This window comes from Oryzomicrobium sp., assembly GCF_036820405.1.
GTDB lineage: Bacteria > Pseudomonadota > Gammaproteobacteria > Burkholderiales > Rhodocyclaceae > Oryzomicrobium.
This window is the reverse complement of record NZ_DAISLS010000011.1, coordinates 80650-190943: the sequence shown is the minus strand read 5'-3', so window position 1 is coordinate 190943 and position 110294 is coordinate 80650. Positions and strand designations below refer to the sequence as shown.

The 110294-nt window shown below is 68.5% G+C and carries 113 protein-coding genes (2 of these 113 only partly in view); 53 read left to right on the top strand and 60 right to left on the bottom strand.

Annotation, left to right across the window (positions count from 1 at the left end; all coding sequences use genetic code 11):
- Positions 1-1046: the 3' portion of a methyl-accepting chemotaxis protein gene (locus V7Z98_RS12550; protein ID WP_334158351.1), read on the top strand. The gene continues 595 nt to the left of window position 1, outside the view; 1046 of the gene's 1641 nt are visible here — the last part of the coding sequence; its start codon lies off the left edge, out of view; the stop codon is at positions 1044-1046.
- 88 nt (positions 1047-1134) lie between these two features.
- Here the strand turns inward: V7Z98_RS12550 and V7Z98_RS12545 are convergent, their stop codons facing one another.
- The 7 genes from V7Z98_RS12545 to V7Z98_RS12515 form a co-directional block, all read right to left on the bottom strand.
- The gene (locus tag V7Z98_RS12545; RefSeq protein WP_334158350.1) at positions 1135-1779 is read right to left on the bottom strand and encodes a DUF2889 domain-containing protein; all 645 of its coding nucleotides are present in this window, start codon (positions 1777-1779) and stop codon (positions 1135-1137) included.
- Positions 1769-2539 (bottom strand): nitroreductase, encoded by a 771-nt coding sequence (locus V7Z98_RS12540; RefSeq protein ID WP_293264236.1) that lies wholly within the window; start codon positions 2537-2539, stop codon positions 1769-1771. The genes V7Z98_RS12545 and V7Z98_RS12540 overlap by 11 nt, the downstream gene beginning before the upstream one ends.
- 64 nt (positions 2540-2603) lie before the next feature.
- Complete coding sequence (locus tag V7Z98_RS12535) at positions 2604-4064, bottom strand: sigma-54-dependent transcriptional regulator (protein WP_334158349.1); 1461 nt, start codon at positions 4062-4064, stop codon at positions 2604-2606.
- Positions 4061-6028 carry a sensor histidine kinase gene (locus V7Z98_RS12530; protein ID WP_334158348.1) on the bottom strand — a complete coding sequence of 656 codons (1968 nt, stop codon included), beginning with the start codon at positions 6026-6028 and terminating at the stop codon, positions 4061-4063. The genes V7Z98_RS12535 and V7Z98_RS12530 overlap by 4 nt, the downstream gene beginning before the upstream one ends.
- A gap of 118 nt (positions 6029-6146) precedes the next feature.
- Positions 6147-6941 (bottom strand): ABC transporter ATP-binding protein, encoded by a 795-nt coding sequence (locus V7Z98_RS12525; protein ID WP_293264242.1) that lies wholly within the window; start codon positions 6939-6941, stop codon positions 6147-6149.
- 20 nt (positions 6942-6961) lie between these two features.
- Positions 6962-7777 (bottom strand): ABC transporter permease, encoded by an 816-nt coding sequence (locus V7Z98_RS12520; protein ID WP_293264244.1) that lies wholly within the window; start codon positions 7775-7777, stop codon positions 6962-6964.
- Between the two features lie 13 nt (positions 7778-7790).
- Positions 7791-8783 carry an ABC transporter substrate-binding protein gene (locus V7Z98_RS12515; protein ID WP_293264246.1) on the bottom strand — a complete coding sequence of 331 codons (993 nt, stop codon included), beginning with the start codon at positions 8781-8783 and terminating at the stop codon, positions 7791-7793.
- Positions 8784-9188: 405 nt separating this feature from the next.
- Here V7Z98_RS12515 and V7Z98_RS12510 point away from each other — a divergent pair, with 405 nt between their 5' ends.
- Both V7Z98_RS12510 and V7Z98_RS12505 read left to right on the top strand, forming a co-directional pair.
- Entirely contained in the window at positions 9189-11249 is a 2061-nt protein-coding gene (locus tag V7Z98_RS12510; RefSeq protein ID WP_334158346.1) for a methyl-accepting chemotaxis protein, read from the top strand.
- Positions 11250-11476: 227 nt separating this feature from the next.
- Entirely contained in the window at positions 11477-13450 is a 1974-nt protein-coding gene (locus tag V7Z98_RS12505; RefSeq protein ID WP_334158345.1) for a tetratricopeptide repeat protein, read from the top strand.
- Here V7Z98_RS12505 and V7Z98_RS12500 read toward each other — a convergent pair.
- From V7Z98_RS12500 to V7Z98_RS12485, 4 genes are all read right to left on the bottom strand, one after another.
- Positions 13442-14131 carry a hypothetical protein gene (locus V7Z98_RS12500; protein ID WP_334158343.1) on the bottom strand — a complete coding sequence of 230 codons (690 nt, stop codon included), beginning with the start codon at positions 14129-14131 and terminating at the stop codon, positions 13442-13444. The genes V7Z98_RS12505 and V7Z98_RS12500 overlap by 9 nt on opposite strands.
- Before the next feature lie 154 nt (positions 14132-14285).
- Positions 14286-15176: a hypothetical protein gene (locus V7Z98_RS12495; RefSeq protein WP_334158341.1), complete on the bottom strand. Its 891-nt coding sequence runs from the start codon at positions 15174-15176 to the stop codon at positions 14286-14288.
- 546 nt (positions 15177-15722) lie between these two features.
- Complete coding sequence (locus tag V7Z98_RS12490; RefSeq protein WP_334158340.1) at positions 15723-16475, bottom strand: sulfite exporter TauE/SafE family protein; 753 nt, start codon at positions 16473-16475, stop codon at positions 15723-15725.
- 288 nt (positions 16476-16763) lie between these two features.
- Positions 16764-17660: a LysR substrate-binding domain-containing protein gene (locus V7Z98_RS12485; protein WP_334158339.1), complete on the bottom strand. Its 897-nt coding sequence runs from the start codon at positions 17658-17660 to the stop codon at positions 16764-16766.
- Between the two features lie 102 nt (positions 17661-17762).
- Here V7Z98_RS12485 and V7Z98_RS12480 point away from each other — a divergent pair, with 102 nt between their 5' ends.
- The 3 genes from V7Z98_RS12480 (at position 17763) to V7Z98_RS12470 (ending at position 20702) form a co-directional block, all read left to right on the top strand.
- On the top strand, positions 17763-18995 hold the full coding sequence (locus V7Z98_RS12480) for an MFS transporter (protein ID WP_334158338.1): 1233 nt from the start codon (positions 17763-17765) through the stop codon (positions 18993-18995).
- Positions 18996-19043: 48 nt separating this feature from the next.
- Entirely contained in the window at positions 19044-19475 is a 432-nt protein-coding gene (locus tag V7Z98_RS12475) for a PaaI family thioesterase (RefSeq protein WP_334158337.1), read from the top strand.
- Between the two features lie 93 nt (positions 19476-19568).
- The gene (locus tag V7Z98_RS12470) at positions 19569-20702 is read left to right on the top strand and encodes a hypothetical protein (protein WP_334158336.1); all 1134 of its coding nucleotides are present in this window, start codon (positions 19569-19571) and stop codon (positions 20700-20702) included.
- 125 nt (positions 20703-20827) lie between these two features.
- Here V7Z98_RS12470 and purM read toward each other — a convergent pair whose 3' ends face one another.
- Positions 20828-21889, bottom strand: a complete 1062-nt coding sequence (gene purM, locus V7Z98_RS12465; RefSeq protein WP_293264266.1) for a phosphoribosylformylglycinamidine cyclo-ligase — start codon at positions 21887-21889, stop codon at positions 20828-20830.
- Positions 21890-22077: 188 nt separating this feature from the next.
- Here purM and hda point away from each other — a divergent pair, with 188 nt between their 5' ends.
- The 9 genes from hda to panD all read left to right on the top strand — a co-directional run bounded on the left by hda (position 22078) and on the right by panD (position 28850).
- Complete coding sequence (hda, locus tag V7Z98_RS12460; RefSeq protein WP_334158334.1) at positions 22078-22725, top strand: DnaA regulatory inactivator Hda; 648 nt, start codon at positions 22078-22080, stop codon at positions 22723-22725.
- 17 nt (positions 22726-22742) lie between these two features.
- The gene (locus V7Z98_RS12455) at positions 22743-23414 is read left to right on the top strand and encodes an HAD family hydrolase (protein WP_334158333.1); all 672 of its coding nucleotides are present in this window, start codon (positions 22743-22745) and stop codon (positions 23412-23414) included.
- 145 nt (positions 23415-23559) lie between these two features.
- On the top strand, positions 23560-24936 hold the full coding sequence (pcnB, locus tag V7Z98_RS12450; protein ID WP_334158332.1) for a polynucleotide adenylyltransferase PcnB: 1377 nt from the start codon (positions 23560-23562) through the stop codon (positions 24934-24936).
- Between the two features lie 59 nt (positions 24937-24995).
- A complete protein-coding gene (gene folK / locus V7Z98_RS12445) occupies positions 24996-25616 on the top strand; it encodes a 2-amino-4-hydroxy-6-hydroxymethyldihydropteridine diphosphokinase (protein WP_334158330.1) in 621 nt (206 codons plus the stop codon).
- Positions 25613-25993 (top strand): DMT family protein, encoded by a 381-nt coding sequence (locus V7Z98_RS12440; RefSeq protein ID WP_293264276.1) that lies wholly within the window; start codon positions 25613-25615, stop codon positions 25991-25993. Before folK ends, V7Z98_RS12440 begins: the two co-directional genes overlap by 4 nt.
- Positions 25994-26004: 11 nt before the next feature.
- The gene (locus tag V7Z98_RS12435; RefSeq protein ID WP_293264278.1) at positions 26005-26685 is read left to right on the top strand and encodes a deoxynucleoside kinase; all 681 of its coding nucleotides are present in this window, start codon (positions 26005-26007) and stop codon (positions 26683-26685) included.
- A gap of 3 nt (positions 26686-26688) precedes the next feature.
- Positions 26689-27501, top strand: a complete 813-nt coding sequence (gene panB, locus V7Z98_RS12430; RefSeq protein ID WP_334158329.1) for a 3-methyl-2-oxobutanoate hydroxymethyltransferase — start codon at positions 26689-26691, stop codon at positions 27499-27501.
- Between the two features lie 30 nt (positions 27502-27531).
- A complete protein-coding gene (panC, locus tag V7Z98_RS12425; RefSeq protein WP_334158328.1) occupies positions 27532-28380 on the top strand; it encodes a pantoate--beta-alanine ligase in 849 nt (282 codons plus the stop codon).
- 89 nt (positions 28381-28469) lie between these two features.
- On the top strand, positions 28470-28850 hold the full coding sequence (gene panD, locus V7Z98_RS12420; protein WP_293264284.1) for an aspartate 1-decarboxylase: 381 nt from the start codon (positions 28470-28472) through the stop codon (positions 28848-28850).
- 330 nt (positions 28851-29180) lie between these two features.
- Here the strand turns inward: panD and V7Z98_RS12415 are convergent, their stop codons facing one another.
- The 4 genes from V7Z98_RS12415 to V7Z98_RS12400 are packed head-to-tail and all read right to left on the bottom strand — an operon-like array spanning position 29181 to position 33492.
- Positions 29181-30350: an ABC transporter permease gene (locus V7Z98_RS12415; protein ID WP_293264286.1), complete on the bottom strand. Its 1170-nt coding sequence runs from the start codon at positions 30348-30350 to the stop codon at positions 29181-29183.
- A gap of 10 nt (positions 30351-30360) precedes the next feature.
- Positions 30361-31515, bottom strand: a complete 1155-nt coding sequence (locus V7Z98_RS12410; RefSeq protein ID WP_293264288.1) for an ABC transporter permease — start codon at positions 31513-31515, stop codon at positions 30361-30363.
- Position 31516: 1 nt separating this feature from the next.
- Positions 31517-32302 (bottom strand): ABC transporter ATP-binding protein, encoded by a 786-nt coding sequence (locus V7Z98_RS12405; RefSeq protein ID WP_293264290.1) that lies wholly within the window; start codon positions 32300-32302, stop codon positions 31517-31519.
- Complete coding sequence (locus V7Z98_RS12400) at positions 32299-33492, bottom strand: efflux RND transporter periplasmic adaptor subunit (protein ID WP_334158325.1); 1194 nt, start codon at positions 33490-33492, stop codon at positions 32299-32301. The genes V7Z98_RS12405 and V7Z98_RS12400 overlap by 4 nt, the downstream gene beginning before the upstream one ends.
- A 246-nt stretch (positions 33493-33738) precedes the next feature.
- Here V7Z98_RS12400 and V7Z98_RS12395 point away from each other — a divergent pair, with 246 nt between their 5' ends.
- The 11 genes from V7Z98_RS12395 to V7Z98_RS12345 all read left to right on the top strand — a co-directional run bounded on the left by V7Z98_RS12395 (position 33739) and on the right by V7Z98_RS12345 (position 44577).
- Positions 33739-34170 carry a c-type cytochrome gene (locus tag V7Z98_RS12395; protein WP_293264294.1) on the top strand — a complete coding sequence of 144 codons (432 nt, stop codon included), beginning with the start codon at positions 33739-33741 and terminating at the stop codon, positions 34168-34170.
- Between the two features lie 32 nt (positions 34171-34202).
- Positions 34203-35582, top strand: coding sequence for a cbb3-type cytochrome c oxidase subunit I (locus tag V7Z98_RS12390; protein WP_334158324.1), 1380 nt, complete (start codon positions 34203-34205; stop codon positions 35580-35582).
- Between the two features lie 158 nt (positions 35583-35740).
- The gene (locus V7Z98_RS12385; RefSeq protein WP_334158323.1) at positions 35741-36343 is read left to right on the top strand and encodes a cytochrome c oxidase subunit 3 family protein; all 603 of its coding nucleotides are present in this window, start codon (positions 35741-35743) and stop codon (positions 36341-36343) included.
- Complete coding sequence (locus V7Z98_RS12380) at positions 36340-36627, top strand: cytochrome C oxidase subunit IV family protein (protein WP_293264300.1); 288 nt, start codon at positions 36340-36342, stop codon at positions 36625-36627. Before V7Z98_RS12385 ends, V7Z98_RS12380 begins: the two co-directional genes overlap by 4 nt.
- A gap of 40 nt (positions 36628-36667) precedes the next feature.
- The gene (locus V7Z98_RS12375) at positions 36668-37477 is read left to right on the top strand and encodes a CbbQ/NirQ/NorQ/GpvN family protein (RefSeq protein WP_334158322.1); all 810 of its coding nucleotides are present in this window, start codon (positions 36668-36670) and stop codon (positions 37475-37477) included.
- Positions 37478-37505: 28 nt separating this feature from the next.
- Complete coding sequence (locus V7Z98_RS12370; RefSeq protein ID WP_334158321.1) at positions 37506-37940, top strand: hypothetical protein; 435 nt, start codon at positions 37506-37508, stop codon at positions 37938-37940.
- Positions 37940-38965 carry a 4Fe-4S binding protein gene (locus V7Z98_RS12365; RefSeq protein ID WP_334158320.1) on the top strand — a complete coding sequence of 342 codons (1026 nt, stop codon included), beginning with the start codon at positions 37940-37942 and terminating at the stop codon, positions 38963-38965. The genes V7Z98_RS12370 and V7Z98_RS12365 overlap by 1 nt, the downstream gene beginning before the upstream one ends.
- Before the next feature lies 1 nt (position 38966).
- Positions 38967-40838, top strand: a complete 1872-nt coding sequence (locus V7Z98_RS12360) for a nitric oxide reductase activation protein NorD (RefSeq protein ID WP_334158319.1) — start codon at positions 38967-38969, stop codon at positions 40836-40838.
- Positions 40839-40935: 97 nt separating this feature from the next.
- Complete coding sequence (locus tag V7Z98_RS12355) at positions 40936-41622, top strand: Crp/Fnr family transcriptional regulator (protein ID WP_293264309.1); 687 nt, start codon at positions 40936-40938, stop codon at positions 41620-41622.
- Between the two features lie 286 nt (positions 41623-41908).
- The gene (locus tag V7Z98_RS12350; protein ID WP_334158317.1) at positions 41909-43546 is read left to right on the top strand and encodes a CYTH and CHAD domain-containing protein; all 1638 of its coding nucleotides are present in this window, start codon (positions 41909-41911) and stop codon (positions 43544-43546) included.
- A gap of 566 nt (positions 43547-44112) precedes the next feature.
- Positions 44113-44577 carry a SixA phosphatase family protein gene (locus V7Z98_RS12345; protein WP_334158316.1) on the top strand — a complete coding sequence of 155 codons (465 nt, stop codon included), beginning with the start codon at positions 44113-44115 and terminating at the stop codon, positions 44575-44577.
- Here V7Z98_RS12345 and V7Z98_RS12340 read toward each other — a convergent pair.
- From V7Z98_RS12340 to V7Z98_RS12300, 9 genes are all read right to left on the bottom strand, one after another.
- Complete coding sequence (locus V7Z98_RS12340; protein WP_334158314.1) at positions 44555-46066, bottom strand: O-antigen ligase family protein; 1512 nt, start codon at positions 46064-46066, stop codon at positions 44555-44557. The genes V7Z98_RS12345 and V7Z98_RS12340 overlap by 23 nt on opposite strands.
- Positions 46066-46530, bottom strand: a complete 465-nt coding sequence (locus V7Z98_RS12335) for a pilin (RefSeq protein ID WP_334158313.1) — start codon at positions 46528-46530, stop codon at positions 46066-46068. The genes V7Z98_RS12340 and V7Z98_RS12335 overlap by 1 nt, the downstream gene beginning before the upstream one ends.
- A 326-nt stretch (positions 46531-46856) precedes the next feature.
- Positions 46857-47069 (bottom strand): hypothetical protein, encoded by a 213-nt coding sequence (locus V7Z98_RS12330; protein WP_334158311.1) that lies wholly within the window; start codon positions 47067-47069, stop codon positions 46857-46859.
- Positions 47070-47100: 31 nt separating this feature from the next.
- A complete protein-coding gene (locus V7Z98_RS12325) occupies positions 47101-47868 on the bottom strand; it encodes a 3',5'-cyclic-nucleotide phosphodiesterase (RefSeq protein ID WP_334158310.1) in 768 nt (255 codons plus the stop codon).
- Complete coding sequence (locus tag V7Z98_RS12320) at positions 47865-48614, bottom strand: FHA domain-containing protein (protein ID WP_334158309.1); 750 nt, start codon at positions 48612-48614, stop codon at positions 47865-47867. The genes V7Z98_RS12325 and V7Z98_RS12320 overlap by 4 nt, the downstream gene beginning before the upstream one ends.
- A gap of 196 nt (positions 48615-48810) precedes the next feature.
- Positions 48811-49536, bottom strand: coding sequence for a TerC family protein (locus V7Z98_RS12315; RefSeq protein ID WP_293264326.1), 726 nt, complete (start codon positions 49534-49536; stop codon positions 48811-48813).
- A gap of 152 nt (positions 49537-49688) precedes the next feature.
- A complete protein-coding gene (sucD, locus tag V7Z98_RS12310) occupies positions 49689-50582 on the bottom strand; it encodes a succinate--CoA ligase subunit alpha (RefSeq protein ID WP_293264328.1) in 894 nt (297 codons plus the stop codon).
- An 11-nt stretch (positions 50583-50593) separates the two neighbouring features.
- Complete coding sequence (sucC, locus tag V7Z98_RS12305) at positions 50594-51754, bottom strand: ADP-forming succinate--CoA ligase subunit beta (RefSeq protein ID WP_334158308.1); 1161 nt, start codon at positions 51752-51754, stop codon at positions 50594-50596.
- A gap of 63 nt (positions 51755-51817) precedes the next feature.
- Positions 51818-52507 carry a DUF2889 domain-containing protein gene (locus V7Z98_RS12300; protein WP_334158306.1) on the bottom strand — a complete coding sequence of 230 codons (690 nt, stop codon included), beginning with the start codon at positions 52505-52507 and terminating at the stop codon, positions 51818-51820.
- Positions 52508-52835: 328 nt separating this feature from the next.
- Here V7Z98_RS12300 and V7Z98_RS12295 point away from each other — a divergent pair, with 328 nt between their 5' ends.
- The 9 genes from V7Z98_RS12295 (at position 52836) to V7Z98_RS12255 (ending at position 61821) form a co-directional block, all read left to right on the top strand.
- Positions 52836-53201, top strand: coding sequence for a response regulator (locus V7Z98_RS12295; protein ID WP_334158304.1), 366 nt, complete (start codon positions 52836-52838; stop codon positions 53199-53201).
- A gap of 26 nt (positions 53202-53227) precedes the next feature.
- Positions 53228-54508: a methyl-accepting chemotaxis protein gene (locus V7Z98_RS12290; RefSeq protein ID WP_293264334.1), complete on the top strand. Its 1281-nt coding sequence runs from the start codon at positions 53228-53230 to the stop codon at positions 54506-54508.
- 28 nt (positions 54509-54536) lie between these two features.
- Positions 54537-54854: an STAS domain-containing protein gene (locus V7Z98_RS12285; protein WP_334158301.1), complete on the top strand. Its 318-nt coding sequence runs from the start codon at positions 54537-54539 to the stop codon at positions 54852-54854.
- Positions 54847-57051, top strand: a complete 2205-nt coding sequence (locus V7Z98_RS12280) for a chemotaxis protein CheA (RefSeq protein WP_334158299.1) — start codon at positions 54847-54849, stop codon at positions 57049-57051. The genes V7Z98_RS12285 and V7Z98_RS12280 overlap by 8 nt, the downstream gene beginning before the upstream one ends.
- Before the next feature lie 63 nt (positions 57052-57114).
- The gene (locus V7Z98_RS12275; protein ID WP_334158296.1) at positions 57115-58749 is read left to right on the top strand and encodes a methyl-accepting chemotaxis protein; all 1635 of its coding nucleotides are present in this window, start codon (positions 57115-57117) and stop codon (positions 58747-58749) included.
- A 10-nt stretch (positions 58750-58759) separates the two neighbouring features.
- On the top strand, positions 58760-59335 hold the full coding sequence (locus V7Z98_RS12270) for a chemotaxis protein CheW (RefSeq protein WP_334158295.1): 576 nt from the start codon (positions 58760-58762) through the stop codon (positions 59333-59335).
- Positions 59328-60161 carry a CheR family methyltransferase gene (locus V7Z98_RS12265; RefSeq protein WP_293264344.1) on the top strand — a complete coding sequence of 278 codons (834 nt, stop codon included), beginning with the start codon at positions 59328-59330 and terminating at the stop codon, positions 60159-60161. Before V7Z98_RS12270 ends, V7Z98_RS12265 begins: the two co-directional genes overlap by 8 nt.
- A gap of 20 nt (positions 60162-60181) precedes the next feature.
- Positions 60182-60727 (top strand): chemotaxis protein CheD, encoded by a 546-nt coding sequence (locus tag V7Z98_RS12260; RefSeq protein WP_293264346.1) that lies wholly within the window; start codon positions 60182-60184, stop codon positions 60725-60727.
- A complete protein-coding gene (locus tag V7Z98_RS12255) occupies positions 60724-61821 on the top strand; it encodes a protein-glutamate methylesterase/protein-glutamine glutaminase (RefSeq protein ID WP_293264348.1) in 1098 nt (365 codons plus the stop codon). The genes V7Z98_RS12260 and V7Z98_RS12255 overlap by 4 nt, the downstream gene beginning before the upstream one ends.
- Before the next feature lie 44 nt (positions 61822-61865).
- On the opposite strand, the gene V7Z98_RS12250 is transcribed toward V7Z98_RS12255, so the two are convergent.
- From V7Z98_RS12250 to V7Z98_RS12240, 3 genes are all read right to left on the bottom strand, one after another.
- Positions 61866-65420, bottom strand: a complete 3555-nt coding sequence (locus tag V7Z98_RS12250) for a bifunctional diguanylate cyclase/phosphodiesterase (protein ID WP_293264350.1) — start codon at positions 65418-65420, stop codon at positions 61866-61868.
- A 145-nt stretch (positions 65421-65565) separates the two neighbouring features.
- Positions 65566-66267, bottom strand: coding sequence for a fumarylacetoacetate hydrolase family protein (locus V7Z98_RS12245; RefSeq protein ID WP_334158291.1), 702 nt, complete (start codon positions 66265-66267; stop codon positions 65566-65568).
- Between the two features lie 57 nt (positions 66268-66324).
- Positions 66325-67089, bottom strand: coding sequence for a Nif3-like dinuclear metal center hexameric protein (locus V7Z98_RS12240; RefSeq protein WP_293264354.1), 765 nt, complete (start codon positions 67087-67089; stop codon positions 66325-66327).
- A 120-nt stretch (positions 67090-67209) separates the two neighbouring features.
- On the opposite strand from V7Z98_RS12240, the gene V7Z98_RS12235 reads away from it, so the two are divergent.
- Positions 67210-68388 carry a Do family serine endopeptidase gene (locus V7Z98_RS12235; protein WP_293264356.1) on the top strand — a complete coding sequence of 393 codons (1179 nt, stop codon included), beginning with the start codon at positions 67210-67212 and terminating at the stop codon, positions 68386-68388.
- Between the two features lie 25 nt (positions 68389-68413).
- Positions 68414-69220: a class II glutamine amidotransferase gene (locus tag V7Z98_RS12230; protein ID WP_293264358.1), complete on the top strand. Its 807-nt coding sequence runs from the start codon at positions 68414-68416 to the stop codon at positions 69218-69220.
- Position 69221: 1 nt separating this feature from the next.
- On the opposite strand, the gene tatC is transcribed toward V7Z98_RS12230, so the two are convergent.
- From tatC to hisB, 10 genes are all read right to left on the bottom strand, one after another.
- The gene (gene tatC / locus V7Z98_RS12225) at positions 69222-69986 is read right to left on the bottom strand and encodes a twin-arginine translocase subunit TatC (RefSeq protein ID WP_293264360.1); all 765 of its coding nucleotides are present in this window, start codon (positions 69984-69986) and stop codon (positions 69222-69224) included.
- Between the two features lie 54 nt (positions 69987-70040).
- The gene (tatB, locus tag V7Z98_RS12220; RefSeq protein WP_334158286.1) at positions 70041-70610 is read right to left on the bottom strand and encodes a Sec-independent protein translocase protein TatB; all 570 of its coding nucleotides are present in this window, start codon (positions 70608-70610) and stop codon (positions 70041-70043) included.
- Between the two features lie 69 nt (positions 70611-70679).
- On the bottom strand, positions 70680-70913 hold the full coding sequence (tatA, locus tag V7Z98_RS12215) for a Sec-independent protein translocase subunit TatA (protein WP_293264362.1): 234 nt from the start codon (positions 70911-70913) through the stop codon (positions 70680-70682).
- A gap of 11 nt (positions 70914-70924) precedes the next feature.
- Positions 70925-71275 (bottom strand): histidine triad nucleotide-binding protein, encoded by a 351-nt coding sequence (locus tag V7Z98_RS12210; RefSeq protein WP_293264363.1) that lies wholly within the window; start codon positions 71273-71275, stop codon positions 70925-70927.
- A gap of 29 nt (positions 71276-71304) precedes the next feature.
- Complete coding sequence (locus V7Z98_RS12205) at positions 71305-71634, bottom strand: phosphoribosyl-ATP diphosphatase (RefSeq protein ID WP_293264364.1); 330 nt, start codon at positions 71632-71634, stop codon at positions 71305-71307.
- Positions 71631-72041: a phosphoribosyl-AMP cyclohydrolase gene (hisI, locus tag V7Z98_RS12200; RefSeq protein ID WP_334158283.1), complete on the bottom strand. Its 411-nt coding sequence runs from the start codon at positions 72039-72041 to the stop codon at positions 71631-71633. Before hisI ends, V7Z98_RS12205 begins: the two co-directional genes overlap by 4 nt.
- A gap of 31 nt (positions 72042-72072) precedes the next feature.
- The gene (gene hisF / locus V7Z98_RS12195; protein ID WP_293264366.1) at positions 72073-72834 is read right to left on the bottom strand and encodes an imidazole glycerol phosphate synthase subunit HisF; all 762 of its coding nucleotides are present in this window, start codon (positions 72832-72834) and stop codon (positions 72073-72075) included.
- Positions 72835-72863: 29 nt separating this feature from the next.
- Complete coding sequence (gene hisA / locus V7Z98_RS12190) at positions 72864-73613, bottom strand: 1-(5-phosphoribosyl)-5-[(5-phosphoribosylamino)methylideneamino]imidazole-4-carboxamide isomerase (protein ID WP_293264367.1); 750 nt, start codon at positions 73611-73613, stop codon at positions 72864-72866.
- Positions 73614-73700: 87 nt separating this feature from the next.
- Positions 73701-74342 (bottom strand): imidazole glycerol phosphate synthase subunit HisH, encoded by a 642-nt coding sequence (gene hisH / locus V7Z98_RS12185; RefSeq protein ID WP_334158280.1) that lies wholly within the window; start codon positions 74340-74342, stop codon positions 73701-73703.
- Positions 74342-74929, bottom strand: a complete 588-nt coding sequence (hisB, locus tag V7Z98_RS12180) for an imidazoleglycerol-phosphate dehydratase HisB (protein WP_293264371.1) — start codon at positions 74927-74929, stop codon at positions 74342-74344. Before hisB ends, hisH begins: the two co-directional genes overlap by 1 nt.
- A 135-nt stretch (positions 74930-75064) precedes the next feature.
- Here hisB and hisC point away from each other — a divergent pair, with 135 nt between their 5' ends.
- A complete protein-coding gene (gene hisC, locus V7Z98_RS12175) occupies positions 75065-76171 on the top strand; it encodes a histidinol-phosphate transaminase (RefSeq protein WP_334158278.1) in 1107 nt (368 codons plus the stop codon).
- Positions 76172-76424: 253 nt separating this feature from the next.
- Here hisC and V7Z98_RS12170 read toward each other — a convergent pair whose 3' ends face one another.
- The 17 genes from V7Z98_RS12170 to V7Z98_RS12090 all read right to left on the bottom strand — a co-directional run bounded on the left by V7Z98_RS12170 (position 76425) and on the right by V7Z98_RS12090 (position 89760).
- Positions 76425-76952, bottom strand: a complete 528-nt coding sequence (locus V7Z98_RS12170) for a chromate transporter (protein WP_334158277.1) — start codon at positions 76950-76952, stop codon at positions 76425-76427.
- A complete protein-coding gene (locus V7Z98_RS12165) occupies positions 76949-77569 on the bottom strand; it encodes a chromate transporter (protein WP_334158275.1) in 621 nt (206 codons plus the stop codon). Before V7Z98_RS12165 ends, V7Z98_RS12170 begins: the two co-directional genes overlap by 4 nt.
- A gap of 22 nt (positions 77570-77591) precedes the next feature.
- On the bottom strand, positions 77592-78896 hold the full coding sequence (gene hisD, locus V7Z98_RS12160) for a histidinol dehydrogenase (RefSeq protein WP_334158274.1): 1305 nt from the start codon (positions 78894-78896) through the stop codon (positions 77592-77594).
- Positions 78893-79537, bottom strand: a complete 645-nt coding sequence (gene hisG / locus V7Z98_RS12155; protein ID WP_293264381.1) for an ATP phosphoribosyltransferase — start codon at positions 79535-79537, stop codon at positions 78893-78895. The genes hisD and hisG overlap by 4 nt, the downstream gene beginning before the upstream one ends.
- Before the next feature lie 91 nt (positions 79538-79628).
- A complete protein-coding gene (locus V7Z98_RS12150) occupies positions 79629-80909 on the bottom strand; it encodes a TRAP transporter large permease (RefSeq protein WP_293264383.1) in 1281 nt (426 codons plus the stop codon).
- Positions 80909-81445 carry a TRAP transporter small permease gene (locus tag V7Z98_RS12145; protein ID WP_334158272.1) on the bottom strand — a complete coding sequence of 179 codons (537 nt, stop codon included), beginning with the start codon at positions 81443-81445 and terminating at the stop codon, positions 80909-80911. Before V7Z98_RS12145 ends, V7Z98_RS12150 begins: the two co-directional genes overlap by 1 nt.
- Before the next feature lie 2 nt (positions 81446-81447).
- A complete protein-coding gene (locus V7Z98_RS12140) occupies positions 81448-82488 on the bottom strand; it encodes a DctP family TRAP transporter solute-binding subunit (protein ID WP_334158269.1) in 1041 nt (346 codons plus the stop codon).
- 149 nt (positions 82489-82637) lie between these two features.
- Entirely contained in the window at positions 82638-83903 is a 1266-nt protein-coding gene (gene murA / locus V7Z98_RS12135) for a UDP-N-acetylglucosamine 1-carboxyvinyltransferase (protein ID WP_293264389.1), read from the bottom strand.
- On the bottom strand, positions 83896-84141 hold the full coding sequence (locus V7Z98_RS12130; RefSeq protein ID WP_293264391.1) for a BolA family protein: 246 nt from the start codon (positions 84139-84141) through the stop codon (positions 83896-83898). The genes murA and V7Z98_RS12130 overlap by 8 nt, the downstream gene beginning before the upstream one ends.
- A 2-nt stretch (positions 84142-84143) precedes the next feature.
- Positions 84144-84959 (bottom strand): ABC transporter permease, encoded by an 816-nt coding sequence (locus V7Z98_RS12125; protein ID WP_334158266.1) that lies wholly within the window; start codon positions 84957-84959, stop codon positions 84144-84146.
- Positions 84952-85860: an ABC transporter ATP-binding protein gene (locus V7Z98_RS12120; protein ID WP_293264394.1), complete on the bottom strand. Its 909-nt coding sequence runs from the start codon at positions 85858-85860 to the stop codon at positions 84952-84954. The genes V7Z98_RS12125 and V7Z98_RS12120 overlap by 8 nt, the downstream gene beginning before the upstream one ends.
- Positions 85861-85923: 63 nt before the next feature.
- Positions 85924-86205, bottom strand: coding sequence for an STAS domain-containing protein (locus V7Z98_RS12115; RefSeq protein ID WP_334158264.1), 282 nt, complete (start codon positions 86203-86205; stop codon positions 85924-85926).
- Complete coding sequence (locus V7Z98_RS12110; protein WP_442951841.1) at positions 86202-86828, bottom strand: MlaC/ttg2D family ABC transporter substrate-binding protein; 627 nt, start codon at positions 86826-86828, stop codon at positions 86202-86204. The genes V7Z98_RS12115 and V7Z98_RS12110 overlap by 4 nt, the downstream gene beginning before the upstream one ends.
- Positions 86829-86909: 81 nt before the next feature.
- Entirely contained in the window at positions 86910-87623 is a 714-nt protein-coding gene (locus tag V7Z98_RS12105) for an MlaA family lipoprotein (protein ID WP_334158262.1), read from the bottom strand.
- 67 nt (positions 87624-87690) lie between these two features.
- The gene (gene mlaD / locus V7Z98_RS12100) at positions 87691-88164 is read right to left on the bottom strand and encodes an outer membrane lipid asymmetry maintenance protein MlaD (protein WP_293264398.1); all 474 of its coding nucleotides are present in this window, start codon (positions 88162-88164) and stop codon (positions 87691-87693) included.
- Positions 88164-88949 (bottom strand): lipid asymmetry maintenance ABC transporter permease subunit MlaE, encoded by a 786-nt coding sequence (mlaE, locus tag V7Z98_RS12095; RefSeq protein WP_293264400.1) that lies wholly within the window; start codon positions 88947-88949, stop codon positions 88164-88166. The genes mlaD and mlaE overlap by 1 nt, the downstream gene beginning before the upstream one ends.
- Entirely contained in the window at positions 88942-89760 is an 819-nt protein-coding gene (locus tag V7Z98_RS12090) for an ABC transporter ATP-binding protein (protein ID WP_442951840.1), read from the bottom strand. Before V7Z98_RS12090 ends, mlaE begins: the two co-directional genes overlap by 8 nt.
- A 446-nt stretch (positions 89761-90206) precedes the next feature.
- On the opposite strand from V7Z98_RS12090, the gene V7Z98_RS12085 reads away from it, so the two are divergent.
- From V7Z98_RS12085 to rfaE2, 11 genes are all read left to right on the top strand, one after another.
- On the top strand, positions 90207-91949 hold the full coding sequence (locus tag V7Z98_RS12085; RefSeq protein ID WP_334158257.1) for a type II secretion system protein GspD: 1743 nt from the start codon (positions 90207-90209) through the stop codon (positions 91947-91949).
- Positions 91950-92275: 326 nt separating this feature from the next.
- Complete coding sequence (locus V7Z98_RS12080) at positions 92276-93034, top strand: tetratricopeptide repeat protein (RefSeq protein ID WP_334158255.1); 759 nt, start codon at positions 92276-92278, stop codon at positions 93032-93034.
- 24 nt (positions 93035-93058) lie between these two features.
- Entirely contained in the window at positions 93059-94780 is a 1722-nt protein-coding gene (locus tag V7Z98_RS12075; protein WP_334158253.1) for a GspE/PulE family protein, read from the top strand.
- Positions 94781-94782: 2 nt separating this feature from the next.
- The gene (locus V7Z98_RS12070; protein ID WP_334158251.1) at positions 94783-96000 is read left to right on the top strand and encodes a type II secretion system F family protein; all 1218 of its coding nucleotides are present in this window, start codon (positions 94783-94785) and stop codon (positions 95998-96000) included.
- A 10-nt stretch (positions 96001-96010) separates the two neighbouring features.
- Positions 96011-97576, top strand: coding sequence for a hypothetical protein (locus tag V7Z98_RS12065; RefSeq protein ID WP_334158249.1), 1566 nt, complete (start codon positions 96011-96013; stop codon positions 97574-97576).
- Complete coding sequence (locus V7Z98_RS12060) at positions 97573-98166, top strand: hypothetical protein (RefSeq protein ID WP_293264414.1); 594 nt, start codon at positions 97573-97575, stop codon at positions 98164-98166. The genes V7Z98_RS12065 and V7Z98_RS12060 overlap by 4 nt, the downstream gene beginning before the upstream one ends.
- Positions 98163-98564 (top strand): hypothetical protein, encoded by a 402-nt coding sequence (locus V7Z98_RS12055; RefSeq protein ID WP_334158247.1) that lies wholly within the window; start codon positions 98163-98165, stop codon positions 98562-98564. Before V7Z98_RS12060 ends, V7Z98_RS12055 begins: the two co-directional genes overlap by 4 nt.
- Positions 98561-100114, top strand: coding sequence for a hypothetical protein (locus V7Z98_RS12050; RefSeq protein WP_334158246.1), 1554 nt, complete (start codon positions 98561-98563; stop codon positions 100112-100114). The genes V7Z98_RS12055 and V7Z98_RS12050 overlap by 4 nt, the downstream gene beginning before the upstream one ends.
- Positions 100111-100857, top strand: a complete 747-nt coding sequence (locus tag V7Z98_RS12045; RefSeq protein WP_334158245.1) for a type II secretion system protein — start codon at positions 100111-100113, stop codon at positions 100855-100857. Before V7Z98_RS12050 ends, V7Z98_RS12045 begins: the two co-directional genes overlap by 4 nt.
- A 228-nt stretch (positions 100858-101085) precedes the next feature.
- Positions 101086-102324, top strand: a complete 1239-nt coding sequence (locus V7Z98_RS12040) for a GGDEF domain-containing protein (protein ID WP_334158243.1) — start codon at positions 101086-101088, stop codon at positions 102322-102324.
- Positions 102321-102812 carry a D-glycero-beta-D-manno-heptose 1-phosphate adenylyltransferase gene (gene rfaE2 / locus V7Z98_RS12035; RefSeq protein ID WP_334158241.1) on the top strand — a complete coding sequence of 164 codons (492 nt, stop codon included), beginning with the start codon at positions 102321-102323 and terminating at the stop codon, positions 102810-102812. Before V7Z98_RS12040 ends, rfaE2 begins: the two co-directional genes overlap by 4 nt.
- A gap of 139 nt (positions 102813-102951) precedes the next feature.
- Here rfaE2 and V7Z98_RS12030 read toward each other — a convergent pair whose 3' ends face one another.
- On the bottom strand, positions 102952-103977 hold the full coding sequence (locus tag V7Z98_RS12030) for a bile acid:sodium symporter family protein (protein WP_334158239.1): 1026 nt from the start codon (positions 103975-103977) through the stop codon (positions 102952-102954).
- 140 nt (positions 103978-104117) lie between these two features.
- Here V7Z98_RS12030 and V7Z98_RS12025 point away from each other — a divergent pair, with 140 nt between their 5' ends.
- The 3 genes from V7Z98_RS12025 (at position 104118) to V7Z98_RS12015 (ending at position 106235) form a co-directional block, all read left to right on the top strand.
- Entirely contained in the window at positions 104118-104879 is a 762-nt protein-coding gene (locus V7Z98_RS12025; RefSeq protein WP_334158237.1) for an AraC family transcriptional regulator, read from the top strand.
- 223 nt (positions 104880-105102) lie between these two features.
- Positions 105103-105489 carry a CidA/LrgA family protein gene (locus tag V7Z98_RS12020; RefSeq protein ID WP_334158235.1) on the top strand — a complete coding sequence of 129 codons (387 nt, stop codon included), beginning with the start codon at positions 105103-105105 and terminating at the stop codon, positions 105487-105489.
- On the top strand, positions 105489-106235 hold the full coding sequence (locus V7Z98_RS12015) for an LrgB family protein (protein ID WP_293264432.1): 747 nt from the start codon (positions 105489-105491) through the stop codon (positions 106233-106235). Before V7Z98_RS12020 ends, V7Z98_RS12015 begins: the two co-directional genes overlap by 1 nt.
- Positions 106236-106334: 99 nt before the next feature.
- On the opposite strand, the gene V7Z98_RS12010 is transcribed toward V7Z98_RS12015, so the two are convergent.
- From V7Z98_RS12010 to V7Z98_RS12000, 3 genes are all read right to left on the bottom strand, one after another.
- On the bottom strand, positions 106335-106859 hold the full coding sequence (locus V7Z98_RS12010; RefSeq protein ID WP_334158231.1) for a cupin domain-containing protein: 525 nt from the start codon (positions 106857-106859) through the stop codon (positions 106335-106337).
- 50 nt (positions 106860-106909) lie between these two features.
- Entirely contained in the window at positions 106910-107233 is a 324-nt protein-coding gene (locus V7Z98_RS12005) for a YciI family protein (RefSeq protein WP_293264436.1), read from the bottom strand.
- A 76-nt stretch (positions 107234-107309) separates the two neighbouring features.
- Positions 107310-108347, bottom strand: coding sequence for a quinone oxidoreductase family protein (locus tag V7Z98_RS12000; protein WP_334158229.1), 1038 nt, complete (start codon positions 108345-108347; stop codon positions 107310-107312).
- A 195-nt stretch (positions 108348-108542) separates the two neighbouring features.
- Here V7Z98_RS12000 and V7Z98_RS11995 point away from each other — a divergent pair, with 195 nt between their 5' ends.
- Positions 108543-109460 carry a LysR family transcriptional regulator gene (locus V7Z98_RS11995; RefSeq protein WP_334158227.1) on the top strand — a complete coding sequence of 306 codons (918 nt, stop codon included), beginning with the start codon at positions 108543-108545 and terminating at the stop codon, positions 109458-109460.
- 238 nt (positions 109461-109698) lie between these two features.
- On the opposite strand, the gene leuA is transcribed toward V7Z98_RS11995, so the two are convergent.
- On the bottom strand, positions 109699-110294 hold the final stretch of the coding sequence (leuA, locus tag V7Z98_RS11990) for a 2-isopropylmalate synthase (RefSeq protein ID WP_334158224.1). Its footprint extends 1114 nt past the window's final position; only the last 596 of its 1710 coding nucleotides appear in the window; the start codon falls outside the window, past its right edge — the gene reads right to left on this strand; it ends in the stop codon at positions 109699-109701.

The following is a 110294-nucleotide window of genomic DNA, read 5'->3' as shown; positions in this document are numbered from 1 at the left end:
TGGCCATCGCCCTGGGGGTCACCGTCTCCTGGCTGATCGGCCGTAGCATCCGCGGCCCCCTGGACGAGACCGTGGCCGCCCTGGAGCGGGTGGCAGCGGGCGACCTCACCGTCAGCCTGCGTACCCACCCCACCCATCGGGACGAAATCTCCCGCCTGCAACGGGCCACCGCCACCATGGTGGGCGAACTGTCCGGCCTGCTGCGCGACCTGAAGCGCCAGTCCGGCCAGCTTTCCGATGCCGCCGGCACCCTGTCGTCCGCCTCGCACCAGGTCAAGCGCGGCTCGGAGCAACAGTCCGAAGCCACCGCCTCCATGGCCGCCGCCCTGGAAGAAATGAGCACCAGCATCAACCATGTGGCCGACCTGAGCCGCGACGCCCAGCAGATTTCCAGCGACTCCGGCCGCCAGGCCCGGGACGGTGCCGACACCATCCACCGCATGATGGACGACATCGGCCGCATCGCCGACAGCATCCAGCAGGCCGCCGGCACCGCCGCCGACCTGGGCGCCTCGTCCGAGCGCATCTCCGGCATCACCCAGGTGATCAAGGACGTGGCCGACCAGACCAACCTGCTGGCCCTTAATGCCGCCATCGAGGCGGCCCGGGCCGGCGAGGCCGGCCGCGGTTTCGCCGTGGTGGCCGACGAAGTGCGCAAGCTGGCCGAGACCACCCGCCAGTCGGCCCTGGAAATCACCGAGATGATCACTACCATCCAGCAGGGTTCCAAGGCCATGGCCAACCAGATGGACGTGTCGGTGGACCGGGTCGGCGAGGGCCGCGCCATGGCCGGCCAGGCCGGCGACGCCATCCATGGCATCAACGACGGCACCGGCAAAGTGGTGGACGTGATCGACGACGTGTCCACCGCCCTCAAGGAACAGGCCGCCGCCAGCCAGGAAATCGCCGGCCGGGTCGAGAACATCGTGCAGATGATCGAGGAGAACAACGCCGCCATGGGCGCCGTGGCCGACACCGCCCAGGAGCTGGACGCCCTGGCGGCCCAGCTCAAGCGCGACGTGGAGCGCTTCCGCATCGCCGCGTAACGACGCTTCCCCCAAACGAACGAAGGCCTCCAGATGGAGGCCTTCGTTCGTTAACCGGGCGGGAAGCAGGCGCCCCCTCGTGCCAATCTCACCAGCGCGCCCGCACCTCCGCCGGCCAGCGCATGGCGACGATTTCGCCGTCGCGGCTCAGGGCGTGGCAGCCGTCCACCAGGGGCGGCTTTTCCTCGCCGGACATGCCCTGCCCCGCCGCCTCGCGGCGTTCGGCCAGCAACGGCCAGATGGTCTGGAAGGCGGTGGTGGCCACCGGGCCGAGCAGTTCGGTGAGGTGGGTGCAGCCCTTCACCCCCGCGAACATTTCCTTCACCCGGCGGGTGAAGCCCGGGCCGATGCGCAGGCCCACCAGGGCGTCGTAGGCGGCATTGACCTCGCTGCATACCCGGTAGGGGCTCTGCTCGGTGAGGGCCCGGGCGTCGCGGATGAGCAGGTCGTTGTCCACCGTCAGGCATAGGGTCATGCGGTGGATGCCCTCGCCGGCGGGAATGTGGCCCCGGTGCACGGTGTGGAAGGGGTAGGTCTTGGTGTCGAGCAGGCTGCCCTCGATCTCCCACAGGCCATCCTCCCGCTCGTAGCCGCGGCACACCACTTCCCGGGTGTGGGTCAGACGGCGGGGCACGTCCCGGGCGGGACGAGGCTGGGCGGCAGAAGTGGCGGGGGCGTCGGGTCCGGCCACCTGGGCGGCCAGTTCCGGGGTGAAGCGAACCTTAGAATCCATGAAAACTCCCGAAGGCGGCCACCGGCTCCCGGGTGCTCACCAGGCGGTTGGCCGGTTCGTCCGGGTCCGGGTGGCCCAGGGCCATGGCGCACACCACGATCTGGTCGTCGGGGATCGCCAGGTGCTGGCGCAGGATGCGGTGGTAACGGGCGAAGGCCTGCTGAGGGCAGGTTTCCAGGCCGTAGGCGCGGGCGGCGATCATGGCGTTCTGCATGAACATGCCCAGGTCGATCCAGCTGCCCACCGACAAGTCCCGGTCCAGGGTGAATACCAGGCCCACCGGGGCGCCGAAGAAGCTGAAGTTGCGGCCGCGCTGGCGGTGCATCTTGTCGTTTTCGCCCCGGGCGATGCCCACGGCGCCGTAGAGGGCCCAACCCAGGTCGCGGCGCCGCGCCAGGTAGGGGTCGCGCCACTTTTCCGGGTAGTAGCGGTATTCGTCCCGGTACTGCTCGCCTGCCGCCGGATCGCCCGCCTCGGCGTCGTGGGCGGCGAGCACGTCGGCGCAGATGGCGTCGCGCACCGGACCGGCGCAGACGTGCACCTTCCACGGCTGGATGTTGGAGCCGCTCGGCGCCCGGCTGGCCACCGCCAGGATGGCCTCCACCGTTTCCCGGGGCACCGGGTCGGGGAGGAAGCCGCGCACGCTGCGCCGCGCCAGGATGGTGGAGAGCACCGCCCGCCCCTCGGGCGGGGCGGCGGACAGGTCGAGGCCGGCCGGCAGCAATGCCGACAGGGCGGCCGGGTCGTGGGGATGGCCCATGGGGACTCCTTTGCTTCTGCTGGGGATGCGCCGCCGCGGCGGCGCTTGTAGTGGTTATGTGCAGCTAGGCGGCCGGCCCGGCGCGGAAGCGCTCCGGATCGATGCCGTGGCGGTGGAGTTTGTCGTAGAGGGTCTTCTTCGGCAACTGCAAGCGTTCGGCAGCCCGGGACACCTGACCGCCGCATTGGCGCAGGGCGGCCTCGATGCAGCGCTTTTCCACCGCGTCCATGCGCGCCGCCAGCCCCAGATCGGCGGCCGCCGGCGAGTCCGCAGCGTCGCCCATGCCGCCCATGCCATCCATAACGCCGCCCGGCGCCGCCTCCCGGGGTGCGGCCGGGGGCAGCAAGGCCGCCAGCCCCAGGGCCAGCCGGTCGGCGATGTTCTTCAACTGGCGCACGTTGCCCGGCCAGTCGTAGGCCTGCCAACGGGCCACCAGCTCCGGGTCGGGATCGGGCACCGGGCGGCCGTAGCGCTGGGCCGCCTGGCGGCAGAAGTGGGCCATCAGCAGGGGGATGTCCTCGCGCCGCTCGCGCAGGGGCGGTAGGTCGATGGTCACCACGTTGAGCCGGTAGTAGAGGTCGGCGCGGAAGCGCCCGGCCGCGCTCTCGGCCTCCAGGTCGGCCTTGGACGCGGCCACCACCCGGCAATCCACCGGAAACAGGGTATTGCCCCCCAGGCGCTCCACCACCCGCTCCTGCAACACCCGCAGCAGCTTGACCTGAAGCGCCAGGGGCATGGATTCGATTTCGTCGAGGAACAGGGTGCCGCCGCTGGCGTGTTCGATCTTGCCGATGCGGCGCTTGCCCGCCCCGGTGAAGGCGCCGGCCTCGTGGCCGAAGATCTCGCTCTCGAACACCGATTCGGGCAGGGCGCCGCAGTTGAGGGCCACGAAGGGCCCCTTGCGCCCGCTGGCGGCGTGCAGGGCCCGGGCCACCACCTCCTTGCCGGCACCGGTCTCGCCGTTGATCAGCACGTCGACCCCGGTGGGAGCCACCGCCTCCACCAGCCGGCGCACCTGCTGCATGGCCGGGGACTGGCCGATCAGCCCGGCCAGGGGGTGGTTGTCCTGGTCCGCCAGGCGCTCCTTGAGGCGGCGGTTCTCCAGGATCAGGGCGCGCCGATCCAGGGCGCGGCGGGCCGATTCCACCAGCCGGTCCGAAGGAAAGGGTTTTTCGATGAAGTCGTAGGCCCCCTGGCGCATCGCCTCCACCGCCATGGCCACGTCGCCGTGGCCGGTAATCAGGATCACCGGCAGGTCCGGGTCGCGCTGGCGCAGCTCGGCCATCAGGGACAGGCCGTCGCGGCCGGGCAGGCGCACGTCGGTAACCACCACCCCGACGCCGTAGGCCGAGGGGGCGGTCACCAGGGCGGCGAGGGCCGCCTCGGCGTCGGCGAAGCCCTGCACCGGCAGGTCGGCCAGGGCCAGGGCCTGCTCGCAGCCGTGGCGCACCACCGGGTCGTCCTCGACCAGGAAAACCGCAAGGGCGGTATCGGCGGATGGCGGGGGCAGGGAAACGGCGCTCATGCGGCGGGCAGCTCCAGAATGAATTCGGCGCCGCCCTCGGGGCGGTTGCGCGCCGCCAGGGTGCCGCCGAAGCTCTCGGCGATGGTCAGGGAAATCGACAGGCCCAGGCCCAGCCCTTCACCGGCGGGCTTGGTGGTGAAGAAGGGCTCGAACAGGCGGGGCAGCACCTCGGCGGGAATGCCCGGCCCCTGGTCGGCGATGGCGATGCGCACCAGGCTGGCGGGCGCCTGGCCCGGCGCGCCCTCCTCGGCCACGTCCCGATAGGCGGGTACCCGGGCCACGGTCACCGCCAGGCGGCGCGGGGTGCGGGGAGCGGCTCCCTCCCCTTCGCCCTCGGCGGGCAGGTCGGCCAGGGCGTCCAGGCCGTTGCGCAGCAGGTTCACCAGCACCTGCTCCAGGCGCACCGGGTCGGCCTGCACCCGGGGGGCGGGGTCGGGCACGGCCAGGGTGATGGCCGCGTCCAGCTCACGGCGGCGCAGTTCGACGATGAACAGGGCGTGGTCCAGGGCCTCGCGCACCGACACCGGCACCAGTTCGTCCTGGCCGCGCCGGGCGAAGGCCTTCAGCTCGCCGACGATGCGCCCCATGCGCCCGGCCAGCTGGCTGATCAGGCGCAGGTTCTCCACCGCCCCCTCGGGCTTGCCCCGCTGCAAGAAGGCCACGGCGTTGTCGGACAGGGTGTTGAGGGCGGCCAGGGGCTGGTTCAGTTCGTGGGTGATGCCGGCCGCCATCTGCCCCAAGGCCGCCAGGCGGCCGGCCTGGAGCGCCCGGTCCTGGGTGGCGCGCAGGATGCGCTCGGCCTCGGCCTGAGCGTCGAGCTGCTCTTCGAGGCGGACGTTGGTGGCGGTGAGCAGGGCGGTGCGCTCGGCCACCTTGGCCTCCAGCTCGGCGTGGGCCCGGGCCAACTCGGCCCGGGCGGCGCGCCGCTCCTGCAAGCGCGAGTGGCGCTGCCAGGCGAAGAAGCCCAGAGCGAGCAGGAAGGCGGTGGCAAAGCCCAGGGCGGTGGCCCGGGCGGCCGCCAGGCCGTAGGCTCCGGCCAGGTCGGAAAAGAGCACCAGCCGCCAGCCCAGGGGGCCCACCGGCAGGGTCTGCATCAGGGCGTCGCGGCGGCCGCCGGCGTTGTCCCACAGGGTGATCGGCCGGGCCGGGCTGTCGAAGCTCAGGGCCTCGCTGGCCTTCACCGGCAGCAGGGGATAAGGGCCGTACTGGCGGGTTTCGCGCAGCTCGGCCTCCACCGCCGCCCCCAGGGGGGCCAGGGAGCGGTAGCGCCAGTCCGGCAGACTGGCGAGGAACAGCACGCCGTGGGCATCGGCCAGGTTGAGGGCGTCGCCGCTCTCGCGCCAGGCGGCCTCGAAGGCGGACAGGCTGACCTTGACCACCACCACGCCGCGGATCGTGCCCGCCTCCTGGACCGGCGCCGAGATGAAGTAGCCCGGGTCGCCGGTGGTGGCGCCGACGCCGTAGAAGCGGCCGGGGCGACCTTCCATGGCTTCACGGAAGTAAGGGCGGAAGGTGTAGTGCTGGCCGAGAAAGCTCTGGGGCGTGGCCCAGTTGCTGGCCGCCAGGGTCAGGCCGGCGGCGTCGATCAGATAGGCGGCGGTGACCCCGGCGCGGCCCTGGACCAGTTCCAGGTAGCGGTTGACCGTATCGACCCGGGCCGGGTCGGCGGGATGGTCGAGGAGTTCGTGGAGGCGGTGGTCCTGGGACAGGACGAAGGGCAGGGTTTCGTGCCGGGCCAGGGCGTTTTCCAGGCTGACGGCGTAGGCGCCCAGGCGCTGGGCGTTGGTGTGGGCCAGCTGGTCGAGCTGCCAGACCGCCAGCAGACGGTAGCTGCCCAGGCCCACGGCCAGGCAGGCGGCCAGGGCGAGCAGGCCGGCCAGGGCGCTGCCGCTGGGGAAAAAATGCCTCCCCGCCGCGACGCCGCGGGCGGGGAGGAAAGGGGGTAGTCGGAAACGGGGATTCAAGGGGACGGACGGAAATCGGGGGGCCGGAGCGCCGGAACGCGAAGCAGTGGAGCCGGGCCGGAGCCAGGCCGTGAAGCGGCGATTTTACCGCCCCCCGGCCCCGGCGCCCCGACGCCCGTCAGTCCACCGCCGCCAGCTTCAGCTCGTCGGCGGCGTGGCGCTGCTGCTCTTCCATCACCAGGCGGCCCAGCTCGCGCTTCAACTCGTTGAAGGCCGGATCGGCCGGGTCCCGGGGACGGGGGATGTCCACCCACTGGTCGCGCTTGATGGTGCCGGGACGGTAGGTCATGACCACGATGCGGTCGGCCAGGTAGATCGATTCCTCGATCGAGTGGGTGACGAACAGGATGGTCTTGCCGAACGCTTTCCAGATGCGCAGCAGTTCATCTTGCAGGTTGCGCCGGGTCAGGGCGTCCAGGGCGCCGAAGGGCTCGTCCATGAGCATGATCGGCGAATCCAGGGCCAGCACCCGGGCGATGGCCACCCGCTGGCGCATGCCGCCGGACAGGTCCTTGGGGTAGCGGTTGCGGAAGTCCTTGAGGCTCAGGGTATCGAGCAGGCTGTCCACCTTGGCGGCGATCTCGGCCTTGCCCAGGCCTTTCACTTCCAGGCCGAAGGCGATGTTCTGGGCCACGGTCATCCAGGGGAACAGGGCGTACTCCTGGAACACCATGCCCCGCTCCGGCCCCGGGCCGGTGACGGGCACGCCGCTGGCGGTGATGGTGCCGCTGCTCGGCAGGGAGAAGCCGGCCACAGCGTTGAGCAGGGTGGACTTGCCGCAACCCGAGGGGCCGAGCAGGCAGACGAACTGGCCCGGCTCGATGGTGATGTTGATGTCCTTGAGGGCGACGACGTCCTTTTCCGGGGTGCGGAACACCTTGTTCACCCCGGTGACGATGATTTGGCTGGACATGGTTCTCTCTCCTCGGCCGATCAGTGTTCCAGGCCGCGGTGCCAGCGCAGCAGGTAGTTGTTGAGCGTGTTCATGGCCACGTCGAGGGCCAGGCCGAGCAGGCCGATGGTGATCATCCCGGCGATGATCTTGTCGGACCACATGAACTCGCGCGCCTCCAGGATGCGGAAGCCCAGGCCGTCGTTCACCGCGATCATCTCGGAGACGATCACCACGATGAAGGCGGTGCCGATGCCGATGCGCATGCCGGTGAGAATGTAGGGGGTGGCCGCCGGCAGGATCACCCGGGTGAACATGGTGAGGGGCTTGACCCCCAGGTTGCGGGCGGCGCGCAGGTAGATGCCGTCCACGTGGCGCACCCCGGCGATGGTGTTCATCAGCACCGGGAAGAAGGCGCCCAGGGAGATGAGGAAGAACGACGGCGGGTTGCCCAGGCCGAACCACAGGATCGCCAGGGGGATGTAGGCGATCGGCGGGATCGGGCGCAGCACCTGGACCAGGGGATTGAACAGGTCGTAGATGCGCGGATTGGCGCCCATCAACAGCCCCGCCGGCAGGGCCAGGCCGGCGCCGATGGCAAAGCCCACCAGCACCCGGAACATGCTGGCGTAGGCGTCGTGCAGCAGTTCGCCGGAGAACGCCCAGGCCAGGTAGGTGCCGGCGGCCGGGTCGAAGGGCTGGGCCGGCAGCAGGGACTGCCACCACTTGAGGGCCACCGCCGACGGGGCCGGCAGCACCACCTCCGAGACCAGCCCGGCCCGGGCGCAGGCTTCCCAGATCACGAGCAGGATCACCGGCACGATCAGGCCGTGGAGGATCGTCTTGAAACGCTTCATGGGGTGCCGCTCCTTACTTGACCTTGAGGTCGGCCTTGGCCTTTTGCAGCAGGTCCAGCTTGACCCACTCGGACGCCTTGGGCGGCTTGCTCATGCGGCCCACGCCGTACTTCTGCATGAAGCCGGTGGTGGTGTCGATGTGCTCCAGGGACACGTCGTAGGTGTAGGCGGCGTTATCCATGGCGTCCTTGAAGTCCTGGGGCGAGATCTGGCCCTTGAACATCTGCTCGCGCACGTACTTCTCGGCCAGGTTCATGTCCTTGTTGAAGGTGGCGGTGGACTCGACGAAGCACTTCATGACGCGCTGGGCCACGTCCTTCTTGTCGTTGTAGAGCTTCTCGGACATGACCAGCAGGCGGTACGGCTCGCCCATGGCGGTGTCGTAGGGCTTGACCACCTCGACGCCGAACTTCTTGTTGATGGCTTGCGACGACTGGGGCTCGGACTGGCACATGGCGTCGATCTGCTTGGCGGCCAGGGCCTGGTTCAGGTCGGCGAAGGCCAGGTAGACGATCTGCACGTCCTTGCCCGGCTTGTCGGACCAGGTCAGGCCGTTCTTTTCCAGCTCGGCCAGCAGCAGCAGTTCCTGGGCGCCGCCGCGGGTCACGCCCACCTTGCGGCCCTTGAGGTCCTTGACGGTCTTGATGCCGGTGTCGGCGCCGGCCACGATGCGGGCGCCGCCCTTGGCGAAGCCGGCCACGGTGTAGATGGGCACGCCGTTGGCGCGGCCGGAGATGGCGCCGTCCGAGGCCAGGGCGGCGATGTCGATCTCACCGGCGACGATGGCCGGCATGATGTCCGGGCCCTTGGGGAACATGCGCTCCTCGATCTTGACGCCGTACTTGCCGCACACCTCCTTCATGTAGGAGACGGCGCCGTAGTGGGCGAACTTGAGGTTGCCCAGGCGCACCACGTCTTCGGCATGGGCGGCGGAAGCGGACAGGCCGGCGGCCGGCAGGGCGATGGCGAGGGCGGCGGCAATCGTGAGCTTGGCGTGTTTGCGCATGGAAATCCTCCTTTGGCGTTGTCAGCAATGTCGGGATAAGGCGCCCGGTTCACGTCCGGGTCGGCTCGACGGGGAGGTTCATTGCACGGCCCGTGCCAGGTCTTATAGAAGAGGCACAGAGGATTGTTTCATAAGCATTTCCGTTTTCCTGCAATGCCCGGACCACAGGATTTTGACGCCCGGCGACGGGCGGAATTCCGCAAACCGCGTGCGGATTTCCGCACAACCGCACCGGCCGTGCGGATCGCCGCACGGTTTTTACCCGGGATTTACCCCCCTCATCGCCCCCATCTTGCGACAGATCAAAACGCTGTCTTGCAAAACCTGGCATAAGCCCAGCAGGGCGATGACATCGCCATCCATACAAAACACTGGCCGAACACGGCCACCCGGGAGGAGACGCCCATGACCGCATTGCCCCCGCCGCCCCAGGGCGGCAGCCCCGGCACGCCCCGTGCCGGCGCGCCCCGTCCGAGGCGCGCTTCCGTTGCCGCCAAACTCAGCCTGATCCTGGCGGCCAGCCTCACCGTGCTGCTGCTGGCCGCCGCCTACGGCCTGTCCCAGTTCCTCAGCGCCAAGCTCGAAGCCCGGGCCCTGGAATCCCTCAAGGCCACCAACCGCACGGTGATCGACATGATCGACGCCTACAACGGCGGCCTGACCCAGACGGTGGAACGGCTCGGCCGGGTGTTCGCCAGCCACTACCCGGAAGCCTTCTCCGTGGACGGCGACGGCGTCCTGCATCACGGCCGCACCCCGATCACCGCCCGGGACACCGCCATCCCCGACCGCTTCACCGCCGTGGCCGGCACCCCGGCCACGGTGCTCACCCGGCGCGGCGACGACTTCCTGCGCACCTCCACCTCGATCGCCGACGAAAAGGGCCAGCGCGCCTCGGACGTGCCCCTGGGCGCCAGCCACCCGGCGGTGCCGAGCCTGCTCAAGGGCCAAACCTACACCGGCAAGGCCAAGATGCTGGGGCGGGATTTCATGACCCACTACATCCCGATCAAGGATGCCGCCGGCCAGGTGATCGGCGCCTTCTTCGTCGGGCTGGACTTCACAGACGGCCTGGTGGCGCTGAAGAAAAAGGTGCTGGCGATCCGCATCGGCGACACCGGCTACCCCTACGCGGTGGACACCGCCGGGGGCCGGGCCGTGCTGTCGATCCACCCGGCCAAGGAAGGCACCGACCTGCACGATGCACGGGACAGCGACGGCAAGACCTTCATCCAGGACATGCTGCGTCAGGGCGACGGCGTCATCACCTACTGGTGGCAGAACCCGGGCGAGGCCGATCCCCGGGAAAAAGTGGTGGCCTTCGACCGCTACGCCCCCTGGGGCTGGACCATCGCCTCGGGCAGCTACCTCAACGAATTCAACGAAGAAGGCCGCCGCACCGGCCAGGGCCTGATGCTGGTGGCCCTGCTGTTCGTGCCGCTGGTCTTCCTGATCGTCTGGAGCGCCGCCCGGCGCTGGGTGGCCCGCCCCCTGGAAGCGGCGGTACGGGCGGCCAACCGGGTGGCCGAAGGCGACTTCACCGCCCGGGTCGAAGCCGCCGGCCGGGACGAGATCGGCGACCTGATGGCCGCCCTGGCGGCCATGATCAAGCGCCTGGGCGGCACCATCACCGGAGTGCACCAGGCCGCCGGGGCGGTGGCCAGCGACGCCGGCCAGCTGCGCACCTCCGCCGGCCGGGTGGCCCAGAGTTCGGAGGAGCAGAACGACGCCGCCACCTCCATGGCCGCCGCCGTGGAAGAAATGAGCGCCAGCATCGCCCTGATCGTCGAGCACGCCGAAGAGGCCCACGCCATCTCCAGCCACTCCGCCGAGGTCTCCCAGGAAAGCTCGGCCACCATCCAGCAGGCGGTGGGAGCCATGAACAGCATCGCCGACACGGTGCGCCAGGCCTCCGGCACGGTGGAGCAGCTGGGCCGGGAATCGGAGGACATCTCGGCCATCGTCAACACCATCAAAGAGATCGCCGACCAGACCAACCTGCTGGCCCTCAACGCCGCCATCGAGGCCGCCCGGGCCGGGGAAGCGGGCCGGGGCTTCGCCGTGGTGGCCGACGAGGTGCGCAAACTGGCCGAGCGCACCAGCCAATCCACCCACGAAATCGGCGCCATGATCGAGCGCATCCAGAACGGCACGCGGGCCGCCGTGGCGAGCATGAACCAGGGGGTAGACCAGGTGGCCGGCGGCGTGGAGCTGGCCGCCGCCGCCGACGCAGCCATCAACCGCATCCGTGAAGGCTCGGCCCAGGTCACCGCGGCAGTCGCCACCATCACCGCCGCCATCCAGGAACAGAGCAACGCCAGCGCCAGCGTCGCCCAGGGCCTGGAAAAGATCGCCGGCATGACCGAACGCAACACCACCGACGCCCAGCAAAGCGCGGCGGCGGCGGAAGAACTGAATGCCGTGGCGGCACAACTGCGCAGCACGGTGGAGCAGTTTCGGGTTTAGGCATTGCCAGAATGCGCGCCCCGGAAACCTAGGCAGGGCAAGGGGTTTCATGTGGTCATTTTGAAAGTCCGCGCCAGTACTTGCTCTTAGGGAACATGCTTTGGAGATCGAGGATCTGGCGCGGATTTTGCCGAATTCATCTGTAGCATCCATCACAAATGACATAATCCCAACGTACTTTTTGCCACTTCACATCCTTTAAGTGGCCATCTCCTCACGAACAATCCATGCTTAAACGTATCCTCGCCGCTTTACGTGGCACAAAAAAAGCACCCACAACCTCATCTCAGATCGCGCCTTTTACTCCCACGATTGACGCCAACGAGGAGTTGATTACGGTCTTCGACGCCTATGGACGCGAGATCAAAATCACGCGCCCCGAGTGGCGTGACAAAGTTTTCCTGCCGAACCTACAACAGAAGTGGAACGAAGCTGACGAGCTCTATAGCCTGATCGTCTCAGGCCTCAACGACGGTTTTGCGTCTGACCTGCTGCCGGCGTCTGAACGCTTGCTGGAAATCGACAACGATCTCGCGCGCAGCTACGCGATCCGCGGCATCGTGCTCATGAAAAACGGTCTCTTAGACGCAGCAGAAGACACGTTGCGAGAGGGAATAACGAAAGTCGGCAAAACCGGTGCTCTGCTAACCAACCTGGCCAAGGTATTTACTGAACGCGGCCATCAGGCCGACGCGGACGAAACCCTCTGGCAAGCAGTACAAACTGACCCGAATCTGGACAACGGTCTACTCTGGTGGGCCGCTATCCAGCGAGAGCGCAGTGGCGAAGCCGGCTATCTGCATGCCTTACGTACTGCAGCAGCGCTGCCGGGCAGTTGGCGCGCGAAGCTTTGGTTGGCGCGCCTCCATATAGAACGCGGGGAGGTCGACACGGCTCGTGCTCTGTATGGTGAAGTGCTGGCAGATGGCTTATACGACGGCAGCGCGCTAACAATGATCTCCGGTGACTTGGGCAGAAATGGCCAAATTCCACTGATTCTGGAACTGGTCGGTCCTGTATACGATGAGCACAAACACGACCCGATAACGGGTCTCAACCTGCTGCGCACTTATCAGGAGCTCTGCAAGGCAGATGAAGGCGAGGTTCTACTCAATCGCATGTACGCACTTGGCTTGGCACCGTTCAAGCAGCACCTCGACCAATTCGCACAAGCCTTTCAAGAAATCCGCAAGCAAGCCGCACAAAGCACGCAAGTCGATCCGGACACTCTGAAAGTCACCACCCTCGCCCTGAACCAACCGATATGGCACTACGGTCTGCGCAATGCTGACTGGCTCTTCGCGCAAAAGCCAGAAACCGCACCAGGAGTGGGCTTCTTTGCATTGTCAAAACTCATGGACGGCAATGAACGTGCCGAATATCAGCGTGAAGACGATCTTGGTCGCTTAACCCGCGCTATTCCGCTCTATCTGGCCGAGGCAGCGCATTACTGGAGCGACTATGCGACTAGCTGCTACATCATGGTCGTTGAAGAAGGAGGCCCAGTTGTCTCGGGGGGCGAAACTGATGGCAATGCCCTCTTCGATATTGTGCCGCCTGAAATGAAGTACTTCGTAACCGGGGAAATTGGCAGTTCCGGCGAAGGAGATGCCACTCAGTGGCAGATTTCCCTGAGCCTCTGGGATTGCAGTACGCGCACTAAGCATGCCAGCGAAAGCAGCAAGGGGATGCAGACAGAGCTCGGTGCCATGGTACTTGCACTGGAGGCGCGCTTATTAGCGCATATCGGCCTTAAACGCGAACACGCACTGGACGCGTTCTATCAGCACCTGAGCACCGAGGCCATGCCTGCATATCTGGCCGCCCTTGGTCAGGCTTTCACGCTGACGCTGCTAGCTAACGAACATATGCCTAAGTCCAGCTTGTGGGGCGAGCGCACCATGCTCGACTGGCCCCTCAATATGGCACTTCATTGGCCTACGGTAGAAGTATCGAAGCTGATGTATTTTTCCGGGCTGGGCAAAGCGCTTGATTACAAATCCGACGTACTTCCGGAATACAAGGAACGCAGCCTGCAGCTACTGCGTGATGCCGAGCAGTCGAACAGCCCCGCCAAACGATTGGCGCCCCTCGTGTGGAAAATGTTCGGTATGACCGAAGAGTTTCAAGAGCACCTCCAGAATCAGTCGGCCGATGCACCATCTACGTATCAGGCATGGCTACAAAGAGTATCAGGGTGATGGGAAGTCCCCCCCTCTCATCCCCGCCACCTCAATCAACTGGATAACGCTCCACCCCACCCCAAGGAGCAGCAATCGGGTGTGCAAGGCATCGCGTACCGGCTCTTCCACCACCCGACCCAGGTAGCACGGCGGCTTGGCGGAGACGTCCACATAGCCCAGCGGGTGGCGACGCCCCAGGGCATGCCACAGGGCGTGGGCGCCGGGGGATTGGCGGGCGCCGCTGACGAGGCAGAAGCCTTCGCCTAGGGCCCATTCGTAGACGGCGGTGCATAGTCCCCGGCGCTGGTAGGCCGGGGCGTATTTGGAGTGGGGGGAGCGCAGGTAGGGGTCGGCGCGGCGGCCCACTTCGACCAGGCGGTTGAACACGGTGTAGCCGGCCAGGCAGCCGTTGCAGGTGTCCTGCACATAGACGTAGTGCTCGCCGTCGGCTTCCCGGTGGCGCAGCACCAGCCCGGGGGCGGGGCCGGGCAGGGTCGCGCAGTCGTGGAGGGGGTCGCCCGGGGTGCCCAGGCGGCGGTGCAGGGTGTCGAGTTCGGCCACCAGGGTGGCCGGGCTGGGCTGCACGTCGATGCGCAACTCCAGGGGTTTCCAGCCCAGACAGGCCCAGGGGGGCCAGGCAATGGACAGGAGCGGCAGGGAAGGGAGCGATGGAAACAGGGTCACGGGCAAGGCAGTCATGGCGGCTCCTGGCAGGGGAAAACGGTTTTGGGGGTTGCGGGGCGGCGCTCCGGGGACGAGCGGCGGCGCCGGACCTGGGTCCGGGCGGGGCCGGGCAGTCCCATCGCCCGCCCCCAGTTCATCCCGCGCATCCCGTACGTTTCGGACATTCCGCTCAGACCGGGCAGGCGCCGGCCCAGCAGCCGCTCATCAGGGCCACGGGTCGGACCACGGCACAGACCCGGGCGCTGGCGTCCCAGGATTCCACCGCCACGTCCAGCCCGGCGAAGATGCCAAAGCCGCTGCCGGCGCGGATTTCGCCCTGGGCGTGCAGGCTCTCGCCGGCCCGGATCGCCCCCTCGGCCGCCATGTCGCCGCCGGCCCGGATGCCCCAGCCGGCTTCCAGGTGCCGAGCGGCGCGGATGTCGCCGCCGGCGACGATGCCGCTGCCGGCGCGCACCGTGTCGGCCCCGGCGATGCTGCCGCCGGCGCGCAGGCTCTTGCCGCAATAGACCGGCCCGGCCACCACCAGGTCCTGGCCCACATGGGCGCTGCCGTCCACCCGCAGATCGCCCCCCACCTGGACATCCCAGGCGGCGCGCAGGTCGCCGCCCACGGCCAGGTCGGCGGCGCAATCCACGCCCCATTCCACCCGCAGGTCGCCGCCCACCCGGGCCGCGCCGTCGCAGCGCAGGCCGCCACCGGCCTTCACGTCCTCGCCGGCCACCAGGGCGGTGCCGGCGCGGATGCTGCCGCCGGCGACGATCGAACGACCGGCCCGGATCAGGGTGTCGGCCTCGATGTTGCCGCGCACCTCCAGGGTGCCGGCGAAGACGATGGCGTCCGCCCCCAGGCTATCCACCGCCAGCACCCCGTCGGTGGGACCGAACTGGTCGAGCAGCCAGCAGGCGTCGTTGACCCGGCCGGCGGCGACCAGGGCGTCGAGCAGTTCCTGGTAGTTGCTGCCCTCGTGGTGATGGCGGATGAACCAGCGGAAGCCGTCGGCGCAGGGGCGCTTGGCTTTGACGAAGTTCTTGGTGATGTCGAAGGTTTTGGCGAGATCCATGGCGGTCCCCGTAAGCCCGGTGCGCCGGCCAAAGCAAGGGGCGGCGCGGGGCGGGATGTGGCGGTGGGCAGCCCGGAAGGGGTCGGGCGGATCGGGCGGGTCCGGATGGAAGGGTGCCGTGGCGGCCAGGGCCGCGGCGATCCGGGATCGGGGCGCCGGCGTGGCGGACGCTCCCAGGCTGCACGTTGAACAAGGGGCGGTGCGCGCAAAAGCGGCCGCGGCCTTGGGCAAGGCGCCGTGCGGGGGGAGAAAGCGGGCCGGTCAGCCCTGGTGGGTGCCCCGCACGGCCTTGGAAAGCACTGCGGGTGACCCTGGAGCGGCGAAGGCAGGTGCGGGGATGAGGCTCCACTGGCGCGGCCGACGGCAAAGCCGGCGCCCACCGACCGTCACGCCGCGGCGGGCGTACCGGAGGTCGGTGGCAGGAGCGAGGGGCATCTGCGGAGTGAGAGGGGCAAGGCGGGTGAAGCGGAAGGCCGGAGTCTACGCCATCGGCGCCGTTCGGGCCAGCCGGCCCCGGCCATCCCGCCCGCCACCTCCCTAGCTACCCTAGCCGCGCTGCATCAGCTGCGGCAGCGACGAGGCAAGCAGGACCACCCCGGACAGGGCCAGCAGGCCCAGGACGATGCGGCGGAACAGGGCTTCGCTGATGCCGGCGTAGAGCCGCGCGCCCAGCAGGGTCGGCACCAGCACGACGGCAGCCACCACGGCGAAGAGCGGCACCATGCTGGGGGTGACGACACCGGTGGCCAGGTAGGTGCCCATGGTCACCAGGAGCACGGACAGGTTGAAGTTCTGGATGATCGACCGCTGCACGTCCTTTTCGTAGCCGCGCAGGGTGCACCACAGCGTCGGCAAGGTGCCGGAAAGCCCACCCAGGCCGCCCAGGATGCCGCCCGCCAGCCCCACCACGCCGTCGGCCAGGCGCCCACCGGCGCTGATGCCGGGCAGGCGGCCGATCACCAGCATCGCGGGGCTCCAGGTCACCAGCAGCGCCCCGAGGGCGACCTTGAACCAGAGCACATCCAGGCGCGGCAGCAAGGCCACCCCGAGGGGGATGCCCACGAGCCCGCCCAGCACGAACGGCCACAGGCGCGTCAGGTCGAACCCGCGCCGCACGGTGACGGCGGCCAATATCTGGCCGACGAGGGAGCCGAACACCACCAGCGTCGCCGCCAGCCGGGGGTCCAGCACCCAGACCCAGAACGACATGGCCACCAGCCCGAAGGCGAAGCCCGACAGCCCTTGCACGAAGCCGGCCACCACCGCGCCGATGACGACGACGAAAAATCCCGATTCCATGACCACTGTCGAATCTGTCCCCTGACCCCGTCCCCATGCCGCCGCGCCGTCCTGGCGCGGACCAGGCAAATGGAACCCCCGCATTCTGACATTCTTCGGCCGCCCCCCGCCGCCCCCACCTTTGTGGCAGGCCGCGCCCCATACGCCCACAACTCGCCCACAACTCGCCCACAACTCGCCCGCAGCTCCGTGGCCGGCATTGGAGCGGACTCGGTGCCTGGGGCCTGGACTCTCGCCCCGTCCCATTGCACCCCGCCCCATTGCCCCCAGCCCCCTGCGCCTCCGGTTTCAGGCGCCGGCGTCGCGGCCGGCCTCGGCGATGAACCAGGCCTTCACCGCCGCCGCCGCGGGCCGCAGGGCCTGGGTCCGGGGATGGACCAGGTAGTAGCCGTTAACCAGGGGCAGGGGGCAGTCGAACGGCTCGACCAGGGTGCCGGCGGCCACTTCCTCGCGCACCAGCAGGGGGCTGGTGAGGACCAGGCCCTGGCCCTGGCGGGCGGCCTCGATGGCGGTCAGGCTCTGGTCGAAGTGGATGCGCGGCAGGGCCATCGCCTGGGCGCCCCCCAGGCCGGCGAAGCGGGCCAGCCAGCGTTCCCAGTGGGCGTGCATGGTGGTCACCAGCAAGCTGGCCCGGGCCGCGTCGGCCGGCGCCGCCAGGGCCAGGGCCGCCGCGTAACCGGGGGCGCAATACACCCGAGCCTCGTCGTCGTAGAGCCGGGCGGTTTCCAGGCGGTGGTCGTTGCCGTCGAAGTAGCGGATCGCCAGGTCGATGGCCTCCCGCTCGAAATCCACCAGGGCGGCGGTGGCGTTGAGGTGCAGTTGCAGGCCGGGGTGGGCGGTGAGCAGCCCGGCCATGCGGGCGGTGAACCACTTGGCGGCGAAGCTGGGGGGCATGGACAGCCACACCCCGGCGCTGCGGCTGTCGCGCAGCTTCTGGCTGGCGTCGGCGATCTGGGCCAGGGCCGGCTGGATGCGCGCCCAGTAGGCCAGGGCCTCGGGGGTGGGGTGGATGGCGCGCACCTGGCGGATGAACAGGGCGGCGCCGAGCCAGGCTTCCAGCTTCTGGATCTGCTGGCCGATGGCCCCCGGGGTGACCGACAGTTCCGCCGCGGCAACAGAAAAACTATTGCTGCGCATGACGGCATCGAAAGCTACTAAGGACTTTAGCGGTGGCAGCGGTTTCATGGCATAGAAAATCTATCGCATAACGCATATTAAATCAGTTGTCGCAGCGCACAACGGCCACCACAATCAGAGCGTCGCCTTCGCGGTTTTCGAGGTCCCCGCATGTTCCACTCACTGCGCCAGCCCCGCGTGCTGGCGGTCACCCTGGCCGCCGCCGGCATCCTCATGGTCACCATGGGCATCCGCCAATCCTTCGGCCTGATCGTCAGCCCCCTCAACACCTCCACCGGCCTGGGCATCGCCACCATCAGCTTCGCCCTGGCCCTGGGCCAGTTCGCCTGGGGGGCGATCCAGCCCATCGCCGGCGCCGTGGCCGACCGCTACGGCCCCCGGGGCGTGCTCATCGCCGGCATCCTCGTGCTCGCCCTGGGCTGCGCCCTCACCCCCTTCGCCACCAGCGGCTTCGCCCTGGCCGTGACCCTGGGGCTGCTCGCCTCCATGGGTTCCGGCGCCGGCAGCTTCTCGGTGCTGATCGGCGCGGCGGCCCAGCGCCTGCCGCTGGAATCCCGGGGGGCGGCCTCCGGGGTGATCAACGCCGGCGGCTCCTTCGGCCAGTTCGTCTTCGCCCCGATCCTGCAAAAGCTGATCCAGTCCTTCGGCTGGATGGGCGCCCTGTGGGCCATGGCCGTCGCCACCCTGGCGGCCCTGCCCCTGGTGGGCAAGCTGACCGGGCCCAGCCACGCCGCCGACACGGCCCACGGCCACGGCGGCGCCAGCCAGGACAAGGGCCTGGGCGCCGCCGTGCGCGAGGCTCTGGCCGACCGCAGCTACCTGCTGCTGCACGCCGGCTTCTTCACCTGCGGCTTCCACATCGCCTTCCTGGTCACCCACCTGCCCGGGGAGATCGACCTGTGCGGCCTGCCCCCCTCGGTGGCCAGCTGGTCCCTGGCGATCATCGGCCTGGCCAACATCGCCGGCAGCCTCTACGCCGGCGGCTGCATCGCCCGCTACCGCAGCAAGCACGTGCTGGCGGCCATGTACGCCTCCCGGGCGGTGCTGATCGGCGCCTACCTGCTGATGCCGCGCACCGAGTGGGCCTATTACCTGTTCGCCGCCGGCTTGGGCGTCACCTGGCTGGCCACCGTGCCGCCCACGGCGGCCATCGTCGGCAAGCTGTTCGGCACCCGCTACCTGGCCACCCTGTTCGGCCTGACCCTGCTCTCGCACCAGATCGGCGGCTTCCTCGGCGCCTGGCTGGGGGGCCTGGCGGTGACCCGCTTCGGCGACTTCACCTGGATGTGGTACGCCGACATGGTGCTGGCAACCCTGGCCGCCCTGGCCAACCTGCCGATCAAGGAAGCCCCGGTGCTGCGCCCGGCGGCCCAGCCGGCCTGACCGTTCAATTCATCCCCGCCCCGACAGCACTTATAAGGAGACCCACCCATGAGCCGTCTGCGCCCCGAAATTTCCGTCGCCGAACTCAACGCCCGCGGCGGCGAGTACCTGCCGGGCTTCCTCGGCGTCGAGATGGTCGAGCTGGCGGAAAAGCGCCTCACCAGCCGGATGCCGGTGAAGAAGCTGCACTTCGCCCCCAACGACTTCCTCCACGCCGCCAGCATCGTCGCCCTGGCCGACACCACCTGCGGCTACGCCACCATCGCCCACCTCCCCGAAGGTGCCGAATCGTTCACCACCATCGAACTGAAGAGCAACCACCTGGGCACGGTGCGCGACGGCGCCGTGGCCTGCGTCGCCACCGCCCAGCACCTGGGCCGCACCACCCAGGTGTGGGATGCGGTGGTCTCCGACGAAACCACCGGCCGCACCATCGCCCTGTTCCGCTGCACCCAGATGATTCTCTGGCCGAAGGGGTAAACACACACCAATTCGACATTGTCATCGCCAGGCAAGAGGTGGGCAGGCTATCCTTAGCCCTGCCTACTTCTATTCACCCTCGCCAATCACGCGATGACCTACTTCGTCGATATTTTCTCGGTAGATACTTACGAGCACTTTTCCGGTACATCCAAGACCATTGCCGGCTTCCACCCGAATCGACGTGCGTGGATCGCCAAGATCAAGCCCGGCGACAAGATCCTGTGTTACCTCAAAGGGTTGTCCTGTTGGGTCGGTTTGCTTGAGGTGACGGGCCCGATGACCGAAGCACAAGCGGGCAATGAGCCCTTCAGTGAATACTCACTGCAATTCCCCGTACTGCCGCGCATCTGGTTGCAAAGAGGCTCGCTGCTGCCGATCAAACGCCCCGACGTCTGGACCGCCCTCTCGTTCACCCAGGACGTTGCTCCCGGCGCGGGTGGGTGGAACGGAGGTCTGCGCAGCAGCGGGGTGCGATTGACGGATAGCGACGGCGAAACGCTCGCCGCCTTGCTCGCTCAGCAGGCACAGGCACCGCTTCCCGACGAAATCACGGCAGATACGTGGGACAAGCATCGCACCCTGACGATGACCAACGCCCAGGGGCGCGTGGTGGCGGTACAAATTCCTACGGCCGAACCGAATACGGAAACGACTCTCACGGCGGCCTTGCCTAGCGCCGAATCCGACGAGCCTTTAGCCCAGGCCCGCACATCCCACAAGATGCAGGCCTTGCTCGCGGACATCGGTAACGCTATGGGCTTTCAAGTCTGGATTCCCAAGGCCGACAAGGAAGCGGTCCGTGCTGCAATGAGCACCACGGAGCTGCTGACTAGCCTGCCTTCGACGCAGTTCACCGAGCCCACCGCCAAGACCATTGAACAGATCGATGTGCTCTGGCTACAAAAGAAAGCCATCGTCCGCGCCTTCGAGGTCGAACATACGACGGCCGTCTATTCTGGAATCCTGCGCATGGCCGACCTGCTGGCGCTACAGCCCAACCTCAGCACGAAACTGCATATCGTGGCTCCAGATGAACGGCGCAAGAAGGTCTTTCAGGAACTGATGCGCCCTGCCTTTTCTATTTTTGCCCAAGGGCCGTTGTCCGAGCTTTGCACGTATCTCCCCTACGAGAAAATCCAAGAGCTCGCTGAAAACCCCACGCTGGAATACCTCAAGCCTGAAGTTCTCGACAAATATGCAGAGCGTGCCGAAGAGGCGGAGTAACCCCCCTGTGAGCCAAAAGTAGCAAAAACGCCAAGGGCGGCCCGGAAGTAATTCCGGGCCGCCCTTGGCGTTTGGGGCGCTGCTACGCCGGCCAGGCCGGCGTAGCGTGCAGACTTGGAACCTGCTTAGCGCACCTGGGTCTGGTGCTCGTCGCCGTTGCGGGCGCGGATGGTGCCGATCTGCCAGACGGCTTCGCCGGCGGCTGCCAGGGCGGCCTGGGCGGCGGCGGCCTGGGCGGCCGGGACCACGATCACCATGCCGATGCCGCAGTTGAAGACGCGGTGCATCTCGTCTTCGGCCACGTTGCCTTCGGCCTGGAGCCACTGGAACAGCTTGGGACGGGGCCAGGCGGACTTGTCCAGGTCGGCCACCACGTTGTCGGGCAGGACGCGGGGCACGTTCTCGGTGAGGCCGCCGCCGGTAATGTGGGCCAGACCCTTGACGGCCTCGGGCATGGCGGCGAGCAGGGCCAGCACCGACTTCACGTAGATGCGGGTGGGGGCCATGATGGCGTCGGCCAGGGTTTTGTCGCCGTCGAACTTGGCATCCACGTCCGGGTTGGAGCGGGCCAGAATCTTGCGCACCAGGGAGTAGCCGTTGGAGTGGGCGCCGGAAGAGGCCAGGCCGAGCACCACGTCGCCGGGGACGATGGTGGAGCCGTTGATGATCTTGGACTTTTCCACGGCGCCGACGGCGAAGCCGGCCAGGTCGTATTCGCCGTCCGGGTACATGCCCGGCATCTCGGCGGTTTCGCCGCCGATCAGGGCGCAGCCGGCCTGTTCGCAGCCGGCAGCGATGCCGCCCACCACCCGGGCGGCGGTGTCCACGTCGAGTTTGCCGCAGGCGAAGTAGTCGAGGAAGAACAGGGGCTCGGCGCCCTGGACCAGGATGTCGTTCACGCTCATGGCCACCAGGTCGATGCCCACGGTGTCGTGGCGGGCCAGCTCGAAGGCCAGCTTGAGCTTGGTGCCAACGCCGTCGGTGCCGGACACCAGCACCGGCTCCTTGTATTTCTTGGGCACCTCGAACAGGGCGCCGAAGCCACCGATGCCGGCCATGACCCCTTCCCGCAGGGTCTTTTTCGCCAGGGGCTTGATGCGGTCGACCAGGGCGTCGCCGGCGTCGATGTCCACGCCGGCGTCACGGTACGAGAGCGAGGAGGAAGAGGAAGGAGTCTGTTGGGTCATGGCGAAGCGGACGAAAATGAAGTCGGAAGGGGCACCGCGCGGGCGAGGCGCCCGGCGGGCTGACTGGATGGAAGGATGAACGTGGGAGGCGGGATGTTAGAATCCGGCCCTCGGCACCCTTGCGGCCAGCCCCCTGAAAACGCGTGATTTTAGCTCAAAACCCCGCTCCCCCCCAGCCAGCCCTCCCCATGCGTCAACTGCTCCTCGACCTGATGCCCGCGGCACGGCCCACCTTCGACAACTTCGTCGCGGGCGGCAACGCCGAGTTGCTGGCCGGCTTTCACAGTTGGCTGGGCGAGCGCAGCCGGGAACCCCTGTTCTACATCTGGGGCGAGACCGGCAGCGGCCGCACCCACTTGCTGCGCGCCAGCGGCGCGGTGTACCTGGATGCCGCCGCCGACCCGGCCCTGGCCGTCTGGCCCGATGATGTTCCCTTCGTCGCCGTGGACAACGTGGACGCCCTGGACGCCGCCGGCGAGCAGGCCCTGTTCAACGGCTTCAACCGACTCAAGGCCGAAGGCGGCAAGCTGCTGGTGGCGGCCCACCAGCCCCCCGCCGCGGTGGGTCTGCGCGAGGACCTGCGCACCCGCCTCGGCTCCGGCCTGATCTACCGGGCCCAGGTGCTTTCCGACGCCGAGAAGGGCGCTGCCATCGCCGCCCAGGCCGCCGCCCGGGGCCTGGCCCTGCCCGATGGGGCGGTGGACTACCTGCTGCGCCACGCCCCCCGGGACATGGGCTCCCTGTCGGCCATCGTCGTCGCCCTCGACCGTTTCTCCCTGGAGCGCAAGCGCCCGATCACCCTGCCCTTGCTGCGCGAAGTGCTCCACTCGACCTGATTCAGACTCAACGCCCCATGGAACTTGCCCTCTTCGACCTCGACAACACCCTGCTCTCCGGCGACTCGGACTACGAGTGGGCCCAATTCCTGATCGGCAAAGGCGCCGTGGACGCCGAAATCCAGGAAGCCAAGAACAAGGCTTTCTACGAGCACTACAAGGCCGGCACCCTGGACATCGACGAATTCCTCGCCTTCCAGCTCGCCCCCCTGGCCCGTCACGAGCGGGCCGAACTGGACGCCTGGCACGCCGAATACGTGGCCAGCCGCATCCGCCCCCTGATCGGCGCCCCGGCCCGGGAACTGGTGGCCCGCCACCTGGACGCCGGCCACCTGTGCGCCATCGTCACTGCCACCAATTCCTTCGTCACCGGCCCCATCGCCCGGGAATTCGGCATTCCCCACCTGATCGGCACCATTCCGGAGGTGGACGTGCCCAGCGGCCGCTTCACCGGCGCCCCCACCGGCATTCCCTCGTTCCAGGCCGGCAAGATCACCCGGGTCGAAGCCTGGCTCGAATCCCAGGGCCTGTGGTGGGGTAGCTTCGCCAAGACCTGGTTCTACAGCGACTCCCACAACGACCTGCCGCTGCTGGAAAAGGTCAGCCACCCGGTGGCGGTGGACCCGGACCCGACCCTGCGCGGCCGTGCCGAGCGGGACGGCTGGACCGTGCTCACCCTGCGCGGCTGACCCGCCGGGGTGCATACCGTGCCGCCCACATTGCCGCTTACCAAGCGCCCCGCTCCGGCGTACACTGCGCCCCATTTTGTGCACTGCACGGATCGGCCGCCCGTTACATGCTGACCGGCGCCCCACCGACCCAGAATCCACCACGATGATCCGCAAGCTGATTACCCGTGCCATCACCCGCATCCGCGGCCCGAAAGGGGCCACGGCCCTCGTCACCGAGGCCGCCCGGATTGGCCGGTCCTCCCACGGCATAGACCGGGACCAGCTCTCCTACGGCGGCCGCCGCGTCTGCGAGGTGCTCCAGGAGAACGGCTTCGAGGCCTTCGTCGTCGGCGGCGCGGTGCGCGACCTGCTGCTCAGGCGCGACCCCAAGGACTACGACGTGGCCACCAACGCCACGCCGGAACAGGTCAAGCGCTGCTTCCGCCGCGCCCGCATCATCGGCCGGCGCTTCCAGATCGTGCACGTGGTGATCCGCGACGAGATCATCGAGGTCACCACCTTCCGCGGCCTGCACGATTCCGAGACCGACGAGCACGGCCGGGTGCTGCGCGACAACGTCTTCGGCAGCCAGGCCGAGGACGCGGCGCGACGCGACTTCACGGTCAACGCCCTGTATTACAACCCGGCGGACGAAACCATCCTCGACTACCACCATGGCGTGGCCGACCTGAAGCAGAAGACCCTGCGCATGATCGGCGACCCGGCGGTGCGCTACCGGGAAGACCCGGTGCGCATGCTGCGCGCCGTGCGCCTGGCGGCCAAGCTGGGCCTGGTGATCGACCCGGCGGCGCGCCGGCCGATCCGCGAGATGTCCGACCTGATCGAGAACATCCCGGCGGCGCGCCTGTTCGACGAGATGCTCAAGCTGCTCACCTCGGGCTACTCGCTGCAATGCCTCAAGCAGCTGCGCGACGAGGGCCTGCACCACGGCCTGCTGCCGCTGCTCGACGTGATCCTGGAGCAGCCCCGGGGCGAGAAGTTCGTCAAGCTGGCCCTGGAAGCCACCGACCGGCGGGTCAAGGAAGACAAGCCCATTTCCCCGGGCTTCCTGTTCGCCACCCTGCTCTGGCATGAAGTGCTGGCCCAGTGGGACAAGAACCTCAAGCGCGGCGAGCGGCGCATCCCGGCCCTGATGGCGGCCATGGACCAGGTGCTGGAGAAGCAGTGCCAGAAGCTCGCCATCACCCGGCGCATCGCCGGCGACATCAAGGAAATCTGGATGCTCCAGCCGCGCTTCGAATCCCGCGCCGGCAAGCGCCCCTTCCTGCTGCTCGACCAACCCCGCTACAAGGCGGCCTACGACTTCCTGCTGCTGCGCACCGCCTCCGGCGAGGTGGAGCAGGAACTGGCCGACTGGTGGAGCGCCTTCATGGCCGCAGAGTACGACGAGCAGCAAGCCATGCTGGTGCCCGACAAGAAGGGCGAGGGCGACGGCGCCAAGAAGCGCCGCCGCCGGCGCAGCAACAACCGCAAGGGCGGCGGCGACGGCGCCGGCTCCCCCGAGCAAGCGCCCCAGTGAGCCACGGCGGGGCCCGCGGCCCCGCCCGCCACCCGCAGCCCCTCCCCTCCGGCATTGCCATGGCCGATCTTTCCCTTTCTTCCCCGCTCCTGCCCCACCGGGCCTTCGTCGCCCTGGGAGCCAACCTGGGCGAGCCGGCGGCCCAGGTGCACGCGGCCCTGGCCGCCCTCGACCAGCTGCCCGGCTGCCGCCTGGCGGCGGCCTCCAGCCTGTACCGCACCGCCGCCATCACCGCCAACCCGGGCGAAGTCCAGCCGGACTACATCAACGCCGTGGCCGAGCTGGCCACCGACCTGCCGCCGCAAGCCCTGCTGGCCGCCCTGCTGGCCCTGGAATCCGCCGGCGGGCGCACCCGCCACCACAGCCATCCGCGCTGGGCGCCGCGCACCCTGGACCTGGACCTGCTGCTCTACGACGGCCTGGCCGGCCTGTGGCCGGCGGTGCCCGCCTCGGCCACGGCGGAGGCGGCCTCCGCCGATAACGGCACAGACCTGGCGGCCGACCTCGCCGCCGGCGCCCTGCCCACCCTGCTGCTGCCCCACCCGCGCCTGCACCTGCGCGCCTTCGTGCTCACGCCCCTGGCCGAGATCGCCCCGGACCTGGCCCTGCCCGGCCGAGGCACGGTGGCCGCCTGGCTGCCGGCGGTGCGCCTGCAACAGATCGAACGGCTGCCGGCATGACCCCGTTCCAGAACGCCGCCGCCCTGGTCATGGACGCCCCGGTGATCCTGCGCACCGTGCTGTTGCTGTCGGCATCCAACGTGTTCATGACCTTCGCCTGGTACGCCCACCTGAAGAACCTGGCGGACCGTCCCTGGTGGCTGGCGGCCATGGTTTCTTGGGGCATCGCCCTGTTCGAGTACCTGCTCCAGGTGCCGGCCAACCGCATCGGCGCCAGCCAGCTCAGTCTGGCCCAACTCAAGATCCTCCAGGAAGCCATTACACTCACCGTCTTCGTGCCCTTCGTGGTCTTCTACATGAACCAGCCCCTCAAGCTCGACTACCTGTGGGCGGCCCTGTGCCTGTGCGGGGCGGTGTACTTCATCTTCCGCTCGTGACTGGAGCGCCCATGGCCGGAATCCACATCCCTTCCTCTCCTTCGTCTCCCCTTGCCCAGGCCCGCCACATCGTGGTGGAAGGCCCCATCGGCGCGGGCAAGAGCACCCTGGCCCGGCGTCTGGCGGAGCACCTGAACGCCCGCCCGGTGCTGGAAGACCCGGAGGCCAATCCCTTCCTCGGCCGCTTCTACCAGGATCGGCACCGCTACGCCCTGCCCACCCAGTTGCACTTCCTGCTCAAGCGCCACGACCAGTTGGCCGCGTTGCAGGAGCACCTGCTGCCGGCGGAGGCCACCCCGGTGGTGTGCGACTTCCTGGCCGACAAGGACGCCCTGTTCGCCCGCATCAACCTGAGCGACGAGGAACTGGCCCTGTACCAGCGCCTGAGCGAGCGTTCGCCCCTGCCCCAGGTGACGCCCGACCTGGTGATCTTTCTCCAGGCCGCGCCGGAAAACCTGATCGCCCGGGTGCGCCGCCGCGCCAGCGCCAGCGAACGCACCGTGGACGACACCTACCTGGTGCGCCTGGCCGATGCCTACAGCCACTTCGCCTACCACTACGACGCCTGTCCGGTGATGATCGTCAATTCCGACAATCTCAACTTCGCCGACCGGGACGACGATTTCCACCTGTTGCTGGAGCGGCTCGGCCAGCAGCGCAGCCACCGTGAATTCTTCAACCTGGGAGGTTGATCCATGTCCGTGCACGTCGATACCCGCCGCCTGACCACCGCCGACCTGGCCAAGATGAAGGCCGCCGGCGACAAGATCGCCATGCTGACCTGCTACGACGCCAGCTTCGCCCGCCTGTGCGACGACGCCGGCGTCGAATCCCTGCTCATCGGCGATTCCCTGGGCATGGTGCTGCAAGGCCACGATTCCACCCTGCCGGTGACCCTGGCCGACATCGCCTACCACACCGCCGCCGTGGCCCGGGGCTCGAAGCGCGCCCTGATCATCGCCGACATGCCCTTCGGCACCTCCCAGGTGACCCCGGAGGACACCTTCCGCAACGCCGTGCCCCTGCTCGCCGCCGGCGCCCAGGTTGTGAAGATCGAGGGCGGCGTGGAAATGGCCGCCACGGTGCGCTTCCTCACCGCCCGGGGCGTGCCGGTGTGCGGCCACATCGGCCTCACCCCCCAGTCGGTGCACCAGCTGGGCGGCTACCGGGTCCAGGGCAAGGGCGACGCCGCCGCCGAGCGGCTCAAGGCCGACGCCCTGGCCCTCCAGGAAGCCGGCGCCAGCCTGATCGTGATCGAAGCCGTGCCCGAGGCCCTGGCCCGGGAACTGACCGACCTGCTGGCCATCCCCACCATCGGCATCGGCGCCTCCGCCGGCTGTTCCGGCCAGGTCCTGGTACTGCACGACATGCTCGACCTGTCGCCGGGCAAGAAGGCCCGCTTCGTCAGGAATTTCATGGTCGGCCAGCCCTCGGTGGGCGCCGCCCTCGCCGCCTACGTGGCCGCGGTGAAGGATGCCTCCTTCCCCGGCCCGGAACACTGTTACTGAGCCGCCAGGCCGCTTTCACCACTTTCCATCATGCAAGTGATCTCCAGCATCCCCGCCCTGCGCGAAGCCCTCGCCGGGCGCGGCCGCGTCGTCCTGGTACCGACCATGGGCAACCTCCACGCCGGCCACATCTCCCTCATGGAGCAGGCCCACGCCCACGGCGACACCGTGGTGGCGAGCATCTTCGTCAACCGCCTGCAGTTCGGCCCCAACGAGGATTTCGACAAGTACCCGCGCACCTTCGAGGCCGACTGCGCCAAGCTGCGCGGGGCGGGCGTGGACATCCTGTTTGCCCCCACCGAGGCCGATCTCTATCCCGAGCCCCAGACCGTCCAGGTGGACCCGGGCCCGGTCCAGGAGCTGCTGGAAGGCGAATGCCGCCCCGGCCACTTCCGCGGCGTCGCCACGGTGGTGCTCAAGCTGTTCAACGCCGTCCAGCCCGCCGTGGCCCTGTTCGGCAAAAAGGACTACCAGCAGCTGATGGTGATCCGCCACATGGTGCGCCAGCTGGCCCTGCCGGTGACCATCGTCGGCGGCGACACGGTGCGCGCCGACGACGGCCTGGCCCTGTCCTCGCGCAACGGCTACCTGAGCGAGGCCGAACGGGCCGAGGCACCGCGCCTGGCGCACACCCTGAACGCCTTGCGCGACGCCGTGCTGGCTGGCGAGCGGGACTACGCCAAGCTGGAGCGTGAAGCCGCCGCCGCCCTGGATGCCGCCGGCTGGCAGACCGACTATGTTGCGTTGCGACAACAGTCCGACCTGCGCGCCCCGGCCCCCGGCACCGCACCAGGAACCGGCGCAAACGCCGCGCCGCTGGTGGTTCTCGCCGCGGCCCGCCTGGGCAAGACGCGACTCATTGATAACCTTGAGATTTGATGAGGTTTTTTTGCAACAACTGAGCCGTTGACAGCGAGGGGTAGGCTATTACAATGCCCCCTCCCCAACCTTCGGCATAGGGAAACGCCATGCAACGCACCATGCTCAAGTCCAAGCTGCACCGCGTCACCACGACGCACTCCGAGCTCCATTACGAGGGCTCCTGTGCGATCGACGAGGATCTGCTGGACGCGGCCAACATCCGCGAATACGAGCAAATCGACATCTGGAACATCAACAACGGCGAGCGCTTCACCACCTACGCCATCCGCGCCGAACGCGGATCGGGCGTGATCTCGGTGAACGGCTCCGCCGCCCGTCGTGCCGCCCCCGGCGACCTGCTGATCATCGCCACCTTCGCCGTCTTCGACGAGGCCGAACTGGCCCGTCACGAGCCGGACCTGGTGTACGTCGATTCCCAGAACCGCATGGTGCGCCACAGCAAGCAGATTCCGGTTCAGGCCGCCTGAGCGCCGCCCGGCCCCGCGCCGGGAGACTCACCAGCGCCAGCCGCCCAACGCCCCGCCCCGTGCGGGGCGTTTGCTTTTGGGGATTCCACGCGTCAACGCGTTGCGGCGTCGGCCGGGGGAAAGCGGCCCGCGCCAAATGCGGCGGGCGCAGCGAATGCCCAAGCCGCTCACGCCCCGATACTTGAAAAAAATTAATACATCCGACCCTTGGAAAAACCAAGGTCCGCGCCAGTAGCCGAGTTTCCCGAAGCGAGCCCCGGGAAACATGAAGAAAATTCAAGTATCCGGCGATACCCAAACCTGCGGGCGCCCCCCGTGTGGGGCGCCCGGCTACGCGGCGCGCAAGGCGTCGACGATGTTCAGCCGGGCCGCCCGGAAGGCGGGCAGGAAGCCGCCGACGAAGCCCATGAACAGGGTGAAGGCCAGGCTCTTGGCGACGATGGCCGGAGTCAGGGTGAAGGAAAAAGCCAGCTCGGCGAAGGACTGCCAGTTCATGGTGGAGATGGTCACCAGCTGCATGAACGAGGCCAGCACCAGCCCGGCGGCCCCGCCCACCAGGGCGAGCAGCAGGGATTCGCCGAGGAAGGCGAAGAGGATGCTGCTGCGGCGAAAGCCCAGGGCGCGCAGGGTGCCGATCTCGCCGACCCGGCTGGCCACGGCGGCGTACATGGTGATCATGGCGCCGATCACCGCGCCGATGGAAAAGATCACCGACAGGGTCAGCCCGAGGATGCTGATGAACTTGGACAGGGTTTCCGACTGGTCGGCGTAGAAGCGGGTCTCGCGCTTGGCCTCCAGGGTCAGGCGCGGGTCGGACTCGATGGCCGCCTTGACCGCGGCAAAGCGCCCCGGGTCGGCCAGCTTGAACACCATCGACGAGTAGGCGGTGCGGCGGAAGGACTGCATCAGGGTGTCGGCGTCGCCCCAGATTTCCGAATCGAAGCCGGTGCGGCCGGCGTCGAACACCCCCACCACGCGCCATTCCTGGCCGCCGAAGCGCAGCCGCTCGCCCAGGCCGGCGTTGGTGAAGCGCTCGGCGATGGCCCGGCCGGCGACGATCTCGTTGCTGCCTGGGCGGAACATGCGCCCGGCCACCAGGCGCACCTGGGGACGCAGCTCGTGGCCCAGGGGGCCGACGCCGCGGATGATGACGTTGGCCGGCTTGGTGGTGCCACGCTTGTAGAGGGAGATCAGCACCACCGATTCCTTGGACGCCAGGGACCGGCCGCCAGCCCCCAGGGCCACCTCGGGCAGGCTCTCGACGATGGCCGCCTGGACCCGCTCGACGCCGCTCTGCACCTCGGTTTCGGCCGAGCGGCGGATCACCACCACGTTGTCGTCGCTGCCGGTGGCCACCAGGGTGGTGCGCAGGCCCTCGTCGAGCATCAGCACGGCGGCGAAGACGAACACCACCAGGGCCATGCCACCGGCGGTGAGGGCCGTGGTCAGGCGCCGCGCCCACAGGTTGCGCAGGGAATAAGTGAGGGGCAGGGTCAGCATTCCACGTGCCTCACGCCACCGCCCGCAGGCCGTCCACGATACGGATGCCCATGGCCCGCCGCGCCGGCAGCGCCGCCGCCAGCAGCCCCACGCCCAGGGCGCAGAGCAGTTGCAAGGCCACCGTCTCGGCGCTGACGTTGAACACCGGGAACAGGGTGCCCACGGCCTGGGCGAACACCGCCGCCAGGGGGAAGGTCAGGGCCACGGCGATCAGGCCGCCGGCCAGGGCGATGGCCGCCGATTCGCCGACGATCAACCCGACGACGAAGCCGGGCGAAAAGCCCAGGGCCTTCAGGGTGGCGTACTCGGCGGTGCGCTCGCGCACGGTCATGGCCATGGTGTTGGCCATCACCGCCAGGATGATGACGATGACCAGGTAGGACACGGCGCGGATGGCCACCACGATGGCCTCGGTCATGGAGACGAAGGACAGCTGGAAGGCCTTCTCGGTCTCGGTCAGGGTCTCGGCGCTGGTGTTCTTGAACTCGGCGTCGATGCGGCTGCTGATCTCCGCCGCCCGGGCCGGGTCGTCGATCTTCACCACGTACACGCCGATCTGGTTGGCCCGGCGCGGAATCTGGCGGGTGATGGTCTCGTTCACATAGCTCCAGTGGAAGAGCATCTGGCTCACGTCGGTCTTGGCCTCGCGCCCGTGGTAGATGCCGCGCACGACGAATTCCCAGGTGCCGGGGAAGATGGTGCCCTTCAACTGGATGGTGTCCCCCACCTTGAAGCCGTAGGTGGCGGCCAGCTTGCTGCCGACGATGCAGCCCTTGCGGTCGCGCAGGAAGTCGCGCCGCTCGGCCTCGCTCAGCACGAACTCCGGGTAGAGGTCGAGAAAGGTGTCGGCCTCCACGGCGAACTGGGCGAAGAAGTTCTTCGGCTCCTTGTAGATGCCGCCGAACCAATTGGAATGGGTGATGCCCACCACCCCGTCCACCCGGCGGATCTTCTCCCGGTAATTGACGGGCAGAGGGAAGACCAGGGAAATGGCGTTGCGCGTCACCAGCCGGGCGTTGGAGGCGCCCTCCGCCCCGGCGTACCAGGCGTCCACCACGGTGGACAACAGGCCAAAAGCGGTCACCGCCACGGTCAGCCCGGCCAGGGTCAGCAGGGTGCGCAGGCGGTGGCGGAAGGCGTTGCGGAAGGCCAGGACGAGCAGCACGTCAGTACGCTCCCCCGCTGCCGTCGGAGGCGCCGGACAGCCCGCCGGCAACGCCATCCCCCAGCTCCTCCCGGGCCGACAGGGCGCCCTTCTCCAGGTGCATGATGGCGTGGGCGTGGCCGGCGGCGTGAGGGTCGTGGGTGACCATCACGATGGTCTTGCCCAGCTCCCGGTTGAGCCGTTGCAGCAGGCGCAGGATGTCGTGGGCCGATTCCCGGTCCAGGTCGCCGGTGGGCTCGTCGGCGACGATCAGCACCGGGTCGGTGATCAGGGCCCGAGCGATGGCCACCCGCTGCTGCTGGCCGCCGGAAAGCTCGCTCGGCGTGTGGTCCATGCGCTCGGCCAGGCCGACCATGGCCAGGGCCGCCGCCGCCCGCTCGCGCCGCTCGGCGCGGGAGAGGCGGGTGAGCAGCAGGGGCAGCTCCACGTTCTCCAGGGCGGTAAGCACCGGCATCAGGTTGTAGAACTGGAAGATGAAGCCGATGGTGCGCGCCCGCCAGTCGGCCAGTTCGGCCTCGCCGTAGGCGGCGATGTCCTCGCCGGCCACCCGGATCTCGCCGCTGCTAGCCCGGTCGATGCCGGCGATCAGGTTGAGCAGGGTGCTCTTGCCCGAGCCGGAGGGCCCCATCAGAGCGAGGAACTCGCCGGCGGCGATGTCGAAGCTGATGTCGGCCAGTACCGGCACCAGCTGCTGGCCACGCCGGTAGGCCTTGGCCACCCGGCGCAGCTGCACCAGAGGCGGCGCCGGGGGCGTTACCGGGGGCAACGTTGCGCGCTCTTGCGTCACTTGGCTTCCACCTTGACCCGGGCGCCGTTCTTGAGGTCGGCGGAGGGCCGGGCCACCAGCCGGGTGCCCGGCGCCAGCGCGTCGCCGCCCCGGGCGCTCACCGCCACCAGGTCGCCGTAGCGGCCGCCCAGGCGCACCGGCCGCTCCCGGGCCTGGCCGTCGCGCACCTCGAACACCACGGCGGCATCGCCCTCGCCGCGCACCGCGTCGTGATGCACGGCAGTGAAAGGTTGGCGCTCGTCGTCCTTCATCTCCCGGGAGAGGAAGGCCACCTTGGCGGCCATTTCCGGCAGCAGGCGCGGGTCGGGCTTGCCGTCCGGGGTGACGAACTGGACCTTGGCCAGCACCGTGGCCTTGGCCCGGTCCACCGTCGGCACCAGCCGCGACACCCGGCCGCGCAGGCGCTCATCGGGGAAGGCGTCGAGCTGGATTTCGCAGGGCTGGCCCACCTGGATCTTGGCCAGGTTGGCCTCGGACACGTCGGCTTCCACTTCCAGGCTGGCCATGTCGGCCATGGTCACCACCGCACCCTTGCTGTCGGTGGCCGAGGAGAAGGGGGTGATGACGTCGCCGACGTTGGCCGCCTTGGTCAACACCACCCCGTCGAAGGGCGCCCGGATCAGGGTCTGGTCCACCGCCACGTCGGCGGCGCGCTTGGCCGCCTGGGCCTGGGCCAGGGCGGCCCGGGCCTTGTTGAGGCGGGCCCGGGCGGTATCCACCGCCGAGGGTGAGATGAACTTCTTGGCGGCCAGTTCCTCGGTGCGGTGGAAGCTGATTTCGGCATCGGCCAGTTCGGCCCGGGCCGACACCACGTTGGCCCCGGCCTGGTCGGCCTGGGCGCGCACGTCGCTGTTCTCCAGCCGGGCCACCACCTGGCCCTCCTTGACCGGCGAGCCTTCGCGCACCCCCAGCCATTCGAGCCGGCCGGTGGCCTTGGAGGCCACGGCGGCCTTGCGCCCGGCCACCACGTAGCCGGCGGCGTTGAGGACGGTGACTGCCTGGTAGGGGTAGGCGGTGGTCACCGACAGGGTTTCCACCGGCACGGCACGCTGGCCGGCCAGGCCGACGGCCAGCACGGCGGCGACGGCCACGGCGCCGGCCACCCAGGGCCAGCGGCGGCGACGCGGACGGGCCGCCAAGGCGCCCCGGTCGATGGTCAGGCGGGAAAGGTCAAGCTTGTCGTCGGACATGAAAAGTCACCCGGGCGGGATCATGCCACCGCCCTGAAAGGGAAAAAAAGGGTAGGAAAAGCAGGTGCGCCGACTGCGGCGAAAAACCCTTCGACAAACCCGGGTTTTCCAGGCGCGGCAAGGCTTGGCGGGCCCCCAGCGGCGGCAATCGGCAGGGCTTCGGACGCTTTTGATGGGAGTCAAAGTCGCCGCCGGCCGGCCGGGGATACCGTTCGTTACCTTTCAATCTACAAGGGGGATTTTGTCATGAGTGGTGCATTCACCAAATCCATGGCGCGAAATATCTTCTACGGGGGAACAGTCTTTTTCTTCCTGCTATTTCTCGCCCTATCCTTTGACACCCACCAAGCATTGCCGAAACGCGACCACCGGGCCGAAATCACGCCCCAAATCGCCCACGGCAAGAAGCTGGTGGAGGTCAACAACTGCATTGGCTGCCACACCCTGATGGGGGAAGGAGCCTATTTCGCTCCCGAACTGGGCAACGCCATCGCCCGCCTCGGCGGACGCGAAGGCATCAAGGGCTTCATCAAGAGCCGGCCGGCCGAGGGCATTCCGGGCCGCCGCTCCATGCCCCAGTTCAACTTCTCCGACGACGACCTGGAGGCCATCGCCGCCTATCTTGAGCACGTGAACAAGATCGACGACGCCAACTGGCCGCCCAACATCCAGGGCTGACCCGGCCCCGCATCCATCCGGAGGGAAACGACATGCCATTCCAATCCCAAGGGGTCGCCAAGTATTACTTCATGGCGGCCATCGCCCTGTTCGCCGGACAGATTCTGTTCGGTCTGGTCATGGGCTTGCAGTACGTATGGGGAGACTTCCTCTTCCCCGCGATCCCCTTCAACGTGGCCCGCATGGTCCACACCAACCTGCTCATCGTCTGGCTGCTGTTCGGCTTCATGGGCGGCGCCTACTACCTGATCCCCGAAGAATCGGAAACCGAGCTGTACAGCACCAAGCTGGCCATGCTCTTGTTCTGGGTCTTCCTGATCGCCGGCGCCCTGACCATCGTCGGCTACCTGGCCGTGCCCTACGCCACCCTGGCCAAGTACACCGGCAACGACCTGCTCGAAACAATGGGCCGGGAGTTCCTGGAGCAACCGCTGATAACCAAGGTGGGCATCGTCATCGTTGCCCTGGGCTTCCTCTTCAACATCACCATGACGGTGCTGAAGGGCCGCAAGACCGCCATCTCGACGGTGCTGCTGCTCGGCCTGTGGGGCCTGGCGGTGTTCTTCCTGTTCTCCTTCTACAACCCGGTGAACGTGGTCGAAGACAAGTTCTTCTGGTGGTGGACCGTGCACCTGTGGGTCGAAGGCGTGTGGGAACTGATCCTCGGCGCCCTGCTGGCCTTCGTGCTGATCAAGGTCACCGGCGTGGACCGGGAAGTGATCGAGAAGTGGCTGTACGTGATCATCACCCTGACCCTGGTCACCGGCGTGATCGGCACCGGCCACCACTACTTCTGGATCGGCACGCCCGAGTACTGGCAGTGGTGGGGTTCCATCTTCTCCGCCCTGGAGCCGATCCCCTTCTTCGCCATGACCGTGTTCGCCTTCAACATGGTGAACCGCCGCCGCCGCGAGCACCCCAACCGCGCCGCCACCCTGTGGGCGCTGGGCACCGGTGTGATGGCCTTCCTCGGCGCCGGCGTGTGGGGCTTCCTGCACACCCTGGCTCCGGTGAACTACTACACCCACGGCACCCAGATCACCGCCGCCCACGGCCACATGGCCTTCTACGGCGCCTACGCCATGGTCGTGCTGTGCATGATCAGCTACGCCATGCCGATCATGCGCGGCCGCGCCGCCAACTCGAACAAGGCCCAGGTGCTGGAGATGTGGAGCTTCTGGCTGATGACCATCGCCATGGTCTTCATCACCCTGTTCCTCACCGCCGCCGGCATCCTCCAAGTGTGGCTGCAGCGCGTCTCCGACACGCCGCTGCCCTTCATGGTGGTGCAGGACAAGATCTCCCTGTTCTACTGGATGCGCGAATGGACCGGGGTGGTCTTCCTGATCGGCCTGGTGCTCTACATCCTCAGCTTCTTCGTCAAGGGCGAGGAGCAGGCCAAGGCCGCCTGACCCACCCGGAAAAACCGGATCGATCCATCCACCCGTCCCGAAACCGGCCAGGGGTTCCATCCCCCGGCCGGCCCCGGACTTGCCAGCGCCCCGCTCCCGGGGCGCTTTTTTTCTTTCGATCAAGGAATCGGGCCGGCGACCTGCCTATCGTTGGCGCCATGAGCACCGAATCCCTCGCCCTGCCGGCCACTGCCGGCACCGCCCCTCCCGAACGCCGTCTGGCCGGCGACCTGGCCATCTGGGTCTTCATCTGCGCCGAGCTGCTGGCCTTCGCCGTGTTCTTCGTCGCCTACGGGGTGGCCCGGGCCAAGCACGTGGACATGTTCAACACCGGCCAGCTGACCCTGGACCGCAACGCCGGGGCCCTCAACACCGTGCTGCTGATCACCGGCAGCTGGTTCGTCGTCCAGGCCGTGGCCCGCCTGCGCGGGGGCGACCCACGCGGCAGCGCTGGGCGCCTGCTGCTCGCCCTGGCCTGCGGCGGCGGCTTCCTGGTGGTGAAGGTGTTCGAATACAAGGCCAAGTTCGCCCTGGGCATTTCCCTGTCCACCGACACCTTCTACATGTTCTACATCTCCCTGACCTTCTTCCACCTGATGCACGTGCTGCTCGGCATGGTCATCCTGGCCCTGCTGTGGAACAGCCTGCGCCGGGGCCCTGGCCCCACCACCCTGTCCAGCCTGGAGAGCGGCGCGGCCTACTGGCACATGGTGGATCTGGTCTGGATCATTCTCTTCCCCCTGGTCTACGTGATGCGATGAACGCCCCGGCCCTTTCCCCTGCCCCCTCCCCGGCGACGCCCCGCGCCGCCCATCTGGTCTATGCCTTCCTGCTCGCCGCCACCGGCCTCACCTGGTTCCTCGGCGAAACCGGCGCCGCCGGCCCGGCAGTGATGGCGGTGCTGATGGGCGCCGCCCTGCTCAAGGGCCTGGCCGTGGCCGGCGAGTTCATGGAGCTGCGCCACGCCCCGCGCCTATGGCAAGCGGTGGTGGCCGGCTGGCTGTTCTTCGTCACCGGCTGCCTGGCCGCCGCCTACCTGGCCTGACCCTTCCCGCCCGACGCCCACCTTTTCCGCGAGGCTTCCCATGAACGCCCCCCTGCCCTCCCAGGCCGCCATTGAGCTGCCCTTGTACGCGCCGGCCGGCAACGAGATCGAGCTGTTCGAGCACGCCTTCAAGAACCGCCTGCCGCTCCTCATCAAGGGCCCCACCGGCTGCGGCAAGACCCGCTTCGTCGCCCATATGGCGGCGCGCCTGGGGCTGCCGCTGCACACCGTGGCCTGCCACGACGACCTGACCGCTGCCGACCTGGTGGGCCGCCACCTAATCGAGGGCGGCGGCACCGTATGGTGCGATGGCCCCCTGACCCGGGCGGTGCGCCACGGTGGCCTGTGCTACCTGGACGAGGTGGTGGAGGCGCGCAAGGACACCACGGTGGTGCTGCACCCCCTGGCCGACGACCGGCGCATCCTGCCCATCGACCGCACCGGCGAGGTCCTGGAGGCGCCGGACGACTTCATGCTGGTGGTGTCGTACAACCCGGGCTACCAGAACCTGATGAAGAGCCTCAAGCCTTCCACCCGGCAGCGCTTCGTCGCCCTGAGCTTCGACTTCCCCGCAGCCGAGCGGGAAGAGGCCATCCTGATCGGCGAGGCCGACATCGACCGGGACCTGGCGCGCCGCCTGGTGGGCATCGGCCGGGCTTTCCGCGCCCTCAAGGACCGGGACCTGGAGGAAGTGGCCAGCACCCGCTTGCTGGTCTATGCCGCCACCCTGATCCACGCCGGCCTGGAGCCCCTGGCGGCCTGCCGCGCGGCGCTGGTGGAGCCCCTCTCCGACGACCCGGAAACCGTGGAGGCGCTGATGGAAATCGTCGCCGCCACCTTCGGCCGCTGACCCCTCCTCCCGTTCTGCCACCCCGACCATGTCCGCTCCGGACCATTCCGAGCCCAACGCCGATTCGGCCAACGATCCGGCCAACGACCCGGCGGCCGTCCCCGGCCTGCGCCTGGCCGTAGCCGCCGAGGGCCTGTTCCTCGCCAACCTGCTGGTGGCCCCAGGGCTGGCCTTCCTGATCCTCGCCGCCCTGTGGTGGCGCCATCGCCTGAGCGCCCCACCCCTGGCCCGCCAGCACCTGTGGCAGGCGGTGGCGGTAAGCTTCTGGGGCGGTGCCCTGCTGGCGACCGTCTCGACCCTGTTCATCGTCGCCGGCGGGCTGACCTGGGCCTGGACCTGGGTGGCGGTGATCCTCTATTTCACCTGCATCCACTCCACCCTGGTGCTGTTCGGCATGTTCGGCCTGTCCCGGGCCATGGCCGGTCAGCCCTACCGCTACCCGCTGATTGGGCCGTCCCGGTGATGAAGGACCGCCGCCAGACCCTGCGCGCCCTCACCCAGATGGGCTTCTTCGCCCTGTTCGTGGTGACGCCCCTGTTCGACCTGTTCCGCTACGACCTCACCGCCAACCACGCCTGGTTCCTCACCCTGCCCTGGCACCTGGGCATGGACGACCTGCTGGCCGGGCGCCTGAGCGCGGTGGAGGCCGGCGGACGCATCGTCCTCTTTCTCTTCGCGCCGATCCTGCTGCTCGCCGCCGCGGTGATCTTCGTCGCCTGGAAGTGGGGCCGCCTCTACTGCGGCTGGCTGTGCCCGCACTTTTCGGTGGTGGAGACCATCAACCGGCTGATGCTGCGCGCCACCGGCAAGCACAGCGTGTGGGACCGCCAGCCGGTGCCGCCCTGGCAGCCCGACGGCGCCCCGGCGCTGCGTGACGCCCGCTGGTGGCTGCTCACCGTGCCGCTGGCGGTGGGCTTCGCCTTCACCTGGGCGGTGGTCTTCCTCACCTACCTGATGCCGCCGTTCCAGGTCTATGGCGGCCTGCTCGGCGCTGCCGGCCTGGGGGCGGGCGTACTCAGCCGCTACGAGTGGATATTTCTCGCCGCCGCCACCACGGTGATCAGCCTGGAATTTCTCTTCGCCCGCCACCTCTTTTGCCGCTACGCCTGCGCCGTGGGCATCTTCCAGAGCCTGGCCTGGATGGGCAACAAGAAGGCCCTGGTGGTGGGCTTCGACCGCAGCCGCCTGGCCGAATGCGCCGATTGCCAGGGCGGCAGCAAGGGCAGCCACGGCAGCGCCTGCGACGCGGTCTGCCCGATGCGCCTCAAGCCGCGCAACCTCAAGCGCTGGATGTTCGCCTGCACCCAGTGCACCCAATGCCTCACGGCCTGCGCCACCACCAACCGGGACAATCCCCGGGGGCCGCTCTTGACCTGGGTCCAGGGGGAGGCGGCGCGGCAGAACGAAGCCGGTTTCAGCGCCCGGGACGGTGTCCGCGAGGACACCCGCCCTCCCACACCGGCCGCGGAACGAGGCGAAAGGAACTGACATGGAAGAATGGGTCGGCGGCCTCTGGCACCGCTTCATCACCCGCCGCGCCGGCGGCCACTACCCGGAGGCGGCGGTGGCCCTGGGCGAAGTGGACAAGACCCTGGGCATCCTCTTTCGCGCCTTCGGCGGCGACGGCGGGCTGACCGTGAGCGCCGCCGCCCTGGAAAACCATGGCGCCCGCCGCACCTGGCTGAAGCGCCTGGCCGGCAGCGGCGAGCGCACCGCCCCGGCCCGGCGCGACGGCGAGGCCCTGCGCCTGCCGCCGGAGATCGCCTGCTTTCCGCTACGCGAGCACAACCGGGACCTGTACCTCTGGCTCGCCGGCCTGGCCGCCAGCCCTCATACCGAGGATTTTTCCCAACCCTGGATCGTGCGCAACCAGCGCGCCGCCGTGGACACCCTGGCCCGCTACCCGGGCCTGCGCCCCCGCTACGAGGCCCTGGTGGCGGCCTGCCTGGCCGAGCGCATCGCGCCAGCGGACCTGCCTGCCGACGAAGCCGCCCAAGAGGCGGCCCTGCGCCAGGCCCTGGCCGACCCCGGCACGGTGGTCGGCCTGCCGCCGCTCACCTCGCGGCAGAGCCGTCCGCCCCAGCCGGTGCCCCTCTGGCTGGGCTGGCCCGGCGACACCCCGGACGACGGCAGCCGCCCCCCCGGAGCCCCCAGCGACGCCCTGCCGCCGGAAGGCGGCGGTGGCCACGGCAAGGCGGACGACGGCAAACGCCGGCACAAGGCCGAGCGGGAAGAGGCGCCGGACAACGAGAATTCGTTGATGCTGTGCTTCCGCGCCGAAAGCCTGCTCTCCTGGGCCGAGTACGTGAAAGTGAACCGGCCCACCGACGACGAGCCCGATCCCCAGGCGGCGCAGGCCGCCAACGACATGGACCAGCTCTCCGTCGCCCAGGACGGCCAGACCACCGCCGGCCGGGTGCGCTTTGACCTGGACCTGCCTTCCGCCGCCGAGGACGATGCCCCCCTGGGCCCGGGTATCCCCCTGCCCGAGTGGGACTACCGCAAGAACGCCCTGCTGCCCGGCCACGTGCGCCTGCAACCCCTGCTCGCCGCCAACGCCGCCCCGGCGCCGCTGCCCGAGTCCCTGGTGCGTCCGGCGAAAAAGCTGCGCCAGCAGTTCGCCGCCCTGGCGCCGCAACGGCGCTGGCTCAAGCAGCAGCCCGACGGCCCGGAGCTGGACGTGGACGCCTGCGTGCGCTGGCAGGCGGACCGCCGCGCCGGCCATACGGGCAGCGGGCGGGATGGCCTGTACCTCGCCCAGGTGCCGCAAGCCCGAGAGCTGGCCTGCCTGCTGCTGGCCGACCTGTCCCTGTCCACCGACGCCTGGGTGAGCGACAGCCAGCGCATCGTGGACGTGATCCGCGACGGGCTGATGCTGTTCGCCGAGGCCCTGTCCGGCAGCGGCGACGCCTTCGGCATCTACGGTTTTTCGTCGTTGAAGCGCGGCAACGTGCGCTTCCATGTGCTCAAGGATTTCGCCGAGCCTTACGGGCCAATCCCCCGGGGGCGGCTGCTGGCGATCAAGCCCGGCTACTACACGCGCATGGGGGCGGCCATCCGTCAGTCCGCCAACATCCTCGCCGAGCGGCGCGAGAAGCAGCGCCTGCTGCTGATCATCACCGACGGCAAGCCCAACGACCTGGACGTCTACGATTCCCGCTACGGCCTGGAAGACACCCGGGCGGCGGTGTTCGAGGCCCGGCGCCTGGGCCTGCAACCGTTCTGCGTCACGGTGGACCGGGAAGGGGCTGACTACCTGCCCCACCTGTTCGGGCCGGCCGGATATACGGTAATCCGCAATCCCGACGACTTGCCCCGCCGCTTGCCTCTGCTGTACGCTCAACTCACCCGCCAACCTTAGCCAAAATACTGGCTTTCACAGGGGGGGACGGGTCCGCGCTGCCCCGCTGCCGGCCTCGACACCAATGCCAGATCCACGCCAGACGATAGGGACGCCCTTGGACGCCACCACCCTCAACATTCCCGCCCTGCTCGCCCGCATCCCCCTCTTCAACGGCCTGGCCGAACCGGAAATCGGCCGCATCGCCAAGGGCACCCGGGAAATGGCGGTGCCCCGCGGCGAAATCCTGTTCCACCCCGGGGACCCCTGCCAGGGCATCTTTCTGGTGGTGTACGGCCAAGTGAAACTGTCGGTGGTGTCGCCCCAGGGCAGCGAGAAGGTGGTGGAGATCATCGGCCAGGGCCAGACCTTCGGCGAGGCGGTGATGTTCCTGGAAAAACCCTACCCGGTGCTGGCCCAGACCCTGGCCGATTCAACCCTGCTGCACATCTCCCGCCAGGTGATCTTCGACGAGCTGGAGCGCGACCCGGCCCTGGGTCGCAAGATGCTGGCCGGCCTGTCGATGCGCCTGCACCGCTTCGTCGCCGACGTGGAGAGCTATTCCCTGCACACCGGCCGCGAGCGGGTGATCGGCTACCTGTTGCAGAAGGCCCCCCCCGCCACCGGCAACGAAACCACCGTGACCCTGTCGGTGAGCAAAGGCATCATCGCCTCCCGCCTCAACCTGACCCAGGAACACTTCTCGCGCATCCTCCACGACCTGTCCAGCCGCGAGCTGATCAAGGTGGAAGGCCGGCGCATCCAGATTCCCGACGTCGAGCAGCTGCGACACTTCGAGGGCTGAGGGCAGGCGGGCCTCCCCCCGCCCGCCATCCTGTGCCATATTTCGCTTTCCGGGGCAGCCCCGGGTCTCCTGCCGCCCGCCATATCCAGGGCTGGCAGGGTGCGGACCGCAGGGTTGCCCCGTGCCACCGATTTTACAAACCCCGCGCCAGTAGGGCGTTTCCGGCCGACCTTCCTGGAAAGCCAATATTGGCGCGTCCTTCCTGAACCGCCGTCGCCGACCGTAATCCGGGAACCTGACTCCGCCCCGGGCACCAGCGCCCGACTCCGCGCCCCGCCACCCTGCCATGGCCACCGAAACCGAACTCAAGCTCGCCCTGGTCCCCGCCGGCATCCCGGCGCTGCTCGCCCATCCCCTGCTCTCCGCCGCGCCGCCCCGGCGGACCCGGTTGGCCAACACCTACTTCGACACGGCGGACCTGGCCCTCCTGGCCCGCCGCTTCGCCATCCGCCTGCGCAGGGCCGGGCGGCGCCGGCTGGTGACGATCAAGGGCGAGGCGAAATCCCCCGGCGGCCTGTCGCGCCGGGCCGAATGGGAAGCGGAAGTCCCGGGGGACGTCCTGCGCTTCGATCATGTAGACGCCCCCGAGCTGCGCGCCGAGTTGACCGCACTGCTGCCCAGCCTGCGCCCGGTGTTCAGCACCGACTTCCTGCGCCTCACCTGGCAGGTCCGGCGGGGCGTGAGCACCATTGAGGTGGCCTTCGACCGGGGCCGCATCCTGGCCGTGCCGGAGGACGGCGACCCGGCCCACCCTCTGCGCGAAGCCATCTGCGAAGTGGAGCTGGAGCTGCTCGAAGGCCAGGACGACGACCTGCTTGCCCTGGCCGAGGCCTTGGCCGCCACCCTGCCCCTGCTGCCCGCCCCGGCCAGCAAGGCCGAGCGGGGCTACCGGCTGTACCGCCAGGAACGCCCCGTTCCCGTCAAGGTGCGCGGCAACGGCTACCTGACGGCCGCGACGCCTCTGGAGGCCTTCCGCGGCTATGCCTTCGCCTGCCTGGAATCCTTCAACCGCAACGCGGCGGGCTTTCTCAGCGCCCACGGCGGCAAGGGTGCCGGGGCGACCGATCCGGAATTCATCCACCAGGCCCGAGTCGCCCTGCGCCGCCTGCGCTCTGCCCTGCGCCTGTTCGCCGACGCCCTGCCACCGGATTACCTGGCCCACTGGCAGCCGGCCCTGGCCGCCCTGGCCAACGCCCTGGGGCCGGCCCGGGAATGGCAGGTGCTGGCCGACGACCTGCGCCGCCATCCCTCTTCCGCCCAGCCCCCACGCCAGTTGGCGCGCCTGCTCGCCCACCTGGCCCGCCACGAGCGGCAGGCCCTGGCCCATGCCCGCCAAGTGTTGGCAGCAGCGGACACGACCCATCTGGTGCTCGGCTTTCTGCGCGCCACCCTGGCGCTGCCGCCCGATCAAACCGGGGTGCTCCCGGGAAAAACCACCGGCAAGGACGCCGCCCCTGGCGCGAGCCGTGAAACGGTCACCAGCCGCGCCCTGCGCCGCGCCGGAAAATCGGTGCAGCGCCGCCTGGCCCGGCTGCAAAAAGACGCCGCCGGCGCCGCCGACCGCCCGGAGGCCCTGGCCAGTGACTGGCACCGTCTGCGCATCGCCATCAAGCGCCTGCGCTACAGCCTGGACGCCCTCGCCTCCCAGGTGCGCCCCCGGGATCTCAAGGTATGGAACCGCCACCTGCTACCCTTGCAGGATGCCCTGGGCCAGCTCAACGACAGCGCGGTAGGCATCGCCCACCTGCGCGCAAGCGCGCCTCGCCCGGACGATTCCCTCGTCGCCCCGGCCATCGCCCGGCTGGAGGGCCGGGCCGATGCCTTGTTCCTGATTCTGCCTACGCTGGTAGCACCGCTGGCGAATCTGGAACCGCCTCGATTGAAGAAGTCCGGTGCGAAAAACAACCCCAACACGGCCGGCTGATACGGGCGGCCACCAGGCTGGTGATCGACGGTCAGGCAATCAGCGGAAAAAATGGTGCTGCATCGCAAGCAACGCACCGGTGCGGCTTGAGTGACGCGATGCCGTCGCCGCTTTGCTCTTTGGATGGAACTATATTGATGGCTTGCTGAACCGCCTCCAACGGAAAGACCACGGAGGCGCGGAGAGCTGGAAGAGATGCAAAAAGACTTTTCCCTAATGCTTGGGGCTTTCTCGGCCACTGCATTCAAGCCACTCTCGGCGCGCTCTTCTTTCCACAGTCTCGACGTTGAAAGTGGCTTGCTTTTACGGGCGGCAAGTCAAATACATGTCCCCCTTTTGTGCGCCCCCCAGCAGCCGCAAGAGGATTCGCATGGATCGGCCTGCACGCTGGAATCGCGGCGAGCTGCCGCAGACGGCACCATAGCCCCCGCTGACACGAAACGCTTGAAGGCGAATCCGACCGGCCCCATGCGGCCGTAATACCCCCATAACCTGCCATGACTACCCTTGCGCCCGCTTCATCCCCTGCCACCGAACCGAACGCGCCCCAGCGCGAGGGAGTCATCATGGATTTGCTGCTCTGGCGCCACGCCGAAGCCGAAGACGGCCCGGTCGACCTGAAACGCCGCCTCCCCCCCCGCGGCGAAAAACAGGCCGCCGCCATGGCCAAATGGATCAAGGCCCACGCCCCCAAAGGCCTGCGCGTCCTCGCCAGCCCGGCGGTCCGCACCCAGCAGACCGCCACCGCACTGGAAATGCCCTTCGAAACCCTGAACGCCCTGAAACCCAACGCCAACGTCGCCGACGTCCTGGCCGCCTGCGGCTGGCCAGACGGCAGCACTTACGGAAACGCGGTATTGGTGGTGGGGCACCAACCGACCCTAGGCCGTATCGCCGCCCTGCTACTTGGCGGGCACGAGGCGGAGTGGAGCATCAAGAAGGGCGCGGTGTGGTGGTTGACCAAGCGGGTACGGCAGGGGGATGGGCAAGTGGTGCTGCGTGGGGTGATCAGTCCGGATTTCCTACCTTAGCCGTTGGCGCCTGATGAGACGGCGCCTTCTTGAACCAGGGTGCAGGGTAACGGTCGTCCCAAGAAAAACCTATGATCCCCTGCTGCCAGAAACGAGGCTTGAAGGGCTGTCCAGGGTACTTGGCCATATAAGCCTCGTCGTGCGCAGCCAGCCGAGGTGCGCCTTGTTGCGCCAGCCACACGAGAAAAAAGGCCAGTAGCAGTGCTCCACCACTCCACACGCATCTCCACCACAAACGCGGGCAAGTATTGGAAACCGCCGTCCCACGAGAACCGGAATCAGCTACGCCCCAGGCCCAACCGATAACCCCGGCCAGTAGCACCTGACTATAAGGCATCACCGGCAGTCCATCGAACAGGGAAACGCCCACAGCCGTCAGCAAGGCTGCGCTCAAGCACACCCGCACCGGATCGTCAGTTACCGCCATGGCGGGGGTGGGGAAAAGTCGACGCATCCCAGCCACTACCAAGGCAATCCCGACCACAGTCAAAGGGAGCCCCCACTCCACCGCCAATTGCAACGGTAGGTCGTGGGGATGGGCCGCCGAAAACCCTGGGGCCTCGGCAAAGTGCATCGGCCCAATTCCCGCCCAGGGATGCTGGCCGATCAGGTGGAAGCTGTCGCGCCAGAGGTCAAATCGGCCGGAAGAATCCGTGGCAGACGAGACGGTTGCCAAGCGGCCATTATCCGTAAGAAGGGGAATCCCCAAACTTTCCGGCAACTTGACAAATACGGCCCAGAAGAGCCCCCCCCCTCCAGCGGCGACGATCCCCTGCCACCGGACCCACTGGCGCCCTACACTTCCCCACCGACACCAGCTCCACACTGCCACGCCAAGCAAAGTCATCCAGACTGCCCGCGTCCCGACCACAAAGGCCAGTGACCACCAGGCCATTGCTGTTACCAGGGTGACTCCCCGCATCGCACGAGGGAACTCCCGGTTCATCAAGGGCAGCACCAGGAGTGGCAAAGTCAGCGCTTGGGTCTGAGAAAAAAAGCGGCGGTTTGCATAACCGGAAAACAAATCCCGCATTTCCAAGGCTTCGCCATAACCCAGTTGCAGGCTGTACACGAGGCCAAAACCCCATAGATAGCTTAGGCACATCAACAGCACGATCCAGGATGCACCTTGATCGAATCGAGCCGGGTCGTACCGGCGCAGACGAGCCACTGCCCAAGCAGTAGCGGCAACCCCACAAAATACGGCCACTTCAGCCAGCGCCCAACCTGGATAAGGCGCCAAGCCGACACAGAGCAGGATCAGGCCAAAGCCACGCCAATACCACCGAGAAACTTGTGAGGGGACAAGCCAAGCTACAACTGCTAATGCACCAGCAAACAGCCAGAGTTGAGCCCACCGTTGCTCGTCATGCCACGAGAAGCCCGTTCCCCATCCACTTCGATTACTCACAAGCAGATAAATGACCAACACTGCCGTCAAGAAAAAAAAAGCCCCACCGATGTGGGGCTTTTGGACTGCTGAATTCATCAAGTCGTCACGCTAACGGTCGGGGTAGCGCTACGGCAGTTGCTTGGTAGGAATTTGTAGAGCGTATTAGCCGCGTTGGTCCCGCACGTCCACGTCAGCGCCGAGCTAAAAGTACCGCTGGGTGCCAAATAAACTTTTTGGCCATCCAAGCCGGTACCAGTAGCCTGGACAGTAATTTCGATGCCATTAGCAGCAGTCCAAGCCATCCCGCTAACATACTTGCTATTCGTTACATCAAAACCAGCCGAATTAGCATCGGTAGGCAGACTTCCGTTAGTGGCAATGAACTCAGCAACAGAAGCCTTGGCCGCATCCAGGCGAACCACCACTTCCGAAACCTTGGCCCGCGCCATATAGTCTTGGTAAGCGGGCAGCGCCACGGCAGCCAGAATACCGATGATCGCCACAACGATCATCAGTTCGATCAGGGTGAAGCCGGCTTGGGCTTTCTTCATCATAGTCATGACAGTTCTCCGTTTAGAAATTGGCCTCCGGGGAGGTTGTTTTTCCTTATGCAGTCTCCGTGCCAAGTACGAATCAACATGAAATATTCCCTTGGAACAAGGTGCTCCGATCCGATGCCAAACGCCCCCTCGTAACTTTCACCACTAAACGTGACGTAAACCGTCACATCCCTAACGTGCTACGTCACTCCGCCCCTCTCGCTTCCAAGTAAGGGGCATTGCACAACATCCAGGAAGACGTTGTCACTGAAGCACAGGAGTACCCGTACTGCGTCCCCCATGGACATAGCCGGCTTATGGAGAGAGGCGATACCCATCATACGGGCCTACCAGCTCATCGGCGCCCTTGTCGCCCATGCGCTCATGGTGGCCCCGGCACACTCAGGGAATGTTGTGCAGGTGCTTGGGCCAAGCAAGGCTCCAAGCATACGGATAGTGGTGACGATGTGTTGGTTGATGACCACCTGCTCGGTCTCTGTCAGGTGAAAGTCGGCCATGAGGCCTTCGCTGGCTTCGTCTGCCGCCTCGGCCAGCACCACGGCGAGCTTCTCCGGACATCGGCACCCTAGGCTACAGGTCGAATGCCTGGTTGTGCCGCAGCATACGCGGCGCCACGGCGACGGCCAGGGACTCCAGCTCGGCCATGGTTTCTTCGATTTGGCCGGTCTTGAGGTGGGTGACGAAGACTTCGGCGCTCCCCGTGTAGTGCACCAGCTCCTCGGCCAGCAGGGCCGGGCAGAGGTGCTTCGACAGCTCGGCCAGCTGCCGCTCCCGGTTGGGGAAGGCGCACTCAATGACCAGTACGCGCAGGTCGGCAATGGCGTTCAGCAAGGGCCACAGGGCCGGGTTGCGGGTGGTATCGCCGGTGAACACGAAGCAGCCCCGGGTGCCGACCAGGTGGTAGCCGACCGTGGGCACGGTGTGCTCCGCCGGTAGGGCGGTAACGTGCCGGGTGCCGTCGGACCAGGCTTCGCCCGCCTCGATGGGGGCGTAGCAAAGCATGGGAGCAGCCGCGGGAATGGTGGCGAAATCGGGCCACACCTCCCAGTTGAAGATGTGCCGGGCCAGGGTATCGATCACCGCCTGGGGTGCATGAACGGTGATCGGCCGGCCGTCGCGGCGATCCATCACCGTGTCGAGCAGCAGCGGCAGGCAGGCAATGTGGTCCAGGTGGGCGTGGGTGAGGAAGACGTGGTCGATGGCCGCCAGTTCGGCCAGGGACAATTCGGCGACGCCAGTGCCGGCGTCGATCAGGATGTCGTGGTCCACCAGGAAGGCAGTGGTACGCAAGTGCCCCCCGCCGATGCCGCCACTACAGCCGAGCACGCGGACTTTCATGCCACACAGCTCCCGGAACCGAGGCGGAAGGCCATGCGCACAGCGGCGATCTCGATGATGTCGCCATTGGCCAGACGTTGGACCGGCGCAGTCACCGGCCGGTCGTTGACCAGGGGGTGGTGCGGGCCTTCCACGTAGCGGAGGGCGTAGCCATCGGGCTCGCGCAGCACCAGCACCACCTGGACCCCGGGCTTGCCCAGGGTGGTCTTGTCCTTGTCGAGCCCGAGCCGGCGCCCCTGGTTGTTGCCGTTGAGCACTTCGAGGTAGGCGCCGCCGGCCGTGGCCGCGCCGGGAGCGGTACCGCTCGGCTGCGATGCAGCCGCCGCAGGCGCAGAGGATTGGGCACGGGTCGTGTAGCTGCGGGCAAAGGCCGACTCGGTCGACTTGCCCTCGCCCCCTGGCACCTGGCTGTCCACCGCCAGGGCCTCGCCGTAGCTGGCCGGGTCGCCCGGCCCCGGCGGCGCATTGAAGAACTTGAGCTTGTACTTGCCCAGTTCGATCACGTCGCCGCTTTGCAGCACCACCTTCTTCACCGGCTGGCCGTTCACCAGAGTGCCGTTGGTGCTGTCCAGGTCTTCCAGAAAGGAATCGTTGAGCACGGTGACGATGGCGGCGTGCTCGCCGGAAATGGCCAGATTCTCGATCTGGATGTCGTTGCTGGGCTTGCGGCCGATGGAAATGCGCTGCGTGCTCAATTCCACTTCCTTGAGCACCAGACCATCCATGGAAAGAACCAGCTTCGCCATATTCCCCCGCTCCATCGGCCCCATGCCGTGCCGGAATTGTGGCAGCGCCCTTCCGGCCCCGTCAAACGGGGAGGGAGCGCCACTGTGCATTCCGTCGCACCGGAAAATTCCCAGTCTCTTCACCCGCGGCCCAGCGCCCGGTACCGCGGCCGCTCATTGTTTTACGCCCCGCTCTTGGCGGGGAGGCAGCCGCCGTTCAGCCCTCGTCGGCCTCTGCGGCGCGCACGTCCTGGCGCCACGCCAGCCAGCGTCCCAGGGCCACCACCAGCACGGCGCCCAGAGCACCACCCAGCCAGTGATGGAACGGCGCGCCAGGCGCCTCGGCGCCGAGCAATTTGTCCAGGTAGGGATGGGTCACCGGATCGGTGACCAGCATGGTGCCGGCCACCCAGCCGAGCAGGCCGCCGCCAGCCATGATGATGGCCGGGTAACGGTCCATCAGCTTCATCACCCCCTGGCTGGCTCCGATGATGAAGGGCACGCTGACCGCCAGGCCGAACACGATCAGGGGCAGGCTGCCCTCGGCGGCGGCGGCCACGGCCACCACGTTGTCCAGACTCATGACGAAGTCGGCGGCGATGATGGTGCGCACCGCGCCCCACAGGTGTTCGGAGGCCGGCAGGTCGTGCTCCTCCTCGGTTTCCGGGACGATCAGTTTGATGCCGATCCACAGCAGCAGCAGTCCGCCGATGATCTTGAGGAAGGGCAGGTCGAGCAGGCTGGTGGCGAAGAAGGTGAACAGCACCCGCAACCCCAGGGCGCCGGCCACGCCCCACAGCACGCCGAGGCGGCGCTCGCGCTGGGGCAGGTTGCGGCAGGCCAGGGCGATGACCACGGCGTTGTCGCCCGAGAGCAGGATGTCGATGATGATGATCTGGGCCACGGCGGCCCAGAAGGCGGGGTTGTCGAGGGCGACGCTCATACGCGGAATCGAAGCCTGTTCGAGGGGGAATCGTAGGGACGGGGACAAGCCGGAGCCCGTCCAGGGCACAACGCGCGGCACAACGAAAAAGGGCAGGCACGACGGCCCGCCCTTGCGCGCACCGGGGCCCGTGGCCCCGGCTAGTCGCGATGTTACAGCAGGGACTTGAGCAGCCGACCCATTTCGGACGGGTTGCGGGTCACCTTGAAGCCGCACTCTTCCATGATGGCGAGCTTGGCATCGGCGGTGTCGGCACCGCCGGAGATCAGGGCGCCGGCATGGCCCATGCGCTTGCCCGGAGGGGCGGTGACGCCGGCGATGAAGCCGACCACCGGCTTCTTCATGTTGGCTTTGCACCACATGGCGGCTTCAGCCTCGTCCGGACCGCCGATCTCGCCGATCATGATCACAGCGTCGGTGTCGGGATCGTCGTTGAACATGCGCATCACGTCGATGTGCTTGAGGCCGTTGATCGGGTCGCCGCCGATACCGACCGCGGAAGACTGGCCGAGACCGATTTCGGTCAGCTGGGCCACGGCTTCGTAGGTCAGGGTGCCGGAGCGGGAAACCACGCCGATGCGGCCCTTGCGGTGGATGTGGCCGGGCATGATGCCGATCTTGATTTCATCGGGGGTGATCAGGCCGGGGCAGTTGGGGCCGAGCAGCAGGGTTTCCTTGCCGCCGGCGGCAACCTTGGCCTTCATCTTGTTGCGCACTTCCAGCATGTCGCGGACGGGGATGCCTTCGGTGATGCAGATGGCCAGGTCCAGGTCGGCCTCGACGGCTTCCCAGATGGCGGCAGCGGCGCCGGCGGGCGGCACGTAGATCACGGAAACGGTGGCACCGGTGTCAGCGGCCGCATCCTTGACGGAACCGTAGATGGGGATGTCGAAGATCTTCTCGCCCGCCTTCTTGGGGTTCACGCCGGCGACGAAGCAGTTCTTGCCGTTGGCGTATTCCTGGCACTTCTCAGTGTGAAACTGGCCGGTCTTACCGGTGATGCCCTGGGTGATGACCTTGGTGTCTTTGTTGATCAGGATGGACATTCAATAACTCCTTACTTGACCGCAGCGACGATCTTCTCGGCCGCTTCGGCCATGGTGTCGGCGGCGATGATCGGCAGACCGGAATCCTTCAGAATCTGCTTGCCCAGGTCTTCGTTGGTGCCCTTCATGCGGACCACCAGCGGCACGGACAGCTTCACTTCCTTGGCAGCGGTGACCACGCCGGTGGCGATGGTGTCGCAGCGCATGATGCCGCCGAAGATGTTCACCAGGATGCCCTTGACCTTAGGGTTCTTGAGCATGATCTTGAAGGCTTCGGTGACCTTCTCGGTGGTGGCGCCGCCGCCCACGTCCAGGAAGTTGGCCGGCTCGGCGCCGAACAGCTTGATGGTGTCCATGGTGGCCATGGCCAGGCCAGCACCATTCACCAGGCAGCCGATGTTGCCGTCCAGGGAGATGTAGGCCAGGTCGAACTTGGAGGCTTCGATCTCGTCAGCGTCCTCTTCATCCAGGTCGCGGTAGGCGACGATCTCGGGATGGCGGTAGAGGGCGTTGGAGTCGAAGTTGAACTTGGCGTCCAGGGCCTTGATGTTGCCGTTGCCTTCCAGGATCAGCGGGTTGATTTCCGCCAGGGAGGCATCGGTCTCCATGTAACACTGGTACAGCTTCTTGATCTCGGCCTGGGCCTTGGCGACGGACTCGGCAGGCACGCCGATGCCCTGAGCCAGATTCAGGGTTTGCTGGTCGGTGATGCCGACCAGGGGATCAACGAATTCCTTGAGAATCTTCTCGGGGGTGGCGTGGGCCACTTCCTCGATGTCCATGCCGCCTTCGGAGGAGGCCATCACGGCGACCTTCTGGGTCGCGCGGTCGGTCAGCACGGCCAGGTAGTATTCCTTCTTGATGTCGGCGCCTTCTTCGATCAGCAGGCGATTGACCTTCTGGCCTTCGGGGCCGGTCTGATGAGTCTTGAGCTGCATGCCCAGGATCTGGCTCGCGTACTGACGCACTTCATCCAGGGACTTGGCGACCTTCACGCCGCCACCCTTGCCGCGACCGCCGGCGTGGATCTGGGCCTTGACGACCCACACCTTGCCACCCAGTTCCTCGGCGGCCTTGACGGCTTCATCGACGGAAAAGGCAGGGGTGCCGCGCGGCGTGGTCACGCCGAACTTTCTCAGGATCTCTTTCCCCTGATATTCGTGGATCTTCATGCGATTTCCTTGCTTGAGTTGAGTTGCGGAGCAAATGCAGGCGAAAGCTGTAGGTACCGCTTCCTACCCGACCGATTGGCAGCAGCGCGCCGGATCGTTGCCCGCCTCGCCCTTGCAGGCGGAACGGGCCCCGGTCGCCGCGGCCGAAACTGGCGCTGGTTGTTGCAGGGCAACAGCCGAGAGCGAGGCGGAAGCCCCCGCCTCGGAAGGGAGGCCGCCCCGGTACCAGCGCGGATAGTAGCGCCGGACCACCGGGGAGGTGGTCTCCAAAGCATGACACCGGTCGAGCTGGAAAGGCTTCTGACCGGTGTCTTCGTTGTCGGTAATCTCGCTGGCGTAGGTTTGCAGGGCCGCGGTGGGAATCTGCAGGGCCAGCTCGGTGAGATGGGAACAGCCGAGGGTGCCGCCCAAACGCTCCTTGACCGCCTGACGGAACCCCTGGAACAGGTTCAGGCCAACCAGGGCGCGATAAGCGGGCGTGATGCGGTCGCAGTCGCCCATATAAGGCGTGGCGTCGGAGGAAGCCGCGGCATCCACCACGAAGAAGCGGGCATCGATGGTCAGGCGCAGCCACAGGTCGTGGACTGCCTCGCCCTGGCGGCGCACACCGGAGGACAACGCGTAGTCGTGGTCCTTGGTGTCGGTCAGGCGCGCCTCGATATCCCACAGGCCATCGTCACGCTTAAAGCCTTCCAGCACCACCTGGCGGAGGTGCATCCGCCGGCGCGGCGCGGACGGAGGAGGCAGGGGCATCGCGTCGATTCCTGGGGCGAGGGTGTTCGATTAGCCCGAAGCACCGGGCGCAAACGCCCTCCGGCCCCCGGGTACGGAGTCCGCCATTCTAACACAAGCCGAAAAACAACCCGCCTGTTTTTGTATGCATAATTATGGAATCAAATTACGCTAACAACATTTCCGTAGCAAAAGCGCCGCCATACTCCGGTTGGCGTGCAATCCGCACGAAAAAAGGCGGCCGGCACCCCCCGGCGCCCCGGAAATGGGCGCTATTATTCGCCCTGCAAGCGGCCTGCCCTTCCTGCCCCGCACCGCCCAAGAACGCTCCATTCACGGGAAACAGCGCATGAAAACAATATTCCTGGTGGACGACTCCGCCACCATCCTGCTCAGCATCTCCAGCATCCTCACCAAGGCCGGCTACGCCGTGGAAAAAGCCGCCAATGCCGAGGAAGGCCTGCGCAAGTTCCAGGCCGGCACCAAGGCCGACCTGCTCATCACCGATCTCAACATGCCCGGCATGAACGGCATCGAGTTCATCAAGGAAGTGCGCAAGCTGCCGGCCTGCCGCTTCATGCCCATCCTCTTCCTCACCACCGAGTCGGAGCAAAGCAAGCGCCTCGAGGCCAAGGCCGCCGGCGCTTCGGGCTGGATCGTCAAACCCGCCACCGCGGACCAGTTGCTCAACACCATCAAGCTGGTGCTGCGCTAACCCCTGTCCGCCTAGGAGCTTTACCGATGCCCCAGTCCCTGTTCGGACGGATCACCCTGGTCTACTTGGCCGTGGCCCTGAGCGCGGCGATCATCGTCTTCTTCGCCCACGACTGGTTCCACGACCAGCTTCTGACTGGCCTCGGCATCGCCCAACCCCTGGGCGACGCGGTGGGCACCGTGGTGATCCTGGCCGCGGCCTTTCTCGGCCAGCGCCTGGTGTCCATCGCCTTCTTCCGCGACTACGCCTACGGCATGGCAACCGCCGCCCAGGACATGACGGCCAAGGGCAGCGCCGTGCGCACCATTACCGACGAGGTGGCGGCCGAACTGGAAGGCGTGCCCGCCTTCAACGACGTGCTGCGCGGCCAACTCAAGGACGTGGTTGCCGAAACCGAGGGCGCCGCCTACCAGATCACCGAGCGGCTGCAATCCATCGACGATGTGGTGACCCGCCTCAACGACTTCGTCCAGGCCAGTTCCGACGAAGCGGCGCAGCGTATCGAGTCGGCCGAGGCCCGCATCTCCGACAACACCCACCTGATGTCGGAAATGCGCTCCTATATCCAGAACCGCCTGGAGGAGGCGGAACGGGACCAGCACCGGGTCAACCAGGTGGTCACCGACGCCCGCGAGCTGGGCACCCTCACCGGCCTGATCAAGGACATCGCCGCTCAGACCAACCTGCTGGCCCTCAACGCCGCCATCGAAGCCGCCCGGGCCGGCGAGGCCGGCCGCGGCTTCGCCGTGGTCGCCGACGAGGTGCGCAAGCTGTCCTCGGAGACCGAGGCCGCGGTACAGAAGATCAACCAGGGCATCTCCGGCGTGGCCGAATCCATCGCCACCCAGTTCCAGGACAAGCTTTCCAACTCCAGCCTGGACAAGGAGCGCAACGCCCTGGAAACCTTCGCCGAGCGGCTCGACGACCTGGGCAGCCGCTACGAGGAACTGATGCGCAGCGAGGCCGTGGTGCTCAGCACCATCCGCCAGTCCAGCGGCGAGCTGGCCCAGATGTTCGTCGAGGCCGTGGCCAGCGTGCAGTTCCAGGACGTCACCCGGCAGCAGCTCGAACAGATCGGCGAAGCCCTGAGCGAACTGGCGGCCCACGCCAAGCTGCTGTGCGAGCGGCTGCGCCAGTCCGACGACGAGACCCTGGCCTACCGCCCCCTGGCCGAACACCTCAACGACCTGTACGGCAAATACGTGATGCAGCGCCAGCGCGAAACCCACGCCAAGGCCCTGGGCCACGCTTCCACCACCGATGGCGGCAAGACCGCCAGCGCCCCGCCCCAGGTCGAGCTGTTCTGACCCCCACCGACGCACGCCAAGGCCCGCCATGCCCGCCCCCCTGCGCCTGACCTTCACCGACGACATGACCATCTACAACGCCGCCGCCCAGAAGGCCCAGCTGCTTGAGGCCCTGGACGCCGGCCAGGACCTGGAGGTCGACCTCTCCCTGGTGGCCGAAATCGACACCGCCGGTTTCCAGCTGCTGCTGCTCGCCAAGCGCGAGGCCTCCGCCCGGGGCTGCGCCGCCCGCATCGTCGCCCACAGCCCGGCGGTGCGCGAGGTCATCGACTTCTACCGCATGGCCGCCCACTTCGGCGACCCCCTGATCATTTCCGCCCGGGAAGGAGAACCCCAGCATGGATGAACTGCTCGCCGTCTTCGCCCAGGAGGCCCGCGAACAGGTGGCCGCCATGGAGGCCGGCCTGCTCCAGCTGGAGGACAACCCGGCCGACCACGACCTGATCAACGGCATCTTCCGCGCCGCCCACACCGTCAAGGGCGGGGCCGGCACGGTGGAATGCACCTTCATCGTGGATTTCACCCATGCCGTGGAAGGCGTCCTGTCGCGCATGCGCGACAGCGAGATCCAGGCCAACGGCGACCTGGTGGCCCTGCTGCTGGCCTGCTCTGACCACATGGCCAGCCTGATCGGCGTGCTCGAGGCCGGCCAGGAGGCCCCGCCCGACGATCTGGCCCTGGAGGGCCGGGACCTGAAGCACCGTCTGGAAACCGACTGGCTGGGCGCCACGGCCGGCCACCCGGCCGAAAAGATCGACCCGGTGCACGCCTCCGGCGGCGGCCCGGTGGCCGGCAGCGACTGCTGGCACATCTCCCTGCGCTTCGGCCAGAACGTGCTGAAGAGCGGCATGGACCCGCTCAACTTCCTGCGCTACTTGGCCACCCTGGGCAGCATCGACAGCCTGGAAACCCTGTCCGACGCCATGCCCCCGGCGGCCGAGATGGACCCGGAAAACTGCTACCTGGGCTTCGAGATCCGCTTCCGCAGCGGCGCCGGCAAGGCCGAGATCGAGCAGGTATTCGACTTCGTCCGGGACGAATGCGAACTGCGCATCCTGCCGCCCAACAGCCGCGTCAACGACTACATCGAGCTGATCGCCGCCCTGCCCGAGGACCCGTTGCGCCTGGGCGAAATCCTGGTGCGCATCGGCGCCCTGACCCAGGCCGAGCTGGACGAGGGGCTGACCCTCCAGGCCGCCCCGGCGGATACCGAAGCGGCACCTGCCCACCTGCCCCTGGGTGAAATCCTGGTCGAGCAGAAGCTGGTCCAGCCCGAAGTGGTGGAAGCCGCCGCCGCCAAGCAGAAACAGGTGGCCGACAAGAAGGCCGCCGAGGCCCGGCTGATCCGCATCCAGGCCGACAAGCTCGACCGCCTGATCGACCTGGTGGGCGAACTGGTGATCGCCGGCTCGGCGGTGAACCTGCTGGCCTCCAAGGCCGGGCTGTCCGACCTGGGCGAGGCCACCGAAGTGGTCAGCCGCCTGGTCGAGAACATCCGCGACCAAGCCCTGGCCCTGCGCATGGTGCAGATTGGCGAGACCTTCGGCCGCTTCCAGCGGGTGGTACGCGACGTCTCCCGGGAACTGGGCAAGGACATCGAACTGGTGATCCAGGGCGGCGAGACCGAACTCGACAAGAGCGTCGTGGAAAAGATCGGCGACCCCCTGATGCACCTGGTGCGCAACGCCATGGACCACGGGGTCGAACCCGCCGAAGCACGCCTCGCCGCCGGCAAGCCGGCCCGCGGCCGGCTGTTGCTCAACGCCTACCACGACTCGGGCAGCATCGTCATCGAGGTCGCCGACGACGGCGGCGGCCTGAACCGGGAACGCATCCTCAAGAAGGCCCAGGAAAAGGGCCTGGTGCCCCCGGGCCAGACCCTCACCGACAACGAGATCAACCACCTAATCTTCGAGCCCGGCTTCTCCACCGCCGACCAGGTGTCCAACCTGTCCGGCCGGGGCGTGGGCATGGACGTGGTCAAGCGCAACATCACCGCCCTGCGCGGCCGGGTGGACATCCAGTCCGAACCGGGCCGGGGCACCCGCTTCGCCATCCGCCTGCCCCTCACCCTGGCGATCATCGATGGCTTCCTGGTCGGCGCCGGGCGCGCCGCCTACGTGGTGCCCCTGGATGCGGTGGTGGAATGCCTGGAGTTGCAGATCGATTCCGACGCCCGCAACGTCATCAATCTGCGCGGCGAGGTGCTGCCCTTCATCCGCCTGCGCGACCTGTTCGGCATCGAAGGCCCCCGGCCCGTCCGGGAGAACGTGGTGGTAGTCAAGATCGCCGGACAGAAGGCCGGCCTGGTGGTGGACCAGTTGCTCGGCGAATTCCAGACCGTGATCAAGCCCCTGGGCGCCCTCTTCCGCAACCTGCGCGGCATCGGCGGCTCCACCATCCTGGGCAGCGGTGAGGTCGCCCTGATCCTGGACGTGCAGGCCCTGGTGCAGATCGCCAGCCGCACCGAGGAACAACGCCGGCCCGCCCCGGCCCGCCACGACGCCCTGCCGGCGCTGGCGGCCAGCCCGGCCAGCCACTGACATCCGACAGTCCCCCTTCGTTTTCGCCTTACCCAGATTCCCAAACTTCTGATCGGAGCCCTTATGTTCGGAAACCTACGCATCGGTGTGCGCCTTGGCATTGCCTTCGCCACCCTGCTCGCCCTACTGATCGCCATCTCACTGCTGGCCGTCGGCAAGCTGAACCAGGTCAACGGCGAGATCAACCGCATCGTCAACGAGCGCTTCCCCAAGGTGGTGGCGGCCAACGCCATCATCGACCAGCTCAACCTGGCGGCGCGCACCACCCGCAACATGCTGCTGCTCGACAACCAAGAAGCGATCAAGCACGAAGCCGACCGCATCCCGACGGCCAGCAAAATCATTTCCGAGCAGATGGCCTTCCTGGAGAAGGAAGCCCAGACTGCCGATGAAAAAGCCACCATCGAGAAGGTCAAGACCGCCCGGGCCGCCTACACCGAACAACTGCGCAAACTGATCGGCCTGATGGAAAAGAGCCAGCGCAGCGAAGCCCTGACGGTGATGATGGGCGACATGCGCGCCACCCAGCAGGCCTACTTCAAGGAGCTGGAAGCCCTGATCGCCCAGGAGACCAGGACGATGCAGGAGGCCGGCAAGGCCGCCGACGCCCTGGCCCAGGCCACCCGCACCCAGCTGATCATCGCCGCCGCCGTGGCCGTGCTGATCGCCCTGGTCTTCGCCGTGTTCATCACCCGCAGCATCACCCGTCCCCTGGGCGAAGCCGTGTCCGCCGCCAACCGGCTGGCCGAAGGCGACCTGACCCTGACCCTCGACGCCCAGCACAAGGATGAAACCGGCCAGCTGCTGTCGGCCATGGGCCACATGGTCGGCAAGCTGTCCCAGATCATCGGCGAGGTGCGCGGCGCCGCCAACGGCCTGTCCTCCGCCTCCCAGCAGGTTTCCGCCACGGCCCAGAGCCTGTCCCAGTCGGCGTCCGAGCAGGCCGCCAGCGTCGAGGAAATCACCTCCACCCTGGAACAATCCGCCGCCTCGGTGACCCAGAACTCCGAAAACGCCAAGGTCACCGACGGCATGGCCGCCAAGGCCGCCCAGGAAGCCGGTGAAGGCGGCGTCGCCGTGACCGAGACGGTGAGCGCCATGAAGAAGATCGCCGACCGCATCGGCATCGTGGACGACATCGCCTACCAGACCAACCTGCTGGCCCTCAACGCCGCCATCGAGGCGGCCCGGGCCGGCGAGCACGGCAAGGGCTTCGCCGTGGTCGCCGCCGAAGTGCGCAAGCTGGCCGAACGCAGCCAGGTGGCCGCCCAGGAAATCGGCGAACTGGCCGGTTCCTCGGTCAGCCTGGCGGAAAAGGCCGGCCGCCTGCTCGATGAGATGGTGCCCTCGATCCGCCGCACCTCCGACCTGGTGCAGGAAATATCCTCGGCCTCCGAGGAGCAGAACTCGGGCATCAACCAGATCAACCAGGCCATGAACCAGCTCAACCAGGCCACCCAGCAGAACGCCTCGGCCTCCGAGGAGCTGGCCGCCACCGCTGAGGAAATGGGCGCCCAGGCCGAACAACTGCAAGGCCTGATGCTCTTCTTCCGCGTCGCCGAGGACGGCCAGCGCAGCGCTCCGCGCAACACCGCCGCCAGCACCCCGCGCAGCAGCGCGGCCCCCCGCGCGGCGGTTCCCGCGGCCTCCCGCCCCGCCCCCCTCGCGCTCGACGAGCGCGACTTCGAACGCTTCTGAGGAGATCGCCATGGGCCAGATCGTTCCCCACGCCACCCTGCCCGCCCAGGCTCCCGCCGGAGCCCTGGCCGCCGCCGGTGACGCCCACCAGGTGCTCACCTTCACCCTGGGCGGCGAGCTGTTCGCCATCGGCATCCTCAACGTCAAGGAAATCATCGAGTACGGCCAGGTCACCGAGATTCCCATGATGCCGGGCTTCATCCGCGGGGTGATCAACCTGCGCGGCGCCGTGGTACCGGTAATCGACCTGTCGGCCCGCTTCGGCGGTGCCCAGAGCACGGTGGGCAAGCGCACCTGCATCGTCATCGTGGAAGCCCCCACCGGCGAGGACGGCCTGCGCCACGACATCGGCGTGGTGGTGGACGCGGTGTCCGAGGTCCTCGACATCCCCGCCGGCGACGTAGAGCCGCCGCCGGCCTTCGGCGCCCGCCTGCGCACCGACTTCATCGCTGGCATGGGTCGGGTGGCCGGCCGCTTCGTCATCATCCTCGACGTGGCCAAAGTGCTGTCGGTGGATGAACTGGCCCTGCTCTCCAGCCTGGACGGCGCCCCGGCCCAGGCCAGCCACGCCACTCACGATGCCTGAGGCTGCGGTCCCCCAGCCCTTCCGGGAGATCGGCGCCCTCACGGCCCGGGAATTCGCCCTTTTCCGCGACCTGATCTATTCCCTGGCCGGCATCGCCCTGTCGGACGGTAAGCAGGTGCTGGTATCGGGGCGCCTGATGCGGCGCCTCAAGGAACTGAGGCTGACCAGCTACGGCGACTACTATCGCCTGGTCACCTCGGGCCAGCACGCCGACGAACAGCAGCGCATGGTGGATTTGCTCACCACCAACGAAACCTATTTCTTCCGCGAGCCGAAGCACTTCGACTTCCTCGCCCAGGTGGCCGCCGAGCACGGCAAGCGCCCCTTCCAGGTGTGGAGTGCCGCCAGCTCCTCGGGGGAAGAAGCCTACACCATGGCCATGGTCCTGGCCGAAACCCTGGGGCTCGACGCCCCCTGGCGCATCTTCGGCTCGGACATCAGCCGCCAGGTGCTGGCCCGGGCCGAGCGCGGCCATTACTCGCTGGACCGCACCGACGGCATCCCCCCCGGCCTGCTGCGCAAGTACTGCCTGAAAGGGGTGCGCAGCCAGGCCGGCACCTTCATGATCGGCCGGGAATTGCGCGAACATGTGACATTTCGCCCGGTGAACCTCATTGCTCCCCTGCCGGACGTACCCACCTGTGATGTAATCTTCCTGCGCAATGTCATGATCTACTTCGACCTGGAAACCAAGCGCCAGGTCGTGGCCAATCTGGCATCCAGGCTCAGGCCCGGCGGGCACTTCATCGTCGGACACTCGGAAACCCTCAACGGCATTTCCGAAACCCTGAAAAGCGTGGCCCCCACCATCTACCGCAAACCCTGACGTCCAGGCCACCGCCGCCCGTGCCCTTGCCCCCCGCCCGACATCCCGCAGAAAACACCGAGGCAGAACCACTGACCGAGGTCTTCCTCAATCCGGGGGAATTCCATTTCGGCGGCGGCCGGACCCGCATCCGCACCCTGCTCGGCTCCTGCGTGGCCATTTCCCTCTGGCATCCCCAGCGCCGCATCGGCGGCCTGTGCCACTTCATGCTGCCGACCCGGGCAGCCAAGGCGGCCATGACCGCCCAGGACGGCCGCTACGCCGATGGCGCCCTGGCCCTCTTCGACGCGGCCATCCGGCACGCCGGCTGCCGCCCCGACGAATTCGTCGCCAAGGTGTTCGGCGGCGGCAACATGTTCCCCGGCCGTGAGGCCAAGGCCGGGCTGGAAGTAGGCCAGCGCAACATCGAGCAGGCCGAAGCCCTGCTCAAGGAACGCCGCATCCCCATCGTCGCCCGCCACCTGGGCGGCGACGGCCACCGCAAGCTGGTTTTCGACATCTGGAGCGGCGACGCCTGGCTCGCCTTCCAGGAAGCCCCCCGCGATCTGCCAAGGACATCCCCATGAGCACTCCCATCAAGGTCATGATCGTGGACGACTCCGCCGTGGTGCGGCAAGTCGTCCGCCAAACCCTGACGAACGCCCCGGGTATCGAGGTGCTCGGCGCCGCCCCGGACCCGCTCTTCGCCCTGGAGCACATGCGCCGCCAGTGGCCCGACGTGATCGTCCTGGACATCGAGATGCCGCGCATGGACGGCCTGACCTTCCTCAAGAAGATCATGGCCGAGCGCCCCACCCCGGTGGTGATCTGCTCGTCCCTCACCGAAAAGGGCGCCCAGGCCACCATGGACGCCCTGGCCGCCGGCGCCGTCTCGATCATCACCAAGCCCAAGGCGGGGCTCAAACAGTTTCTTGAAGACGCCCATTCCGACCTGGTCGGCGCCGTCAAGGCCGCCGCCCGGGCCAACGTGCGCAAGCTGATTCCCTCACTGCCAACCGTAGGAGCCGATGGCGTGCTCAAAGTGCCGCCCAAACTCACCGCCGATGCAATCCTCTCCCCGGGCCTGGGGACGGGGGCTGCCATGATCGGCACCACCGAAAAGATCGTCGCCATCGGCACCTCCACCGGCGGCACCCAAGCCCTGGAGGCCGTGCTGACCAGGCTGCCGGCGGTAAGCCCAGGCATCGTGGTGGTCCAGCACATGCCGGAAAAATTCACCGCCCTGTTCGCCGAACGGCTCAACAGCCTCTGCCAGATCGAGGTGCGGGAGGCCAAGCACGGCGACCGGGTACGCCCCGGCCTGGCCCTGATCGCCCCCGGCGGCAAGCACATGCTGCTGTCGCGCAGCGGCGCCCAATACACCGTGGAGGTGGTGGACGGCCCCCTGGTGAACCGGCACCGGCCCAGCGTGGACGTGTTGTTCCGTTCCTGCGCCAAGTTCGCCGGCAAGAACGTGCTGGGCATCATCATGACCGGCATGGGCGACGACGGCGCCCGGGGCCTCAAGGAGATGGCCGATGCCGGGGCCAACACGGTGGCCCAGGACGAAGCCACCTGCGTTGTGTTCGGCATGCCCAAGGAAGCGATCAAGCTGGGCGGCGCCAAGACGGTGCTGCCCCTGGAGAAGATTCCCGAAGCCATCCTGGCCTCGGCACGCTGATCCCGCCGCCGGCGGACCAACCCCCCGCCGGCCGGCTCCGCACCTCAGGCCCCGGCCGTTTCCTGGAACAGGTAGGCGTCGCGGAAGGGTTCCGGCGCCACCGGCGGGCTGATCAGGTAGCCCTGCATGAAGTCGCAGCCGAGGCCGGCCAGGAAATCGCGCTGGTCCTCGGCCTCGACCCCTTCGGCCAGCACCAGCAGCTTGAGGGAGCGGGCCATGTTGACGATGGTGGCAGCAATGGTGGCATCGTCGGCGCTGCTGGCGATGTCGCGCACGAAGGTGCGGTCGATCTTAAGCTTGTCGAGGGGGAAGCGCTTCAGGTAGGCCAGGGACGAGTAGCCCGTGCCGAAGTCGTCGATGGACAGGCTGACGCCGCGCGCCTTGAGGCGGTGCAGCACCTCCACCGCCCGCTCCCCGTCTTGCATCATGATGCTCTCGGTCAGTTCCAGTTCGAGCAGTTCCGGCGGCAAGCCGCTATCGGTCAGAGCCTGGGCCACCGTCTCTTCCAGGCCGGCATGGCGGAATTGCAGGGCGGACAGATTCACCGCCACCGGCACCGGTACCAGCCCCCGGGCTTCCCGGTCCAACTGCCATGCCCGGGCCTGGCGACAGGATTCGCGCAGCACCCACTCGCCCAGGGCGATGATCAGGCCACAGTCCTCGGCCACCGGGATGAAGCGCCCCGGCGGCAACAGGCCCAGTTCCGGATGCTGCCAGCGCACCAGGGCCTCCATGCCCACCAGCCGTCCTTCCTCCCCACGGCGCAGGCTGACCTGGGGCTGGTAGTGCAGGATGAACTCGTCGCGCTCTAGGGCGCGCCGCAGGCTGGTTTCCAGGGACAGGCGCTCCAGCACCCGCGCATTCATGTCGGCGGTGAAGAAATGGAAGGCGTTCCGCCCCGATTCCTTGCTGTGGTACATGGCGGTGTCGGCGTTCTTGACCAAGGTCGCCGCATCCAGGCCGTCATCGGGGAAGACGCTGATGCCGACGCTGACGGTCACCATCAGGTCGTGGCCGTCCACCGCGTAGGGCCGTCCCAGCGAGGTCAGCAGCTTGCCGGCCACCACCGCCGCATCCTGGGGCGAGTCGATTTCCGGCAGCAGCACCACGAACTCGTCGCCGCCCGGACGAGCCACCGTATCGGTGCTGCGCACCTCGGTCTGGATGCGCCCGGCCACCTGGCGCAGCAGGGCGTCCCCCACCTGGTGCCCCAGAGAATCGTTGATGTTCTTGAACCGGTCCAGGTCGAGGAACAGCACCGCCAGTTGCCGCCGGTCCCGGGCCGCCTGCCCCAGGGCTTGGACCAGGCGGTCGGCCAGCAGGGTGCGGTTGGGCAGGTCGGTGAGGGGGTCGTGCTCGGCCAGGTGGCGAATGCGGGCCTCGGAATTCTTGCGCTCGGTGATGTCGGCGAACACCGCCACGTAATGGCGCCGTGCGGCGCTCCCGGAGGCGGCGGCCTGGCTGCCGGCTTCGTCGTCCACCACGAAGATCGACAGCCATTCCGGATACACCTCGCCGTCCTTGCGCCGGTTCCAGATTTCCCCCTGCCAGTTGCCCTGGTAGTTGAGGGACTGCCACATGGCAGCGTAGAACTCCGGGCCGTGGCGGCCCGAGGCCAGGATGCGCGGGTCCTGGCCGATCACCTCGTCGGGCTGGTAGCCGGTGATGGCGGTGAAGGCCTTGTTCACCGACAGGATGCGGTTGCCGGTATCGGTGATGACGATGCCCTCGCCGGAGCCGGCGAAGACGGTGGCCGCCAGTTGCAGTTGGGCCTCGGCCCGGCAGCGGGCGGTGATGTCGTGGATGATCGAATAGGTGAGCCGCCGACCCCGCACCTCCATGACCCCGGCGTGCACTTCCACCTCGCGGATCTCGCCGTCGGCCAGGCGGTGGCGCAGGTGATAGTAGGGGCGCCCTTCCTGGTGGGCCAGGCGTTTTTCCGCCTCCACCTCCGCCGGTTCCAGGGCGCTGATGGTCCAGACCGACATGCCGGTGAGGCGGTCCCGGGAATAGCCGTAGAAACGGCACGCCGCCGGGTTGGCATCGACGATGCGTCCGGCCGCCGGGTCCGACAGCAGCATCACCGACGTATTGTTCTCGAACATCTGCCGGTAGCGGGCCTCGCTCTCGTGCAGCGCCTCTTCCCGGGAGCGGCGCTCGTCGATGTCCTCCACCATGATGATCAGCCCCTGGGCGGGCTGGGTCGCATCGAGCAGGCAGGCGTAGAAATTGGCCCAGAACACCTGGCCGGAACGGCGCCGGAAGCGCCGCTCGAACTTGGCCACCCCGCCATGGCCGAGCGCCGGATAGAGCTGCCGACCGAAGGATTCGAAATCCTCGCGGTCCAGGTAATAGGGTTCCACCGTCTGGTCGGCGGCCTCGGCCGGGGTCCAGCCGAACATGGTCTCGAACACCCGGTTGACCCGGATCAGGCGGCGGTCCTGGACCAGGCCGATGACGATGGGGCTGGCGTCGAGGATTGATTGCAGTTCGTTGGCCCGCTCCTCAGCCAGCCCGCGAGCCTCCGCCAGTTCCTGCAAGATCGAGCGGAACTCCTCGGCAATGCGGCCGATCTCGTCGCGGCTGGCCGGGGTCGGCGCCCCGGGGAACGCCAGGGGATGGCCCGGGTCCTCGCGCAGTAGGCGGACTTGGCCGCGCAACCGCGCCAGGGGCGCCAAGATGCGCCGGGCGCCGAACCACACCGCAATCCCGACCAGGGCGGTGCCCAGGACCAGGAAGGCCACCACGGTCCGTTGCAGCACGCGGATTGGCGCATAGGCTTCCTCCGTGGGCAGCACCGCCCCCACGACCCAGCCGGTGGAGCGGACCGTGCGGAACGCCAGCACGGCCGGCTGGCCGTAGCTGGTGACGCCGTCGCGTACGCCTTCGAAGCCGTGCAGGGCCTGGTCGAGCAGCGGGTTGGCTCCCACCGGCGCCGCCACCTTGAGGATGCGCTCGGGGAAACGGCTGACCAGGGCAATGCGGTTCTGGGTGACGACCGTGAAGTGGCCGGTCTTGCCTACTGGCCGGGTGGCCAGGCCGCCCAGGAAGTTGGGCTGGTTGACCCGCAGCAACCCGGCCAGGTAGCCGGCCACGCCGCCTTGGGGCGTCGGCACGGGTACCAGCACGGCCTGGATCGGCTCCTGAACGACCGGCCCCCGGTAGGGCGGCGGCACGATCACGCCGCCAGGAGTGGCGGCATCGCGGCCATAAGGCAGATAGGGGCGGAAGTTATCCCCGGGCAGCCCCACCCGCCCTTCCAGGGGCGGATAGTCGGCCATCACCGCGCCGTTGGGGGTGAGCAGCAGCAGGTCGTCGAAGAGTTCCTGGAGTGCCTTCTGATCGGCCAGGAAGGCCATGGCCCGGTCCTGGCGCAACGCCGTGTCGGCCGTCGCGGCGGCGGCGGTCAGGGCCGCGGTGCTGATGCGCATGCGCGCATCGACCTCGCTCGCCACCTGGGTCACAAGGGTGAACTGCTGATCGGCCAGGGTCTGGCGCAGGCGCTCCTGGGTCAGCTGCAGCTGGACCAGGGCGCCGATCCCAAGCAGCGCGGCAACGATCAGAGACAGGATCAGGGTGGACTGGGTCTTGAACCTCATGACGCCCCGGCGCCTCCCGGAAGGGCCGAAGGGAAAGCGGACAGGGCGTGGGAAGTCATGGCCCTATATACACGATGCCAGCACCGCCGCGGTATGACGGATGCCACACCGCGGCACAATCGGCACGCCGTTCACGCGCTGGGGATCAGGCAAAAGTCACGGTCAGGCCACCGACGCCCTCGACCCGCCCCTCCAGGCGGTCGCCCCGGACCACGGCGGCCACCCCGGCCGGCGTACCGGTGAAGATCAGGTCGCCGGCACGCAGCTCCACCAGGGTGGAGAGGTTGGCGATGACTTCGGGAATGGTCCAGATCATCTGGTTGAGATCGCCCCGCTGGCGCGCCTGGCCGTTCACCGCCAGGGTGACGGCCCCGGCGGACGGGTGGCCGATGGCCGAGGCCGGCGCCAGGGCGGACACCGGCGCCGATTGGTCGAAGCCCTTACCCATGTCCCAGGGGTGGCCCTTTTCCTTGGCCCGGGCCTGCAGGTCGCGGCGGGTCAGGTCCAGGCCGACGCCGTAGCCGAACACCTTGCCCAGAGCCTGGTCCACCGGAATGTCCCGCCCCCCGTCGCCGAGGGCCACCACCAGTTCGACTTCATGGTGCAGGTCCTTGGTAGCCGGCGGATAGGCCACGGCCACCGCTGCCGCGGCAGCGTCGCAGGGCACCACCGCGTCGGTGGGTTTGTAGAAGAAAAACGGCGGCTCCCGGTCCGGATCGTGGCCCATCTCCCGGGCGTGGTCGGCGTAGTTGCGGCCGACGCAGAAGACACGGCGCAGGGGGAAACGGCCGGTGCTGCCGGCCACGGCCAGGCTGGGGAATTCGGGACGGGGCAGGACGAAGCTCATGGGGGTTCTCCGTGGGGTCTTGGGGTGTTGTTGTGGGTCGGGCGAAAAAACCGGGACTCAGACCGGGTTGTCGATGTCGACGAATTCCCATTCCAGCCCGAACTGCTCCGCCAGCCTGGCGGCCAGGGCCTGGACGCCGTAGCGCTCGGTGGCATGGTGGCCGCAGGCCAGGTAGGCGACGCCGCTCTCCCGGGCCAGATGCACCGTGGGTTCGGAAATCTCACCGGAGATGTAAGCATCGGCCCCGGCGGCGATGGCGGCCTCCAGGTAGCCTTGGGCGCCGCCGGTGCACCAGGCGATGCGACGCAAAGGCTTGTCCTCGCCGACCACCAGCGGTAGCCGGTCGAGGGCCTGTGCCGCCCGCCCGGCCAGGCCGGACAGGGTCAGCTCGACGTCGGGGCGGCCGATCCAGCCGATATCCTGCTCACCGAAACGCCCTTCCGCCACCAAGCCCAGGCGCCGGGCCAACTGGGCGTTGTTGCCCAGCTCCGGGTGGGCGTCCAGGGGCAGGTGGTAGGCCAGCAGGTTGATGTCGTGGTCGAGCAGCGTCTTGATGCGCCGCTGGCGGATACCCACCAGGGCCGGATTCTCGCCGCGCCAGAAATAGCCGTGGTGCACCAGCACCGCGTCCGCCCCCCGGGCCACTGCCGCATCGAGCAGCGCCTGGCAGGCGGTCACTCCGGCGACGACCTTGCCGATCCGGGGCCGGCCTTCCACTTGCAGACCGTTTGGGCAATAATCCTTGAACCGCGCCGCTTCCAGGGTTTCATCGAGGTAGCGGACCACGTCGGCGGTGGCCGCCGATGTTGTCGTCATCGCCATCCGTACACCTCCGGACGTCCCCGCATCGTCGGGGCCCGCGTCCCCATCATCGGCGTGGAGAACGACTCCACCCCTCTCGCTGTCTTCATTTCATCCATCTCGTTTTTTCCCCACACGCCCATGCGCAGGTTCTGGCTGATTTTTGCACAAACGGTGACCATCAGTCTTGCCGTTCTCTTCGTCGTTTCGACCCTCAAACCCGAGTGGCTGGGGCGCGGCAGCGGCATCGTCGCCCTGCGCGAGGTCGTGGCCGGCAGCGAACAGGTTTCGGCCGCCTCCGGCTTTCGCGAGGCGGCCCGGGTGGCCCTGCCGTCGGTGGTGCACATCTACACCACCAAGGAAGTGAAGACGCCGCGCCACCCCCTGCTCGACGATCCGGTGTTCCGCCACTTCTTCGGCGACCGTTTCGGCGACAGCGACAACGAACCGCAGCAAACCTCGGGCCTGGGCTCCGGGGTGGTGGTCAGCCCCAACGGCTACATCCTGACCAACTACCACGTGGTAGAGGCTGCCGACGACATCGAAGTGGCCCTGGCCGACGGGCGCAAGAGCAAGGCCCGCATCGTCGGCAGCGACCCGGATACCGACCTGGCGGTGCTGCAGGTGAAGGTGGACGATAAAGCCCCCCTGCCGGCGATCACCTTCGGCCAGATGGAATCGGTCAAGGTGGGCGACGTGGTACTGGCCATCGGCAACCCCTTCGGCGTCGGCCAGACCGTGACCATGGGCATCGTCTCGGCCCTGGGCCGCTCCCACCTGGGCATCAATACCTTCGAGAACTTCATCCAGACCGACGCGGCGATCAACCCGGGCAATTCCGGCGGCGCCCTGGTGGATGCGTCGGGCAACTTGGTCGGCATCAACACCGCCATCTACTCTCGCTCCGGCGGCTCCCTGGGCATCGGCTTCGCCATTCCCGTTTCCACCGCCAAGGCGGTGATGGAACAGATCATCCAGCACGGCACCGTGACCCGGGGCTGGATCGGCGTCGAGGTCCAGGACATCACCCCGGAGCTGGCCGATTCGTTCCGCCTGCCGAGCAACGAAGGCGCCCTCATCTCGGGCGTGGTGCGCGGCGGCCCGGCCGACGCGGCCGGCGTCAAGCCCGGGGATATCCTGATCGGCGTGGCCGGCAGGAAGGTGGACGATCCGGAAAGCATGCTCAACCTGGTGGCCGGCCTGCAACCCGGCCAGAGCGCGGCCTTCAAGCTGCGCCGCGGCCAAGGCGAAGTGGACGTGAACATCAAGGTCGGCAAGCGGCCGCCGCTGCGCCGCCCCAACTCATCCGACGACGAGTAAGCCGAACTTCGCGGAGCCCGATTCCATGTGCCAGCTACTCGGCATGAACTGCAATGTGCCGACCGACATCTGCTTTTCGTTCACCGGATTCACCGCCCGCGGCGGCCTGACCGACATCCACCAGGATGGCTGGGGCATCGCCTTCTTCGAGGGCAAGGGCGTGCGCCTGTTCCTCGACCCGGAACCCTCGGCGGCCTCGCCGGTGGCGGAGCTGGTCAAGCAGTACCCGATCCGCTCGCGCAACGTCATCGCCCACATCCGCAAGGCCACCCAGGGCCCGGTCGGGCTGGAGAACACCCACCCCTTCCGCCGCGAGCTGTGGGGGCGCTATTGGATTTTCGCCCACAACGGCAACCTGCTCGGCTTCGACCCGGTGTTCACCGGCCCCTACCGCCCGGTGGGCGAGACCGACAGCGAGAAAGCCTTCTGCTACCTGCTCGAACGGCTGCGCCAGCGCCACGGCGACACGCCGCCCGGGCAGGACGCCCTGTTCGCCACCGTGGCCGAGGTGGCCCGGGAACTGGGGCGGCTGGGGGAATTCAACTTCCTGCTCTCCGACGGTCAGGCCCTGTTCGCCCATTGCTCGTCGCGCCTCACCCACATCGTCCGCCAGGCGCCGTTCGCCAAGGCGCACCTGACCGACGAGGACGTGACGGTGGATTTCAGTCAGTTGACCACCCCGGAAGACCGGGTGGCGGTGATCGCCACCACCCCGCTCACCGACGACGAGGTCTGGCATCCACTGCCGCCCGGCTCCCTGTGGTTGTTCGTAGACGGCCAGGTGGCAAGCCGGGCCGACACCGTCCCGGCACCGCCAAAAAAAACCGCCTGAATCAGGCGGTTTTTTGTTGGCTGTCGTCTTCCGCGTCCCGTCGGCTGCCGACGAAGCGGGACATGAAGATGCCCAGTTCGTAGAGCAGGCACAGGGGCACCGCCAGCATGAACTGGGACACCACGTCCGGCGGGGTGAATACCGCCGCGACGATGAAGGCGCCGACGATCACGTAGGGGCGGATGTCCTTGAGCTTTTGCAGGTCGACCACGCCCATGCGCACCAGGACGATGACGATCACCGGCACCTCGAAGGTGACGCCGAAGGCCACGAAGGTGGTCATGACGAAGGACAGGTACTTGTCGATATCGGTCATCCACGCCACCCCTTCCGGCGCCACCTTGGCCATGAAGCCGAACACGGTGGGGAAGACCAGGAAGTAGGCGAAGGACATGCCCAGCAGGAAGAGCAGCAGGGAGGCCACCACCAGGGGCAGCACCAGGCGCTTTTCATGGGAATAGAGGCCGGGAGCGACGAAGGCCCAGATCTGGTACAGCACGTAGGGCAGCGCGATCAGGAAGGCCACCATCAGCGCCACCTTCATCGGCACCAGGAACACGCCGACCACGTCGGTGGCGATCATCTGGCCGCCCCGGGGCAGGCTGGCGATCAGGGGCTGGGCCAGGGCGGCGTAGAGCTCCTTGGCCCAGGGGAACAGGCAGACGAACACGATCACCACCGCCAGGATCGACCGGATCAGGCGGTCCCGCAGTTCCATCAGGTGGGAGATGAAGGAGTCTTCCTGGGGCTGCGACGTATCGCTCATGGGCGCTCGAAAATCAAGAAGCGGGCCGGTCGGCGCGGGCGGGCCTGGTCAGGCTCAGCCCTTGGCGACCGGAGTTTCCGTGGGGGTGGAGGGCGACGGCAGGGGAGCGCCCAGGCCGGAGTGGCCTGCGGGGGAGCCGCCATCGGCCAGGATTTTGTTCTCGTCGGCGGGAGCCGGAACCGGAGCGATGGATTCATCCTCCGCCGGCGCCGCCAATGCCGGCGATGCTGACGATGCCAACGTTTCGGCGCTGCCGGCGGCGGCGATCTCGCGACCGGCCTCGTTCACGCTGGCGGCGGTCTCGGTCAGGGCGCCGGCCACGTCGCTGCCCGCCTGCTGCACGTCGGCAAAGCCGGACTTCAGCTGCTGCTCGGCGTCGCGCAGGTCGGTGGTCAGCTTTTCTTCCATCTGCCGGGCCGACTCGGCCACCTCGGCCTGGAGCTTTTTCAACTCCTCCAACTGCATCTCGCGCTGGATGTCCGACTTCACGTCGGACACGTAGCGCTGCAGGCGGCCGAGCAGATGACCGGCGGTGCGCGCCACCTTGGGCAGGCGCTCAGGGCCGATCACCACCAGGGCCACCACGGCGATGACGAGGAGTTCGGTAAAACTGATGTCGAACATAGGCAGTGCAGAGGGAAGAAAGGGGAACGAGGCGCCGCGCCCGCCAGGGGCCGGCACCTCCCTCTACGGTCAGGACTTGGTCTTTTCCTTGACCTCGCCCTCGATGGTCTGGCCGCCGGAGAGCTGCTGGGACGGCTGGGCGGGGGCGGCGGGGGCGCTGTTGTCGCCTTCCTTCATGCCTTCCTTGAAGCCCTTGACCGCACCGCCCAGATCCTGGCCGATGTTGCGCAGCTTCTTGGTACCGAAGACGAGAAGGACGATGACCAGAACGATCAGCCAGTGCCAAATGCTAAAGCTACCCATAGAAAGTCTCCTTAAAGTCGTTTGAGCATGGGGCCCACGGGCTCGGGGCCGCCAACGATGTGCATGTGCAGGTGCATCACTTCCTGCTGGCCGACGAGGCCGGTGTTGATGATGGTGCGGAAGCCGTCCGGGCTGCCGTTGTCCATGGCGAGCTGCTGGGCCACCTGGAGCATCCGGCCCAGCAGCGGCACATCGGCCGGCGTGGCCTGGGCCAGGGAGGTAATGTGCCGCTTGGGGATCACCAGGATATGCACCGGGCGCTGCGGGTGGATGTCGTGGAAGGCCAACAGGTCGTCGTCCTCATAGGCTTTCCGGGAGGGAATCTCCCCCCGCACGATCTTGCAGAACAGGCAGTTGTCCATCGCAGTCTCTTGCTGTCTCGCCGGCCCTATTACTTGGACACCGTCCGGGCCTTTTTCTCTTCAATGCCGGAGATGCCTTCCCGGCGGCGCATTTCCACCAGCACGTCGTCGATCGACAGGCCGGCGTGCACCAGCAGGACCATCATGTGGAACAGCACGTCGGCGGATTCACGCACGATGTGCAGGCGATTGCCTTCTTTGCCGGCCATGATCAGCTCGGCGGTTTCCTCGCCGATCTTCTTCAGGATCGAGTCCGGACCCTTGGCCAGCAATTGGGCGGTGTAGGACGAGGACGGATCGGCGTTGCGCCGGGAGGTCAGGGTCTCGGAGATCCGCTGCAGCACTTCGTAGTCGATCATTTGTAGATGTCCTTGGGGTTCTTCAAAACGGGATCGGCCGCAACCCAGGGGCCTTCCTGGCTTTCCAGCCGGTAGAAGAAGCAGCTCTCCCGGCCGGTGTGGCAGGCGATGCCGCCTTTCTGGGTGACGCTGTAGAGGATCACGTCGCCGTCGCAGTCGGTGCGGATGTCGCTGACCTGCTGCACGTGGCCGGATTCCTCGCCCTTGCGCCACAGGCGGTTGCGGGAGCGGGACCAGTACACGGCCCGGCCGGTGGCGGCGGTTTCCAGCAGCGCCTCCCGGTTGGTCCAGGCGAACATCAGCACCCGGCCGGAAGCGGCGTCCTGGGCAATCACCGGCAGCAGCCCCTGGGCATCCCAGACGAGGGCGTCCAGCCAGGGCAGGGTGGGGTCGAGGTCTTTGCTCATGGCGGTTGCAGACGCAGAGGGGTCGAAGGGCTCAGAGCCTGACTTCGATGCCCCGCTCGCGCATGTATTCCTTGGCCTGGCGAACGGTGTATTCGCCGAAATGGAAGATGGACGCGGCCAAAACCGCGTCGGCCCGCCCCTCGGTGACGCCGTCGGCCAGGTGCTGCAGGTTGCCGACGCCGCCGGAGGCGATCACGGGGATTTTCACCGCATCGGCCACCGCCCGGGTAAGACCCAGGTCAAATCCGTTCTTCGTCCCGTCCCGGTCCATGCTGGTGAGCAGGATTTCGCCGGCTCCCAGCTCCTCGACCCGGCGCGCCCAGTCGATGGCGCTCATGCCCGTATCGTTGCGCCCACCGTGGGTGAACACGGACCAGCGGCCCGGGGCCACCTGCTTGGCGTCGATGGCGACGACGATGCACTGGGCGCCGACCTTGGCCGAGGCCTCGGCCACCAGGTCCGGGTTCTGCACGGCGGCGGTGTTCATCGACACCTTGTCGGCGCCGGCGTTGAGCAGGCGGCGCACGTCCTCAACCTTGCGCACCCCGCCGCCCACGGTGAGCGGGATGAAGACCTGCTCGGCACAGGCTTCGATGATGTGCAGGATGATGTCGCGCTGGTCGGAACTGGCGGTGATGTCGAGAAAGGTCACCTCGTCGGCACCCTGGGCGTCGTAGCGGCGGGCAATTTCGACCGGATCGCCGGCGTCGCGCAGATCGACGAAGTTGGTGCCCTTGACCACCCGGCCGGCAGTCACGTCCAGGCAGGGGATGATGCGTTTAGCGAGCCCCATGGGGCACTCCGGTAAAGACGGTGCGCACCTCAGCGGCCCACGGTGGAAGCGGCGTCGGCGGCGGACTGGGCTTCCTTGAAGTTCAGGGAGCCATCGTAGATGGCGCGGCCGGCGATGGAGCCGACGATGCCCTCGCCTTCCACGGCGCACAGGGCCTTCACGTCATCGACGCTGGCCAGGCCGCCGGAGGCGATCACCGGAATGCGCAGGGCCTGGGCGAGCTTCACCGTGGCCTCGATGTTCACGCCGGACAGCATGCCGTCGCGGCCGATGTCGGTGTAGATCACCGACTCGACGCCGTAGTCCTCGAATTTCTTGGCCAGGTCGACCACGTCGTGGCCGGTCAGCTTGGACCAGCCGTCGGTGGCCACCTTGCCGTCCTTGGCGTCCAGGCCGACGATGATGTGGCCGGGGAAGGCACCGCAGGCGTCGTGCAGGAAGCCCGGGTTCTTCACCGCGGCGGTACCGATGATGACGTAGCTGATGCCGCCGTCCAGGTAGCGCTCGATGGTGTCCAGGTCGCGGATGCCGCCGCCCAGCTGGACGGGGATGTCGTCGCCGACTTCCTTGACGATGGCCTTGATGGCCTTTTCGTTGACCGGCTTGCCGGCGAAGGCGCCGTTCAGATCCACCAGGTGCAGGCGGCGGGCGCCCTGGTCGAGCCAGTGGCGGGCCATGGCGGCGGGTTCTTCGGAGAAAACGGTGGCGTCCTCCATCACACCCTGCTTGAGGCGAACGCACTGGCCGTCTTTAAGGTCAATGGCGGGGATGATCAGCATAGATAGACGTGGACAAAGCAGTGAAACGGATGAAGAAAATGCCGGCGCGGCGGAACGATCGAACCCCGGGAGCCGGCAGCAGGAATATCAGGGCCGCCAGGCGAGGAAGTTGGCCAGCAGCTGGAGTCCGTCCCGGGCGCTTTTCTCCGGGTGGAACTGGACGGCCACGATGTTATCCCGCGCTACCGCACAGGTAAAGGGGACGCCGTAGCGGGCGCGGCCGATCTCCAGGGCGCCATCGTCGGGAACAACGAAGTAGCTGTGCACGAAATAGAAGCGGGCATTCTGGGCGATGCCCGACCAGACCGGGTGGGGCGCCTGCTCCACCTCGTTCCAGCCCATGTGCGGCACCTTCAGGCGGCTGCCGTCGGCGGCCACCATGGCGGCATCGGGAAAGCGCCGCACCTGGCCGGCCAGGATGCCCAGGCCAGGCACGTCGCCCTCTTCGCTGTGTTCGAACAGCATCTGTTCGCCAATGCAGATGCCAAGGAAAGGCTTGCTCGCGGCGGCGTCGATCACCGCCTGGCGCAGGCCCCGGGCATCCAGCTCGGCCATGCAGTCGGGCATGGCGCCCTGACCGGGGAAGACCACCCGCTCGGCGGCAGCGACCACGGCCGGATCGGCGGTCACCACCACGGAACGGCCATCGGCAACGTGCTCGAGCGCCTTCGACACCGAGCGCAGGTTGCCCATGCCGTAGTCGATGACGGCGATCGTGCCAGCCGGCATCACAGCACGCCCTTGGTGGACGGGGTCACCCCGGCCATGCGCGGATCGGGGCTGGCGGCCACGCGCAGGGCCCGGCCGAAGGCCTTGAAGATGGTCTCGGCCTGGTGGTGCGAGTTGTCGCCGCGCAGGTTGTCGATGTGCAGGGTCATGCCGGCGTGGTTGACCAGGCCCTGGAAGAATTCACGGATCAGGTCCACGTCGAAGCCACCGATCATGGCCCGGGTGTAGGTCACGCCATAGGTCAGGCCGGGGCGGCCGGACAGGTCGATGACCACCCGGGACAGGGCCTCGTCCAGGGGCACGTAGGCGTGGCCGTAGCGGGTCAGCCCCTTCTTGTCGCCCCAGGCCTTGGCCAGGGCCTGGCCCAGGGTGATGCCCACGTCTTCCACCGTGTGGTGGGCGTCGATGTGCAGGTCGCCGTTGGCCTCGATCTCCAGGTCGATCAGGCCGTGGCGGGCGATCTGGTCCAGCATGTGGTCGAAGAAGCCCACGCCGGTGTTGAGCACGGATTTGCCCGTGCCGTCGAGATTGACCCGGACGGTGATCTGGGTTTCCAGGGTGTTGCGCGTGACGTCGGCTTGCCGCATGGGAGTCTTGAAAAGGCTGGAGCGAGGAAAACGGGAAACATGCCGAAATCGGCAGAAACGTGGGTGATGATACCATTTCAACCTTGTTTCTACTTTTTTCCGGCGGCCCTCCGCCGGGTCGCGGTGGTCCCCTGCATGAGCCAAACAAGCCGATTCTGGAGCGCCGTCACGCGCAGCCTGACGCCCTACGTTCCCGGTGAGCAGCCCAAGCTCGCCAACCTGGTCAAACTCAACACCAACGAAAACCCCTACCCGCCCTCCCCCAAGGCCCTGGCGGCCATCGGCGGCGAGAACGGGGCGGACGCGGCCCGGCTGCGTCTCTATCCGGACCCCAATGCCGATGCCCTGAAGGCGGCGGTGGCGCGTCACTTTGCCGCCCACGGCATCGCCGCCAACCAGGTGTTCGTCGGCAACGGTTCGGACGAGGTGCTGGCCCACGCCTTCCTCGCCCTGCTCAAGCACGACCGGCCGATCCGCTTTCCGGACATCACCTACAGCTTCTACCCGGTGTATTGCGGCCTGTACGGCATCGAGTTCGAGAAGGTGCCTTTGGATGGCGATTTCGCCCTCGACCCGGCGCCCTACCTGGCGCCGAACTGCGGCGGCATCATCTTCCCCAACCCCAACGCCCCCACCGGCCGGCTGCTGCCCCTGGAGGCGGTGGAACGCCTGGCCGCCGGCCAGCCGGACTGCGTGGTGGTGGTGGACGAGGCCTACATCGACTTCAGCGGCGACAGCATTGCCGCCATCCCCACCGCCATTGCCCTGGTCAACCGCCACCCCAACCTGCTGGTGGTTCAGACCCTGTCCAAGTCCCGCTCCCTGGCCGGGCTGCGGGTCGGCTTCGCGGTGGGCCACCCGGACCTGATCGAAGCCCTGGAACGGGTCAAGAACAGCTTCAACTCCTACCCGCTGGACCGGCTGGCGATCGCCGGCGCGGTGGCCGCCCTGGACGACAACGCCCACTTCGACGCCACCCGCAAGGCGGTGATGGCCAGCCGGGACACACTGTCCCAGGACCTGGCCGGTCTGGGCTTCGACGTGGTGCCTTCCGCCGCCAACTTCGTCTTCGCCCGCCACCCGGGCCGCGATGCCGACGAACTGGCGCAACGGCTGCGCGAGCGCAGCATCATCGTGCGTCACTTCAAGGCACCGCGCATCGACCAGTACCTGCGCATCACCGTCGGCACCGACGCCGAATGCCGGAGCCTCGTCCAGGCCCTGGCCGACATCCTCGGCTGATCTTCCGGCCCCGGGGCGGACGGCCGTCCGCCCCGCTTCCCCCGCCCCCCTCTACTCTCCGCACATCCCGCGCACGGATTCGCCTACAAGCGGCGAAACCGTCGCACCGCCTTGCCGCGGCCGCGCTACAACATATTAATAATTTTCATGTAACAAGCCGGTGAAAAACCGAAGGTCCGCGCCAGTCGCCGACCTTGCCGAAGCACTCGGCGGAAAACATGAAAAAAATTAATATATCGCCGGCACCACCGGGTCAGACCAGCCCAAGCAAGCCGAGCAACGCGCCCCCGGCGATCAGCCACAGGGGGTGCAGCTTGGGAAAGCGCAGGCAGACCAGGATGGTCGCCAGGGTCGCGGCGATGCCGCCGGGCCCCAGGCCGGCCGTCAGGCCGATCAGGGTGCCGCTGGAGAACACCAGCCCGATCGACAGGGGCGCCACCCCCACCTGCACCGCCTGCTGCCAGGGGGCGCCGCGAAAGCGCTCCCAGTGGCGGAAGATGAAGTAGATCACCACGCTCATCGGCAGGCACATGGCCACCGTACTGACCACGGCGCCGGCCACGCCGGCCACCTGCCAGCCCACCAGGGTCACCACCAGCACATTAGGCCCGGGAGCCGCCTGGGCCACGGCGTAGAGATGGGTGAAGGTGGCGTCGTTCATCCAGTGTTGCTGGTGCACCACCACCCGGTGGATTTCCGGCAGCAGGGCGTTGGCGCCGCCGAAGGACAGGAACGACAGCAGGGCGAAGTGCAGGAACAGTTGGACCAGGATGCCGCTCATGCCCCCTCCCCCGCGTCCAAGGCCGCCATGGCCCGGCGGATGCGCCGGTAGGCGACGATGCTGCTCAGGGTCGCCAGCACGCCCATCACCAGCACCAGGGGCAGGCGCAGCACGGCGATGGCAACGAAGGTGAGGACGACGAAGGGCAGGTAGACCGTTTTTTCCTTGAGGGCGCCGAGCATGCGCACCCCCAGGGAGAGGATCAGCCCCACACCCACGGCGGAGATGCCGCGCAGCATGGCCTGCACTGCGTGCAGCTCGCCGTAGAGGGAATACAGCAGGCCCAGCAGCAGCACCACTACGAAAGGCCCGACCAGCATGCCGAGCACTGCCACCACCGCCCCCAGGGCACCCTGGTAGCGGCTGCCAACGCACACCGCCAGATTCACCACGTTGGGACCGGGCAGGAACTGGCACAGGCCCAGCACCGAGTTGAATTCCTGGGGCGACAGCCAGCGCTGGCGCTCCACCAGCATGCGCCGGGCGAAGGGCAGCACGCCGCCGAAGCCGGACAGGCCGACCCGGGAAAAGCCCGAAAAAAGTGCCCCCAGAGTCACCTCGGGGGGCACTGCGTCGCTGGCGGCGCTTGGCGCCGGGGGGCGGGTTGCGTCGACCATCGCGCCGTCCGTCGCTCCGCCGTCAGTCCAGCCGGTATTCGGCGGACTTGGCGTGGGCGGGCAGGCCCTCGCCGCCGGCCAGGGTGGAGGCGATCCGCCCCAGGGTCTGGGCCCCGGCCCGGGACACCTTGATCAGGCTGGTGCGCTTCTGGAAGTCGTAGACCCCCAGGGGCGAGGAGAAGCGGGCGCTGCCCGAGGTGGGCAGCACGTGGTTGGGGCCGGCGCAGTAGTCGCCCAGGGATTCGGAGGTGTAGGGGCCGATGAAGATGGCGCCGGCATGGTGCAGCTTGGCCACCCAGGGATCGGCGTCCACCAGGGACAGCTCCAGGTGTTCCGGGGCCACCCGGTTGGCGATGGCACAGGCTTCGTCCATGTCGCGCACGGCGATCAGGGCGCCGCGGTTTTCCAGGGCGGTGCGGATCACCTGGGCCCGGGGCATGGTGGGCAACAGCTTCTCGATGCTGGCGGCCACCTGGTCCAGGTAGGCAGCATCGGGCGAGATCAGGATCGACTGGGCCAGCTCGTCGTGCTCGGCCTGGGAGAACAGGTCCATGGCCACCCAGTCCGAATCGGTGGAGCCGTCGGCGATCACCAAAATCTCGGACGGGCCGGCCACCATGTCGATGCCGACGATGCCGAACACGCGACGCTTGGCGCAGGCCACATAGGCGTTGCCCGGGCCGACGATCTTGTCCACCTGGGGCACGGTGGCGGTGCCGAAGGCCAGGGCGGCCACGGCTTGGGCGCCGCCGATGGTGAATACCCGGTCCACCCCGGCCAGGGCGGCGGCGGCCAGCACCAGGGCGTTCTTCTCGCCGCCCGGGGTGGGCACCACCATGATCAGTTCCTTGACCCCGGCCACCTTGGCGGGGATCGCGTTCATCAGCACCGACGACGGATAGGCGGCCTTGCCGCCGGGCACGTAGAGGCCCACCCGGTCCAGCGGCGTGACCATCTGGCCGAGCACCGTGCCGTCGGCCTCGGTGTAGGTCCAGCCTTCGGCCTTCTGCTTTTCGTGGAAGGTGCGGATGCGTGCGGCGGCGGTTTCCAGGGCAGCGCGGCGCTCGGCGGGCAGGCCCTCCAGGGCGGCCCGCAGCTCGGCCTGGGGCAGTTCCAGGGCGGCCATGCCGGCCACGGCCAGGCGGTCGAAGCGGTTGGTGTACTCCACCACCGCCGCGTCGCCCCGAGCCTTCACGTCGGCCAGGATCGCCGCCACCGTGGCCTCGATGCCCTCGTCCTGGGCGGACTCGAAGGCCAGCAGGGCCTTCAGCCGGGTGTCGAAGTCGGCGGCACGGGAATCGAGTCGCTTGATGTTGACCATGGTCACTCCTTCACCGCGCCGGCGATGGCGCCGATGATCGGCTCCAGGGCCTCGCGCTTGAGCTTGAGGGCCGCCTGGTTGACCACCAGGCGCGACGAGATCGCCATGATCTCTTCCACGGCGACCAGGTTGTTGGCCTTGAGGGTGCCGCCGGAGGACACCAGGTCCACGATGGCGTCGGCCAGGCCGGCCAGGGGCGCCAGTTCCATGGAACCGTAGAGCTTGATCAGGTCCACGTGGACGCCCTTGGCGGCGAAATGCTCCCGGGCCACCTTGAGGTACTTGGTCGCCACCTTGAGGCGGGCGCCCTGGCGCACGGCGTTGTCGTAGTCGAAGCCGGCGGGCACCGCCACCATCATGCGGCACTTGGCGATGTTCAGGTCCAGGGGCTGGTAGAGGCCCTCGCCGCCGTGCTCGAACAGCACGTCCTTGCCGGCCACGCCCAGGTCGGCGGCGCCGTACTGGACGTAGGTGGGCACGTCGGAGGCGCGCACGATCACCACCCGGACGTTGTCCCGGTTGGTGGGGATGATCAGCTTGCGCGAGGTTTCCGGGTCTTCCTGCGGGACAATGCCGGCGGCAGCCAGCAGGGGCAGGGTTTCTTCGAAGATGCGGCCCTTGGACAGGGCGATGGTGATGGTGCTCACGGGCAGTCCACAAAAAGCGGGGGCGGAACCCGGTAGTTTATCAGGTTCCGCCCCCGCTCCCGGGCGCCGGCCGATCAGCGCACCGGACGGCTTACAGGTAGCCCAGGTGGCGCGGCAGCCACAGGGCGATTTCCGGCACGAAGGTGACCAGGAACATGGTGCCGGCCATGGCCACCACCATCCACAGCACCCAGGGGATGGTGGATTCCATCGACACCCCGGCCATGCGGCAGGTCACCATCAGGTTCACCCCCAGGGGCGGGTGGAACTGGCCCAGGGCCATGTTCATGGTGATGATGATGCCGAACCACACCAGGTCCCAGTGGAAGTGCTGGGCGATAGGGATGAGCAGGGGCAGGAAGATGAAGTAGATGGAGATGGCGTCGAGGAACATGCCGGCGATCAGCAGCAGCAGCTGGATCGCCAGCAGCATCCCCACCTCGGGCAGATTGGCGCCGAGCAGGGCCGCCGCCAGGTGGTCGAAGGTGCCCAGGGTGTTGCTCGCCCAGGCGAACACGCTGGCCAGGGCCACCACGGTGAGGATCACCGAAGAGATCTCGGCGGATTCCACCAGCACCTCGTAGACGTCCTTCCAGGACAGCGAGCGATAGATCACCATGCCCACCACCACGCCGTAGGCCACCGCCACCACCGCTGCTTCGGTCGGGGTGAAGAAGCCGGAGCGCATGCCGCCGAGGATGATCACCGGAGCGAGCAAACCCCAGCCGGCTTCCTTCAAGCTCTGCCAGAAGGGCGGGCGCGGCTCGGCCGGCTCGGCTTCGAAGCCATGGCGCACCGACAGCCACCAGGCCACCAGGATCAGGGTCAGGCCGGAGAGGATGCCCGGGATCATGCCGGCGGCGAACAGGGCCGGCACCGATGCCTGGGGCACCAGCAGGCTGTAGATGACGAAGGCGATCGACGGCGGAATGAGGATGTCGGTGGAACCGGCGGCGGCGATCACCCCGGCGGTGAACGAGCGCGGGTAGCCGGCCTTGAGCATGGACGGCAGCATCACCGCCCCCACCGCCGCCGAATCCGCCGGGCCGGAGCCGGAAATGCCGCCCAGGATCATCGCCACCAGGATGGCGACGATGGCCAGGCTGCCGCGGCGCTGGCCGACCACCGCCGAGGCGAAGCGCACGATGGTGGCCGCCACCCCGGCCCGCTCGAAGATCAGGCCGGCGATGACGAACACCGGGATGGCCATCAGCGGGTACTTGGCGATGCCGGTATAGACGTTGGTGGGGATCGACATCACCCCCAGCCCGGTGGCGGCCACCACCACACCGCCAGCTACGCCCATGGCCACCGCCAGGGGCACGCCGGAGAACATCAGGACGGCGAACAGGCCGAACAGGAGCCAATCCATCAGACGCCCTCCCGGCCGGCGCGCAGGGCGGCTACGATGCGTTGCACCAGGCGCACCACCACCAGGGCCGACAACAGCGGCAGCCAGACGGTGTACAGCCACTGGGGAATGTCCAGGGACGGCGAGGTGACCTCGAACTGGTAGTCGTCCCAGGCCATGCGCGCGCCCAGGCCCGTCAGGGCGGCGAAGGCCAGCAGCGAGGCGCCGTAGCCGAGCAGGCGCGTCCAGTAGCGCGCCGCCGGGCCGCGCCGTTCGACGAAGAAGGCGATGGCGATGTGGTGGTGGCGGACGAAGGCGTGGGACGCCCCCACCAGGGTCATCACCACCAGCAGCCAGACCGAGATTTCCTCGGTGAAGGCGAACGAGATGTCGGTGAAGTAGCGCACCACCACGTTGGCCAGGGTGATCAGGCAGAGCAGGCCCATGGTCAGCGCCATCAGGGCCCGCTCGATGCGGTCGAGCAGGGGGAGAGGAGCGGGCAGCCGCCCCCCCTCCCCGGGCGCCGTAGCGCCGGGGAGGCTTTGGGAGTCGGCCATGATTACTTCTTCTGGGAGGCGGCGATGGCGGCTTCGGCCTTCTTCACCAGGGGCTCGCCGATGGTCTTGCTCCATTTGGCGTAGACCGGGCGGGTGGCGGCCACGAACTGCTCGCGCTCGGCGGCGGTGGGCACGGTGACGGCGACGCCGGCGGCCTCGATCTGCTTGAGCAGGGCGGGGTCGGCGGCAGTCAGGCCCTTGCGCGCCTTGTCCACGTTCTCGCGGCCGGCCTGGAGCGCCGCCTGGCGCACCGCTTCCCGGTCCGACGGGGACCAGCTGGCCCAGACGTCCTTGTTGACCACGAAGATCAGGGGATCGGCCACGTAGTGCCACAGGGTCAGGTGCTTCTGCCCGACGGTGGCCAGGCGGGCGGCGACGAACACCGACAGGGGGTTCTCCTGGCCGTCCACGGCGCCGGAGGCCAGGGCCGGTTGGGCGTCGGCCCAGCTCATCTGGGTCGGGTTGGCGCCCAGGGCGGAGAAGGTCTCGTTATAGAGGGGCGATCCCACCACCCGCAGCTTCATACCCTTCAGGTCGGCCGGAGTGCGCACCGGGCGCTTGGAATTGGACAGTTCGCGGAAGCCGTTCTCGCCCCAGGCGAGAGGCACCACCTGGTGCCGTTCCAGCACCTTGAACAGCTCCTGGCCCACCTCGCCCTGGGTCAGGGCGTCCATGGCCCGGTAGTCGGGCATCAGGAAGGGCAGGGAGAACAGGTTGAGTTCCTTGACCTGGGGCGACCAGTTGATGGTCGAGCCCACGGCCAGATCGATCACCCCCTGGCGGATGGCGGTGAATTCCCGGGTCTGGTCCCCGCCCACCAGGGAGGTGCCGGGGTAGAGCTTGATGTTGATCCGGCCCTGGGTCTTTTCCTTGACCAGCTCGGCCCAGCGCTCGCCGGCCTGGCCCCAGGGGAAGGCGGTGCCGAGCACGGTGGACAGCCGGTATTCGGCCCGGTAGGACTGGGCCTGGGCGTGCGTGGCGACGCCGCCGAAGAGAATTCCGACCGCCGCCAGGGCGGCAAACAATGCCTTGGGTTTACGCATGACTCCTCCACGATTTTTTGCATGTTCTCGGTTGGCTCGCCCTGAGGGCAGGGCGAGCGCCCGATTATGGGAGGGATGCGCGCCGCCGGCAATATGACGGCGGCGGGGCCTGCGGAATGCCGCCGGCGGCTGTCGGCAGCGGCCGGCGCTTACGGAATGCGCCGGACCCGGGCGCCGAGCTTGGAGAGCTTTTCCTCGATGCGCTCGTAGCCCCGGTCCAGATGGTAGATGCGCTCGATGACGGTCTCGCCCTGGGCCGCCAGGCCGGCGATGACCAGGGAGGCCGAGGCGCGCAGGTCGGTGGCCATCACCGTGGCCCCTTGCAGGGCCGGCACGCCGGTAACCACCGCGGTGTTGCCGTCGATGCGGATGTCGGCCCCCAGGCGCATCAGCTCCACGGCGTGCATGAAGCGGTTTTCGAAGATGGTCTCGCGGATCACCCCGGCACCGTCGGCGACGCAGTTGATGGCCATGAACTGGGCCTGCATGTCGGTGGGGAAGGCCGGGTACGGCGCGGTGCGCAGGCTCACCGCCTTGAGGCGCTTGGGTGCCTTGATCAGGATCGACTCGCGCTCGCAGGCGATGTCGCAGCCGGCGTCGAGCAGCTTGTCCACCACCACGTCCAGGTAGGCCGCTGAGGTGCGGGTCAGGCGCACCTCGCCGCCGGTGGCGGCGGTGGCGCACAGGTAGGTGCCGGTCTCGATGCGGTCGGGCATGATCGAGTGGGTGGCCCCGTGCAGGCGCTCCACGCCGTGGATGCGGATCACGTCGCTGCCGGCGCCGGAGATGCGGGCGCCCATGCTGATCAGGCAGTTGGCCAGGTCCACCACCTCGGGTTCCCGGGCGGCGTTCTCGATCACCGTCTCGCCTTCGGCCAGGCAGGCGGCCATCATCAGGTTCTCGGTGCCGGTCACGGTGACCATGTCGGTGCAGATGCGGGCGCCCTTGAGGCGGCCGTTGGCGGCAGTGACCTTGGCGTGCACGTAGCCCTGCTCGACGTGGATCTCGGCGCCCATGGCTTGCAAGCCCTTGATGTGCTGGTCCACCGGCCGGGCGCCGATGGCGCAGCCGCCGGGCAGGGACACCTTGGCCTCGCCGTGGCGGGCCACCAGGGGACCGAGCACCAGCACAGAGGCGCGCATGGTCTTGACCATCTCGTAGGGCGCCACCGGGTTGTTCAGGCCGGCGCCCTCGAGCACCACCCCGTCCACGCCGTCCAGGGTCACGCCCACGCCCATCTGGGCGAGCAGGCGCAGCATGGTGGCCACGTCCTTGAGGTGCGGCAGGTTGGTCAGGGTCAGGGGTTCGGCCGACAGCAGGCCGGCGCAAAGGATCGGCAGGGCGGCGTTCTTGGCCCCGGAGATGGCGATTTCGCCGGCCAGGGGCAGGCCGCCTTCGATAGCAAGCTTATCCACGCTGGGCCTCCCATTCGTCGGGGGTCAGGGTCTTCAGCGCCAGGGCGTGGACCAGGTCGTCCTGCATGCTGGCACCTAGGGCCTGGTAGACCAGTTGGTGCTGGCGCACCCGGGACAGGCCCTTGAAGGCGTCGCTGACGATGAGCGCCTGGAAATGGCGTCCGTCGCCGTCCACCGCCAGGTGCTGGCAGGGCAGTCCGGCCTTGAGGGCCGCTTCCAGGTCTTGGATTGTTACCATGGTTAAGCTCGCAGTTTGTAGCCGCGCTTGAGCAGCGCGAGGGTAAAGGCCGCGGTGAGGAGGAAGCCCCCCAGCACCACCGCCAGCGACAGCCCCGGGGCCACGTCGGACGCGCCGAAAAAGCCGTAGCGGAAGCCGTCGATCATATAAAACACCGGGTTGAAGCGCGAAACCCCCTGCCAGAAGGCCGGCAGGGAGTGGATCGAATAGAACACGCCGGACAGCATGGTGAGGGGCATCACCAGGAAGTTCTGGAACGCCGCCAGCTGGTCGAACTTGTCGGCCCACATGCCGGCGATCAGGCCCAGGGCGCCCATCAGGGCGCCGCCCAGGAGGGCGAAGGCCAGCACCCAGCCCGGTGCGGCCACGGCGAAGCCGGCGTCCGGCACGGCCAGGGCCACCACGGTACCCGTCACCACCAGCACCCCGGCCCCCACCACCAGCCCGCGCAGGGCCGCGGCCAGGACGAAGGCGGCGAAGAAATCCAGGTAGGACAGGGGCGGCAGCAGGACGAAGACGATGCTGCCGGTGACCTTGGATTGGATCAGGGACGAGGATGAGTTGGCGAAGGCGTTCTGCAACACCGACATCATCGCCAGGCCGGGAATCAGGAAGGCGGCGTAGCGCACGCCGTGGACCGCCACGTGGGAGTCCAGCACGTGGGCGAAGATGAGCAGGTAGAGCAGTGCGGTGAGCACCGGCGCCGCCACGGTCTGGAAGCCCACCTTCCAGAAGCGCAGCATTTCCTTCTTGAACAGGGTCTGGAAGCCGAGCCAGCGGTCCGGCGTGGCCGGCGGGCGGGCGTGCAGGTCAGCCATGGGCGCCCTCTCGCAGCAGGTTCACAAAGACATCCTCCAGGTCTGGCGGAAGGACGCGCAGGTCTTCAACGCTACAGCCCGATTCCCGCAGCCGGGCCAGGGTCGGCTCCAGTTCGGCGGCGCCGGCCAGGGCCAGGCGCAGGCCACGCCCGTCGGCCACGGCCCGGGCCGCCAGGTCGGCGGGAAGGCGGGCCGGATCGGCCAGACGCACCCACAGGGCGTGGCCGGAGAAACGGGCCAGAAGGTTGGCCGTGGTGTCGAGAGCCACCACCTTCCCCTGTTTCATCATGGCGATGCGCCCGCACAGGGTTTCCGCCTCTTCCAGGTAGTGGGTGGTGAGGATGATGGTGTGGCCCTGCTCGTTGAGCTGGCGCACGAAGGCCCACAGCCCCTGGCGCAGCTCCACGTCCACCCCGGCGGTGGGTTCGTCGAGGACGATCACCGGCGGCTTGTGCACCAGAGCCTGGGCCACCAGCACCCGGCGCTTCATGCCCCCGGAGAGGCGGCGCATGTTGGTGTTGGCCTTGTCGGTGAGGTCCAGGGCAGCCAGGATTTCGTCGATCCAGTCGTCGTTGCGGGTTAGGCCGAAGTAGCCGGACTGGAAGCGAAGGGTTTCGCGGACGGTGAAGAAGGGGTCGAACACTAGCTCCTGGGGCACCACGCCGAGCAGGCGGCGGGCAGCCCGGTAGTCGGCCACCACGTCGCGACCGAGCACTTGCAGGCGGCCGCTGTCGGGCCGGGCCAGGCCGGCCAGGCAGGAGATCAGGGTGGTCTTACCGGCGCCGTTGGGGCCGAGGAGGCCGAAGAACTCGCCTTCGTCGATCGACAGGCTGAGGCCGTCCAGGGCGGCCAGGGCACCGAAGCGTTTGACCACTCGGTCGATGGAAACGGCAATGGCCATGGAACAGCGGGAGAAAGGGAGCGGGAAAACGGAACGAAACGGAAACGACTGGCCGGGGCGCCGTCAGGCGGCCGGGGCCAGGCCGAGGAGGCCGTCCAGGTCGTAGAGGGCGGCCAGGGCGGACAGGGCCGGCGGCGCAGCGGTGACCGCCAGGGGGCGACCGGCGGCGCGGGCCCATTCGAGCAGCACGGCGAGGCCTGACGAATCCACCGCTTCGACCCCCGCCAGGTCCACCCCGGCGGAGGCCTGGGGCAGTTGAGCCAGCCCCGCCGCCAACAAGGCGGCGGCGCTGGCCATGGTCATGGGGCCGGAGACGCAGAGGCGCCCGTCCTTGAGTGCGATCATTTGCGCTCCGCCGCCTTGGCTTCCGAAGCCTTGTTCTTGGTCTGGAGGGACTTGATCAGGCCGTCCACACCACCGGCGCGCACTTCCTGGGTGAAGGTGTCGCGGTAGTTGGTGACCAGGGAGACGCCCGCCACCACCACGTCAAAGACCTTCCAGCCCTCGTCGAGCTTTTCCAGGTTGTAGTCGATCTGCACCGGCTTGCCGCCGGGCTGGTTGACCTGGGTGCGCACCAGCACCTCGGTGTCGGCCGGCTGCATCTTGAACGGCTTGTACTCGATGGTCTGATTCTTGTAGGCAGTCAGGGCATTGGAGTAGGTGCGCACCAGCAGGGTACGGAACTCGGTCACCAGCACCTTCTTCTGGTCGGGGTTGGCCTTGTTCCAGTCCCGGCCCATGGCCAGGGCGGTCATGTGGTTGAAGTTAAAGTGGGGCAGCACCTTGGCCTCGACCAGGGCGATGGCCTTCTGGGTGTTGCCGCTCTGGATGTCCTTGTCGCCGCGCACGATCTGCAGCACGTCCTCGGTGACGCGCTTGACCAGTGCGTCGGGAGCGTCGTCGGCCATGGCCGGGGCGGCGCAGGCCAGGGCAAGCAGGGTCGAGGCGAGGGAGAGAAGTCGTTTCATCATCGCGTTTCCGTCTGGCTGGGGTAAAAAAGCCACGCGGGACTGGCGTCCCGCGGCGGCGTCTCTGTCATGGGTGGACGCTTATTCGTCGTCGTCCTTGGGGCGCGGCGGATTCCCGTCGTACACCAGGTTGCGCCGGCGTTGCAGGTAAGCGTCACGCAGGTAGCTGTACTTGTCCAGGGCCGCCTCGTCGATCACCTTCTCGGCGGGCAGCAGCACGGCCCGGTTGTTCACCAGGCGCACGCCCCGCAGGGAGTTGCGCACCGCCACCTGGTGGGGATAGTAGGACAGGGGGTCGGTCAGCAGGTCCACCGCCAGGCCGCCGCTGTCGCGCACGTCGCGGGGGCCGGCGACCGGCAGGACCACGTAGGGCCCGGGTTCGGCGCCCCAGCGGCCGAGGGTCTGGCCGAAGTCTTCCTCATGCTTTTCCAGCCCCATCGGGGTGGCCACGTCGAATACGCCGAGGATGCCCACGGTGGAGTTGATCAGCAGGCGGCCGAGGTCGCTCGCTGCGTCCGCCGGCTTGCCCTGAAGCAGGTTGTTGACCCCGATCCACAGGTCGCCGATGTTGTCGAAGAAGTTGGTGACGCCGGTCTTCACCGGGGTCGGCAGCACGTAGTCGTAGCCCTGGGCGACGGGCTTGAGGGCGTACTTGTCCACCCCCTCGTTGAAGGCGAAGACGGCCCGGTTCTGGCGCTCCCAGGGGTCCTTGGGGTTTTCGCCGGTGGTGGCGCAGCCGGTCAGCACCAGACTGGCGAGAAGACTCAGGGCGGCAAGTTTGCGGATCGAAGTCATGGCGTGTCCTGAAAGGTTTGGTCGTGAGAGGGTTGGCAAGGGCGGCAGCGGCAGGGCGCCGGCCGGGTCACTTCTTGTCGGCGTCGCCTTCGGACGCCTTGTTGAACATGAACTGGCTGATCAACTTTTCCAGCACCACGGCGGACTGGGTCTTGGCGATGGTGTCGCCGGGCTGGAGCTTCTTCTCCTCGCCGCCCACGTCGAGGCCGACGTAGTTCTCGCCGAGCAGGCCGGCGGTGAGGATGGAGGCGAAGGTGTCCTTGGGGAAGCGGTAGCGGGACTCGATGTTGAGGGTCACCACGGCTTCGTAGGTCTCGGGGTCGAAGCGGATGTCGGCCACCCGGCCCACCACCACGCCGGCGCTCTTGACCGGGCCGCGCACCTTGAGGCCGCCGATGTTATCAAAGCGGGCCTCGAGGCGGTACGTCTCGGCGAAGTTGGCGGCGGACAGGTTGCCCACCTTGAGGGCGAGGAACAGGACGGCGGCGATGCCGACGGCGACAAAGGCGCCGACCCACAGGTCGAGCACGGTACGTTTCATCAGAGTCCCCGGAACATGAACGAGGTGAGTACGAAATCGAGCGCCAGGATGGCCAGCGCCGAGGTGACGACGGTACGGGTGATCGCCGCCGACACACCCTCGGCGGTCGGAGTGGCGTCGAACCCTTCGAAGACGGCGATGAACGAGACGGCAATGCCGAACACCACGCTCTTGATCACGCCGTTGAGCACGTCGGTGCGGAAATCCACGGAAGCCTGCATCTGGGACCAGAAGGCGCCGTCGTCGACGCCGATGAACTGGACGCCGATCAGCCAGCCGCCGAAGATGCCCATGGCCGAAAACAGGGCGGCCAGGAGGGGCATGGAGATGACCCCGCCCCAGAAGCGCGGCGCCACCACCCGGGCGATCGGGTTGACCGCCATCATGTCCATAGCCTTGAGCTGCTCCGAGGCTTTCATGATGCCCACCTCGGCGGTGATCGACGACCCGGCCCGGGAGGCGAACAGCAATGCCGCCACCACCGGCCCCAGCTCCCGCACCAGGGAGAGGGCCACCAGGATGCCCAGGGCCTCGGAAGAGCCGTAGCGCTGCAAGGTGTCGTAGCCCTGGAGGCCCAGCACCAGGCCGACGAACAGGCCCGAGACCAGGATGATCACCAGGGACATCACGCCGGAGAAGAACACTTCCCGGATGGTCAGGTTGAAGCGCACCAGGGCGGTACCGGAATGGGTCAGGATGGCCCAGAAGAAGCGGGCGGCGAAACCAAGCCGCCACAGCGAATCGACCACGGACGCCCCCAGGCGGGACAGCAGGCGCTTAAGCACGACGGGGCTCCAGCAGGGAGGCGACGGGCGGCGCCGGGTAGTGGAAGGGCACGGGCCCGTCGGCCTCGGCATGGACGAACTGGTGCACGAACGGGTCGGTGGAATTGCGGATCTGGTCCGGCGTGCCTTCGGCCACCACGCGGCCGTTGGACATGAAGTAGATGTAATCCACGATCTGCAGGGATTCCTGGATGTCGTGGGTCACCATGATCGAGGTCGCCCCCAAGGCGTCGGTGAGCTTGCGGATCAACTGGCCGATGATGCCCAGGGAGATGGGGTCCAGGCCGGTAAACGGCTCATCGTACATCACCAGCATCGGGTCCAGGGCCACCGCCCGGGCCAGGGCCACCCGGCGCGCCATGCCGCCGGACAGCTCCCGGGGCGCCAGCTGGGCCGCGCCGCGCAGGCCCACGGCCTGGAGCTTCATGGCCACCAAGTCGGCCACCAGGGATTCGGGCAGGTCGGTGTGCTCGCGGATCGGGAAGGCCACGTTGTCGAACACCGACATGTCGGTGAACAGGGCGCCGAACTGGAACAGCATGCCCATGCGCCGGCGCAGGGCGTACAACTCGGCCTCGTCCATGGCCGCCACCTCGCGGCCGTCCACCCGCACCTCGCCCGAGGACGGCCGCAGCTGGCCGCCGATCAGGTTGAGCAGGGTGGTCTTGCCGCAGCCTGACCCGCCCATGATGGCCACCACCTTGCCCCGGGGGAAACGCATGTTGATCCCGGACAGGATGGGGCGATCCGCATCGTAGGCGAAGTGCAGGTCGCGTATTTCGACGAGACTCTCGGAAGTCACGGCTGGCAAAAAAGTCCTGGAGAAATAACGGCCTGGGCATCGGCGGCAACACTGCCGCCAGCACATTGGAATGAGCAGCCGAACGGCGCCCGGAGGCCTGACAAAGGTGCGCATTGTAGCAGAAGCGCCTTTCCGCCCTGCCCCGGAATTCTCTGCGCCCCAGGTACGTGACATTTCCGCGACAGTCTGGCTACAATCCAGAAACAATTCCAATATCATAAAAACAACCCAGCAGCATTCTTCCAGGGGAGGTTGCTGTGCCAGACGGTTCGTTCATCCATCCACCGCCACCTCGCGGACTGCCATGGCGCCGCCGCATCCGTGGGGCCATGCTTTGGCTGGCCCTGGCATTTCTGGCGACCGCCTGTTCCGCCCCCGCCCCCCGGCCTCCCTCGTCAGCCCACCTGACTGAAACGGACACCCTTCGGCCCACGCCGGGCACCCCGCCCCCGCTGGTGACCCAGCCCCTGCTCCTGCCGCCGCCCAAGCCCGGCGCGGCAGCCCGCACCGAGGTCTACTCGGTAGTCGTTAACAACGTAAAGGTCCACGACCTGCTGTTCGCCCTGGCCCGGGACGCCAAGGTCAACGTGGACATCCACCCCGGCATCGCCGGCACGGTCACCCTCAACGCCATCGACCAGACCCTGCCCCAGCTCCTCGCCCGCATCGCCCGGCAGGTGGATCTGCGCTGGGAGCTGGACGGCCCGAATCTGGCGGTGATGCCTGACACGCCCTTCCTGCGCCACTACAAGGTGGACTACGTCAACATGAGCCGGGACACCAGCGCCACCGTGTCCCTGGCCACCCAGCTGGCCACTGGCGCGGCGGTGGCGGGCACCACCACCGGAACCACCGCCCCAGCGCCGGGCGCCACCAGCAACAATTCCCTGACCCGCATCGAGAACAAGGCCCAGAACCGTTTCTGGGAGACCCTGATCGCCAACGTCCGCGACATCCTGCGCGAAACCGACAAGCTGCTGCCCGAGGGGTCCAGCGAGACCGTGGTGGAGCAGGCCGCCAGCCAGACCACCACCGGCACCGGTGCCACACCCCACGCCGGCATCGGCCGGTCCCTGTCCGCCGCCGCCAATGCCGCCGCGGCCGGCAGCATCGCGGCCAGCCCCAACCCGGCCTCGCTCCAGGGCAATGGCACCACGGTGGTGCGGCGCTCAACCTTCCGCGAAGCGGCCTCGGTGATCGCCCATCCGGAAAGCGGCGTGGTCACGGTGCGGGCCACCTCCCGCCAGCACGAGCGCATCCGGGAATTTCTCGACCGGGTGCTGGCTTCGGCCCGCCGCCAGGTGCTGATCGAGGCCACCATCGCCGAGGTCCATCTGACCGAGAACTTCCGCCAAGGCATCGACTGGAGCCGCCTGCCCCTGGGCAGCAAGGGCTTCACCCTGCAAACGCCGAGCGCCACCGGTTTCTTCGCTGCCGGCAGCCGCCTCGCCGAACTGGCCTATCGCAACCCGGACTCGCGCCTGGGCGGCATCGCCGCATCGATCAGCCTGCTGGAGAGCTTCGGTACGGTGAAGGTGCTGTCCAGCCCGAAGATGAGCGTTCTCAATAACCAGAGCGCCATCCTCAAGGTGGTGGACAACCAGGTGTTCTTCACCATCAAGGCCGACACCACCCAAAACCAGACCAGCACCGTCACCACCTTCACCACCACGCCCAATTCGGTGCCGGTGGGCATCGTCATGAACGTCACGCCCCAGATCGGCGACGGCGACACGGTGATCCTCAACATCCGCCCCAGCATCTCGCGCATCATCGGCCAGGTGCGGGACCCCAACCCGGCCCTGAAGAAGAGCGCCAGCAATGGCTTCGCCGAGGACATCGTCAGCCAGATCCCGGTGATCCGCACCCGGGAGATGGAATCGGTACTGCGCATCGAGAACGGCAACATCGCCGTCCTGGGCGGGCTGATGGAAGACAGCGTGGACAACCAGGACGAGGGCATCCCCGGCCTGCACCGGCTGCCCGGCCTCGGCGCCCTGTTCACCAACCGCAACGACGCCACGGCCAAGGGCGAGCTGGTGATCTTCCTGCGCCCGACCATCGTCCGCGACGCCAGCCTGGCGGGGGATTACGCCGCCCTGCGCGAACAATTGCCCGGCCCCGCCTTCCTCCAGGGCGATACGCCCCGCTGGCAGCTGGCGCCGGCCACACCGCTGGATGGAGGCCAGCGCCCATGACCTGGGGCCACCACCCGGCCGTCGATGGGTATCCCACCCCGGCCACCGCGGCACTCTCCCTGGCGGAAGCGGAGCCGCCCCGACACCGCGAACCGACCAAACCGACCGCCCGGCGCGACGCCCCGTGGGGGGAATCCCCCCCAGAGGCAGGACCAGCACCGGCAACTCCGCGCCCCTATTGGCTTTGGGGTGCGGGAGCGCTCACCGCGGCGCTCCTGGTCGCTGCCGTCCTGGCCTGGCACCCACCGTTCGGTGCCACCCCGGCAAACGCATCCGCCGGCACCGCACCGCCGCCCCCTGCTCCGGCCGCCACAGCCGACAGCCCCGTGCCCCCCACCGTCTTGGCCGCCCCGGCAAACCCCGAGGCGGTAACGGCCCCCTCGACCCAAACACCCCGCAACGCCCCCACTACGCCGCCAGACCCCAAACGGGTGCCAAACAACGCCACGGCTATCGATGCCACCGACGCCCCCATCTTCCGCCGCCATGCCCCTGACACAGGAACCAACCCCCTCGACCGCCCCCATGCCCTGCTCCAGGCCGGTCGGTTCGACGAGGCGGAGCAGGCCTACCGGGCCATAGTGCATACCGATCCGCACAACCCGGACGCCCTGACGGCCCTGGGCCTGCTGGCCGCCCGGCGCGGGGAGATGGAACGGGCCGCGGCGCTCTACGGCCGCGCCCTCATCGCCGATCCCCGCCACGGCCCTGCCCTGGCCGGGCTGACGGGGCTCCAGGGCGAGCACGAGGCCATCGGCGAGAGCCGGCTGAAGGCCCTGCTGACCGGCGATCCGGGCAACGCCGCCCTGCACTTCGCCCTGGGCAACCTGCTGGCCGGACAGCAACGCTGGGGCGAGGCCCAGCAGGCCTTCTTCGCCGCCCACAGCGCTGCCCCCGACAACCCGGACGCGCTCTACAACCTGGCGGTGGCCCTGGACCGCCTGCACCGACCGCCCCTGGCCGCCCGCTACTACCGCCTCGCCCTGGACGCGGCCCACGAGCGACCGGCGGGGTTCGACACCCGGCTCGCCCAGGCCCGCTTGGAAGCGCTGGCCCCGACGGCCCCCGGGGCCGCCACGCCCTGAGCCGTATTCCCCTGGACCCCGGCCATGGCGCCCCACCCCCAACTCCATCACACCCTCGGCGACATCCTCATCGCCCGGGGCCTGGTCAGCGCGGACCAGATGCACATCGCCCAGCGGGAGCGGGCCAGGACCGGCCAGCCGATCGGCCGCCTGCTGGTTGAACTGGGCTTCATCGCCGAGGCCACCCTGCGCCAGGCCCAGAGCGAAAGCCAGGGCCGGGAGGGCGTGGACTTGGCCCATGCCCTGCCCGACCCCCAGGCCCTGGCCCTGCTGCCCCGCCACCTGGCCGAACGGCACCGGGCCTTGCCCCTGGCCTTCGACGCCGAAACCCGGTGCCTCACCCTGGCAATGGCCGACGCCGACGACATCGTGGCCCTGGACCGGCTCCGCGCCCATCTGGGCGACGACGTGGCGGAAGTGCGCCTCCTGGTGGCCGGCGAGGCCGAGATCGAGCGGGCCATCGACGCCCACTACGGTCACGAGCTGTCCATCGACGGCATCCTGCACGAACTCGAAACCGGCAGCGCCGAGCCTCGCCCGCCGTGGCCGGCAAGCGGGCACCACGGCCAGGAGGATTACGGCCAGCCGGTGGTACGCCTGATCGACGCCCTGTTGGCGGATGCCGCCCGGCAGGGCGCCTCGGACATCCATTTCGAGCCGGAAGCCACCTTCCTGCGCATCCGCTACCGCATCGACGGCCTGCTGCGCCAGGTGCGGATGCTGCACAAGAGCCACTGGCCGGCCATGGCGGTACGGCTCAAGGTCATCGCCGGCATGGACATCGCCGAGTGCCGGGCACCCCAGGACGGCCGCGCCACCCTCACCCTGGGCGGCCGCCCGGTGGATTTCCGCGCCTCCAGCCAACCCACCTTGCACGGCGAGAACCTGGTACTGCGCATCCTCGACCGGCACAAGGGCATCGTCCCTCTGGACAGCCTGGGTATGAGCGGCGACCAGCTTGCCCAGCTCGACACCATGATCGCCCGTCCGGAAGGGCTGATCCTGTTCACCGGCCCCACCGGCAGCGGCAAGACCACCACCCTGTACTCGATCCTCAGCCACCTCAACCGGCCCGAGATCAGCATCATGACCCTGGAAGACCCAGTGGAATATCCCCTCCCCCTGGTGCGCCAGACCTCGGTGGCCGAAAGCGGCCTGGACTTCGCCACGGGCATCCGCACCATGATGCGCCAGGACCCGGACGTGATCCTGGTGGGCGAAATCCGCGACAGCGAGGGCGCCGCCATGGCCTTCCGCGCCGCCATGACCGGCCACCAGGTTTATTCCACCCTGCACGCCAACTCGGCCCTGGGCGCCTTTCCCCGCCTGATCGACATCGGCGTCTCGCCGGACCTGCTGGCCGGCAACGTGATCGGCGTGGTCAGCCAGCGCCTGGTGCGTCGCCTCTGCCCCCACTGCAAGACCGGCCGCCCCGCCGATGCCCGGGATCGCCGCCTGCTCGGCCTGGCCCCGGAATCTCCCGCCCCCCTGCTGTACCGCCCCGGCGGCTGCGCCCACTGCAACCGGCAGGGCTACCGGGGCCGCCTGGCGGTGATGGAGGTCCTGCGCATGAACGCCGAGCTGGAGGAACTGGTTGCATCCCGCGCCCCCCAGCGGGCCCTGGGCGAGGCCGCCCGGAGCGCCGGATTCCGCTCCCTGGCCGAGGACGGCACCGCCCGGGTCCTGGCCGGCGACACCGCCCTGGACGAGTTGGCCCGGGTGGTGGACCTGACCGGGCGGCTGTAGCCATGCGCTTCGCCTACCGCGCCATCGACGCCGACGGCCGCCGGGTACGGGGCCAGATCGACGCCGCGGGCCTGGCCGACCTGGAGGCGCGCCTGGGCCGCCTCGGCCTGGACCTGGTGAGCGGCGCACCGCTCCACACCAACAGTTTCAGCCTGGGTCTCGGCCTTGGCCCGGATCGCCTCCTGCCGCGGCGCGAACTGATCGACCTGTGCTTTCACCTCGAACAGCTGTACCGGGCCGGCGTGCCCCTCCAGGACGGCCTGACCGACCTGCGTGACACCCTGGACAGGCCCCGCAGCCGCCGGGCCGCCGCCGCCCTGGCCGAAGCAGTGGCCGGCGGCCAATCCCTGTCCCAGGCCATGGCCGCCCAGGGTCGGACCTTTCCGCCCCTGGCGGTGAACCTGGTGCGGGCAGGGGAAGCCAGCGGCCGCCTGGCCGAGGTACTGGCCAGCCTGGGGGACACCCTGAAATGGGAGGATGAACTGGCCGCCCACACCCGCCGCGCCCTGACCTACCCGGCCTTCGTGGCGGTGGTGGTGCTGGCTGCCACCGGCTTCCTGATGGTCTACCTGGTGCCCCAGCTCAAGCAGTTCGTGCGCGGCATGGGCCAGGCGCTGCCGTTGCAGACCCGGGCCCTGTTCGCCGTCTCCGACCTGCTGGCGCGGCACTGGCCGACACTGCAGCTCCTGCCCCCGCTCCTGCTGGCCCTGGGCACTGCCCTCTGGCGCACCAGCCCCCGGCTGCGCCTCGCCACCGACGGCGCACTGCTGCGCCTGCCCTTGATCGGCGGGTTACTGCTGAAACTCGCCCTGTCGCGCTTCGCCGCCACCTTCGCCCTGCTCTACGGCGCCGGCATCCCGGTGCTGGAAGGACTGGGCATCACCCGGCAGGTGGTCGGCAACCGGGCCGTCCGCCAGGCCCTGGCCCGGGCCGAGACCCAGATCGCCCAGGGCAGCGGCATCGCCGCCGCCTTCGCCCACACCGGCCTGTTCCCGCCCCTGGTGCTGCGCATGCTGCGGATCGGCGAGCAGACCGGCGGACTGGACCGGACCCTGGCCAACGTCGGCTATTTCTACACCCGGGACGTGCGGGACGGCGCCGCCCGGCTCCAGTCTCTGGTGGAACCGGCCCTGACCCTGATCCTCGGCGCCCTGCTCGGCTGGGTGATGCTCGCGGTGCTGGGGCCGGTGTACGACACCCTCGGGCGCATCAAGGCGTAACACGGCCCCCATGCCCCGCCCCATCCTCTACCTGAACGCCCAGGGTCTGACCCTCTACCGAGCGGGGCCAACGGGCTTGCGCGCCGCCGCACGGTTTTCCGCCGACGACGCAGGCCACGCCGCCTTCCGTCATCACCTGGATGGCGAAACGGACGCCAGCCCCTGCCTGGTGCTCGCCGACCTGGCCGAGGAAGACTTCCAGGAAATCACCGTGCCCCGCCTGTCCGCCCCGGAACGCCGCACGGTGATCGCCCGCCGCCTGGAACGGACCTTCCCCGCCACGCCCTACGCCACGGTGCTGTCCCGCGCCCCCATCCCCGGCGGCCGCCGCCGCGAGGAGCGCCTGCTGCTGGCCGCCCTGACCGCCCCGCGACTGCTGGCGCCCTGGCTGGATGCCCTGGCCAACGCGGGCCGCCCCGTGGCCGGGCTCCACTCCGCCGCCCAACTGGCGGCGCCCCTGGCCGCCCGCCTGGGGCTGCACCGGCTTGACGCCTGCCTGCTGCTGACGTTCCAGGACGGCCACCTGCGGCAGACCTACCTGGTCCGTGGTTCCCTGCGGCTGAGCCGCCTGAGCCCGCTGACCGTGCCTGCCGCCCAGGCTTCCGATCCAAACGCCGTGTTCCAGGCGGCGCACCGGGAAGCCGAACGGCTGGCCCGCTACCTGCACAGCCAGGGCCTGTGGCAGCCCAAGGAAGGAGTTCCCCTGGCGGCCTGCCTGATTGCACCCGGCACGACCCAGGCCCCCGAAAACCCATCGGCAAAACCGCTGCACGAGGACGTCCCCCACCCCACGCTCTTGGTCCAACTCCGCTGGCTCGACCCGGCCCTCGCCCTCCCGTGCCCTAACGGCTCGACCCCTACCGCCGACCTGCCCGCAGCGCTGCCGACCTTACTGGCACGGCATCCCCCGGCAGCCCAATTCGCCCCGCCGCTCCTGCGCCGCCGCTATCGCCTCTGGCAAGCCGGCCGCCTGCTGCCTCGCCTGGGCGCCCTCACCCTGCTGCTCTGCCTGTCGATCGGCCTGTGGCAATGGCACCGGGCCGCCATGCTGGAACGGGAGGGCCAGCAACTGGCCCGGCAAGCCGCGGCGGCGGAAGAACGCTACCGGACCGGGCTGGCCGCCCTGCCGCCCTCCCCCACCGACCGGGACACCCTGCGGGCCGTGGTCGGCCGCTACCAGGCGCTGGAACGCCAGAGCCCGTCGTTCGAGCCTCTCCTGCACGCCCTCGGCCGGGCCCTGGCCGCCGCCCCGGAAATCGAACTGACCCGCCTGGAATGGTCCCGGGAGGTCCAGACCGGCGACGGGGGCGATACCCCACCCCGGCAAACGGATGCGGCGGGAACGCTGCGGGCCGAACTGCACGGCGCCCTGCGCCCGGCCGGCGATCCCTCGCCCCGCGCCGCCATGGCCGCGTTCACCGCCTTCACCCGGCGGCTGGCCGAGGCGACCGGCACGCCGCCAACGGTGCTGCAAGCGCCCTACGACCTGTCACCGGGCGCGACGCTGCGCAGTGGAAGCCATGGTGAAAGCGCCGCCCCAGCCTTTGCCCTCAGCCTGGAGGTTTCCGCGCCATGACCTGGTTTCTGCCCACCCGCACCGAGCTGGCCGGCCTGCGCCGTCCCTTGGCGTTCACCCTGGCACTGATGGCCCTGGGCGCATTGGCCCTGGCCGGGGGCGGCTACGCCCTCACCCAGGCGGAACGGGGCCGGACCGCCGCCGATGCCCGCCTCCGGGACGCCGCCAGCCGGCTGTCCCGCATCGAGGACGAAGCGCAGGACATCCGCCACCACGCCGAACAGTTCGCCCGCCTGCAACGCCGCGGCATTCTGGACGGCGGGCGGCTGGAGTGGGTCGAAACCCTGGCCGGCCTCGGCCGGCACCTGGCGCCGGCCGCCCTGGAGTATGAGTTCGCCCCGCGCCAGCCCCTGGGCGACGCCGGCGGCTACGTCTTCCACCGCACCCCCATGGCCCTGCGCCTGCGGCTGGCCCACGAGGGGAAATTGTTCGCCCTGCTCGGCGCCCTGGAGCAGGAGGCCCGGGCCCGGGTGGTGGTGCGCCGCTGCCGGCTGCAACGCCTTGCCCCCGACGGCACCGCCACCGCTGCAACGTTGGAGGCCGACTGCGCCCTGGACTGGATCGCCGCCGAGAAAGCGCCCCGGCCATGAAGCCCGCCTTCGCCCCCCTCATCGTTCCCCTCATGGCCCTGCTCCTGTCCCTGGCACCCTGGCCGGCAACCGGCCAGGAGGCTCCGGAGCGCCTGTTCTTCAACGCCGAAGAGCGCCGGCAACTGGATGCGCGCCGCCACGACGGCCTCGTCGGCGCCGCGGCAGACACCGCCCTGCGTCTGGACGGCCTGGTGGTACGCGGCGACGGCCAGCGCGTCCTGTGGCTGAACGGCCATCCCCACTCGCGCCCCTGGCCGGACGGTTTCGCCCCAACCCGACGAGGAGCCCGTCAGGGCAACCAGGAACTGCGTCCCGGCGACGGCCTGGATGGCGCCGGACATCACCATCCGCTGCTTCCCGCCGGCGCCATCACCATACGCCGCAGCACGACGCCATGAGCCGATCCGCCCGCAAACTCGCCGGCCCCCGCCGGGCGCACGCCCAGCAACGCGGCGCCGCCCTGTTCCTCCTGCTGGCCCTGGTCGGGGTGGCCGCCGCCGGACTCCTGGTCACCGGCCTGGCCCGCCTCGACCTCACCGGGGAACGTCGCCGCTTCAACACCCAGGTACTGCAACAGGCCCGGGAGGCCTTGATCGCCTACGCCATCACCTACCCGGAAAGCAGCGGCAAGCCCTACGTGCCCGGCCACCTGCCCTGCCCCGACCTGGGCACCGGCAGCGAAGGCGTCGCCGCCTCCACCTGCGGTGGCCGGGGCGTGAGCGCTCTCGGCCGGCTGCCCTGGCAGACCCTGGGCCTGCCGCCCCTCAAGGACTACGACGGCCACTGCCTGTGGTACGCCGTGTCCGGCAGCTTCAAGACCGGCACCAAGCCCTACCTGCTCAACTGGGATTCCCCCGGCCAGTTCGCCATCCGGGCCAGCAGCCGCAGCGTCTGGCTGGCCGGCCCCGCCCCCAGCGATCTGGCCGCCGTGGTGGTGTTCGCCCCCGGGCCTGCCCTGGCGGGCCAGAATCGCCTCGCCTCAGGCAGCGGCGAATGCGGCCAGGACAGCGATCCGAGCCATTTTCTCGACCGGGTCGTCCTGGCCGACGGCAGCGCGGTCGACAACGCCTTCCTCAACCCGGCCATCGATGGCGTCACCCTCCTCGCCCAACCCGACGCCGGCCGGGATGCCAACGACCAGCTCGCCTGGTTACAGCCCCGGGATCTGTTCGGCACCGCCCAAGCTCCCCGGGGGATCGCCCGGCGTGGCGATTTTGCCGCCGCCCTGTACGACCCGGCCTATCTGCGCAACGGCCCATCTCCGGCCCTGGCGCAGCGGATCGCCGACTGCCTGGCATCCTTCGCCGCCGGCAACGCCTACCGGCGCCTGCCCTGGGCCAGCCCCCTGGCTCTGACCGGCACCGCCCCCAACACCTTCGAAAACGACGCTTTCAAGGACGCCGCCGGCCTGCTGGCCGGCCGGATACCCTTCCACGTCTGGCTGAGCCACCAGGCCACCGGCAAGAGCAACGCCAGCCCGGGCCTGGCGGCCTGCAACGGCAGCGCCAGCGCTTCCTGCCGCCTGCTGCGCACCGACAACTGCCCCGCCGGTTGGGACCGGGTGGCGGGCAGCCCCACCGCCGCCAACAGCCCAGATGGCTGGTGGGATAAGTGGAAGGACCACTTCTTCTACGCCGTCGCCCCGGACTTCCAGCCGGCCCAGGCCGGCAACGGCACCTGCACCGGCAACTGCCTCTACGTGGACGGCGCCGGCCCCTACGCGGCCCTGGTAATCTTCGCCGGCCGCGCCACCGCCGGCCAACGCCGCCAGACCCAGGCCGAACGCAACGACCCAGCCAACTACCTGGGCGGCACCAATGCCGCTGCCCTGCTCAACGCCCAGCCCGGCAGCGCCGGTTTCGGCCGCTACAGCCAAGCCAGCGGCAACGACCGCATCGTCTGCATCCGCCGCGACCTCAGCCTGGACCTGGCCTGCACCACGCCATGACGCGCCATTCCCCGCTCCTCCCGCGAGGCTTCACCCTGGCCGAACTGGCGGTGGTGCTGGTCATCGCCGCCTTCCTGATCGGCGGCCTCGCCATCCCACTGAGCGGCCAGCTCGAACTGCGCAGCCGCCAGGAAACCCGGGCCACCCTGGACACTGTCCGGGAGGCCCTGCTCGGCTTTGCCGCCGTCCACGGCCGGCTGCCCTGCCCGGCCAGCGCCACCAGCAACGGCATCGAATCGCCCGACGGCGGCGGTGCCTGCAGCAACCCCTACGACGGCTTCCTGCCCGCCGCCACCCTGGGCGTCGGCCCGGTGGACGGGGCCGGGTTCGCGCTGGACGGCTGGGGCAACCGACTGCGCTACGCCGTGGCCACCGCCCAGTCCGGCGCCTTCACCACCAGCGGCGGCCTCCAGGCCAACTGGCCGGACGTGTTCGCCCAATCCGGCAAGCTGCGTCTGTGCAGCGCCGGCCCGGCCAGCGGCAGCGGCGCGACGGCGAACTGCCCCGCCGGCAGCACCGCCCTGGCCCGGAATGCGGTGGCGGTGGTGCTCTCCCTCGGGCGGGACGCCACGGCCAACGGCACCGACCAGACAGAGAACCAGGACAGTCCGGGCAACCCGGTCTTCGTCAGCCACGACCCGGCCCCCGCCGGCAGCCCCGGCGGCGAATTCGACGACCTGGTGTTATGGATTTCCCCCGGCGTGCTGGGCAGCCGGCTGCTTGCCGCCGGGCGCCTGCCTTGATGCCTGGAAGCCTGGACCGGCCGAGCGGTAAAATGCGCATTACTGCCGTTTTGCCACCGGCCATTCGGCTTATCCTAGGCCCGTATTCCGGCATCCCGTATTCCGGCCCACTCCCTGCACTCCCGCATCGCCATCCCATGCCGCACCGACCGCTCCAGCCCGCCATCCCAGAGGGAATGCCGCTCCGGCCTCCCCAGGGGCACGGCTGCGCCGGCAGCGCCTGAACCGATGCCCGCCTCCCCCCACTTCACCCTCGACCTGCGCACCCTGCATCTGGTCATCTTGCTGGTCGGGATGGTGTCTGCCGGCGCCCTGTGGCTCACCGGGCGGCGCCACGCGGCCATGCCCGGGGTCCGGGACTGGGCCTGGAGCACGGCCCTGATGGCTCTGGGCGGCCTGGGGATTTCCCTGCGCGGCATCGTGTGGGCGCCGATTTCCATCGTCGCCGCCAACGCCTGCATCATCGCCGGCAACGCCCTGCTGTGGCGGGGGATGAATACCTTCCGCGGGCTGCCGGTGCATTTCGGCCAGGTGCTGTTTCCCACTGTGCTGACCGTCCTTTTCCAGTCCATTGCCCTGGGGCTTGGGCCGGACTGGCTGAGCGGCCGCATCGTCTTCACCTCGATCATGGTCGGCGGCCTGGAACTGCTGATCGCCCATGCCCTGCTGCGCCCGGCGGCCCAGCCGACCACCATCGTCCACCGCCTGATGGCGGCCCTGGTCCTGGTGGAAGCGGCCAACCACGGCACCCGCATCCTCGTCACCCTGGCCGAGGCGCCCACCGGCGACTACCTGGGGGGCGACCTCTACCAGAGCCTCTTCATCTTGATCGCCCTGGTGCTGGGCATCGCCAAAATCCTGGGACTGCTGACCCTGATCGGTGACCGCCTCCAGAGCGAGCTCAATCGGGCCGCCAGCCACGACTTCCTCACCCAGCTGCCCAACCGCCGTGCCTTCACCGAGCAGGCCGGCCACGAGGTCGCGCGCATCGCCCGCAACGGCCGGCCGGCCACCCTGCTGCTGATCGACCTGGATCACTTCAAGGACCTCAACGACAGCCGCGGCCACGCCACCGGCGATGCCGCCCTGCAAGCCTTCAGCCGGCTCCTGGTCGGCTGCCTACGCCAGCATGACCTGGGCTGCCGCTATGGCGGCGAGGAATTCTGCGTGCTGCTGCCCGATACCGGCCACAGCGAGGGCCATGCCGTGGCCGAACGCATCCGCCAGGCGGCCGAAATCATGGCAGCCCAGGGCCAGGGCACCACCGTCAGCATAGGCCTGACCGCCATCGCCCCCGGCCAGGGCCTGGAAGACGCCATCAACCGAGCCGACCAGGCCCTCTACGCCGCCAAGCACGCCGGACGCAACCGCGTGGAGGAAGCGGGGATGGCCGTCGCCGGCCATGGCGCCCCGCACCAGTACTCCCACTCCACTCCCCAACAATCCCACCCCATTTCCACCCCATGACCGCCTACCCCGCTCCCGGCTTCGAAGCCAAGATCTGCCCGCCCGACCAACTGGCCACCCGCGCCGCCGCCCTGCCCCACCCCCTGGTGTTCACCAACGGCTGCTTCGACATCCTGCACCGGGGCCACGTCACCTACCTGGCCCAGGCCCGGGCCCTGGGCGCAGCCATGATCGTGGCCCTCAACTCGGACGCCTCGGTGAAGCGCCAGGGCAAGGGCGACGACCGGCCCATCAACATCCTGGAAGACCGCCTGGCGGTGATGGCCTCCCTCAGCTGCGTGGACCTGGTGACCTGGTTCGACGAGGACACCCCCATCGCCCGCATCCTGGACGCCCGCCCCACCGTGCTGGTGAAGGGCGGCGACTGGCCCGTGGAGCGCATCGTCGGCGCCCCGGAAGTGCTCGGCTGGGGCGGCACGGTCCATTCCATCCCCTTCCGCCACGAGCGTTCCACCACCGCGCTGGTGAACAAGATCCGCGCGCTGTAACGATTCGGGGTAGGCATCCTCCGCCATCCATCCCTGAACCGTCCCGTTCCCTCGCGCCCCGTCCCCTCGCCATAAAAGCAAAACCGCCGGCCCAAAGGGCCGGCGGCTCACGGGAAACACACCCAGGCAACCGCGCCCCTCACCCCTCCCGCGCGCCGTAGCGGGAGGCGAGCACCGAGCAGACGAACAGTTGCAGCTGGTGGTAGAGCATGATCGGCAGCACGATCAGCCCCAGGGCCGGGTGGGCGCCGAACAGCAGTTTGGCCATGGGTACGCCGGAAGCCAGGGTCTTTTTCGAGCCGCAAAATACGGCGGTGATCTCGTCCTCGGTGGCGAAGCCCAAGCGCCGGGCGGTCCAGGTGGTGAGAGCGAGGACGATGGCGAGCAGCACCGCCACGCCGGCCAGGGTCTGGGCCAGCACCTCCAGCCCCTGGTCGCGCCACACCCCGGAAGCCACCGAGTCGCAGAAGGCGCCGAACACCAGCAGCAGGATGACGAAGCGGTCGAGCAGGTTGGTGTAGCGCTTGAAGCGCACATGCCACTTGTGCAGCACCGGCCGCAGCGCCATGCCCACCACCAGGGGCAGCAGCAGCAGGCGGGCGATGGCCAGGGACGCTTCGGCCAGGGACTGGGTGTGGCCACCGCTGCCGCCCATGGTCACGCTGCCTAGTAGCAGGGCGATGAGCAGCGGGGTCATGACGATGCCGAGCAGGGTGGACAAGGTGGCGTTGAAGATCGCCGCCGGCACGTTGCCCCGGGCCAGGCCGGTCATGGCCACCGACGACGAGATGGTGGACGGCAGGGCGCACAGGTAGCAAAAGCCCAGCACCAGGCCCGGGGACACCCGGTCGCCCAGGGCGGCATTGGCGAGCCACCACAGAAGCGGGAAGACGGCGAAGGTGAACAGCTGCACCAGCACGTGCACCCGCCAGCGCATCAGGCCGTCGCGCAGGCTGGTCAGGGACAGCCCCAGGCCGTGCAGGAAGAACACCAGGGCGATGCCCACGTCGGTGACCTGGTCGATGTGCAGCAGGCCGCCGCTCTTGCCCAGGCCGGGGAACTGGCTGGCCAGGGCCACGGCGCCGAGCATGCCGACCAGGAACCAGTCCCGGATGACCCGGTTGAAGGTGCGCCAGAGGGTCTGGCCGAGGGAGAAGGCGGGCATGGGGAGCGCTCCGGAAAAGGCCGCAGCCGATGCGGGCGGCGGCGATTGCGCGGACACCCGCGCGGGAGGAAACTCTACGCCCATCCCGTCTGTCCGACTTTCGACGGTCCGCCAACCGCCATCGCCAACCGGACAAGCCCATGAAACGCGCCGTTCCCGCCCTCGCCGCCCTGCCCCGGCCCCTCTACAACCGCAGCGAATCCCTGCCCGACGGGTCGTGGACCGAGGTGCACCGCCACCCCTGGTGTCAGTTCTCCTACGCCATCAGCGGCGTGCTCGGGGTGCGCACCCCCACCGGCAACCACGTGGCCCTGCCTCGCTACGGAGTGTGGATTCCCCCCGGGGTGGACCACCAGGTGGAATCCCACCGCCCCACCGAGATGCGCAGCCTGTACCTGGCCCCCGAGGCCGCCGCCCGGATGCCGGCCGAGTGCCGGGTGCTGGAGGTGACGCCCCTGGCCCGGGAGCTGATCCGCGCCGTGGCGGCGCTGCCGGTGGAATACGACCCGGACGGCGAGGACGGCCGCCTGGTGCAGGTGCTGATCGACCAGCTGGCCCGTCTGCCCGCCGCCGCCTTCACCCTGCCCCTGCCGACGGACGATCGGCTGGCAGCGCTGTGCGCGGCGCTCCAGGCCGACCCGGACGACCGCCGCACCCTGGCCGACTGGGCCGCCGAGGCCGGCGCCTCGGAGCGCACCCTGGCGCGGCGCTTCGCCCAGGACACCGGGCTGACCTTCCGCGAATGGCGCCAGCGCCTGCGCCTGCTCATGTCCCTGGCCGCCCTGGAGGCGGGCGAGAGCGTCACCGCCGTGGCCCTGTCCCACGGCTACGATTCGCCCTCGGCGTTCACCGCCGCCTTCCGCGCCTTCTTCGGCACCACACCCGGGGAATTGCGCGGCTGAACCGCCGCCGGGGCTGAACTTCCGGACGGATCGGCCCCCATCCCCCGGTCCAGACCGGAGCGCCCGGAAGCGAAACCAAAAAAACCCGGTCACGGCAGATGTGACCCCAGGTATGCAATCGCCGCTCCGGTTCGGATTATTATTGCAAGCCAGTACCAACGACCCACCGCCGCCCCTCGCCCTCCGGGACCGAGGCGTGGCGGTCATTGCTTTTGGAGGCCCCATGCTCGCAGCCCTGACCCAACTCCTCATCTTCCAGCTGATCGGCGAGGTGATCGCCCGCTGGCTCGACCTGCCGGTGCCGGGCCCGGTGATCGGCATGCTGCTGCTGTTCGCCACCCTGGTGCTCGGCGACGGCCCCAGCCACGAGTTGCAATCCACCTCCCAGGGCATCCTGCAACACTTGTCCCTCCTGTTCGTGCCCGCCGGCACCGGGGTGATGGTGCACTTCCACCGCCTGGAGGCGGAATGGCTGCCCATCGTCCTGTCCTTGGTGGTCAGCACCCTGCTCACCCTGGCCGTCACCGCCCTGGTGATGAAGGCCGTAGCGGCGCGGCGCGGCCCCGGAGCGCCGGCCGCGCCCGCCGCTCCGGCCGGGGAGGGTGCGTAATGAGCCCCCTGATCACCCCCCAGCCCCTTTCCGCCATCTGGGTCTACCTGTCGGCCTCGCCCCTGATGGGCCTGACCGTCACCCTGCTCGCCTATCAGGGTGCCTTCTGGGTGTACAAGCGGGCCGGCTTCCACCCCCTGGCCAACCCGGTGCTGCTCGCCGTGGTCACCCTGGTGACCCTGCTCACCGTCACCGGCGTGCCCTACCAGCGCTACTTCGACGGCGCCCAGTTCGTGCACTTCCTGCTCGGCCCGGCCACCGTGGCCCTGGCCCTGCCGCTGCACGCCCAGCTGAAGAAGGTGTGGTCGATGATCGTCCCGGTGCTGGTGGCCCTGGTGGTGGGCTGCCTGGTGGCGGCCCTGTCGGCCATCGCCATCGGCCACCTGCTCGGCGCCAGTACCGCCACCCTGATGTCCCTGGCCCCCAAGTCGGTGACCATGCCCATCGCCATGGGCATCGCCGAGCGCAACGGCGGCCTGCCCTCCCTGGCGGCCGTGCTGGTGATGGTCACCGGCATCCTCGGTGCGGTGACCGCCCCCTACCTGTTCAACGCCATGGGCCTCAAGGACCCGGCGGTGCGCGGCTTCGCCATTGGCGTGGCGGCCCACGGCATCGGTACCGCCCGGGCCTTCCAGTCCAGCGAGCAGGCCGGCGCTTTCTCGGCTCTGGCCATGGGCCTCAACGGCGCCCTCACCGCCCTGCTGCTGCCGGTGATCCTGCCCTGGGTGCGCATCTGGACGGGCTGAACGGGCCGGCGACGTACCGGCGCATATAGGCATAGGCCGGGCGGCGGCGGGGCCGGAACAGCGCCCCTTCGCCCCCCCCCGACCTCCCGGTGCCCGGGATCACGCCTCCGGGCCGTCCTCTCCATCCCAATACCCGGCCGCCGGCCCGAGGCGGCCCACGTACTCCAGGGTCCGGGCCGCCTTGTCGCCCCCCGGGGGGGCACCGGCGAAGATCGCCACCTTGCCCGAATCGGGATAGCCCATCACGTCCGGAGCGTGCATGGTGCTGACCACCAGGTAGCGCAGCGGGACGTCCGAATCGTTTTCCAGCTGGTGGGCCGTTTCCGGCCCGCCCGCCGGGGCCCCGAGCACATCCCCGGCCGCCACCGGACGGCGCTGGGAACCGAAGCGCCAGGTGCCGCGCCCTTCCAGGATCACCACCAGCTCCTCGTTGGCGTAGTGGTGGTGGCGCGGCCAAGCGCGCTTGCCCGGCGGCAGCTCCACCAGCCGGGCACCCAGCCCCCGCAGGCCGAGCAAGGGGCCGAGCTGGGCGGCGCGGGCCTGGAAGTGTGCACCGTTGCCATGCTCGGCCAGCGGGAGGTCGGCCAGGGTAACGGCGGGGATTGCCGTCTCGGATGCGGACATTCTCGCTCCTTTCATGAGTGGTGCCGGGGCCCCGGCCGGTTAAGGGCAAATCACGCGCCCAGGCGCGGCAGGGCCACGCTGTCCGGCGCCAGGTCGACGGGCAGCTCCGACGCCCGCAGCGTCGGCTGGAAGGCCAGTACCTCGAAGGCGGCCACGCCGGCCTGGTGGAACGGATCTTCCGCCAGCCAGTCGAGCAGCGTATCCCGGGAGGGCGCCCGGGCGAGGAGGATGCCGCCCTGGCGCGGCTCCTGGGGGCCGGAGGCGAGGAAGCGGCCGGCGGCATAGCCCCGGTACAGGTAATCGCGGTGGGCCGCCAGGTGGGCGTCCACGTCCTCCAGGGGACGAATGTAGCGCAGTACGACGACGTACAGCATGGTCGGAATCTCCAGATAAGGATGGGGCGATGGGCGGACCGGGCCCGGCCCGCCGGTGCGTCGTGGGGAGGGCGGCTCAGGGCAGGAGCAACAATGCCCCGGAGGTCTCGCCCGCCTCCAGCCGGCGATGGGCCTCGGCGGCCTGTTCCAGGGGCAGGGTTCCCCCCACTTCCACCTTGAGGCCCGCGGCCAGACGCTCCAGGGTGGCTGCCGCCCCTTCCCGGTAGCGCGCCAGGTCGGTCATGAAGCGGAACACCCCGGGGCGGGACAGGGCGATGGAGCGGGCCGGGCCGAGCAGGGCCGGATCGACGAGGCCGATGTCACCGGCCACCTGGCCGATGGACGCCGCCGTGCCGTAGGGGCGGACCGCCTCCAGGGTGCGGGCCAGGGTGGTGCCGCCAATGCCGTCGATGGCGTAATGCACGCCCTGGCCGTCGGTCAGTTCCTTCACCGCCGCGACGAAGTCCTCGTCCTTGTAGAGGATGGCGTGGTCCAGGCCGTGGGCGGCCGCCAGCTCGGCCTTGGCGGCGCTGCCCACGGTGCCGATCACCGTGGCCCCCAGGGCCTTGGCCCACTGGGTCAGCACCAGCCCCAGCCCGCCGGCGGCGGCATGGACCAGCACCGTGTCGCCGGGCCGCAGGGGCCGGACGTGGGCGAACAGCATGTGGGAGGTGATGCCGCGCAGCATGGCGCCGGCGGCGCTGGCGTCGGACACCCCGTCGGGCAGAGGCACCGCCCGGGCGGCGGGGAAGTTGCGCGCGCTGGCGTAGCTGCCCGCCGGCGGCCCGGCGTAGGCCACCCGCTGGCCCAGGGCCAGGCCGTACTGCTCGGCGGCACCGGCCCCCAGGGCGACGATTTCCCCCACCCCTTCCACCCCCAGGGTGGCGGGCAGGGACGGCAGGGCGTAGAGGCCGGTGCGGTGGTAGATATCGACGAAATTGACGCCGATGGCGCGGTGGCGGATCTGCACTTCCCCGGGCCCGGGAGCGGGCAGGGGGCGATGTTCGACCTGGAGAGCAGCGGCGTCGCCGTAGCGGTGCAGACGGACTTCGGTGGCGTGGGTCAGGGGCGCGTGGGGCGCCGCAACGGCGGCGGACGGGGCAAGGGATGACATGGCGACCTCTCGAAACGGATGACGTGAAAAATGACGCCCCCAGGGCGGGCCGCTGGAAAGCCTCGGAAAAACCTCCAGAAGCCCCGGGCCTCGCACCGTGTTGCTGGCGCAGCGCTATTGCCCCGGGAGCGCATTGCCGGCCCACTGTAATCCGTTCAAAATCGCCCGAAAATTCCCAACAAATACACATTCATTGTGCAAAATTCACCAGACCTGAACGTCCCCCTGCAATGGGACGACGTGCGCCACTTTCTCGCCCTGGCCCGGGAAGGCAGCCTGTCCGGCGCCGCCCGCGCTCTCAAGGTGGAGCACTCCACCGTGGCCCGGCGCGTCGATGCCCTGGAGCAGGCCCTCCGGCTGCGCCTGTTCGACCGGCTGCCCCGGGGCTGGCACCTCACCCCGGAAGGGGAGGCCCTGGCCCAGCACGCCCAGCGCATGGAGGACGAGGCCCTGGCCTTCGGCCGCGCCGCCCTGGGCGTAGCCACCCTGTCCGGCACAGTGCGCCTCTCCGCCCCGCCGGTGGTGGCCAGCCACTTTCTCGTCCCGCGCCTGGGGCCTCTGCGTCGGCGCTGGCCGGATATCCGCCTGGAAGTGGTGGGCGAGGCCCGGGAGGCCAACCTGACCCGGCGCGAGGCCGACCTGGCCCTGCGCCTGTCCCGCCCCAGCGCTCCCGGCCTGGTGGCCCGGCCCCTGGCGGAAATGGGCTACGGCCTGTTCGCCACGCCGAAATGGGCGGCCCGGCCGGCGACAGAGTGGGAATTCGTCGGCTACGACGAGAGCCTGCGCCAGGTGCCTCAGCAGCAATGGCTCGACAGCCTCACCGCCGGGCGCCCCACGGTGCTGCGCAGCAACGACCTGGCCGGCCTCTATCAGGCAGCCCGGGCCGGCCTGGGGGTGACCGCCCTGCCCTACTTCCTCGGCAACCGGGACGATGTACTGGTGCGCCTGCCCGCTTACGACTGCCCGACCCGGCGCAAGCTATGGCTGGTGCTGCACCCGGACCTGCGCCGCTCGCCCCGGGTACGGGCGGTGGCCGACGCCATCGCCGAACTGGTGATGGGGGAGGCTGCCCTGCTGGCGGGGCGGGAGGCAGCGGCGGGGGGCCCCGGCTGAAGCCGGGGCCGGGCGGATGCGCCAGCCGTCCCGGGGCCATCGGGCAGGGCGCCCCATTCCGCCCCGTTCCACATCCCTTCCGCACACGCCCCGGAAGGCGGCCCGAGCCTTCGGCATTTCCGAAGGCTGACCGCACCGGCGCAGCAAGCCCCGCGCCAACACTTGCGCTTGGGGCAGTCAAAAAAACAGCCATCGGATTTTCCGATGGCTGTGGCCATTTGGCACTGGGACAGAAGGGTCAGGCCGCCTGAACGCCAGCCTCCGCCGACACGCCAACGCCAGCCTGGCTGCGGTTGATGCCGGAGACCACGGCCAGCACCGAGGCGGTGATGATGTTGCCGTGCACACCGACGCCGAAGGTGGCGCCGGGGCGGCCGGGCACGGTCATCTCCACGTAGGCCACGGCCCGGGCGTCGGCGCCCTTGCCGAGGGAGTGTTCCTCGTAGTGCTGCACGGCGGCCTCGAAACCGGCCTGGCGCAGGGCATCCACCGTGGCGTCGATGGGGCCGTTGCCTTCGCCGCGCAACTCCCGGGTGTCACCGCCGATGTCCACGGTGAGGGCGATACCCTGACGCTCCTGGGCGGCCTCGAACAGGTGGTGGCCGACGTAACGCACCGGGGCGACGGCTTCCAGGTATTCGCGGCTGAACACCTGCCAGAGGGCGCTGGCGGTCATCTCGCCGCCGGTAGCGTCGGTGACCCGCTGCACGGCGCCGGAGAATTCCACCTGGAGGCGGCGCGGCATGACGAGGCCCACCTCGGTTTCGAGCAGGTAGGCGATGCCGCCCTTGCCGGACTGGCTGTTGACCCGAATGATCGAATCGTAGGTGCGGC

What these genes read in the sequence shown, in the direction of transcription:
- V7Z98_RS12065 (WP_334158249.1), top strand. Translation starts at nt 96,011, where the DNA reads ATGCCCCGCCCCATCCTCTACCTGAACGCCCAGGGTCTGACCCTCTAC.
- V7Z98_RS12395 (WP_293264294.1), top strand. Translation starts at nt 33,739, where the DNA reads ATGAGTGGTGCATTCACCAAATCCATGGCGCGAAATATCTTCTACGGG.
- V7Z98_RS12320 (WP_334158309.1), bottom strand. Translation starts at nt 48,614, where the DNA reads ATGGCGAAGCTGGTTCTTTCCATGGATGGTCTGGTGCTCAAGGAAGTG.
- V7Z98_RS12055 (WP_334158247.1), top strand. Translation starts at nt 98,163, where the DNA reads ATGAAGCCCGCCTTCGCCCCCCTCATCGTTCCCCTCATGGCCCTGCTC.
- V7Z98_RS12435 (WP_293264278.1), top strand. Translation starts at nt 26,005, where the DNA reads ATGGCCGGAATCCACATCCCTTCCTCTCCTTCGTCTCCCCTTGCCCAG.
- V7Z98_RS12005 (WP_293264436.1), bottom strand. Translation starts at nt 107,233, where the DNA reads ATGCTGTACGTCGTCGTACTGCGCTACATTCGTCCCCTGGAGGACGTG.
- V7Z98_RS12315 (WP_293264326.1), bottom strand. Translation starts at nt 49,536, where the DNA reads ATGAGCGTCGCCCTCGACAACCCCGCCTTCTGGGCCGCCGTGGCCCAG.
- V7Z98_RS12340 (WP_334158314.1), bottom strand. Translation starts at nt 46,066, where the DNA reads ATGAATTCAGCAGTCCAAAAGCCCCACATCGGTGGGGCTTTTTTTTTC.
- V7Z98_RS12075 (WP_334158253.1), top strand. Translation starts at nt 93,059, where the DNA reads ATGGCGCCCCACCCCCAACTCCATCACACCCTCGGCGACATCCTCATC.
- V7Z98_RS12300 (WP_334158306.1), bottom strand. Translation starts at nt 52,507, where the DNA reads ATGCCCCTGCCTCCTCCGTCCGCGCCGCGCCGGCGGATGCACCTCCGC.
- pcnB (WP_334158332.1), top strand. Translation starts at nt 23,560, where the DNA reads ATGATCCGCAAGCTGATTACCCGTGCCATCACCCGCATCCGCGGCCCG.
- V7Z98_RS12025 (WP_334158237.1), top strand. Translation starts at nt 104,118, where the DNA reads ATGAAACGCGCCGTTCCCGCCCTCGCCGCCCTGCCCCGGCCCCTCTAC.
- hisB (WP_293264371.1), bottom strand. Translation starts at nt 74,929, where the DNA reads ATGCGGCAAGCCGACGTCACGCGCAACACCCTGGAAACCCAGATCACC.
- V7Z98_RS12015 (WP_293264432.1), top strand. Translation starts at nt 105,489, where the DNA reads ATGAGCCCCCTGATCACCCCCCAGCCCCTTTCCGCCATCTGGGTCTAC.
- V7Z98_RS12370 (WP_334158321.1), top strand. Translation starts at nt 37,506, where the DNA reads ATGTCCGCTCCGGACCATTCCGAGCCCAACGCCGATTCGGCCAACGAT.
- V7Z98_RS12540 (WP_293264236.1), bottom strand. Translation starts at nt 2,539, where the DNA reads ATGGGCCATCCCCACGACCCGGCCGCCCTGTCGGCATTGCTGCCGGCC.
- V7Z98_RS12455 (WP_334158333.1), top strand. Translation starts at nt 22,743, where the DNA reads ATGGAACTTGCCCTCTTCGACCTCGACAACACCCTGCTCTCCGGCGAC.
- V7Z98_RS12210 (WP_293264363.1), bottom strand. Translation starts at nt 71,275, where the DNA reads ATGGACAACTGCCTGTTCTGCAAGATCGTGCGGGGGGAGATTCCCTCC.
- V7Z98_RS12505 (WP_334158345.1), top strand. Translation starts at nt 11,477, where the DNA reads ATGCTTAAACGTATCCTCGCCGCTTTACGTGGCACAAAAAAAGCACCC.
- V7Z98_RS12415 (WP_293264286.1), bottom strand. Translation starts at nt 30,350, where the DNA reads ATGCTGACCCTGCCCCTCACTTATTCCCTGCGCAACCTGTGGGCGCGG.
- V7Z98_RS12105 (WP_334158262.1), bottom strand. Translation starts at nt 87,623, where the DNA reads ATGACTTCGATCCGCAAACTTGCCGCCCTGAGTCTTCTCGCCAGTCTG.
- hisF (WP_293264366.1), bottom strand. Translation starts at nt 72,834, where the DNA reads ATGGGGCTCGCTAAACGCATCATCCCCTGCCTGGACGTGACTGCCGGC.
- V7Z98_RS12165 (WP_334158275.1), bottom strand. Translation starts at nt 77,569, where the DNA reads ATGGTCGACGCAACCCGCCCCCCGGCGCCAAGCGCCGCCAGCGACGCA.
- V7Z98_RS12485 (WP_334158339.1), bottom strand. Translation starts at nt 17,660, where the DNA reads ATGAAACCGCTGCCACCGCTAAAGTCCTTAGTAGCTTTCGATGCCGTC.
- V7Z98_RS12230 (WP_293264358.1), top strand. Translation starts at nt 68,414, where the DNA reads ATGTGCCAGCTACTCGGCATGAACTGCAATGTGCCGACCGACATCTGC.
- V7Z98_RS12245 (WP_334158291.1), bottom strand. Translation starts at nt 66,267, where the DNA reads ATGAGCTTCGTCCTGCCCCGTCCCGAATTCCCCAGCCTGGCCGTGGCC.
- V7Z98_RS12250 (WP_293264350.1), bottom strand. Translation starts at nt 65,420, where the DNA reads ATGAGGTTCAAGACCCAGTCCACCCTGATCCTGTCTCTGATCGTTGCC.
- panB (WP_334158329.1), top strand. Translation starts at nt 26,689, where the DNA reads ATGTCCGTGCACGTCGATACCCGCCGCCTGACCACCGCCGACCTGGCC.
- mlaD (WP_293264398.1), bottom strand. Translation starts at nt 88,164, where the DNA reads ATGAAACGTACCGTGCTCGACCTGTGGGTCGGCGCCTTTGTCGCCGTC.
- V7Z98_RS12385 (WP_334158323.1), top strand. Translation starts at nt 35,741, where the DNA reads ATGAGCACCGAATCCCTCGCCCTGCCGGCCACTGCCGGCACCGCCCCT.
- V7Z98_RS12115 (WP_334158264.1), bottom strand. Translation starts at nt 86,205, where the DNA reads ATGATCGCACTCAAGGACGGGCGCCTCTGCGTCTCCGGCCCCATGACC.
- V7Z98_RS12365 (WP_334158320.1), top strand. Translation starts at nt 37,940, where the DNA reads ATGAAGGACCGCCGCCAGACCCTGCGCGCCCTCACCCAGATGGGCTTC.
- V7Z98_RS12290 (WP_293264334.1), top strand. Translation starts at nt 53,228, where the DNA reads ATGCCCCAGTCCCTGTTCGGACGGATCACCCTGGTCTACTTGGCCGTG.
- V7Z98_RS12000 (WP_334158229.1), bottom strand. Translation starts at nt 108,347, where the DNA reads ATGTCATCCCTTGCCCCGTCCGCCGCCGTTGCGGCGCCCCACGCGCCC.
- V7Z98_RS12510 (WP_334158346.1), top strand. Translation starts at nt 9,189, where the DNA reads ATGACCGCATTGCCCCCGCCGCCCCAGGGCGGCAGCCCCGGCACGCCC.
- hisC (WP_334158278.1), top strand. Translation starts at nt 75,065, where the DNA reads ATGAGCCAAACAAGCCGATTCTGGAGCGCCGTCACGCGCAGCCTGACG.
- V7Z98_RS12525 (WP_293264242.1), bottom strand. Translation starts at nt 6,941, where the DNA reads ATGTCCAGCCAAATCATCGTCACCGGGGTGAACAAGGTGTTCCGCACC.
- V7Z98_RS12390 (WP_334158324.1), top strand. Translation starts at nt 34,203, where the DNA reads ATGCCATTCCAATCCCAAGGGGTCGCCAAGTATTACTTCATGGCGGCC.
- V7Z98_RS12335 (WP_334158313.1), bottom strand. Translation starts at nt 46,530, where the DNA reads ATGACTATGATGAAGAAAGCCCAAGCCGGCTTCACCCTGATCGAACTG.
- V7Z98_RS12360 (WP_334158319.1), top strand. Translation starts at nt 38,967, where the DNA reads ATGGAAGAATGGGTCGGCGGCCTCTGGCACCGCTTCATCACCCGCCGC.
- V7Z98_RS12375 (WP_334158322.1), top strand. Translation starts at nt 36,668, where the DNA reads ATGAACGCCCCCCTGCCCTCCCAGGCCGCCATTGAGCTGCCCTTGTAC.
- V7Z98_RS12120 (WP_293264394.1), bottom strand. Translation starts at nt 85,860, where the DNA reads ATGGCCATTGCCGTTTCCATCGACCGAGTGGTCAAACGCTTCGGTGCC.
- V7Z98_RS12010 (WP_334158231.1), bottom strand. Translation starts at nt 106,859, where the DNA reads ATGTCCGCATCCGAGACGGCAATCCCCGCCGTTACCCTGGCCGACCTC.
- V7Z98_RS12325 (WP_334158310.1), bottom strand. Translation starts at nt 47,868, where the DNA reads ATGAAAGTCCGCGTGCTCGGCTGTAGTGGCGGCATCGGCGGGGGGCAC.
- V7Z98_RS12030 (WP_334158239.1), bottom strand. Translation starts at nt 103,977, where the DNA reads ATGCCCGCCTTCTCCCTCGGCCAGACCCTCTGGCGCACCTTCAACCGG.
- sucC (WP_334158308.1), bottom strand. Translation starts at nt 51,754, where the DNA reads ATGAAGATCCACGAATATCAGGGGAAAGAGATCCTGAGAAAGTTCGGC.
- V7Z98_RS12240 (WP_293264354.1), bottom strand. Translation starts at nt 67,089, where the DNA reads ATGGCGATGACGACAACATCGGCGGCCACCGCCGACGTGGTCCGCTAC.
- V7Z98_RS12050 (WP_334158246.1), top strand. Translation starts at nt 98,561, where the DNA reads ATGAGCCGATCCGCCCGCAAACTCGCCGGCCCCCGCCGGGCGCACGCC.
- V7Z98_RS12140 (WP_334158269.1), bottom strand. Translation starts at nt 82,488, where the DNA reads ATGCGTAAACCCAAGGCATTGTTTGCCGCCCTGGCGGCGGTCGGAATT.
- sucD (WP_293264328.1), bottom strand. Translation starts at nt 50,582, where the DNA reads ATGTCCATCCTGATCAACAAAGACACCAAGGTCATCACCCAGGGCATC.
- panD (WP_293264284.1), top strand. Translation starts at nt 28,470, where the DNA reads ATGCAACGCACCATGCTCAAGTCCAAGCTGCACCGCGTCACCACGACG.
- V7Z98_RS12515 (WP_293264246.1), bottom strand. Translation starts at nt 8,783, where the DNA reads ATGCGCAAACACGCCAAGCTCACGATTGCCGCCGCCCTCGCCATCGCC.
- V7Z98_RS12495 (WP_334158341.1), bottom strand. Translation starts at nt 15,176, where the DNA reads ATGGATCTCGCCAAAACCTTCGACATCACCAAGAACTTCGTCAAAGCC.
- V7Z98_RS12475 (WP_334158337.1), top strand. Translation starts at nt 19,044, where the DNA reads ATGAGCCGTCTGCGCCCCGAAATTTCCGTCGCCGAACTCAACGCCCGC.
- hisI (WP_334158283.1), bottom strand. Translation starts at nt 72,041, where the DNA reads ATGAGCAAAGACCTCGACCCCACCCTGCCCTGGCTGGACGCCCTCGTC.
- V7Z98_RS12400 (WP_334158325.1), bottom strand. Translation starts at nt 33,492, where the DNA reads ATGTCCGACGACAAGCTTGACCTTTCCCGCCTGACCATCGACCGGGGC.
- V7Z98_RS12440 (WP_293264276.1), top strand. Translation starts at nt 25,613, where the DNA reads ATGACCCCGTTCCAGAACGCCGCCGCCCTGGTCATGGACGCCCCGGTG.
- V7Z98_RS12280 (WP_334158299.1), top strand. Translation starts at nt 54,847, where the DNA reads ATGGATGAACTGCTCGCCGTCTTCGCCCAGGAGGCCCGCGAACAGGTG.
- tatA (WP_293264362.1), bottom strand. Translation starts at nt 70,913, where the DNA reads ATGGGTAGCTTTAGCATTTGGCACTGGCTGATCGTTCTGGTCATCGTC.
- V7Z98_RS12490 (WP_334158340.1), bottom strand. Translation starts at nt 16,475, where the DNA reads ATGGAATCGGGATTTTTCGTCGTCGTCATCGGCGCGGTGGTGGCCGGC.
- V7Z98_RS12535 (WP_334158349.1), bottom strand. Translation starts at nt 4,064, where the DNA reads ATGAGCGCCGTTTCCCTGCCCCCGCCATCCGCCGATACCGCCCTTGCG.
- tatC (WP_293264360.1), bottom strand. Translation starts at nt 69,986, where the DNA reads ATGAGCGATACGTCGCAGCCCCAGGAAGACTCCTTCATCTCCCACCTG.
- V7Z98_RS12270 (WP_334158295.1), top strand. Translation starts at nt 58,760, where the DNA reads ATGGGCCAGATCGTTCCCCACGCCACCCTGCCCGCCCAGGCTCCCGCC.
- V7Z98_RS12020 (WP_334158235.1), top strand. Translation starts at nt 105,103, where the DNA reads ATGCTCGCAGCCCTGACCCAACTCCTCATCTTCCAGCTGATCGGCGAG.
- V7Z98_RS12205 (WP_293264364.1), bottom strand. Translation starts at nt 71,634, where the DNA reads ATGATCGACTACGAAGTGCTGCAGCGGATCTCCGAGACCCTGACCTCC.
- V7Z98_RS12255 (WP_293264348.1), top strand. Translation starts at nt 60,724, where the DNA reads ATGAGCACTCCCATCAAGGTCATGATCGTGGACGACTCCGCCGTGGTG.
- folK (WP_334158330.1), top strand. Translation starts at nt 24,996, where the DNA reads ATGGCCGATCTTTCCCTTTCTTCCCCGCTCCTGCCCCACCGGGCCTTC.
- V7Z98_RS12150 (WP_293264383.1), bottom strand. Translation starts at nt 80,909, where the DNA reads ATGGATTGGCTCCTGTTCGGCCTGTTCGCCGTCCTGATGTTCTCCGGC.
- V7Z98_RS12520 (WP_293264244.1), bottom strand. Translation starts at nt 7,777, where the DNA reads ATGAAGCGTTTCAAGACGATCCTCCACGGCCTGATCGTGCCGGTGATC.
- hisA (WP_293264367.1), bottom strand. Translation starts at nt 73,613, where the DNA reads ATGCTGATCATCCCCGCCATTGACCTTAAAGACGGCCAGTGCGTTCGC.
- V7Z98_RS12045 (WP_334158245.1), top strand. Translation starts at nt 100,111, where the DNA reads ATGACGCGCCATTCCCCGCTCCTCCCGCGAGGCTTCACCCTGGCCGAA.
- V7Z98_RS12130 (WP_293264391.1), bottom strand. Translation starts at nt 84,141, where the DNA reads ATGGTAACAATCCAAGACCTGGAAGCGGCCCTCAAGGCCGGACTGCCC.
- V7Z98_RS12295 (WP_334158304.1), top strand. Translation starts at nt 52,836, where the DNA reads ATGAAAACAATATTCCTGGTGGACGACTCCGCCACCATCCTGCTCAGC.
- V7Z98_RS12545 (WP_334158350.1), bottom strand. Translation starts at nt 1,779, where the DNA reads ATGGATTCTAAGGTTCGCTTCACCCCGGAACTGGCCGCCCAGGTGGCC.
- V7Z98_RS12345 (WP_334158316.1), top strand. Translation starts at nt 44,113, where the DNA reads ATGGATTTGCTGCTCTGGCGCCACGCCGAAGCCGAAGACGGCCCGGTC.
- V7Z98_RS12265 (WP_293264344.1), top strand. Translation starts at nt 59,328, where the DNA reads ATGCCTGAGGCTGCGGTCCCCCAGCCCTTCCGGGAGATCGGCGCCCTC.
- V7Z98_RS12070 (WP_334158251.1), top strand. Translation starts at nt 94,783, where the DNA reads ATGCGCTTCGCCTACCGCGCCATCGACGCCGACGGCCGCCGGGTACGG.
- V7Z98_RS12125 (WP_334158266.1), bottom strand. Translation starts at nt 84,959, where the DNA reads ATGGCTGACCTGCACGCCCGCCCGCCGGCCACGCCGGACCGCTGGCTC.
- V7Z98_RS12470 (WP_334158336.1), top strand. Translation starts at nt 19,569, where the DNA reads ATGACCTACTTCGTCGATATTTTCTCGGTAGATACTTACGAGCACTTT.
- hisH (WP_334158280.1), bottom strand. Translation starts at nt 74,342, where the DNA reads ATGCCGGCTGGCACGATCGCCGTCATCGACTACGGCATGGGCAACCTG.
- panC (WP_334158328.1), top strand. Translation starts at nt 27,532, where the DNA reads ATGCAAGTGATCTCCAGCATCCCCGCCCTGCGCGAAGCCCTCGCCGGG.
- V7Z98_RS12040 (WP_334158243.1), top strand. Translation starts at nt 101,086, where the DNA reads ATGCCCGCCTCCCCCCACTTCACCCTCGACCTGCGCACCCTGCATCTG.
- V7Z98_RS12380 (WP_293264300.1), top strand. Translation starts at nt 36,340, where the DNA reads ATGAACGCCCCGGCCCTTTCCCCTGCCCCCTCCCCGGCGACGCCCCGC.
- hda (WP_334158334.1), top strand. Translation starts at nt 22,078, where the DNA reads ATGCGTCAACTGCTCCTCGACCTGATGCCCGCGGCACGGCCCACCTTC.
- V7Z98_RS12285 (WP_334158301.1), top strand. Translation starts at nt 54,537, where the DNA reads ATGCCCGCCCCCCTGCGCCTGACCTTCACCGACGACATGACCATCTAC.
- V7Z98_RS12060 (WP_293264414.1), top strand. Translation starts at nt 97,573, where the DNA reads ATGACCTGGTTTCTGCCCACCCGCACCGAGCTGGCCGGCCTGCGCCGT.
- purM (WP_293264266.1), bottom strand. Translation starts at nt 21,889, where the DNA reads ATGACCCAACAGACTCCTTCCTCTTCCTCCTCGCTCTCGTACCGTGAC.
- tatB (WP_334158286.1), bottom strand. Translation starts at nt 70,610, where the DNA reads ATGTTCGACATCAGTTTTACCGAACTCCTCGTCATCGCCGTGGTGGCC.
- V7Z98_RS12275 (WP_334158296.1), top strand. Translation starts at nt 57,115, where the DNA reads ATGTTCGGAAACCTACGCATCGGTGTGCGCCTTGGCATTGCCTTCGCC.
- V7Z98_RS12500 (WP_334158343.1), bottom strand. Translation starts at nt 14,131, where the DNA reads ATGACTGCCTTGCCCGTGACCCTGTTTCCATCGCTCCCTTCCCTGCCG.
- V7Z98_RS12235 (WP_293264356.1), top strand. Translation starts at nt 67,210, where the DNA reads ATGCGCAGGTTCTGGCTGATTTTTGCACAAACGGTGACCATCAGTCTT.
- V7Z98_RS12145 (WP_334158272.1), bottom strand. Translation starts at nt 81,445, where the DNA reads ATGGCCGACTCCCAAAGCCTCCCCGGCGCTACGGCGCCCGGGGAGGGG.
- rfaE2 (WP_334158241.1), top strand. Translation starts at nt 102,321, where the DNA reads ATGACCGCCTACCCCGCTCCCGGCTTCGAAGCCAAGATCTGCCCGCCC.
- V7Z98_RS12110 (WP_442951841.1), bottom strand. Translation starts at nt 86,828, where the DNA reads ATGAAACGACTTCTCTCCCTCGCCTCGACCCTGCTTGCCCTGGCCTGC.
- V7Z98_RS12350 (WP_334158317.1), top strand. Translation starts at nt 41,909, where the DNA reads ATGGCCACCGAAACCGAACTCAAGCTCGCCCTGGTCCCCGCCGGCATC.
- V7Z98_RS12480 (WP_334158338.1), top strand. Translation starts at nt 17,763, where the DNA reads ATGTTCCACTCACTGCGCCAGCCCCGCGTGCTGGCGGTCACCCTGGCC.
- V7Z98_RS12170 (WP_334158277.1), bottom strand. Translation starts at nt 76,952, where the DNA reads ATGAGCGGCATCCTGGTCCAACTGTTCCTGCACTTCGCCCTGCTGTCG.